Annotated in this window: 67 protein-coding genes (1 of these 67 running past the window's edge); 32 read left to right on the top strand and 35 right to left on the bottom strand. The window is 39.4% G+C overall.

The genetic code is table 11. The annotated features are described in order from the left end of the window. The 5 genes from L2567_RS15535 to L2567_RS21155 all read right to left on the bottom strand — a co-directional run. Nucleotides 1-638: the start of a glycoside hydrolase family 71/99-like protein gene (locus tag L2567_RS15535; protein ID WP_235298722.1), read on the bottom strand. It extends 649 nt beyond the left edge of the window; the window shows 638 of its 1,287 coding nt (coding positions 1-638); its start codon is at nt 636-638; the stop codon falls past the left edge of the window. Nucleotides 639-649: 11 nt separating this feature from the next. Beyond that, nucleotides 650-2,038 carry a sulfatase gene (locus L2567_RS15530; RefSeq protein ID WP_235298721.1) on the bottom strand — a complete coding sequence of 463 codons (1,389 nt, stop codon included), beginning with the start codon at nt 2,036-2,038 and terminating at the stop codon, nt 650-652. Between the two features lie 227 nt (nt 2,039-2,265). Then, nucleotides 2,266-4,113, bottom strand: a complete 1,848-nt coding sequence (locus tag L2567_RS15525; protein ID WP_235298720.1) for a T9SS type A sorting domain-containing protein — start codon at nt 4,111-4,113, stop codon at nt 2,266-2,268. Nucleotides 4,114-4,153: 40 nt separating this feature from the next. Then, on the bottom strand, nt 4,154-7,561 hold the full coding sequence (locus L2567_RS15520) for a TonB-dependent receptor (RefSeq protein ID WP_235298719.1): 3,408 nt from the start codon (nt 7,559-7,561) through the stop codon (nt 4,154-4,156). Nucleotides 7,562-7,677: 116 nt separating this feature from the next. After that, nucleotides 7,678-8,697 (bottom strand): FecR family protein, encoded by a 1,020-nt coding sequence (locus tag L2567_RS21155; protein WP_235298718.1) that lies wholly within the window; start codon nt 8,695-8,697, stop codon nt 7,678-7,680. A 195-nt stretch (nt 8,698-8,892) separates the two neighbouring features. Between L2567_RS21155 and L2567_RS15510 the strand changes: the two genes are divergently transcribed. Together L2567_RS15510 and L2567_RS15505 are read left to right on the top strand one after the other, a co-directional pair. After that, entirely contained in the window at nt 8,893-9,480 is a 588-nt protein-coding gene (locus L2567_RS15510) for an RNA polymerase sigma factor (RefSeq protein ID WP_235298717.1), read from the top strand. 84 nt (nt 9,481-9,564) lie between these two features. Beyond that, nucleotides 9,565-10,611 (top strand): hypothetical protein, encoded by a 1,047-nt coding sequence (locus L2567_RS15505; RefSeq protein ID WP_235298716.1) that lies wholly within the window; start codon nt 9,565-9,567, stop codon nt 10,609-10,611. On the opposite strand, the gene L2567_RS15500 is transcribed toward L2567_RS15505, so the two are convergent. Together L2567_RS15500 and L2567_RS15495 are read right to left on the bottom strand one after the other, a co-directional pair. Continuing rightward, nucleotides 10,567-13,344 carry a TonB-dependent receptor gene (locus L2567_RS15500; protein WP_235298715.1) on the bottom strand — a complete coding sequence of 926 codons (2,778 nt, stop codon included), beginning with the start codon at nt 13,342-13,344 and terminating at the stop codon, nt 10,567-10,569. The two genes, L2567_RS15505 and L2567_RS15500, sit on opposite strands and share 45 nt — an antisense overlap. Before the next feature lie 150 nt (nt 13,345-13,494). Next, on the bottom strand, nt 13,495-14,889 hold the full coding sequence (locus tag L2567_RS15495) for a sulfatase (protein WP_235298714.1): 1,395 nt from the start codon (nt 14,887-14,889) through the stop codon (nt 13,495-13,497). Between the two features lie 149 nt (nt 14,890-15,038). On the opposite strand from L2567_RS15495, the gene L2567_RS15490 reads away from it, so the two are divergent. The 4 genes from L2567_RS15490 to L2567_RS15475 all read left to right on the top strand — a co-directional run bounded on the left by L2567_RS15490 (nt 15,039) and on the right by L2567_RS15475 (nt 18,035). After that, complete coding sequence (locus L2567_RS15490) at nt 15,039-16,073, top strand: hypothetical protein (protein ID WP_235298713.1); 1,035 nt, start codon at nt 15,039-15,041, stop codon at nt 16,071-16,073. A gap of 66 nt (nt 16,074-16,139) precedes the next feature. Beyond that, nucleotides 16,140-16,427 carry a hypothetical protein gene (locus L2567_RS15485; protein WP_235298712.1) on the top strand — a complete coding sequence of 96 codons (288 nt, stop codon included), beginning with the start codon at nt 16,140-16,142 and terminating at the stop codon, nt 16,425-16,427. Between the two features lie 121 nt (nt 16,428-16,548). Further along, nucleotides 16,549-17,310, top strand: a complete 762-nt coding sequence (locus L2567_RS15480) for a carbonic anhydrase (protein ID WP_235298711.1) — start codon at nt 16,549-16,551, stop codon at nt 17,308-17,310. Between the two features lie 68 nt (nt 17,311-17,378). Then, the gene (locus L2567_RS15475; protein WP_235298710.1) at nt 17,379-18,035 is read left to right on the top strand and encodes a DUF2490 domain-containing protein; all 657 of its coding nucleotides are present in this window, start codon (nt 17,379-17,381) and stop codon (nt 18,033-18,035) included. A gap of 115 nt (nt 18,036-18,150) precedes the next feature. Here L2567_RS15475 and L2567_RS15470 read toward each other — a convergent pair whose 3' ends face one another. From L2567_RS15470 to L2567_RS15455, 4 genes are all read right to left on the bottom strand, one after another. Continuing rightward, nucleotides 18,151-19,692: an arylsulfatase gene (locus tag L2567_RS15470; protein ID WP_235298709.1), complete on the bottom strand. Its 1,542-nt coding sequence runs from the start codon at nt 19,690-19,692 to the stop codon at nt 18,151-18,153. 53 nt (nt 19,693-19,745) lie between these two features. Next, on the bottom strand, nt 19,746-22,271 hold the full coding sequence (locus L2567_RS15465; protein WP_235298708.1) for a hypothetical protein: 2,526 nt from the start codon (nt 22,269-22,271) through the stop codon (nt 19,746-19,748). Nucleotides 22,272-22,444: 173 nt separating this feature from the next. Further along, nucleotides 22,445-24,151, bottom strand: coding sequence for a RagB/SusD family nutrient uptake outer membrane protein (locus tag L2567_RS15460; protein ID WP_235298707.1), 1,707 nt, complete (start codon nt 24,149-24,151; stop codon nt 22,445-22,447). An 11-nt stretch (nt 24,152-24,162) separates the two neighbouring features. Further along, on the bottom strand, nt 24,163-27,228 hold the full coding sequence (locus L2567_RS15455; RefSeq protein ID WP_235298706.1) for a SusC/RagA family TonB-linked outer membrane protein: 3,066 nt from the start codon (nt 27,226-27,228) through the stop codon (nt 24,163-24,165). A 251-nt stretch (nt 27,229-27,479) separates the two neighbouring features. Here L2567_RS15455 and L2567_RS15450 point away from each other — a divergent pair, with 251 nt between their 5' ends. Next, nucleotides 27,480-31,538 carry a two-component regulator propeller domain-containing protein gene (locus tag L2567_RS15450; RefSeq protein ID WP_235298705.1) on the top strand — a complete coding sequence of 1,353 codons (4,059 nt, stop codon included), beginning with the start codon at nt 27,480-27,482 and terminating at the stop codon, nt 31,536-31,538. A gap of 3 nt (nt 31,539-31,541) precedes the next feature. On the opposite strand, the gene L2567_RS15445 is transcribed toward L2567_RS15450, so the two are convergent. Continuing rightward, nucleotides 31,542-32,423: a mechanosensitive ion channel family protein gene (locus L2567_RS15445; protein WP_235298704.1), complete on the bottom strand. Its 882-nt coding sequence runs from the start codon at nt 32,421-32,423 to the stop codon at nt 31,542-31,544. 104 nt (nt 32,424-32,527) lie between these two features. Here L2567_RS15445 and L2567_RS15440 point away from each other — a divergent pair, with 104 nt between their 5' ends. The 5 genes from L2567_RS15440 (at nt 32,528) to L2567_RS15420 (ending at nt 38,514) form a co-directional block, all read left to right on the top strand. Next, entirely contained in the window at nt 32,528-33,076 is a 549-nt protein-coding gene (locus tag L2567_RS15440) for an LSm family protein (protein WP_235298703.1), read from the top strand. A 12-nt stretch (nt 33,077-33,088) separates the two neighbouring features. Next, nucleotides 33,089-34,324, top strand: a complete 1,236-nt coding sequence (nusA, locus tag L2567_RS15435; protein WP_235298702.1) for a transcription termination factor NusA — start codon at nt 33,089-33,091, stop codon at nt 34,322-34,324. Nucleotides 34,325-34,364: 40 nt separating this feature from the next. Further along, a complete protein-coding gene (infB, locus tag L2567_RS15430) occupies nt 34,365-37,148 on the top strand; it encodes a translation initiation factor IF-2 (protein ID WP_235298701.1) in 2,784 nt (927 codons plus the stop codon). Between the two features lie 161 nt (nt 37,149-37,309). Further along, nucleotides 37,310-38,086, top strand: a complete 777-nt coding sequence (locus L2567_RS15425) for a TIGR02757 family protein (RefSeq protein WP_235298700.1) — start codon at nt 37,310-37,312, stop codon at nt 38,084-38,086. 44 nt (nt 38,087-38,130) lie between these two features. Next, entirely contained in the window at nt 38,131-38,514 is a 384-nt protein-coding gene (locus L2567_RS15420; RefSeq protein ID WP_235298699.1) for a hypothetical protein, read from the top strand. A gap of 33 nt (nt 38,515-38,547) precedes the next feature. Here the strand turns inward: L2567_RS15420 and L2567_RS15415 are convergent, their stop codons facing one another. Continuing rightward, nucleotides 38,548-39,312 (bottom strand): LytR/AlgR family response regulator transcription factor, encoded by a 765-nt coding sequence (locus L2567_RS15415; protein WP_235298698.1) that lies wholly within the window; start codon nt 39,310-39,312, stop codon nt 38,548-38,550. 1 nt (nt 39,313) lies between these two features. Then, complete coding sequence (locus tag L2567_RS15410; RefSeq protein WP_235298697.1) at nt 39,314-40,450, bottom strand: sensor histidine kinase; 1,137 nt, start codon at nt 40,448-40,450, stop codon at nt 39,314-39,316. 75 nt (nt 40,451-40,525) lie between these two features. Here L2567_RS15410 and L2567_RS15405 point away from each other — a divergent pair, with 75 nt between their 5' ends. From L2567_RS15405 to L2567_RS15395, 3 genes are read left to right on the top strand one after another with little or no spacing between them, the layout of a single operon-like run. Next, nucleotides 40,526-40,960 (top strand): DUF1761 domain-containing protein, encoded by a 435-nt coding sequence (locus L2567_RS15405; protein WP_235298696.1) that lies wholly within the window; start codon nt 40,526-40,528, stop codon nt 40,958-40,960. Between the two features lie 32 nt (nt 40,961-40,992). Further along, entirely contained in the window at nt 40,993-42,612 is a 1,620-nt protein-coding gene (locus tag L2567_RS15400) for a DUF885 domain-containing protein (protein ID WP_235298695.1), read from the top strand. A 26-nt stretch (nt 42,613-42,638) separates the two neighbouring features. Beyond that, entirely contained in the window at nt 42,639-45,671 is a 3,033-nt protein-coding gene (locus tag L2567_RS15395; protein ID WP_235298694.1) for a WD40/YVTN/BNR-like repeat-containing protein, read from the top strand. Nucleotides 45,672-45,694: 23 nt separating this feature from the next. On the opposite strand, the gene L2567_RS15390 is transcribed toward L2567_RS15395, so the two are convergent. Continuing rightward, the gene (locus L2567_RS15390; protein WP_235298693.1) at nt 45,695-48,709 is read right to left on the bottom strand and encodes a DUF6797 domain-containing protein; all 3,015 of its coding nucleotides are present in this window, start codon (nt 48,707-48,709) and stop codon (nt 45,695-45,697) included. A gap of 297 nt (nt 48,710-49,006) precedes the next feature. After that, nucleotides 49,007-49,369: a DUF4783 domain-containing protein gene (locus tag L2567_RS15385; RefSeq protein ID WP_235298692.1), complete on the bottom strand. Its 363-nt coding sequence runs from the start codon at nt 49,367-49,369 to the stop codon at nt 49,007-49,009. Between the two features lie 115 nt (nt 49,370-49,484). Here L2567_RS15385 and gpmI point away from each other — a divergent pair, with 115 nt between their 5' ends. From gpmI to L2567_RS15365, 4 genes are read left to right on the top strand one after another with little or no spacing between them, the layout of a single operon-like run. Next, a complete protein-coding gene (gene gpmI / locus L2567_RS15380; protein ID WP_235298691.1) occupies nt 49,485-50,999 on the top strand; it encodes a 2,3-bisphosphoglycerate-independent phosphoglycerate mutase in 1,515 nt (504 codons plus the stop codon). Next, nucleotides 50,996-51,511 (top strand): hypothetical protein, encoded by a 516-nt coding sequence (locus tag L2567_RS15375; RefSeq protein WP_235298690.1) that lies wholly within the window; start codon nt 50,996-50,998, stop codon nt 51,509-51,511. The genes gpmI and L2567_RS15375 overlap by 4 nt, the downstream gene beginning before the upstream one ends. Nucleotides 51,512-51,526: 15 nt before the next feature. Continuing rightward, entirely contained in the window at nt 51,527-52,597 is a 1,071-nt protein-coding gene (gene serC / locus L2567_RS15370) for a 3-phosphoserine/phosphohydroxythreonine transaminase (RefSeq protein ID WP_235298689.1), read from the top strand. A 6-nt stretch (nt 52,598-52,603) separates the two neighbouring features. Continuing rightward, a complete protein-coding gene (locus L2567_RS15365) occupies nt 52,604-53,353 on the top strand; it encodes a M48 family metallopeptidase (RefSeq protein WP_235298688.1) in 750 nt (249 codons plus the stop codon). Here L2567_RS15365 and L2567_RS15360 read toward each other — a convergent pair. The 5 genes from L2567_RS15360 to L2567_RS15340 all read right to left on the bottom strand — a co-directional run bounded on the left by L2567_RS15360 (nt 53,350) and on the right by L2567_RS15340 (nt 58,779). Next, nucleotides 53,350-54,117: an SDR family NAD(P)-dependent oxidoreductase gene (locus L2567_RS15360; RefSeq protein WP_235298687.1), complete on the bottom strand. Its 768-nt coding sequence runs from the start codon at nt 54,115-54,117 to the stop codon at nt 53,350-53,352. The genes L2567_RS15365 and L2567_RS15360 overlap by 4 nt on opposite strands. A 164-nt stretch (nt 54,118-54,281) precedes the next feature. After that, nucleotides 54,282-55,535 (bottom strand): family 16 glycosylhydrolase, encoded by a 1,254-nt coding sequence (locus L2567_RS15355; protein WP_235298686.1) that lies wholly within the window; start codon nt 55,533-55,535, stop codon nt 54,282-54,284. 169 nt (nt 55,536-55,704) lie between these two features. Next, nucleotides 55,705-56,721: a quinolinate synthase NadA gene (gene nadA / locus L2567_RS15350; protein ID WP_235298685.1), complete on the bottom strand. Its 1,017-nt coding sequence runs from the start codon at nt 56,719-56,721 to the stop codon at nt 55,705-55,707. A 133-nt stretch (nt 56,722-56,854) separates the two neighbouring features. After that, nucleotides 56,855-58,084 carry a hypothetical protein gene (locus L2567_RS15345; protein WP_235298684.1) on the bottom strand — a complete coding sequence of 410 codons (1,230 nt, stop codon included), beginning with the start codon at nt 58,082-58,084 and terminating at the stop codon, nt 56,855-56,857. Nucleotides 58,085-58,131: 47 nt separating this feature from the next. Beyond that, nucleotides 58,132-58,779, bottom strand: coding sequence for an MBL fold metallo-hydrolase (locus tag L2567_RS15340; protein ID WP_235298683.1), 648 nt, complete (start codon nt 58,777-58,779; stop codon nt 58,132-58,134). A gap of 129 nt (nt 58,780-58,908) precedes the next feature. On the opposite strand from L2567_RS15340, the gene L2567_RS15335 reads away from it, so the two are divergent. The 3 genes from L2567_RS15335 (at nt 58,909) to L2567_RS15325 (ending at nt 63,595) form a co-directional block, all read left to right on the top strand. After that, a complete protein-coding gene (locus L2567_RS15335; protein ID WP_235298682.1) occupies nt 58,909-62,175 on the top strand; it encodes a BamA/TamA family outer membrane protein in 3,267 nt (1,088 codons plus the stop codon). Nucleotides 62,176-62,415: 240 nt separating this feature from the next. Beyond that, nucleotides 62,416-62,820 carry a methylmalonyl-CoA epimerase gene (gene mce / locus L2567_RS15330; protein WP_235298681.1) on the top strand — a complete coding sequence of 135 codons (405 nt, stop codon included), beginning with the start codon at nt 62,416-62,418 and terminating at the stop codon, nt 62,818-62,820. Between the two features lies 1 nt (nt 62,821). Then, nucleotides 62,822-63,595, top strand: coding sequence for a sulfite exporter TauE/SafE family protein (locus tag L2567_RS15325; protein ID WP_235298680.1), 774 nt, complete (start codon nt 62,822-62,824; stop codon nt 63,593-63,595). Nucleotides 63,596-63,652: 57 nt separating this feature from the next. Here the strand turns inward: L2567_RS15325 and L2567_RS15320 are convergent, their stop codons facing one another. Then, complete coding sequence (locus L2567_RS15320) at nt 63,653-65,986, bottom strand: T9SS type A sorting domain-containing protein (RefSeq protein ID WP_235298679.1); 2,334 nt, start codon at nt 65,984-65,986, stop codon at nt 63,653-63,655. Between the two features lie 282 nt (nt 65,987-66,268). On the opposite strand from L2567_RS15320, the gene L2567_RS15315 reads away from it, so the two are divergent. From L2567_RS15315 to L2567_RS15295, 5 genes are read left to right on the top strand one after another with little or no spacing between them, the layout of a single operon-like run. After that, nucleotides 66,269-69,403, top strand: a complete 3,135-nt coding sequence (locus tag L2567_RS15315) for a glycoside hydrolase family 2 TIM barrel-domain containing protein (protein ID WP_235298678.1) — start codon at nt 66,269-66,271, stop codon at nt 69,401-69,403. Between the two features lie 10 nt (nt 69,404-69,413). Continuing rightward, entirely contained in the window at nt 69,414-71,735 is a 2,322-nt protein-coding gene (locus tag L2567_RS15310) for a hypothetical protein (protein ID WP_235298677.1), read from the top strand. A gap of 10 nt (nt 71,736-71,745) precedes the next feature. Next, nucleotides 71,746-72,546 carry a glycoside hydrolase family 16 protein gene (locus tag L2567_RS15305; RefSeq protein ID WP_235298676.1) on the top strand — a complete coding sequence of 267 codons (801 nt, stop codon included), beginning with the start codon at nt 71,746-71,748 and terminating at the stop codon, nt 72,544-72,546. Between the two features lie 17 nt (nt 72,547-72,563). Beyond that, entirely contained in the window at nt 72,564-75,974 is a 3,411-nt protein-coding gene (locus tag L2567_RS15300) for a hypothetical protein (RefSeq protein ID WP_235298675.1), read from the top strand. Nucleotides 75,975-75,982: 8 nt separating this feature from the next. Continuing rightward, nucleotides 75,983-77,425, top strand: coding sequence for an MFS transporter (locus L2567_RS15295; RefSeq protein ID WP_235298674.1), 1,443 nt, complete (start codon nt 75,983-75,985; stop codon nt 77,423-77,425). Between the two features lie 3 nt (nt 77,426-77,428). Here L2567_RS15295 and L2567_RS15290 read toward each other — a convergent pair whose 3' ends face one another. Continuing rightward, nucleotides 77,429-78,769: a D-alanyl-D-alanine carboxypeptidase gene (locus L2567_RS15290; protein WP_235298673.1), complete on the bottom strand. Its 1,341-nt coding sequence runs from the start codon at nt 78,767-78,769 to the stop codon at nt 77,429-77,431. Nucleotides 78,770-78,817: 48 nt separating this feature from the next. Here L2567_RS15290 and L2567_RS15285 point away from each other — a divergent pair, with 48 nt between their 5' ends. The 3 genes from L2567_RS15285 to L2567_RS15275 all read left to right on the top strand — a co-directional run bounded on the left by L2567_RS15285 (nt 78,818) and on the right by L2567_RS15275 (nt 82,908). Further along, nucleotides 78,818-79,174 carry a hypothetical protein gene (locus L2567_RS15285; RefSeq protein ID WP_235298672.1) on the top strand — a complete coding sequence of 119 codons (357 nt, stop codon included), beginning with the start codon at nt 78,818-78,820 and terminating at the stop codon, nt 79,172-79,174. 18 nt (nt 79,175-79,192) lie between these two features. Then, nucleotides 79,193-81,382 (top strand): PSD1 and planctomycete cytochrome C domain-containing protein, encoded by a 2,190-nt coding sequence (locus L2567_RS15280; RefSeq protein WP_235298671.1) that lies wholly within the window; start codon nt 79,193-79,195, stop codon nt 81,380-81,382. A 101-nt stretch (nt 81,383-81,483) separates the two neighbouring features. After that, entirely contained in the window at nt 81,484-82,908 is a 1,425-nt protein-coding gene (locus tag L2567_RS15275; protein WP_406626709.1) for a DUF1501 domain-containing protein, read from the top strand. A gap of 354 nt (nt 82,909-83,262) precedes the next feature. Here L2567_RS15275 and L2567_RS15270 read toward each other — a convergent pair whose 3' ends face one another. From L2567_RS15270 to L2567_RS15230, 9 genes are all read right to left on the bottom strand, one after another. Further along, the gene (locus L2567_RS15270; protein WP_235298669.1) at nt 83,263-84,558 is read right to left on the bottom strand and encodes a DUF2254 domain-containing protein; all 1,296 of its coding nucleotides are present in this window, start codon (nt 84,556-84,558) and stop codon (nt 83,263-83,265) included. A 66-nt stretch (nt 84,559-84,624) separates the two neighbouring features. Continuing rightward, on the bottom strand, nt 84,625-85,026 hold the full coding sequence (gene gvpK / locus L2567_RS15265) for a gas vesicle protein GvpK (protein WP_235298668.1): 402 nt from the start codon (nt 85,024-85,026) through the stop codon (nt 84,625-84,627). After that, complete coding sequence (locus L2567_RS15260; protein ID WP_235298667.1) at nt 85,023-85,697, bottom strand: hypothetical protein; 675 nt, start codon at nt 85,695-85,697, stop codon at nt 85,023-85,025. The genes gvpK and L2567_RS15260 overlap by 4 nt, the downstream gene beginning before the upstream one ends. Then, the gene (gene gvpJ, locus L2567_RS15255) at nt 85,690-86,046 is read right to left on the bottom strand and encodes a gas vesicle protein GvpJ (RefSeq protein ID WP_235298666.1); all 357 of its coding nucleotides are present in this window, start codon (nt 86,044-86,046) and stop codon (nt 85,690-85,692) included. The genes L2567_RS15260 and gvpJ (L2567_RS15255) overlap by 8 nt, the downstream gene beginning before the upstream one ends. After that, a complete protein-coding gene (locus L2567_RS15250) occupies nt 86,046-86,267 on the bottom strand; it encodes a gas vesicle protein GvpG (protein ID WP_235298665.1) in 222 nt (73 codons plus the stop codon). The genes gvpJ (L2567_RS15255) and L2567_RS15250 overlap by 1 nt, the downstream gene beginning before the upstream one ends. A 3-nt stretch (nt 86,268-86,270) precedes the next feature. Next, nucleotides 86,271-86,885 carry a GvpL/GvpF family gas vesicle protein gene (locus tag L2567_RS15245; RefSeq protein WP_235298664.1) on the bottom strand — a complete coding sequence of 205 codons (615 nt, stop codon included), beginning with the start codon at nt 86,883-86,885 and terminating at the stop codon, nt 86,271-86,273. Between the two features lie 55 nt (nt 86,886-86,940). After that, nucleotides 86,941-87,300: a gas vesicle protein GvpJ gene (gene gvpJ, locus L2567_RS15240; protein ID WP_235298663.1), complete on the bottom strand. Its 360-nt coding sequence runs from the start codon at nt 87,298-87,300 to the stop codon at nt 86,941-86,943. A gap of 412 nt (nt 87,301-87,712) precedes the next feature. Continuing rightward, on the bottom strand, nt 87,713-89,746 hold the full coding sequence (locus tag L2567_RS15235) for an ATP-dependent helicase (protein WP_235298662.1): 2,034 nt from the start codon (nt 89,744-89,746) through the stop codon (nt 87,713-87,715). A gap of 49 nt (nt 89,747-89,795) precedes the next feature. Next, nucleotides 89,796-90,590 carry a class I SAM-dependent methyltransferase gene (locus L2567_RS15230; RefSeq protein WP_235298661.1) on the bottom strand — a complete coding sequence of 265 codons (795 nt, stop codon included), beginning with the start codon at nt 90,588-90,590 and terminating at the stop codon, nt 89,796-89,798. 72 nt (nt 90,591-90,662) lie between these two features. Here L2567_RS15230 and L2567_RS15225 point away from each other — a divergent pair, with 72 nt between their 5' ends. Then, on the top strand, nt 90,663-92,171 hold the full coding sequence (locus L2567_RS15225) for a cryptochrome/deoxyribodipyrimidine photo-lyase family protein (protein WP_235298660.1): 1,509 nt from the start codon (nt 90,663-90,665) through the stop codon (nt 92,169-92,171). Continuing rightward, nucleotides 92,168-93,598: a DASH family cryptochrome gene (locus L2567_RS15220; RefSeq protein ID WP_235298659.1), complete on the top strand. Its 1,431-nt coding sequence runs from the start codon at nt 92,168-92,170 to the stop codon at nt 93,596-93,598. Before L2567_RS15225 ends, L2567_RS15220 begins: the two co-directional genes overlap by 4 nt. Before the next feature lie 89 nt (nt 93,599-93,687). Here the strand turns inward: L2567_RS15220 and L2567_RS15215 are convergent, their stop codons facing one another. The 3 genes from L2567_RS15215 to L2567_RS15205 are packed head-to-tail and all read right to left on the bottom strand — an operon-like array spanning nt 93,688 to nt 115,289. Then, the gene (locus L2567_RS15215; RefSeq protein ID WP_235298658.1) at nt 93,688-94,905 is read right to left on the bottom strand and encodes a DUF763 domain-containing protein; all 1,218 of its coding nucleotides are present in this window, start codon (nt 94,903-94,905) and stop codon (nt 93,688-93,690) included. Between the two features lie 56 nt (nt 94,906-94,961). Next, nucleotides 94,962-96,455 (bottom strand): sulfatase, encoded by a 1,494-nt coding sequence (locus tag L2567_RS15210; protein ID WP_235298657.1) that lies wholly within the window; start codon nt 96,453-96,455, stop codon nt 94,962-94,964. Then, nucleotides 96,456-115,289: an HYR-like domain-containing protein gene (locus L2567_RS15205; protein ID WP_235298837.1), complete on the bottom strand. Its 18,834-nt coding sequence runs from the start codon at nt 115,287-115,289 to the stop codon at nt 96,456-96,458. Between the last annotated feature and the right edge of the window lie 54 nt (nt 115,290-115,343).

The raw sequence follows: 115,343 nt of genomic DNA, 5'->3' as shown, positions 1-115,343 counted from the left end.
AGACCCCAGATAGTCACCAGAGGTTTCCCATTGTGATGTATATAAGTGTTTCCTTCTCCGGAGCTTGTCACTTTCAACTCATCCACCAGTTTCTTCCAGTCCTCAATGATGATAGAACAATCATCTTCTCCAGGTCGTAATCCGGAAAGATCGTACATTACACCTATAGCTCGTTCATTCTTTCTGGCTGCATTTACAGCATTTCTCAAAATGATATTATTGGATTTATCTGGGTCCCAATTTCTCGCCACATCAAAGAAACGCTGCATAAATACTCCATCCACGCCATATTCTTTCATCCATCTAAAATGCAGATCTGTTGTGCTTTTATCTACTGAGCTGAATACTTTGGCCACAGTTCCATCTTCGTGCTTAAAATCTGTTTCATAAGTCTTTTCGTATTCACTTACATCAGGCCAGAAATCAATAGTCACATTGGAAGGGTTAAAATCTCCATCACCATAGTGTACATATTTGCTCCCAGTTCCATCTTGAGGGGTTCTAAACCAACCTTGATATCCGGCCATTACCAAACCATCATAAGAAGGGTACATGGTATTTTTATCATGTTTATTCTGGCCAAAAGACAGCGTTGACAATACTGTCGATATAAATAGTATCCAAATTGTTCTCAACATAAATTTTAATTTTAATGCCTTTCTAAAAGGCTGCTCATTTGCTCAATAACATTCTTAAATTCCGGATTATCTGCCTGGTTATGATATTCCATCGGATCATTAGATTGATCGTATAATTCTACCCCTTGATTACCTCCATCCCATTCTACATAGCGCCATTCCTCATTCTTTATGGTTCTTCCCATCATATCACCTCTATTAATGACCGCATAAACTTCAGCTCTATGGGCTCTTTCAGGTTTCTGGAAGTTGGCCACAAAGCTTTTACCTTCCAGATTTGAAGAAGCATCTTCCAGTGAAAAATAATCCACCAAGGTGGGATAGAGGTCTACAAATTCTATCATGGCAACATTACTTTTAACCTTAGACTGCACTTCTGGTCCAGAAACAATGAACGGCGCACTTGTCCCTCTTTCAAACAAGGTCACTTTGTTCCACCAATTATGCTCACCAAGGTGATATCCATGATCTCCCATAAAAACGATCAGTGTATTTTCAATTGCATTCGTTCTTTCAAGTGCATCCAATATCTTTCCTAGTTGAGCATCCATAAAACTCGTACAAGCATAGTAGGATCGTAAGAACTCCTTTTTGTCCAGTTCTGTAAACTGATCAAACTGTTCTGTTTCAGGTGGTAGCGTATGATCAAAGGGAGGAGACCAATCCTTAGGCAATTCTGGTAATTGAACTTCTTCCAAAGGATACATGTCAAAGTACTTTTTTGGTGCAATGAATGGGTCATGAGGTTTCTTTAAACCAACTGCCAGAAAAAGTGGCTTGTCTCGCTTAGCTTCGAGGATTTCTACTGCTCTTCTGGCAGTTTGACCATCGCCCTGATCTTCATCTGTTCCTTCGGCAGCCATCCACCAGCACCATTTCAATACGCCGTCGGTGAGATTCCTTTTTTCTCCTTTTTCCCCGAGTGGTGTGGGGCCATAGTCATTGATTTCGTCCCAGGCCTTTAAATCATTATGCTTAGCTTCATTGGTATGAAAAATTTTCCCGAGAGATACCGTGTAATAGCCATTGTGCTTAAACAAAGCTGGTAATGTTTTGTGGTCTCCCAGTGTGGATTGAATACCTTTTCTATTGTCTAGAATTTGAGTAGTTTGAGGGTAAAGTCCTGTTAGAAATGAAGACCTGCTGGGATTACAGACAGCGTAGTTAGAATACGCATGGTTAAATTGTATTCCCATTTCTGCCAAGCGATCAACATTTGGGGTTTTGATTGTAGGATGACCATAACATCCCAAAGTTTTGTTCAAATCATCCACTATGACCAATAATAAATTCTTGGCTTGTGAATTAACCTTTACAGCTATCGGTTGTTTTTGATTTTTACATCCTAGTAATAGCGTAGTAAATAAGAATAAAATATATAAGGAAAAACGATAATTCATTTCGATGTTTATAAACTTAAATTGAAATACTTTTCATGACGACGAGTATGAAAATCATAATCAGAAAAAATATAAGTCTTCGCATTTCTTGGATTTTGTGAGCATAAGTCTCCATGGAATCTCGGTAGATCATTACTCTAGGACCCTAAAAAAACTCATTTGCTTTATGAGAAATTTGGAGTCACCCCGCCGATATCGTCGGGGTGAACTCCTGAAATTACATTACTTTACTTCTGTACAATCAACCTTTTTGAAATGGTTCTCTCATCAATTGAAATGGTATAAAAATAGACACCCGCGTTACTGTCATTGACATTCCATCTAACCTGCTGCGTTCCTGAATTCATTTTTTGATTAACAAGATTAGTGATGAACTGACCTTGTGCATTGTAGATATTAATCTTCACCAAACTGCTTTTATCTAGAGAAAATTGGATACTTGTGAACTCAGAGAATGGATTTGGGTTGTTACTCAATTCATAAAGTGCAGAGAAAGCATTGACCTCCTCTACAGATGTTCCCAATAACACTTGCTCATAATGCTCTTTTACATTTGCAAGAGCTTCTGATTCATTGTAATCATCCTGAAGGTCTGGCCACCATAAAAGTGAACCTAAAGGGAGACCGTCAATGCTGGATCTAACCTCCGCTTCATATGAAAAATCTTCTATCAGATCACTGGCATGCGTAAATCCATCACCATTCTCGGTCTCTATACCAGGCACTGTTTGGGGGTCTTGATCTCCAAATGCAATCATGTTGATGTTATAAGTTTCTCCCTCATTGGCAACACCGTAATTATTCCTTGCAAAATGTGCAAACTCATCACCAACTTCCTGGTCAGCTATTCCATTTGTTTTCATTAAAGGGTCAAGCTCGTTGTTAAAATTTCTGTTTTCTACAATACCTTCATAGTCATTGATTAAGGTCAGTGTTTTTTCATTGAGGAATTGAATCGGGATGTTTTCTACAGGTATGGGAAGATCCTCTGAACTAATAGCTGCTGACCAGTCACGATTTGAAAGTGGGTATGGCCCAACATCATTGAATTCTCCTGCGTAATATTTATCCAGGAATGGGCTGGTATAATGCAGGTTATTAGAAACCATAAATTTTACATTATTCATATCCGGTACATAGCCATGACCTAATTCCCACAACATAGGATCTATCGTATCCAGATTTACAATTCCACTTTTTACACCATCTGGCAACTGAGTTTCCCATGTAGATTGACACTCACCTTCCCAATTACAATTTATCCACATATTATTTGTAAAATAAGCTTCTTCATATTGATCAAAGAACAATGGATACTTAGGAGTATTAACTATGGTATTGTGGTCCATAAAGGCAAATTTGATGGGATTTAGTTTTCCAAAGAAGGTTAAACCTGAATTGGAAACTGTACAATTTTGAATCCACATTGTATCTATTGCTTCTCCATTTGTACCTCTCGCGACCACTGCAAAATTAAAGGAGTTAGCAAATTGTGAATTATCCCTAAAATAACTGTTGATCAAGAAAAAACTTGCTGCTCCTTCTACACTTGACATTACAAACAAATCTCCACCTTCTGCATATTCTGTTACACAGTCCTCAACACGAAGTGTTTGATTAGAACGGAATAATTGAAATAAAGCTCTTCCTTTACCTGTAACTGTTTTTACAGGCCAATATAGATTCCTCAAAGTAAGTGATCCATGTACCAAATTGGTAAAGGCGTCACCTCCATCTTTCGGAATCATTAAGATGATCGGTTTTTTCCCACCTGTTTCTCCTTCGATGATCAAAGTCGAAGTAGTATCTGTTACATCGTCTCCACCAAATTGAATTCGCGATTCCATATAATAGATCTGATCTTTTTTCAGTCTATAAATTCTAGTGGGATTTGCTCTGTTTCCGCCAGCAATTGTATCACTATTGATTGTTGTTTCTAGAAGTCCGATATTCTCAATACCGCCTTCAATTTCGATGACCTCTTGCTCAGGAGGAACCTGAGCTTTAACCAGTGAGATGCCAAACACCGCCATAGTTAATGTTAATAATAGCTTCTTTGTATAAAAATGCTTCATTTGATTTTGTTTAAAGTATATAAAATTGTTTACCTGATTTTTAAAATTCATATCTAAACCCAGCCTGCGCCGTTAATCCATAATATTCGCTGGAACTCGGAAGAACCCTACCCTGTGCTATTATAAAGGAATCATCTACAAATTGATTTAGATTTGCTAAATCCAACGAAAATGATAAGGCCTTTGTAATCTGCTGCCTGGCAGTCAAGTCAATTCTGAAAACATCACCTGTCCGTCTATCTAAAAGGCTGTGAACCGGATCGATCCCGTTAATTGTTTCCCCTTGGTATCTGAAGGATAATCTGGTGGACAAGCCCTTATAGTCATATCCAATACGAGCATTGAATAGTGAGACCGGTTGATCTAACATACGTGACTCTCTTGTGTTGTATACAGGAGTTTCTACCGGAATTGGGATAATGCCAGAGTCGTCCCAGGTCGTCACTATTTCCAAGTAAGGAAAACGAGTTGTAGAGGCTATCAAAGAATAATTCAAGTCAAGAACTAAACCTTTCCAAAATCCAGGCAAATACCAGAAATTTGTCTGCCAGCTCACCTCAAAACCTCTGAAATAGGCATTATTGGGATTATTAATGGGTACATTATTATTTAAGGTACCGGATTTTTTAAACAGATCATCATCGTATAGAACTCGTGGTGCCTGAAGTGATTCGATGAGTGATGCAGGAGCACCTTCCAAAATATCAAAATACTCTGGTTGATACCTCGGAAGTCTATAAATTAATCCGCTGATTTCTTTGTAAAAAAGATTGACAGTGAATAGACCCAACTTATTAGCGTAAAAAGAAACTCCTAAATCAAAGTTATTGGCCAATGAAGGTTTGAGGAAAGGATTGTAAGAAGTAAGTCTTGTCAGATCAAAATTTGCGATCATACTTGGAGAAAGCAAGTTGTAATCTGGTCTGGAGGAACTTCTGTAAGCTGCTGCTCTAAGGTCGCTCCAGTCATTTAATTCAACGCGCATATTAATACTCGGAAACCAATTTAAATTCTGCCTTTCAGCTGTAACTTCTTTAACCCACTTTAATCCATCTGGATCAAAATTATCTTCCAATAAATAACTGCCGGTATAAGTGGTGTTCATTTCCTCTACGCGCACACCAGGTAAAATCATTACTTTTTTCCCAAAGTTGATTTCAGCCATTATAAATGCGGCCTTCATAATCTCTAGGTTTTGGAAGTCATTCTGATTAGATTGAACGCCTTGTGTCCATTGCAAACTCTTACCGTACTGTTCATAAAGTTTATCGTGAACACTCTTTAATTTTTCTAAATCTGCAGACCAACCTAATTGGTATCTGCCATTAAGTATTTCTCCATAGTCATAATCTGGATCGTCAAAATTAAATCCAACAAGTCCTTCAGCACTTGTAATTCCTACATCTTCTCTCGTGAGGAAATCAGGATAATTTGGATTGACATAAGTATTTACTCTTCCTATTCCAATACCTCCCCAGTAATATGTCTGTAGACTTTCTGTGTCATTACTTCTTTCTTTCTGAACATATTTACCTCCGATTTTTATATTACCGGATATGTTGTCTCCAAAAGTGAATGGTAACTTCCAACTTAAGTTAGCAGTTTGGGTAATATCATCTCTAATAGATGTGGATCTGACATTATCCAATAAAAGCGACTTTTCACTTGAGCTGATGTCAAAAAATTCGTCGATGAGGGACGAGGGTTGTGCAAACAATTTCTTGTTTTCTGAAATACTACTTCCTCCAAGTACGGTATCATCTATGAAATTATATTGATCACGTTTGTCATTCAAAGTAGTGTTGCTGTATGAAAGGTCCAAAGACAGAACTGAGCTCAGAATGTCGAATTCGGATCTTAAAGAATGGGATCTTATTCGCTCAATGGGCCTGTTATCTGCTATGTCGAACCTAAAGTCATTGCTGTTAAATCTGAATCTATTGTATCTGAATTCATTTTCGTTGATCATCTGACTAATGAAATTGTTGAATTTAATAGACATGAAATCATTCTTAAAGTCTAGCATCAAACTTCCATTACTTCTCTGTCTGACATTTTTCTGTTCAGTGATGGTGGCACTGGTGGTATACAGTTCTTCGTTCTCGCCAATATTCTTTTCATAGGTAGCATTGAATCGATCTGCTGATCTGATAACCTGCTCTTGACCTATGGTAAAGAGAACTCCTACCTTGTTGTTAAAAAATCGATTACCAATACTCCCACCTAATCTGTAATTTCGAAAACTATTCTCAAGACTATTATATCCACCTAAAGCCATCACACGGTAGTGTAATCCTTCTTCTGCACCCCTCAACCTAAGATTTACCACTCCTCCTATAGCGTCCGAATCTTTATCAGGAGTTAAACTTTTAGTCAATTCTATTCCATCCAGCATATCAGATGAAATCACGCTGAGTCCTACACTTCTATCTCCATCTACGCCTGCCATTCTTACACCATCAATCTCTACGATAGTAAATTGGGGTGATAATCCACGAACAACTACTTTATTTCCCTCACCACCTGATCTTTGGAGAGAAACCCCGGGTAGACGACCTATTGATTCTGCAGCATTGACATCTGGAACATCCTGGATTTTATCGGAAGAGACAATATTAGTTATAGAATTAGAAGATATTTGTTGATTTATTGCCGCCCGCTGACCTTTGACTTGAGCTGTGATTACCACTTCTTCTCCCATAATACTTTCAGGCGCAAGAGCAACATCAATTACGATTGGCTCGCTTCCACTGATCTCAACATTTTCTTTGACAACGGTCTTGTACCCTAAATAACTATACTGTAGATTATATGTACCTGTCGGAACATTGTATATAATGTATTCACCATTTAAATCAGTAACAGCTCCAAGGCTTGATCCCATTAAGGCTACATTAGCACCAATTAATGTTTCTCCTGAAGATTCATCGGTGATGATACCTTTGATATTCGTATTTTCTTTTCTTCTCCTCCTTTCCGTTCTAGTCTCAATTTCTCTTATTCCTTTCAAAACCCCTTCAACTGGCATTTTAGAAGTTCCACGTACCTTGCTCTTTTGGATGCTAATATTTCCCTTTGACTTTATGGCTTCAATTTCTCTTATTTTTCTTTCCAACTTCTTTTTATCCCTCTTCCCCTTACGGTCATCTTTATAGATAACACAGTATTTATCGTCTATTTTATCATAGAGCAACCCTGTTTCTTCTAAAAGATTATTGACTGTTTCTTCTAAAGACTGGCCATTTAGGAATTGATCATCGACTTTCAAACCTCTTAGCAAATCAGCATCATAAGCAAAGAAAATTTGGTACTTCTCACTTAATAATTCCAAGGCTTCAGTCAACAATATTTCTTGTTGGTCTGGAAATAATGATTTCGCTTGATTGAAATTGAGTACTAGGCAGCTAAGGCCTATTACAATCACGAGTTTATGTAAGGTCAGTTTCATATTCAATTTTTAAAGATCACAGTAAAATCAATAAACGTCCCAGGTGATTATCTCTTAATACAATCACAGTCTAGACCAAAGGTCTAGTGCACATTAAAAAATTTAGATTTGAACTACTATCTTAAACTGATTTTGCGATCTTCTCGCAATAATTCAGCTTCCATACCTAAAGTCTTCTCCAAAATTCGAATGGCTTTTTCGAGATCATTGGAAGGTAGGGGGAAAAAAACTTTTCTACTTTTCAGCTCTTCACTTTCATAAGAAGTAGTATAGCCATAAATTTCCTCTATTCTTTTCATTACCAATTCCAAGGGAGCATCCTCAAACTCAAGTACCCCATCTTTCCATGACACCAACGGTTGCACTTCTGCTACTTTCTTTGTAAAAACTTCTTTCGTTCTTGAAGAATAAGTGACGACGTCACCTGGTTCCATTAAAATATCTTGTGAATCATGATCAGTGACTCTTAACTTAACACCCCCTTCTTCAAGGGCAACTTCTGTTTGGTCTTCTCTTTCATTTACATTAAATGCTGTTCCTAGTACTTCCACTACCACCTCATCTGTTACTACTAAAAAGTTTTCACCAGTTTCCGGTTTTTTCTCAACATTGAAAAAAGCTTCACCCTTGAGATATACATTTCTTGGATTATTTTTCCTGTAGGTTAATTCAGAATTTCCATTCAAACTAACTTTAGTATCATCAGGCAAAATAATGACCATCTGCTCTCCGAAATCTGAATGATGTGAAATGGTTGGGTTAATCATAAAATAGTACGATAAAATCGCAACTATTGGCACAATCAGAGCAGCAGCAACTGCCTTCATCCATGTAAAAGCGCGCTTATTCTTAGACACAGAATCTAAGTTTAAGATTTTACCTTGCTCTCCAATTTCAATCTTATCTAAAGTTCGTTTCAGCTCAGCATTTACTTTTTGCTCACTCAGTTCTTCTAACTTAAATGAGAACTGCAAACCCAGAATAATATTTTTTGCTTGTTCTGCCAGTAATTGATTTTCAGCATTACTATTTACCCAATCTTTCCAAAATGGATCATTGTCATCGTCTCCCGCAACATATTGCTTGAAACTGTCTGATTTGAGTAAATCGTTTATATTCTTTTTGTTTTCGTGCACTATTTGCTTGATTGAGATATAATAATTTTTGTGTTCTATTATTATAGAGAACAATCTTTTCAAATTTTAACCCATTAAAAGGAATTATTTTTCAACTTTTACTTTATTAACCAATATTATGCAATATGAATTAGCAGATTATTTTACTTAATTTGTGTAAACTAATAATCTAAAACTTACTGATTTTAAGACTTGATGACTGTCGATAAGAGAATATGGAAAAAATTTAAGACTGGTGATAAAGCTGCATTCTCCATGCTATTCACCAATTACTACTCCTATTTGTATGATTATGGGAAAAAGATTACCCAAAGAGAAGATCTAGTCAAGGATAGCATCCAGGATTTTTTTATGTACTTATATGAAAACAGGGAAAATCTTTCTGAAAAGGTCTATAATGTAAAGGCCTACCTCATAAGTTCTTATAGAAGAAGATTGCTAAGCGATTTAAAAAATGTCATGAAAATCAAAATTTCTTCAAATAAAGACGAATTAAAAGCCATTCACTTAACCTTTAGTCATGAAGATATTGTCATTCATAATGAAGAAAAGCAATATACGTCGGAAGTCATAGTAGGGTTACTTGAACGAATATCCCCTTTACAAAGAGAAATAATATATTTAAAGTATAGTCTGGATTTAAAGTTGCCGGAAATAGCTGAAACTCTAAGTATTTCATATCAAGTAACAGCCAATCATTTATCAAGGGCACTGATCAAAATGCGCAATGAATTTGCCGAAAGCGATGTTAAAAAGAGTAATCTTGGATTCTATTTTTTCTAACAGCAACTTCACTATACAACGGCTCCTCTTATTCGTATTTGATACTTATTACCTATCTTTACGCTCCATCAGTTATTGACTTCAATGGCAAAATCTACACCATCTCTTACTTTTCCTCTAGGCATCGTTTTCAAACTTGCGCTTCCATCCCTGATCCTTGTATTTTTAGCTTTATTGATCAAATCATCATACTACGAAGGACAAAATAACCTAACTCTGGCTATTAGTATTGATCTATTATTTACGGTACCACTGGTATATTTTTTAACCATCAGAAAGTCAAAAATTTCAACAGCTACGATTATACCCGTCCTGATGTCAGGCTATTTAATAGGATCCATTTTATTTCAGGAAGATCAAAAGATGTATATCAATTACTTTAAGATCTACTTGCTACCCCTTCTTGAAATTGGAATACTAACTTATATCATTTTCAAAGTTCGCCAGGTCATTATAAATTTCAGAAAAAAACATAGAAGTCAGGCAGATATTTACACCGTTCTAAAGAAGACATGTAACCAATTATTTCCAGTACTTTATGCGCAAATATTGACCTCAGAAATTGCTGTTTTTTACTATGGCTTTTTTGATTGGAAGAAAAAAAGATATCAAAGTCATGAATTCACTTATCATTTGAAAAGTGGTACACCAGCCTTAATGGCCATCCTCATTTTTATTATCGTTATTGAAACTTTTGCTGTTCACATGTTGCTTGAAAAGTGGTCAAATACGGCAGCATGGGTGCTAACCGCCTTAAGCATATATACTATATTCCAATTTTTTGGTTGGCTAAGGTCTCTCTCTAAAAGGCCCATACAAGTCACCAATGATAAACTTTATTTAAAATACGGTATGATGAGAGAGGTTTTGATCGACCGTTCAGATATACAAAACATCGAGTGTTCAAGGAAAAGGTTGACCAAACATGAAATGCATATTACACTTTCTCCTTTTAGTGATTTGGAGTCTCACAATGTCATACTAAGCTTGACAAAGCCTTATGAACTTCAAGGTCTATTCGGAACAAAGAAAAGATTTAAAACCATTGCTTTTCATGCCGATACGCCAAAATTACTCTTCACATTATTAACCTCTCCTTCTTCTCCTTCTGTCTCTGCCGTCGTCTCCTAACTCAAAATCATCTAGTGATGCTCCCGAGTTGAAATGTCTCAAATTATAAGTAAATGAAAGCATGAAATATCGCCGAAGAACTGTCCTTTCCGAGTCTTGGATATAAATTTCAGTAATTTCTCTGTCAATGTTATTGTTCTGCTGAAACAGATCATAAACCCTCAAACTGATTTCCCCTCTATCATCTTTCATTACTTTCTTACCAATACTGCCATTGACTAATAAGAAAGAATTATCTATTCCTTCTGCCAGGCCATCAAGGTATGAATGGTTGATATCCGTTCTCAAAGTAATTCCTTTCCAAACGATAGCATTAAAATTGACCCTGGTGTAATGCCTGAAAAAATTGTTATTCAACTGTGGTCTTAATGAATTTTCAACAATATTATAGCTTGATCTGGTAGAGATATTAAAATCCACTTTATCACTGATGTTACTGCTTAAATTCAAACCCAGTCTAAAACCAGTACTATTGGTAAATGATTTTTCATTATTAACAATTCCAGGTAATTGTCTGTATCCCACTCCAGTCCATATGTTAAAATTTGATTTGATCACTTTAATCGGTCTACCAAAGTTGACAAAGGTTCCAATATCCCAATTACCATCTATATTCTGAGGCCTGATCAGCTGCCCTCCCTTTTCAAGTGTAACATCATCATTAACCTGAAAAGTCTCTTCTGCAATAAACGTGGTGGAGGTAATCTGATTGTTAACCAACGAAGCCCGCATGCCTGCATAAAATGACGTTTCCTTCGAAGGATTTCTTAATCGGTAGCGTAAGCGCCATCTATTGTTATATTCCTGATCCAAATTCGGATTTCCTATCCTGAGTTGTAACGGATTCGTATTGTCGATCACTTCCTGCAATTGACCCACACGTGGCTCTCTTGTCCAGGTGTAATAATTTAATTCAAAATTAGAATTATCTGTGATTTGATATTCCAGTCTAAAATCCGGCAACAAACTGTAAAACGTCCTATTTAGGTCTTCATCAACCGGAAAAAGTTGGTCGTTATTTAAATCCGCTCGTTGATACTGTAACTCAAACTGGGCCATGAATCTATCATTTTGATACTGATACCCAAGCTCGGCTTCATTGGTCATGTATTCGTTGTTGAATACATTGCTTAGTGCTGTTTCTAAAATTCGTCGTTGCGAAGGATCAATCGGCTCTTCAAAAAGGTCGAATAGTAATTTTTCAGAATCATTTTTACGATTTCTAAACTCGTATTCAAGCTCTATCTTACCATTTTGATGGATTGGCTCTACATATGAAAATCCACCTTCTATATCAAATCCTTCACGTTCTCTGGTTATATTCTGATTTAATAATTCTGTTTCCTGTCCATTTTCCAGGAAAAATACATTCTCTGCCCTACGATTCGCATCGTCTTCATTGTTATGATATTCTGTATTTCCACTTAAGGTCAATCTCCTTCCCGGCTTTAAAAACTTGTGACTAAATAGCAGATTTGCACTATAGTCATTATCAAAATTATTGGATTGAGACTCATTGGTTGTTTGATTGAGTGCGTCACCGGCGATGCTGGTAGAACCGAAAAAACGATCATCATTGATATCATTTTTAATGCCTATCCTGGGAAGAAAAATCAATGTATTTCTGGGACTGATTCTGTATTCTACTCTCATATTAAGCCTATGATCGAAGTCATTCCTTTCAGTTGAATTGAATTCTTCATAAACCTGATCGGATCTGGAAGGAAGAATGTAATCTCTAATCAATGCGCCATCGGCCACATTTCTACGGTTACTAAAACCATAATTTCCACTTACATCCAGTTTATTGAAAAAAGTATTGCTGTATTGCAAGCCGACGTTGTTCGTATTAATTTCACCATCTTGAGTACGTTCTTCACCCTGACTATTGGGGTCTGCAGTAAAATTGGTCACATTGATATTATTGCTGATCCCTGTTACGGTCCATCGCTGATCATCTTTGAAGAAGTTAACACTGGCGGCTGCCTGATATCGGTCTCTGGAGCCATATCCTGCTGTCATTTTACCAAACTGGCCAATTTTCTTGCTGGCCTTGGTCACAATATTGATCGTTTTTTCTTCATTCCCATCATCAAATCCTGTCAACATCGCTTTTTCACTTTTACGATTGTAGATTTCAATTTTTTTGATCATTTCAGCTGGCAAACTTTGCAATGCAGTATTGACATCACCCCCAAAAAACTCTTTCCCATCGACCATGACTCTTTGAATGGTTTCTCCTTCAGCCTGAACCTGACCATTTTGTATGACGATTCCCGGCATTTTCGTAAGCAAGTCCTGAGTAGTTGCATCGTTAAGTGTTGTAAATGCCGCAGCATTGTACGCGACTGTGTCACCGCGTTGCTCTCCTGTGACCACCTCTGCCTCGACAACTATTTCATCCAGCACCTGTCTGGCTTGATAAAGATTGAGTGTACCTAAATCTACATCATCTTCGGAATTAATACTTCTGAATAGTGTCTCATAGCCGATATATGAAATCCTCAACAAAAAATCTCGCTTTTTTTCATCACTAATCTTGAAAGTCCCATCTATATCCGTGATTTCTCCTGCTAACAACAATGAGTCTGTGGACTGAAGCAATGAAACGGTAGCACCGATAATGGGTTCTCCACCGTTGGCGTCAACCACCTTTCCTTCAATGGAAAGCTTTTGTGCAAAAGTGAATGCTGTTAAGAGTATAAATAAGGTTGTGGATATTAACTTCATCATGGATTTTCAATTTTTAGTACGTAAGGTCCTTTTTAGAAAAAGTTATCTATCCAGACCTACCATTGTAAGAAATTGAAGCGTAATATGTTCTTTACGAAAGTTGAAAATCTGTGAACGACAGATTAAACATGTTGTACTACATGTAATGATCTATTTTTCTTGATATAGCGGATTTGATTCTGATGGAATGGATGCTTTTGATTTGACTCTCCATGACTTTAAAAGCTGATGCAGCTCCTCTACTTTTTCAGGATATGCTTTTATAAGATTATTCCTTTCTCCCACATCCTTGCTCAAATCGTATAATTCCAGGCTGCCATCTTCGAAGTATTCATGTAGTTTCCAATTACCCTTTCTAATGACGCTGCCGGGTCTGGTTCGAAACAAAGGATCTCGACCATCGTCCGTGATTTGGTTGTATGCTTGTAAGTAAATTGGAAAATGGAAATAAAGACTCCTGGGAGATAATGGTTTTTCTTCAAGCAATAGTTCGACTAGTGAAACGCCGTCAAACTCAAAGCCTTGTTCGTTTTCCATCACTTCAACCAGGGTAGGGAATATGTCCAATCCCGAAACCATCTCATTACTGACTATCCCAGGTTTTACTTTCCCAGGCCATTTAACAACCATTGGAACCCGTATACCACCCTCATAATAACTTCCTTTCCCTGCTCTTAAAGGGGTCTGCCTGGAAATACTGGATAACCCTCCATTGTCTGAAAAAAAGATGATCATTGTTTTTTCAGCCACTCCGGCAATCTCCAGGCCTTCTAACAACCTACCGACATTGGCATCCATATTTTCTACCATGGCACCATATCTGGCATCATACCGTTCGTCATCACCAATGATTTTCTCGTATTTTGAGACCAATTCCTCTTTTCCTTGTAATGGCGTATGCACAGTGTAATGTGGGAGATATAGAAAAAATGGCTTATTTTTATTTGCATTCACAAACTTCAATGCTTCGTCGGTGAGTCGATCTGTAAGGTTTTCACCTTTTGGACCATCTTCCAATTCAGGATTTTTGTACGGACTGAAATAGGACTTGGGATGCCCTGCTTTAAAGCCACCAACATTGACATCAAAACCTTGCGTCAAGGGTGAATCACCTAAGTGCCACTTACCCATCGATGCTGTGACATATCCATGACTTTGGAGGAAATCACCTATTGTGAAGATGCTGTCCTCAAGAACCGTTTTATTTTTAATGGGTATCAACTTTCTATCCTCAGACTTTCCACGCTCCGAATTCCCTACTGTGTAGATGCCATGCGAAGGGGTATTTTTGCCAGACATGATGCAGGCTCGACTGGGTGCACAATTCGCAGCTGGTGCATATGCTTGATTAAAAACCATTCCTCTTGAAGCCAATTGATCCAGATGAGGCGTATCGTAGATGGTGTTTCCCATAAACCCTAGATCTGCCCATCCAAGGTCATCGATCAGGATAAAAACGATGTTGGGTTTTTCCAATGCTTTCTGACAGGTCAACTTAGCTGCCACTATGAAGAGTAAAAGAAAGATAAGACTGAAATGCTTCATTTTAACGTGATCTTTTCCCATGTTAGAAAGGTACAATTTTCAATACCCATTTACTTTTTCAAATACAAGCTATGCCTCCATTCTTTGCGAATATCAATTTTAATTTACACATAAGTCTTATCTTTTCAATGAGTTTCAAAACTTGTGTCATGAAACACCTCTTATTCGCGCTTGTAATATGTCTTTCCATTCTAGGCTGTAAGCGTAGTAAAAAAACGTTTACCATCGAAGACCTGGGCAAGTCTTACGAGGCTGATCAAAAATGGATGGCAGGCTTGTTTCATCACATTAAGAACAATGAAGACGTGATAGGCGGTAATACCAGCATCAGGAACGTCGATCGCGATCATCTGGAATGGAAGGGCAATCCAGGTGGAAATGGCTTTGGCTATTACCAGAGAAATCGGGACCTAGGACAAGTATTTAATGTTCCAGACCATACAACGGTTACAATTGATGCGCTTGTTTTACGCACCTCCAGAGGAAACAATGCCATTATGAAGGGTGCTCCTGGCTCCTCCCTGCAAATTGCCTTTTACGAAGTAGTCATGCGCTCCGACAGCTCTCTTAAGATTAATGAAAATGGAACCACGAAAGGAGATAGTGCCACCCATGGATTTGATCATCAATTTAACAGAGCAGATGACTATGTGGAGGGTGTAGTGTATCTCTATCTAGATAGTTTTACAGGAGGTAAGTTCCCTTACATAAAACCTACAGATCAATATACCTATGATAGAGGTCGTGAAGAATCATTTGGTGAGCAAGATGGGCATTTAAGATACTTTCGATGTGATTTTTCTACTCATGATGAAATCACTCTTGAAGGTGGTAAAAGATATGCTTTTATAATCGGCTTTGAGCAACCAGGCTCCTCCAGAGGTTTAGCTCTGGCCATTAATTCTGAAGTCCATACAAAGGAAGACGGCAGATTTGTCAAAGATCAAAACGGTAAGATCATTTGGGGGATTAGAAGAGAAGGAAATGGCACACTACCTCCAACCATGATTGAAAAACCAAATCCGCCGGACGATCAAAAAGTTTTAAAGCAATTACAAAATGAATCTACATTTCAACCCAACCATTTTAATACGATGAAACCCACTTCGAATGGCTTTCCCGATGTAGATACCTATAGAACGCTTCAATATTACTTAGAAATAAAAATGAATCAAGAGCTTTGAAAAAAATGTTTGTTGTAAACGAATATTTTTTTTTGCTATAGGTTATAGTTGTAATATCAAAATTCAATGATCAAAACCAAAGTCTTTAGTATCCTTTTTATAGTCATCATTTCAATTCCGATGGCTCTTTCAATCATAAATTATGATTGGGATGCTAATAGCACTTTTAACATCATTGAAAATTTTGAAGGTCAAGAGAAGTTGGGGTTCGAGGAGGAGAAGCTTTACACATTTGATAATGAAGATATCAATATAACCATTAATGAGAATATTGAAAGCTCGATTAAGTCAAATCTAGAAACCCTTTACTCTGATCCATATATTCTCACTGTAGAGATCCCTCCCGAAGAATAACATTCATTTTAATTTATTCAGTTCTAAATTTTAACGCAGTTGACAAAGTACATTTGGACGACTAGCATTTAACAAATATGCTCTTTAAAAAATAGAGCGTATAAACTAACATATAAAAAAAATGAAAAAGTTATTTAAAATTATAGTTGCATCGATTTTCTTATTTTCTTCTTCAAACTTATTCGCTCAGGACACTATAGCCAAACTTCTCAATTTAGAGGAAGATCAATATTTTGCTGATAGAGATAGTGCTTATCTAGATCCATACTACGGACTTAAGAAATTAATCTACGGAAATAAAAGATTTGCAGAAAACAAAAGCATCAATCCAAGACAGACGGATGCAGATCTTAAAAATAATGAATTAGGTCAAAAGCCTTTTGCAACCATTATCGGATGCGCAGATAGCCGGGTTCCTAATGAAATTATTTTTGACCAAGGTGTAGGAGATTTATTTATAACCAGGACCGCAGGTCAAGTTATGGCTGAAGCCTCTTATGGCACCATTGAATACGCCACTGAAGTACTCAATACACATTTAATTGTTGTTCTTGGACACGAATCTTGTGGAGCAGTTCAAGCTGCGATGAAATTACCTGAAAATCCACCGGGACATGTCGTTACACTAATAAATTCAATTAAACCTGCATCATTGAAGGCAAAATCTGCAAATCTACCGGAAGATGAGTCTCTAAATCTGGCGGTGAAGGAGAATGTTTTAGAACAAGTTGAGCTTTTGAGAGAGCTTGAGCCTGTTTTAAGTAGAGGTTTTGAAAGTGGTCGTATTTTGATTGTAGGTGCAGTATATAATCTACATACTGGTAAGGTTGAATTTTTAGAGGAAACGATAACTTCTCTACCCAAGTTTAAAAACAGTAAGTAGGTCTAATAAATTTTTAAAACCATGGTATGCTTTTGCTTAGTCAAAAGCATACTTCTTATATATTAATCATGTTAAAGAAAATTTTATTAATAATATTTTTAGGTTCCACGCTCATAGGTCTGAAGGCACAAGATAGCCCCGATGAAGATAAGTTAGGAGCTTGGTACATGTATTTTTTCAACAAATCATTTAAGAACAGTCAATTTGGAATACAGGGTGATTATCAGTTTAGATTCTGGAATGTGGGAAATGATCTTGAACAAATACTTTTGAGAACTGGCGTAACCTACATGCCCAAAAACGCAGATGTGCTGTTCACTCTCGGATATGCAAATATTACGACTGGAGAGTACGGAGAAAGTACTGAAACGGTTAATGAAAATCGAATTTATCAGGAGGCATTAATTCCTAACAAAGTGGGAGATAGGTTTCTCATCACACATCGAATTCGCTATGAGCAAAGATGGGTCGAAGGCCAGGATTTGAGAACACGATATCGCTATAATTTATTCCTAAATATTCCATTGAATGGTTCAAGTCTAGAGCAAGGCGTAGCATACGTAGCATTATATAATGAATTGTTTATCAATGGCGAGCGTCAAATTGGAGATAATAGAGAAGTTCAGTTTTTCGACAGAAATAGAACTTACTTGGGTATGGGATACACGTTTTCTAAAAAATTGAGAATTCAGGCTGGCTGGATGAATCAGACAACTGTGAACTAGAGTAAAGGACAACTTCAATTAAGTGCACATTCAAATTTTTAGCAAAAGCTAATCGCCTAGAAAAATATAAATTAAGGTGCATTCTTAGGATTGCGCCTTTTTTAATTTTTACAAATCAGAGATTATCAACAGCATCCATCTTAAATCTTTCTACCTCTGCAGTAATATGCTCCTTCTTTACGATCTCAAAAAACTTAGAAACCAGGTCAGGATGCTGATCAGCGATATTATTTCTTTCTTTGACATCCTTTACCAGATTGTACAACTCCACTTCTTTATTACCTTTTTGTATATCTTTCCAAACAAACTTCCAGTCTCCCATTCGGACAGCAATTTGTCCATTGTATCCAGCAAATTCCCAATAGTGATATTCTGGAATCACTTGTTCTCCTCTCATTGTTAAAGTTGGAGCAAAGCTTGTTCCGTCCGCATTCGGAGAAACCTTGCTTCCTGTGATTTCACTGAGCGTCGGCATAACATCATAAAAAGTAGCTATCAGGTTACTTTCAGTATTGGCAGGTATTCGATCGGGCCATGTAGCCACCATTGGCACCCTGATTCCTCCTTCATATACGTAACCTTTCCCTCTGCCATTTTCACTAGAGAAAGGCTTTGCACTATCAAAAAATTCCGAATCACTTCCGCCCGTGTAGGTAGGTCCATTATCAGAAGTAAAAATAATTAGGGTGTTGTCATAGAGGTTTTCATCCTTTAAATATTGGACCAATTTGCCAATATTTTCATCCAGGTACGAAACCATGGCGGCATATGTTGCACGTGGATATCTGGCTGGAAAATAGGAACCATTTTCATTCTCATAGAAGTAATATGGATCTTCTTCACCAAATTTCTTAACATAATAATCTATCCAATTTCGTGGAGCCTGCAGTGGGACATGTGGAATCGGAGTAGCCCAGTACAAAAAGAAGGGATTTTCTTTATTGACTTTGACAAAATCCATCAACTTTTCAAATGAGACCGTCGGAGCATAGTCTTTTTGATCATATTTCTCATACGACGTGCGATCTTTTGGGTTTGCACCTATGTCTAAACCCGTTCTTGGTGGCAAAGTGTCATTATCTAAGTGATACTTCTGATTGTTCTCCCACATGTGGGTTGGGGTCAATGTGTGCGCTATACGTTGACAATTATATCCGAAAAAGTAATCAAATCCTTGAGAATTTGGTACGGACTCAGAATGAGGAGCACCCAGGCCCCATTTTCCTATCATTCCTGTGGCATAACCTTGCTCTTTTAATAATTCAGGGATGAGAATAGTTTCAGCAGGAATGGGATGTTGACCCTCAAGGCTTGAATCAGCCAGCATGGCCTTATGATCCCAGACATCACCCCTTGATCCCCACTCATGGTTACCCCGAATAAAGGCATGTCCAGCATGTTGACCGGAAAGTAAGATCGCACGAGCAGGTGCACAAACCGGAGCACCAGAATAAAATTGAGTGAATTTCATTCCATCCTTTGCTAAAGCGTCGATGTTTGGCGTTTCTATCTTTTCTTGACCGAAAGCACCCACTTCTGCGTAACCGAGATCATCCGCAAGTATAAATATGACGTTTGGTTTTTCCTCATCCTGGGCAATAATACCATTGACCTGAAGCACAATTAATAAAAGAAGGTATGACCAAATTTTATACATGACTTTTCTATTTTATCACTGATGAGCAATGAAGGTATAAAAATTTGAAGTCTTTAATCGTATTCAAACCAAGCAGTTGCATTGCAGTCTTCAGAACTGACTAATTGTGCCCAATGTGCACTAAATCCTTTTGGAAATGAATAGGTGATTTCTTCACCGGCATTAAGTTTAAAAGTCTTGTATTTCACTGGCTGGTCAAGATAATGATTCACATATAGCATTAATGTAACCTCTGTATTTTGATCTGCAGATAAAGTCATTGATTTTTGATCATAACCCGTCATTAAGAATTTATCTGATGGTTCTCCGGCTTTTATAGCCGTATCTTTCCAAGGTCCGCCCATACCTTTAGGCTTACCAAGCTTCCATAAATCATCTATTCCCCCAAACCACAATCCTGTTTTACCATCATCAGACTTGTAGATGTGATCAGATTCTGGCGCATTTACCTTAACTCCACTTAACACCAATAAACCATTCCAAGTATTAAAATCAAAAATTTGCTTATTGTGAGTAGCAACAGGCCTGAGCATATGATAAAAAGGCTCTTGGCCAACTTTCCAAAGTGGTAACTCATAAAATGTTCCGGCAATATTAGCTAATTCCCTTTCTGATTCAACTTCCCTTACTACTCTGGCTACTGTAGAAGGGAGTTTTTGACTAAAAAGCTCGTTCGTTTTAGGCAGTCTCAACTGCTCATCACTTGTTCGAAGGACGATTGAGGCCTCATCTTCATACCAGATGTCTTTTACCCTTAAGGTGTAACTTGCTGTGGTATCATTTATACCAGGATCAAAAGTAAAATCAAACTTTGTGAACTCATGTTCATGCGTTACGTGGAATGTTTCATTTTTCACATCACCTGAAAAAATACTTAGGTTGAAATTTGTCTTGTTACTGTACAGCTTAGAATAATTTACTTTGCCTTCATAGTCTATCTCTGCAAGTCCCTCAAAAAGGGTTTCATCTTCTCTTTCCTGCGTAAAATTATTCGTTAGATGAAGACTGGCTGATATCTTACTCATTCTATCCGACCTTAGTCGCAGCCATTCTCCATTTATATCAGAATCCATTAAGAAAGGAACGGTAGATCCAGCAGGTATCATTACAGATTCTGAGTTCTGAAAATCATTATTTCCTGTACTGTCTATTTCTATGTCAATTTTGACCTTTTCATCCCCATGATTAACTAAGTAGATCATTTTATGTGTAAAGCCGGATATTAGAAAGGGGTCCGATATTGAATTGGCTTCAACTTCATCCTCCAGCCAAATGGCTCCGTAACCTGATGCGGGTCCCCATTCTTTCAAATCTTCATACTTCCCAAGCCAAAGATTAGATTGAGGTTGACCTGCATATGGATTCCCCTGAATGCTGGTTTCATCCGTCGCAATGACCAACTGTCCATTCCACTGAATAAAATCAGGAATGTATCGCAAATGTGACCCGATTGGTTCTATCCCTGCCGTATTTGAAGAGGAAAAGCTTGCGGGAAAATCATAGAACATGCCATGCATATCCATAAGCATTCTATCTTCTCCTATAGACCTGATCCTAGGCCACTCAGTAAACCATCCGTGAGGCGGATCATTATTATACGTAGCTTTTGGTAATAGATACGTGTACCATTTGCCCTGATCCATTACCTTTAATCTAACGGATTTTTCATCCCAGCCAATCGCCCATAGCGGTGAATCATCGTTGGGAACGGCATAAACACCATTTTTAGTGGTTATGTCAGTAAACTGCTTTCGCTCTATGACTTTGAATTCTTCTCCATCAAATTCTGCCAGAATTCCCAATTTATCCCTGCCAAAGATTCCATTTTTTTCTACCTTCCAAGAATTTACCCACTCGTAGTCATCGCTGTCCCAGTTGTCTTGATCACTTGTTCTCCGGCCTTCATTAGCATGTTCGCCATTATTGGAAACCACCAGTTTACCCTGGCTGGTATAAGCACCTTTTCCGTGCCAGCCGGGAAGCGGATCGTGAAAAAGCTTATTGACGGTCAGATCATTAACATTGACCTCATATAACATACCCTCCATATCATACATATAGACCATGTTCTCAGGATCTTTAAGATGTCTGGCATAAGCATTTAATCTACCTTCCATTCTAGAGTATGGTATGACTCTAATATTTCCTTCTTTACTAATTACATATGGTCCTAAAAACAATTGGTTGGATTCTTGGTGCACCATTCGAGCAGTAGGCGTACCTCCTATACTACCTTCGAAAATCTCCATATTAAGATTTTGATCGATAATATATAGCTTATGTTCACTCCCTTTGGGCTGGTGTGCAGCATAATTAATCATATACAGTTTGTTATTCCATTCTGCTAGTGCACCTATTCCACACTCACTTCCAAATCCATATGAGCCATCTATTCTTCCATGGGCATAAGTCGTTAAATGTGGATAGATGCCACTGATTTTTCGCTCTCCGGAAACCTTGGTAATTTCTCCATTCTTAACTTCCACGGTAGTAGGTGAAACTTCATGAGTCACGGTCAGAAAGCAACTGTTCATAGTAAGGAAGCAAGCTGCTAAGATGATGATCTGCTTAAAATTCATATTTAAATTTAATAATTGAAAGTGGAATTAGATTATTACAGTAAATTCTAATTTTCAAAATTTGCCACACTGAACGCATCCTTGCAGAGCATTCAGTGCGACAAGTCAAAAAATTGTATGGAAAACTTCACTATTAAAATTGTTGCCTTGACCCAATTATGAAATAGGTTCTCTTAATAACCCTCATTATTAGGTGCTAAACCTGGAGCCAATAAAATTTCTTCAGAAGGAATAGGAAAAAGATATTGCCTTTGAGGGAAATCAATAACATTTAAAGTTCTTGCATATCCAGCCTCGATAAGCGGGTTAAAATTGGCAAAACCATTCTCATCTATTTCCGGAGTCAATGCCCAGAACCACAGTCCTTCATCTACAACTTTAGCTTTCAGATCCGCAACATCCAGCATACCGTATGTGTGTCCGGAAAGCACTTCATGTGCAAGTCGCCATCTTATTAAATCCATATATCTTAAACCCTCAAAGGCTAATTCTGCTCTCCTTTCATTTCTTATGATATACCTTAACTCCTCTTGATTTGTGGTCGTGACTGCTGGATTAGTAAATGAAGATTGAGCATAGGCTCTATCTCTCACCTGATTAATAGCTGCAAGCACAGAATTATCAATCTCGTTTAACTCCATTTTAGCTTCGGCATACATCAGTAAAACATCAGCATACCGAATAACGATGTGATTGTTCTCTGCGGTAGTAGGTGCTTTCCAGTTTTCATCCAGTCCCTTTTTCCAAAGTAGTCCATTAAAAGAAGCAAAAGTTTTATTGGCTCTGGTATCGTGATTATATATCATTTCACCAGTATTGGCATTTAAAACCTCGAGTGCATCCGGATGGGGATTATATTCGATTCCCATATATATCGAACCATCGCTAGCCTCTTTGCCGTCACCTTCTTCCAGTGAACCAAATGGAACAATGGTAGCCAGGCATCTTGGGTCCCTGTTCTTAAAGGGATTCTGTGGGTCGAATAATGGAGATTTGTCGATAGGGAGTCCATCTACACATTCATAGGAAGCAAGTAGCTCCCATGTAGGTTGTTTAGCGCCCCACCCACCATGTATTCTAGGGAGTAAATCAGCATCACCTATTCTTACATTGAGCGCATCGCTTCTGGGAATAAAGAAAATGAGTTCGTTTGAAGTTTTCGTTCCCGATAGAAATAATTCTGAATAACTTGGGTGTAATTCATAGACTGCTAAGTCCATACAAGCTTTTGCAGATTCAGCAGCTTTTGGATAATCACCCATGTAAAGGGCAATTCTTGCTTTCATGGCTAGAGCTGCTCCTTTTGTAACATACTGCTGGCCTGAATAACTCACCGGTAAGTGCTCTGTAGCATGATCATAATAATCATATATAGTTTGAAGAATCACTTCTTTATCAGTTCTGGAAACTTCGAAGGCTTCATCTACTGAAAGGACGTCTTCATAAAACGGGACATCTCCATAGTGTGATATCAAATATGACCAAAAACTGGCTAGAAAAAAATGAGTCTCACCTAGCAAAACATTGGCCTCCTTTTCTCCTAAAATTCCCACCTGATTTTCTAGCTGATCCTTAATCGCAAGCATTCTAGAAATGCCTTTATATTTGTCCTGCCACCTGGCAGCAACCCTAGCACTCTCTGCATTCATCGTACCTGCCTTTATCTCATCTAAGGCGTCACGTCGCTGAAAATCATCAGTCATTCCATTCTGCGATTCATCACGAATCCAGTGAAACATACGATAACCTTCATTCACACCTTCTCTAAACTGTTGTTTAGAAGTAAAGGGTGCAGAAGTTGGTGCATCCAATGGAACAAGATCTAAATCCGTACAAGCTCCGAACACCAATAGAGCAATTAAACATATTGTATTTTTCATCATAATTATTTTTAGAATTTAGCTCTTACACCTACCAGGTAAGAACTTGTAATAAAATATCCGACACCTGAAGTTTGCTCAGGATCGATTCCATCAGGTAGCATATCAAAAGTAAATAAGTCATTTCCCGAAAGATTAATTCTTAAGCCGCTTAATCCGGAGTAATTAACCAGAGTCTGAGGTATGGTATATCCAATTGAAATATTCTTCACTCTAAAGTATGCCCCATTTCTTAGCCAGAAATCAGAAAATCTATAGTTGTTTCCAGCAGCGGTTTCTGATAATCTAGGGTACTTAGCATTTGCATTCTCTTCTGTTGAATTATATTCGCTCCAATAACTACTGGCATATTCCTTATTAGGTGATAGCCAGCTAGCGATAAAAGGCCTAATATAACTTTGGGATAGAAAAAGGTTTCTTTTGCCAACCCCTTGAAACGCACATGAAAGGTCAATACCTTTGAAATTAGCAAATAAACGACCACCATAATTTAATCTTGGCAAAGAACTTCCCAGAAATACTCTATCGAAATCATTAATTACTCCATCAGGCACATCATCCGGACCGCTAATGTCCTGATATCGTACATCTCCTGCCCCTACTGCTGCACTGGTTACTGGTGTACCTTCGACCGATCCGGCATCCTGATATAATCCATCAGACTTCAAGCCGTATAATTCCTGAAACTCACTGCCTTCTTCCGAAAGCGTTACACCGCTGAATAATCTTTTGCCATTAATATCGCCGATAATCGATCTTGCATCAGAAATATTAAAAGAAATACCATAGCGTAATCCGTTGCTAAATTCATCCTGCCAATTTGTACTTAAATCCCAACCAGTGGTAGTCATAGACCCCACATTCACCGTTGGATCTTCAAAGCCTACCAAATCCGGAACGCTGAGACTGAGCAACATATCCTTCGTCTCTTTCACAAAGTATTCTGCTTGAAGAGAGAATCTGTAATCGAATAAACCTATTTCTATACCTGCATTCTTAGTTACTGTAGTTTCCCATCTGATATCCGGTGTTGTAAGATAAAGCTGTGAAAGTGCCCTTGCTTCCTCGGTATTCACACCGTTCGCTAATAGAATATTTTGAATCTGCAGTTGAGTTATATAGAGGTAATTCCCTAGTCTATCATTGCCTAACGTACCATAAGAACCTTTGAGTTTAAGGTGCGACAATGGCTTAAGTAAATTCTCAAAGAATGGCTCATTCGAAATCGTCCATGCCGCAGAAACAGATGGGAAAGTGCCCCATCTATGCTCAGTTCCGAAACGGGATGATCCGTCCCTTCTTACGGCTGCGCCAAGGAAATATCGATCATCGAAATTGTAATTAAGCCTTCCAAAAACTGACCGATAAGCTACTTCTGAGATCCCCGTACCATTATTGAAAACCTCTGCAGTTGGTGCCTGATTTAAAAATGGAAAATCTGCACTTTCAAAATTCTGTCCCCTTACACCTAGTACCTCTGTAGTAGAAGAGCGTTCTTCTGCACCACCTAAAACATTTAAGTTGTGGTTAGAAAAAGATTTATCGTAATTCACTAAACCTTGCTTCATTAAAGCTGTAAACTGATACCTGGATTCCTGCAAGGCATTCTGGGTCTGACCCGGAATCAAAGTACCTTCTTGTATCTGGTCAGGATCGTCACTGTTCCAGTATCTTACCTCCTTCGAAAATGTTTTACCGTCTGTAAAAGTAGCAGTAGGTGTCAGATTAAAAGAGATTTTGAGATTATCGATTGGTTTGTAAAAAAGCCCCATCCTTCCTGTAAATAGGTAACTATTTGACTTTGAAAATCCACCTTCATTATATCTCAGATAAATATTATCTCCACTTTTTCCCTCTGCGTACCTTCCGTCTTCCCATACAGCGGGATAAACAGGTGCGGCCTGCAATGCCAGTTGGATTGGGTTGACGATCGGATTGTTTTCCTTCGTAAACTTGAAATTAATATCAGCAATGGCTCCTATTTTATCTGTCAATTGTAGGTCATTGTTGATGCGTGTAGTATATCGTTGCCAATCCCTGTAATTATATAAAGCATCTTGAAACTCATATCCGAAAAAAGCATTCGATTTGACTCTATCAGTTCCACCTGTCATATTAATATTGTGTCTATGACCCATGGAATTTTGCTTCAGGATTAATCCTGCCCAGTCGGTATCAGGGTATAAATCTCGATTATCAGCCGCACTTCCATCCACGTATTTGTTAATTGTTTCCTCTGACCAAATCGGAAACTCATTGTCTCCATTTCCATTGTCATTCCAGGACTTTTCATTATCCATTTGCATGTAGGTCAATGCATTAACATATTCCCGACGCTGAGTTGGTGTATTGATAAAATAATCACCACTGTAATTAATGTTAAATTGACCTGATTTAGCTCGTTTAGTAGTAATAATAATAACACCAGCTGCTGCTCTTGAGCCATAGACAGCGGCAGCTGCACCGTCTTTTAACACAGCTATGGATTCGATCTGATCAGGAGTCACATCATTTATGTTTCCTGGAATGTCATCTATTAATACCAAAGGATCATTACTACCCTGCAACGTAGTGTTTCCCCTAATTCTCAATGTATTGCCAGATCCTGGCGCCGATCCTGATCTGGTGACGACTAATCCTGCAACAGCACCTTGCAAAGCATTAGAAACATTTGTCACATTTCTTTCAGTTATTTCCTGGCTACTAATTGTTTCAATAGAGCCGGTAATATCTTTTTTCTGTTGAGTACCATAGCCGACCACAACCACTTCTTCCAGTTCTGAAGCACTGTATTCGAGCGTAATATCAATATCTGATCTTCCATCGACCATAACCTCTTTAGTATTATAACCTAGAAAAGACACATTGAGTACTGCATCAGAACTGGAGACTTCAAGTGTGAATTCTCCATTTATATCAGTAATCGTCCCTTTAGTCGTGCCTTTTTCTGTAATGGTAGCACCTATCATAGGCTCTTCACTTTCATCTGTAATAAAGCCATTCACGATGTGTTGCGCCTGGAGCCCTTGAAACATCAATAGGATAGAAACTCCGACGATTTGTAAAATTGCTTTCATCATTTATTTTTATTGCAGTTACTAAATAGCTGTTCTTCAATTTTATTCTTAGATCAACTTTTCAACGATCCTAATATCAAGCTAATTATCCAGGGAGGGGCCCATAAAATCAGCCTTATCGTGTAGTTTTTCTGCAATAGTTTGTAGTTGCCGAATTAGTCCACCTTAATGATGAAATCCTCCTAAGAATAGGGACAGTAGTATAAATATGATCATCTATTATTCACTATCTTGACATTAATTTTCAACAAATGAGAATAACGTTACATACCTATATCATAATTTACTTCATCCAGCTCGTGATGACGTTGGGAGCCCAAACGTTAGATGCTCAAAGCGAATTAAACCTAAGGCATCTATCGCCGAATGTAGAAGGATTTCCACTCGATATTAGCATGACTACACAAGGAAAAGACGGCAATGTTTGGATGCTAAGTGATGGTCAGATCTTCCTATATAATGGATATAACTACGAAAAGCTAAGTAATAAAGCTCTGTCTGACTACATCTCACCTGCTGACAGAATTATGTCGATAAAAAATGACGCAACTGGAGATTTATGGCTTTTCACATATGCAGGCCGAGTTCTGAAATACGATGTGCATAGACAACAGCTTGTCGATATTAACCAGCTTATCGATCACAACAATATCAAACTTTTAATAGTTGAAAACAATCTCAAATATCTACTTACAGAAAATGGAGATATACTGAAACTGAATGAAAGCCAAGAAATAACCACTATTACAAATATTGGCTCTGCACCTTTTGAAGTAAAAAATATAACAGCTTTCCAGATTTTAAATGATAGCATTGCATTTTTCGGTACGACGGCAAGAGACATGTACAAATTTGATATTCCTGCTCAAACCGTAAGTTCTTTAGACTCTGATTACTACGGTATTTCCTTTAATATGGAACTAGATGACTATGGAGTTTTATGGATTGGAACTGTGGAAAAAGGCTTGTATGCATATGATACAAAAGATGATCGATTTATAACCAATCGATTTATGCAGGGGGAAATAGATAATCTTACTAGCAGTATCATCCTTAATCTTTATCTGGACAACGCCCAAAACTTGTGGGTAGGGACGGATGGCGATGGCCTTTATAAAATAAATACACAAAATGGCGAGACTCGGCATTTTCTGAGAAATGAAGCAGATCCAAAATCATTTTCTAACAATACAATCCGGGATGTTTTCGAAGATCGTGATCATAATCTGTGGTTCACTACTAAGTATGGGAATATATACATTAGTCCATTTTATCATGAATCCATAGGTTATGATTCGGGTTCTAGGTCAAATGTTCCACAAACCATACTTTCTATACTAAAATCAAGTAAAGAAGATTTATGGATAGGTACTGATGGTGCAGGCATAAAAAAAGTCGGAGCTGATCACACTTCCTATTACTTTACTGAAAATGATTTTTACGCTCAGTCTTTAGCTGAAGATTCACAGGGAGATATTTGGGTAGGTAGTTACAAAAATGGTCTATGGATAATCAATGATACCGGCAGTCCTCCTAGAAATTTGAAGTATGACTATGGCGATGGAAGGTCACCCTCTGATATTAGGACCGTTTTTAATGATTCAAAAGGAAGGATCTGGGTAGGTGATCATTTCGGCATCTCTATTTTTAGTTCCGACAAAAAGAAATTAGCCTCTGTACCCCGCAATACAAATGGTCTAAATGGATACATAGCACAAGGAATTGTAGAAGATGAAAACGGTAGAATCTGGATAGGTATGGTTAATGGAGGGCTAAAGAGCGCTATGATTAACGAAAACGACATTTCAAAGACTGTATTTGTGAACCACCAGCCAAGTGATGGAATCACAATTAAATCAGTAAATCATTTGGTTTCTGACAAAAATGGAAAGCTTTGGATACTTAATCAGTCAAGTGATATCTTCTACTTTGACACACGAAAAAATAAGTTTACAAAACTGGAAAAGGGTACCACTAATTATGAGAGGCTATACAGGTCCATAGAAGTAGAAGACAGTGAAAATATATGGTTGAGTTCGAAAAATGGAATCATCCATCATGATTTAAAGGAGAATAATTCTGAAATTCTTTACGAGAACATCGGCCTCCAAGGCAACTACTACATAACTAGAAGTTCATTCAAAGATAAAGATGGAGTATTGTATTTTGGTGGAACCAATGGCCTTAGTTTTTTCCATCCTTCAGCTATGGATCGACCTGATACCGATGCGAATATCCAGATCACAGGCTTAAATATTCTTCATAAGTCAGCTGAAGAGCAGATTCCTAGTCAAATATTATCCGGACTTAATAATGTAGAGAAAATTTCATTGAGAAACAATCAATCCTCATTTTCGATCAAGTTTGCTGCTATCGGAAATGTATTGAACCCGGACTTTAATTACGAATATATCTTAGACGGATTCGATAAAGAATGGATTCAGGCCTCAGAAAGAAATGCTACCTACACGAATATTCCTTCTGGAAATTATGTCTTTAAGGTGCGTGCCAATGTTAGCGATGGTAACCAAAAAACACTAGAAAGAAAAATTATGATAAGGGTAAAACCTCATATTTTACTCAGTTGGCCAGCTATTTTTTTCTATCTCACCTTACTCACTCTAGTAGCTGTGGCAATTAGTCGATGGTATAGATTAAAAAAATCACTATTTATGGAGAAAGTGATTCATCGCAAGGATCAAGAACTACATGAAACTAAGATGGACTTCTTCGCTAAAATGTCTCATGAAATCCAGACCCCTATTACAATTATTTTAGGGCCTATCGAAGACATGATCAATCGTGCTGTAAAAAATGGTGATATGCTTCTGAAGCAGAGGTTAAAAATCATCTCAGGAAATGCAGATCGACTTTCAAAGATAGCTAGGAAATTAACCTTACTTAGAGATAAAGAATATCAACATTTAAAGTTAATCATAACTAGAAATGATCTGCACAGTAATATTAAGGAAATAGAAACATCATTCAAAGAGCTAGCAAGGCAGAAAAAAATTGACTTTGAAGTCCATTGTCCATCACATTTAACTAAAGAGTGGTATGATAAAGATAAACTGAGCCATGTCATCTATAATCTCCTTTCTAACGCTTTCAAGTTCACGCCTGAGGATGGTAGTGTATTTCTAGAGGTAGCAGAATCTAAAAAATCAAAAAAAGTAGAAATTGTTGTTTCGGATTCCGGTTCTGGCATACCACCTGAAGAACTTGAAAAAATATGGCAACTGTTTTATCAGTCTGAAGAAAATAAAAAACAAACAGGATCAGGAATAGGATTGTCTTTAGTTAAAGATATCATAGAGTTGCATAGAGGAGAGATTACTGTCGATTCAAAGAAAGGTCAGGGAACAACCTTCCGCCTTACCTTGGATACCGCTGAATTTTCCTATGATGAAAATGAAAAAATTCTTATGGATGATTATACAGAGCCAGAAGCAAGTCAAGCAGATATAAATGAAATTGTTCAATCCCAGTCTGAATTTCCTGAAGGCAGGACACTGCTGGTTGTAGAAGATAATCTGGATTTACAAAACTTTCTCATTGACCTACTTAAACCATTTTACAATGTAATCACCGCGGAAAATGGAGAAGAGGGCTACTTCTATGCTGAAAGCAATCGTCCCGACCTCATTCTTACTGACATCATGATGCCAAAGATGGATGGTATAGAAATGTGCGAAAAACTTCAGGCTAACCCCTTGACACAGCCTATACCCATTATAATGCTGACAGCGAAAAATTCCACTAAGGCAAAAATTGCAGGACTTAAATCTGGTGCCATTGAATTTATTAATAAGCCTTTTAACACTAATGAGTTGCTATTGAAAATCAATAATATCTTAATCTCCAAAGAAAATCTAATCAGTCAATACAGGAAGCAGAAATTAAGTGACCCAAACTTCGTGCAGAAAAAATCTAACGATGAGATCTTCCTTGAAAATCTGATAGAGTCGATTAAAAGTAGACTTGATATGCCTAATTTTAAAATGGAAGAGCTCGCTGAAGATCTTAATATGGGATATTCCACTTTATATAGGAAATGTCAGAAACTTACCGGATACAGCCTTGTAGATTATGTGCGATACATCCGGCTTAAAAAGGCTGCCGTTCTTATGGTTAAATACGGATACTCTGTTTCTCAGACCGCCTACAGGTCAGGATTTAATGATCCAAAATACTTCTCCAGATGCTTTAAAAAACAATTTAGCAAAACTCCTGTCCAATTTAAGAAAGAAGCTGAACATACAGGTGAAGAAAAATATCTCGCGAAGCATGAGTTAACTATGCAAGAATAATCTCTACACTTTATCCTTGTTTAATGCCAATGGGTTACTGAAATCAATCGTACGAATAGGAAATGGTATGTTGATTTCTTCCTGGTCAAAGGCTTCCTTAAGTCGCATAATTCCTTCACTCTTCAATTCTAAAAACTGCCATACATTGTCAGGATTGGTCCAGAATCTAAGTTGAAAATTAATAGCGGAGTCACCAAAACCTGTAAAAATAAATTCAACGGGTCTTGCAATAGTCTCTGCTTTATAAGCGATAGGATCGACAGCTTTCATAGCTACCTCTTTAACAATGCGAAGATTCGAGCTGTATCCTACACCACACACAATGTCTACTCTTCTGGTACCATTGGTAGACATGTTCTTCACAGCATTTTGCAATACCATCTTATTCGGAATACTAACTTCCTCACCCGTCAATGTCCTTATTTGTGTATTTCTTAATGAGATGTTTTGAACAGAACCGATATGCCCGTTCGATTCAATGAAGTCGCCAATATTAAAGCTGGTTTTGACACTCATTATAACTCCTGAGAAGAAGTTCATGAGTGGATCCTGAAGCGCCAAACCTACCGCCAGACCCATCACACCTGCCGAAGCTAAGATGGTAGTCACTGATTTTGACAAACCAAGAACAGCAAGTATGAGTATGAGTAGTAAAATAAATAAAGCTACTCTGATCATATTTGCCACCAATCTTTGCAGTGCCACTTTAGAACTGATTCGGGTACTGGCTTTGCTGATTTTCCCTTTTAACATTCTGATGATAAACAAGCCTGCAATCAGTAATACTATCGCCAATATAATATTGGGTAGTGAAAGAACTAATTTGTCAAACCATGCGTTTAATTTTTCACTGAGTAGTTCCCACACTTGTGTCCAACTTTCCATATTATAATTTTTAGGCAATATAAAAATTTATAGGAGCAGTGCAAGGCAGATATATCATTCTTAATTAATGCCTTTTAACAAAAAGCATTGATTATTAATAGAAAATGCATATATTTGCACTGCTTTTGAGGAAAAGAGGGAACAGTCGTGATTCCCTCTTTTCATTTTTAAGAATATTTGATTTGAAAGAAGAACAGATTGCCCAGCTCCTTGAGGAGTATTTTCAGGATAGTGAGTTAGATGATTGTTTTGTTACTGAGCTAAATGTCAGCGGTAATAATATCAATGTTTTCGTGGACAGTGATTCAGATATGGGATTTGACAAATGTCGTAAGATCAGCAGATTCCTGGAAGGACATTTTGATGAGACAGCTGTATTCGGTGAGAAATACAAATTAGAAGTTTCTTCTCCGGGTATTGGCAAGCCTTTAAAATTCAAACGACAGTACTTTAAGAACATTGGTCGAACCGTAGAAGTGACCACAAAAGATGGCGAACAAGTAAAAGGAATTTTGAAGTCTGTTGAAGATGATCGCATTGAACTTGAATATGAAGTCAAGGAAAAGCAGGGAAAAAAGAAAATAAAGAAAACGGTCCAGCATCCTATTAAAGATGAGGAGATCGAGAAAATAATTGTAAAAGTCAGTTTTTAAAATGTTTGCAAGATGAATTTGGTTGAAACTTTTTCCGAATTTAAAGGAAGTAAAAATATAGACAGACCCACCATGGTGAGGGTTTTAGAAGATGTATTTAGAACTTTAATTAGAAAGAAATATGGTTCGGATGAGAATTATGATGTGATTGTGAATACGACGAACGGTGACTTAGAAATGTGGAGAGTTCGCGAGATTGTGCCGGATGGAGAGGTCACTGATGACCGATCTCAGATTTCCATCTCTGAAGCCATTAGTATTGACGAAGACTATGAAGTAGGAGAAGAGTGTTACGAACAATTAACTCTAGAAGAGTTTGGTCGAAGGTCTATTATGGCAGCTAGACAAACTTTGATCTCCAGAATTATGGAGCTGGAAAAAGACGAAATTTTCAAAAGATACTCTGACAGGGTAGGTGATATTATTCTGGGTGAAGTTCATCAAATACTAAAAAGAGAAATCTTAATCATTGATGATGTGACTGGGAACGAAATTATCCTACCGAGGTCTGAAATGATCAGAGGAGACTTTTTTAGAAAAGGGGATATGGTCAAAGGTGTAATCAGCAGGGTGGATATGAAAAATAACAATCCTGTGGTGATTATGTCCAGAACAGATACCAGGTTCCTTGAAAAATTACTGGAGCAGGAAGTTCCTGAGATAGAGGATGGACTGATTACCGTTAAAAAGATCGTGAGGATTCCAGGCGAAAGAGCGAAAGTGGCCGTTGAATCTTACGATGATAGAATCGATCCTGTAGGAGCATGTGTGGGTATGAAAGGCTCCAGAATTCACGGTATCGTTAGGGAGTTGAAAAACGAGAACATAGATATTGTTAACTTTACCAATAATAATGTCCTATTTATTCAAAGATCGTTGACTCCTGCAAAGGTGACCAATATCGAACTGAATAATGAAACGATGACAGCTTCAGTATTTTTGAAGCCTGATCAGGTATCACTCGCAATAGGGAAAGGAGGATCTAATATCAAACTGGCCGGTAAGCTGACAGGATATGAAATAGATGTATATAGAGATTCCGATGAATTCGAGCTCGATGATGTAGATTTAGACGAATTCACAGATGAAATCGAAGATTGGGTTATTGATTCACTTAAGGCGATCGGTTGTGATTCGGCGAGAAGTGTTTTGAACCTGAGCAAAGAAGAATTGACAAGAAGAACAGACTTAGAAGAAGAGACTGTAGAGGATGTCTTAAAGATATTGGCTGCAGAATTCGAGGAATAAGTCAGTAAGTTATAGTAAATTAAAAACATATTTAGACTGCATGGCTAGACGTCTGGTTAAAATAGCAAAAGAATTAAATGTCGGAACGGCAACGATAGTAGAACACCTGAATAAAGCGGGTTTCGAAATCGATAACAAGCCTACATCCAAGGTTACGGATGATATGTACGACGAACTGCTCAAGCAGTTTAGCAATTCTATTGCCGAAAAAGAAAAAGCGGATAAGCTTGTGATAGGCACAAGAATTAAGACTGAAGATGAAAGGCCACGACTTTTTCCAAAAGCAAAAGAAACTCCTAAGCAGGAAGTAATTGCTCCCAAAGTAGAAGAAAAGCCGAAGGAGGAACCTAAAAAAGAAGAGGTCCAGGAAAAAGATGAAGTTAAGCAAGTAGCCAGTGACGGACCTGCACCAGGATTAAGAGTTGTAGGAAAAATAGATCTTGATCAGAAAAAGAAAGCTCCGGAAAAGGAAGAAGAGCCTGTTCAAGAGGAAAAAAAGATTACTCCTAAAAAAGAGGAAGTCGAAGAAAAGCCTGTAGAAAAGCAGAAAACGGAGAAGATAGAAGCTGCTTCCGACACTGAAACCAAACCTACTGAGACTGTTGAGGAAGACAAACTAATAAGAGCTGAAGCTCCAACATTGAAGGGGGTTAAAGTACTTGGCAAAATTGACGCAGATAAATTAAAGGAGATGAAGCGGCCTAAGAAAAAGGAGGCCACTTCGGACAACAAAGGTGATGCTAAATCGGGAGATAGTGGAAGCAGGAGAAAGCGGAAACGTAAAAAAGTATCCGCTAGAAACTTTCAATCATCCGGTTCAGGAAGTCGCAGCAACAGCTCTAATTCTGGTAACAATAGAAGAGGCGGAACAAGGGGCAGGAAAGAAGATGAAATCAAAGAGGTTTCTCAGAAAGAAATTGAAGATAAAATTAAGGCAACCATGGCGCGCCTTCAAAATAGGGGGAAAAATAAGCGTCAAAAAATAAGAAGGGAAAACCGAGAAGAGAAAAGAGAGAAGCAAGAAATCAAAGAAATGGAAGGTGCTACTGAAACAATTCAGTTGACAGAATTCATCTCCGTTTCGGAATTTGCTAATCTGATGGATGTATCGGTCACTGATGTGATTACCACCTGTATGAACTTGGGTGTTATAGTATCGATCAATCAAAGACTAGATGCTGAAATCATAGAGCTTCTTGCAGAAGAATTTAATAGAGAAATCGAATTTATCTCAGCTGTAGAAGAAGATGACGATTTCGAAGAAATAGAGGATGATCCGGAAGATCTCGAGCCTCGCGCACCTATTGTAACCGTCATGGGACACGTTGATCACGGAAAGACGTCACTTTTGGATTACATTAGAAGTGCAAGTGTTGCCGAAGGTGAAGCTGGTGGTATTACACAGCATATTGGTGCCTATGAGGTAAAAGTTGGTGAAGGAAACGATAAAGTGACCTTCCTCGATACTCCCGGACACGAAGCATTTACAGCGATGAGAGCCAGAGGTGCCAAGGTAACGGATGTCGCCGTAATTATCATTGCTGCAGATGACAACATCATGCCTCAGACTAAAGAGGCTATCAGTCACGCTCAAGCAGCCGGTGTTCCCATGATTTTCGCTATTAATAAAATCGACAAACCAGGAGCTCAACCAGAAAGAATCAAACAAGAACTTTCTCAGATGAACCTGCTGGTAGAAGAATGGGGAGGTAAATACCAGTCTCAAGACATATCTGCAAAAACAGGTTTGAATATTGATAAATTGCTTGAGAAAATAGTCCTTGAATCGGAATTATTAGAGCTGCAGGCCAATCCCGACAGAGAAGCATTTGGTACAGTCATAGAAGCCTCTTTAGATAAAGGCAGAGGATATGTAACCAAAATATTGGTTCAAAATGGAACACTGGAAATCGGTGATCCTATTGTTTCTGGTGAGCACTCCGGTAAGGTCAAGGCTATGTTTAACGAAAAAGGTAAAAGGGTTAAAAAAGCAGGACCTTCACAACCCGTATTGGTTCTGGGACTGAGCGGGGCACCACAGGCTGGCGAAAAATTCAAAGTGGCTGATTCAGAGCAGGAAGCTCGACAGGTAGCTGCCAGAAGAGGTCAAATCATCAGGGAACAAACCAATAGAGCAAGTAAGCGAATCAGTTTGGATGAAATCGGAAGACGACTGGCACTTGGTACCTTTAAAGAACTTAATCTTATTATCAAAGGTGATGTGGATGGCTCTATTGAGGCACTTGCTGACTCATTACAGAAACAATCCATTGAAACTGTACAGGTTAATATCATTCATAAGGGTGTAGGTCAAATCATTGAATCTGATGTTTTATTAGCATCGGCGTCGGATGCGATCATCATTGGTTTCCAGGTGAGACCATCTATGGGCGCAAGGAACCTGGCAGAGAGAGAGGGTGTAGAAATTAAGACCTATTCTGTCATTTATGAAGCAATAGATACCATACGTGCAGCGATTGAAGGTATGCTGGAGCCGACTCAGGAAGAAAAAATTACGGGTCAACTCGAAGTGCGTGAGACTTATAAGATTTCGAAGGTGGGTACCATTGCAGGTTGTATTGTTCAGGAAGGTTCGATCAGCAGAAACTCGAAGATCAGGTTAATCAGAGACGGTATTGTAGTTTATCCCACCAAGCCTAATGTTGTAGGAGAAATCAGTACATTGAAACGTTTCAAAGATGACGTTAAAGAGGTAAAGAAAGGTTTGGAATGTGGTTTGACCATCAAGAATTATAATGATATAAAAGAGGGTGACCAGATTGAGGTTTACGAAATTGTAGAGATCAGGCAAACGTTGGATTAAGGCTTTTGGCCTTTGGCTTTTGGCTCAGTTTTAAATTCTTGCAATTTTGGCAAATAAATCACTCCTATTCTTTGAAAAAGGCTTGGTTTGATTATTATTTGTATCTAGGATTTAAATTGTGAATTGCTCATAGCTTTGCCAACTTTCATAAAAAACAAGGCTTGAATTTAAAGGAACATTTTAATCAACAAGTTGAGCGCTTTAATCATCCGGATTTTATAACCAACGATCCAATATCAATCCCACATCAGTTTACACGCAAACAAGACATTGAGATCATTGGATTTTGGGTCGCCATGTTAGCATGGGGACAAAGGGTAACCATCATTAATAAATCCAATGAGTTGGTGGATATGATGGGAGGCAAGCCTTACGATTTTATCATGAATCATCGCGACATTGACCTCAAACCATTGATCCATTTCAAGCACCGCACCTTCAACGGCGACGACACCCTTTATTTCATCCATTTTTTCAGAAACTTTTATGCCAAACATGAAAGTCTTGAGGAAGCATTTACAAAGTTTAGAAAATCAGATGATAATCAGATGGAAGAGATGCTGACAGGTTTCAATATGTTTTTCTTTGATGATGAAAATGCACTACAACGGACGCAAAAACATGTAGCTACACCAGCCAGAAGATCCACCTGTAAACGCTTAAACATGTTCATGAGATGGATGGTCAGAAAGGATGAAAAAGGTGTTGATTTTGGTCTTTGGAAAAATATACCGATGTCATCGCTAAAAATTCCACTCGATGTACATGTCGAACGGGTTGCCAGAAAATACGGACTCCTACAAAGAAAGCAGAGAGATTGGAATGCCGTCTTAGAACTCACCGAACACTTGCAGCGGTTTGATCCAGAAGATCCTGTTAAATATGACTTCGCCTTGTTCGGCGAGGGAGTGATGGAAAAGCAAGAGGAGAAATTTTAAAAAACATCAAACGCATAATTTCGTTAAGTAACAAAGTTTTGAGCATGAAAAATTTTACGATTCTCACCCTCACATTGACCTACATCCTTATTTCCTGCATTTCCTATGACGAAAAAACAGAACAAAAATATCAGCAAAATAAAGCTTATATAGAATCTTATCTAGAACAAATTGGTTATGCCGAAAATCCTTTCCTGATCATCATTCCGGAAGAGGAAATGGACAAGCAACGTAAAAAACGGATTGCATTGATGAGTGAGGAAGAGCTTAAGACCTTGATCGACCAAAAAGCTATGGGAGTACCTAGAATAAAGCATGGGACCCCTGAATCTGAGCAATTCTTAAATGAGGTGAAAGACTTCAAAGATCCAGCAAAGAGATATAAAGTCCTCACTGAAAAATACCCCGACTTGATCATTAGTAATTAAGGTACTGATCCATTTCCCAGATAACAATGACAATCAAATTTTTCCCTCCAACCAATTCTTCATCTCAGACGATTTTTCTTGTGAAATTAAAACAGGCAAACCTTTCTCATCCTTCATTTTAATCTTCATACGCCCTTTTCCAAACATGGTAATCTTATCGATATAGTTGATATTAATAATATGAGATCTATTGGCTCTCCTAAAAAATTTCGGATCTAAAGTTCGTTCCAATTGGACCAAGCTTTCATCCATGATCAGTTTTCTTCCTTTCTCTGTTACCATTAATGTCAATTTATGACTGGTTTTAAAGTAAACGATAGAGCTACTTTCTATCAAAACCAATTCTCTACCTTGACGTACCAAAAATTTAGATCGATATTTTTTTTCACTTTCATGTCCATTCACATAATCGAGTAAATTCTTCATCTTATTTGAGAAGTGTTTTTGCAGCATTTCAAACTTTGAGAGTGCTTTTTCCAGGTCCTCAATCGTGATAGGTTTCAGTAAGTAATCAATACCATTTAACATCAATGCCTTTTGCCAATATTGGTCAAATGCAGTGATAAAGATGATGGGGGCTTTGATCTTAACTTTGTCTAAAATATTCAAGGAGATTCCATCTGAAAGTTGTATGTCCATAAAAACTAAATCCACTTCCATATTCCTCTTAAAATACTGAATCGCGCTTTCTACATCATGAAGTATCGTTAAGATTTGAATATTAGGCACCAAAGTCCGAAGCTCACCGACTAATTTTTGAGCTGCGGGCTTTTCATCTTCTACAATGACTACTCTCATATCAAACTTTTTTAACCGGAACTTTTACTATGAAATACCCATTTTCAACCAAGATTGATAAAGGTCTCTTAAACAACAATCTACTCCTCTCATCTAAATTACTAAGTCCGATTCCATAGTCTGAATGGCTTCTTTTTACGCTCATATTATTCTTGACTATGATGTAGCCCTTTTCAAGGTTTATGTTCACTTTCAAAGGTTTTTGATCTGAGAACTCATTGTGCTTGACTGCATTTTCAATCAACAGTTGCAGACAATTGGGCAAAACCAGATATTGATCAATTTCAAGAAGGTCGTGATTCAAATACATAGCATCATCATATCGAACCTTCAACATGGCAAAGTAATCTTGTGCAAACTGTAACTCTTCTACAAGCAATACCAAATCTCGATCTCTGTTTTGGAGAATGTAACGATAGACATCTGATAATTTTTGATTAAAAATCTTAGCTTTTTTAGAATTTATGTCAATGAAATAGGACAGAGTATTCAAAGAGTTGAATATAAAATGAGGATCTATCTGTGTTTTCAAACCTTGCAGCTCAGCCTCAGCGCGAGCCACTTCTAATCTTGCGTTCGCTAGCTTTTCTGATTCTGCTTCCTTGACAAGAAATACTGTCTCATATACATGTACTATGAATACAACACAAATAAGTATGATCGCAGTAGCCAACCAGATTTTTGACCATTCTGGTGCAACATTGGCAAATAGTCTATACCAAAAGCTCAGGAGTAAAACACTGATAGGAACAGTGTAAAAAGGAACGACTAAAAGCAGGGCTCCTATTTTCTGTAATGGTTTATTAAACCAATCGAAATAGTTTCTCAAAGTAAAAAGCAGGAACCGATTGCCTTCCCATACGATGTAAGCGATTCCTATCGTGTAAAGAAAGCTCAGTTTAAAATTCCATGAGCCGACATCTAATGTATCCACCATATTAGTGATCCAGGGAATGGCGATACCAAAAAAAGGAATTAAAACCAGTCTAAACCCTATATCATTTAAGCCGCCCTTAAGGTTAGCATTAGTTGGAGAATTGCGATAACTGTCTGATTTCACATTCGTATTCAGTAACGATTTCTCCTTGTTCGTCCGCAATTTTTCCTGCTTTGTCCACTTTAAATTTGAAGTGTACATGATCATGATTAGTTTAGACTTGAATTTACAACTTTTTTAAACGTAGCTTTTACAAGCTTGAAAAATCAATAAATCATGGATCCTTCTACAATCAATTGGTGGGCAATTCTGGTGGCTGGGATATCTGCCTTCGTACTTGGTGGAGTATGGTACTCTCCTGCACTTTTCGGGAAGGCATGGATGAAAGAAAACAAACTTACCGAAGAAGATATTAAAGGCGGTAATGCTTCAAAAATTTATGGTTGGGCCTTCGTGATTTCACTTATCATGTCTGCCAATCTCGGTATGTTTTTAGGTGATTCACCGGAGGCCTGTATAGGTGAATGTGCCCAACGAACGGATGTTACCTGGGGTACAATAGCCGGGTTTCTAGCCGGAATATGGGCATTTGCAGCTATAGCTATTGTGGCACTGTTTGAACAGAAAAGTGCTAAGTATATCTTTATAAATGGTGGTTATGTTCTGATTGCTTTAATGCTCATGGGTGCCATTATTGGAATTTGGCGGTAAAATGCTATTGAGTTTTTGATTATTTTCACCAAATGAAGAAAATAATAGCATTCTCCCTACTTTCCTTTTTAATCATTGCAGATAGTTTTGGACAATCATCTGCTGGGTATAATGAACTTGTGAACCTTTTCAAAGACTGGCGCTCTTTTGAAGATCCTCCCAAATACGAAGGAGCACCTGATTATAGAAAAGCAACTTTTGCCGAAAGGCAGAATGAATTTGTAGCCCTTCGACAACGATTGGAAAAAATGGATACGGTGGGATGGGCTGTTCCAGCAAAAGCAGATTGGACTTTGATCTGGGCGGAAATGAATGGATATGCGTTCAATCAAGATGTACTTAAACCATGGGAACGAGATCCAGCATTTTATAAGGTGATTTGGACTTCCAGGAGTGATGTGCCTGCTCATGAAGGCCCTACTAATCATGCAGCATTAGATATATGGCAATATGAGTTTCCGCTTACAGGCAAGCAGCGTGATAAATTTCTGACCCAACTCCAGGTCATTCCTGCATTCTATAAACAGGCCCGGACGAATTTGACAGGGAACGCACGAGATTTATGGATTGCGGGGATAAGGGACATTTCACGGCAAGTTTCAGATCTTGATCAAATTTTTAAAATGCCAGGGATCGATGGTGATCTGATGGTCATTAAAGCTTTGAATGAGGCAAAGGTCGCGACAAATGATCTGGCTGAGTGGCTAGAGAAACAGTCATCTTCAAAAACAGGACCTTCTGGAATAGGAAAAGAAAATTACACCTGGTACATGCAAAACGTCCATCTCGTTCCACTTACGTGGGAGGATGAGGTCATGATTCTTGAGCGTGAGCTAGCCCGCGCCTGGTCGAGTCTTAAACTTGAAGAACATCGAAATCGGAATCTGCCATCACTGCAACCCGCAGATTCTCCAGAGTCTTATGATAAAATGGCTGATCAAGCGGCAAAAAGCTTACTGAAGTTTCTGGAAGAGGACGAAATAGTTTCCGTCAAAGATTATTTTGAACCTGCACTTCGCGCTCATCTGGGAGGTTTTGTTCCAGAAAAGACCAGAAATTTTTTCTGGATTACAGCACATCTTGATCCTCGTCCTTTGTATTCCCACTTCTATCACTGGTGGGAGCTTGCCAGAATGGACAGACGGGAAAATCCGAGTCCCATCAGGCAGGAACCTCTTCTTTACAATATTTTCGATTCCAGAAATGAGGGTATGGCTACTGCTGTTGAAGAGATGTTTATGGACGCAGGACTTTATGATGATCATCCCAGATCTCGTGAAATAGTATACATCATGATCGCTCAAAGGGCTGCTCGTGGTCTGGGATCGTTGTACGCACATGCGAATGAAATGACCATGGAAGAGGCCGGAGGTGTTCATATGGAATACACTCCACGCGGATGGATGAAAACGGAAAAAGAGCTGCTTATTTTTGAACAACATCTGTATTTGAGACAACCAGGATATGGAACCAGTTACATTACCGGAAAATATCTGATCGAAAAGGCAATGATGGAATATGCAAAAATGAAGGAGGCAAATGGCGAGGAATTTGTTCTGAAAGAATTTTTTGATGAAATGAATGCCATAGGAAATATTCCTGTTGCTTTAGGTCAATGGGAATTGACCGGGAAATATGATCTTGCTAAATAATTAACTCCTCTTAACAACTTTGAGTAATGCGGAAAATACTGATCTTAGAAATATTAGTGCTTTCAATAATAGGTGTTGTGGGACAAGATAATCTCTTATTTCAAGACCTGGAATACCGATTAATAGGGCCATTTCGAGGTGGCCGAACAGTGGGTGCAGTGGGAATTCCGGATCAGCCTGGGACTTTCTTCATCGGCGTGAATAATGGAGGAGTATGGAAAACAGATGATTTTGGCAGAACCTGGAACCCAATTTTTGATGATGCACCTACAGGATCTGTGGGCGATCTTGCCGTTTCACTGAGCGATCCGGATGTGATTTATGTGGGCACAGGTGAGGGTTTACACAGGCCTGATTTATCGGTAGGAGACGGCATGTTTAAATCTATCGATGGGGGTAAAAATTGGAGTCACATCGGCCTTGATGATGTTCAACAAATCTCAAGAGTCATCATTCATCCTTCTAATTCAGATGTCGTTTATGTTGCTGGCATGGGGCATCCTTATGGTGCCAATGAAATGAGAGGTGTTTTTAAAACCACAGATGGAGGAGAAAATTGGCAAAAGGTGCTTTATATCAACGATCAGACTACTGCTATGCAAGTGGAATTCGATCCCAAAAACCCGGACATTCTTTACGCTTCCATGTGGGAGCATCAGGAAGGACCATGGGAAAATGCAAAATTTTCAGGGCCTAGTAGTGGATTGTATAAGTCTGAAGACAGCGGCAAGACCTGGCGAAAAATCGGTCATGGGCTTCCGGGAGCTGAAGAGAAATTGGGTCGAATTGGAATTGGGATTAGTCCAAGTAATCCAGATAGAATTTACGCCACAGTGGGAGCAGAGGAAAATGGAGGGCTCTATCGAAGCGAAGATGCCGGGGAAAACTGGAAGCTCGTTAGCGAAGATTACAGAGTTTATGGTAGACCCAGTGATTTCGCAGAGCTAAAAGTCCATCCGAATGACCCCGACATTGTTTTTTCAGGTAATATTGCTTCTTATAAATCGATCGATGGAGGTAAAACTTGGATGTCAATTAAAGGTGCGCCAGGTGGTGATGATTACCATAGAATATGGATTAATCCCCTTCAGCCGGACATCATGCTTTTCGCTGCAGATCAGGGAGCTACCATTACCGTAAATGGAGGGAAAACCTGGAGTTCCTGGTACAACCAACCTACTTCTCAACTTTACCACGTAAGCACGGACAATCAATTTCCTTATTGGGTATATGGAGGTCAACAAGAAAGTGGTGCCATCGGAATTGCAAGTCGGAGAAATGGTGGTCAGATTTCTTTCAGAGACTTCCAGGGTGTTGGTGCTGACGAGTATGGCTATGTCGCCCCAGATCCTAAAGATCCAGATATCATATACGGTGGCAGGGTCATCAAGTTCAATAAGAAAACGGGGCAATCTCAAAACGTTGCTCCAGAAATATTAAGGTCTGAAGACACGCGATTTCTCAGATCCATGCCGCTTTACTTTCATCCTTCAGATCAGGATCAACTGCTGTTTGGTACCAATAAGTTGTGGTCAACCAGGAATGGTGGCATGTCTTGGGAAACCATCAGTCCTGATTTGACAAGAAAAAAACCGGAAGTCCCGAAAAGTGTGGGTGAATACAACGGGCCTGAATATGAAAATATGCCACAAAGGGCAATCATCTATGCATTGGGACCATCTCCTCTCAATAAGAATATAATCTGGGCGGGCACAGATGATGGATTAGTTCATTACACGAAAGATGGCGGTAAGAATTGGGTGGATGTAACACCTGATGCAATAAGTTCATGGGATAAGATTTCTAACATAGAAGCCGGACATTTCGACGAAAAAACAGCCTTTATAGCTGTTAATGCTATTCGCAAAGACAATATGAAACCACTGATCTTTAAGACTCATGATATGGGGAAGACCTGGTCATTGATTACCAATGGAATGCATCCTATAGGTCCTGTTAATGTTGTTCGTGAAGATCCAAAACAAGCAGGATTGCTTTATGCAGGAACGGAAAGAGAGGTATATTTTTCTTCAGATGATGGAGGAAAGTGGCAGTCCTTAAAGCTCAATATGCCTGCAAGTTCGATCAGGGATCTCGTTGTTCATCAAAATGATTTGGTCATTGGCACACATGGTCGGTCGATTTGGATACTCGATGATGTGAATCCACTACGAAATCTTCTCACCGCAACATTGGCACAAAAACCCCTTTTACTTAAACCATCTATGGCTACCCGAGTCAGGGACAATATGTTTTCAGATACACCTTTGCCCCCGGAAGAACCTACCGGAACAAATCCTCCTGATGGTGCAATCATTGACTACATATTGCCAGAAAATGTCCGTGAAGTCAATATCCAAATCCTAGATCAAGATGACCAAATTGTCTATGACTTTAATCAGAATATCCAATCCGACAGATATGATTCTACCGACTTACCTCATCCCTTATATTGGATTAAGGAATCGAATCCGCTTTCAAGTAAGGCAGGCCACCACAGGGCAGTGTGGAACCTTCGCCACAATAATCCCACTTTTGCTCAAAGGACTTTTTCCATTTCTGCAGTTAAGGATAGAACAAGCAGCGGGCCAAAAGGTCCTTTTGTGCATCCCGGAATTTACAAAGTAAAATTAATGGTCGACGATCGAAGTGAAGAGAAAACAGTCGAAGTGAGAATGGATCCTCGTGTAAACATTTCAGAAGATGATCTGCAATTGCAGAGTGATCTTTCGTTAAAAACCTATAAGCTGTATGAAGAATTAAGTAACTGGAGAAATAAACTTGATAATCTTCCTGAAGGCTCTAAAAATGCAGATCAGGCCGATCGCATTGTAGGTCCAGGATTACCACGAGACGGCGATATATTATACGGAAGTATTCTGGAAACCGATTTGGAAACTGAGACGATCACCAGTCTGCAGACCAAGCTTTTATTTGTACTTCAGGTATTACAGTCGGCCGACGCCAGACCAACTGAAGCCACTGTCGAAGCCGTAAATCGCTTGGAAGAACGGTACAAAGCATTGAATAGCACATTGAATCAGATGATCAGAAACTAGCAAAAGGAACACAAGTATAATTTTTATAACATGGATTTCTCAAGCTTGTGAATGGTATTTTGTACAGTACCTTCAAGTTGATTTCCCTCCCGATCCTTCATGGAGTAAGTGATGGTCATCACGTCAACCGGACCAATATCCGGGCAGATCAAAAGAACACTTTTATTATCTCCCGATAAGGTTACGTCTGCTATCTCAAGATCTCTCCTATTATATCGATCTGAACCATAGGCCTTGGATCGTTTTAAATCCCACATTTCTATTCGAAAATTTTCTGGATCCATCGCTGAGGACTGGTCTAATTCTTGTGCAAAACTTAGCGCTACACCGTTTTCGGCTACATTTAATTCCACGGGAACATCGAGCACATCGCCGGTATATCGAATTCGGTAAAGTCCTCCGCCGCGCATCAACTGAGAAGTTCCCCAGGCGGACATACCGCATGCATAAAGATGTTGATCTTGTGGATTAAATCGTCCTCTCATCACCCCGGTTAAGAATTTGATGCCTGGTAAATCGATCACACCCCCCTGACGCATGCCTTGTACTTCTTCCTGGAGGACCAGTTGAATCTTTCCATAACCATAGGAGAAACTAAGCAGCTTACCATCCAGTGGTCCCCATTTTTTACTATCTACCCAAAGAAGCTCAGAAGGAGAACGGTCGAAATCCATGTCCACCCAAACCATAGGTTGTTCCATCCCAGTCCTACTACTATCTTTAGGAGGATTGTAACCCCACATATTACCATAAAACTTAGGTTTTCCCTCAACTTCCACCCAATTGATTCGATTCATTGGGTTCCAATAGCCTTGTTGATCAGTCACAATAAAACTACCATCTGGGTTAATACAAACTCCGTTGGCCGCACGAAAACCTGTGGCGACAATCTCCGAACGCTTGCCATCATTACTTACTTTTATTAATGTTCCATGGCGAGGAATTAAAGCTTCCCTGGCGTGCCTACCACTTTTAGCATAGTAAAGATTCCCTTCATCATCCGCTTGCAGACCCATGGTAAATTCATGAAAGTGATCACTGACTTGATGATCGTGATTAAAGCTCTCGTAGAAATCAGTTTCACCGTCACCATTTAAATCCTGCAGACGGACAATTTGATCCCGACAAGTCACGAATATTTCATCGTTTAAGACCTTAACACCCAATGGCTGAAAGAGACCGGATCCTATTCTTTGCCACTTTAAATCGGTTGATCCATCAGTCAGCCCAGTGATTTTCCAGACATCTCCATCTGTGGCACAAACGATCGCAATATTGGCATCGCTCATAAAGTCAATGCCACTGAGTTTCATTCTACATTCCCATGGATTCTCGTATGGAGGGGTCAATTCATCGATCGTAAAGGCACCTTTTTGAATACCTTCAATAATCACAGATTTTACAATTTCAGGATATTGGGCCTTCCCTCCTTTTGTGTAATTCGATAAATCTTCTGGTTCTGACGCGAGTGAGACTTCTTCCAGGATGGCTTCATCGACCTCATTGTTAGCAATAAAAAGTTGAGCTCTTCCTCCTTTAGTCTTTGATAAATCTAGCAAGGTAAATCCTCCAACTTCCTTCAGCTCTCCATCCCCTGATAATATTACTTTGGAACCAATGGGTGCTACTCTCATTTGAAGTTTTCCAGCTCCACCAGAAATATTAATTGTTCTTGTAAATATGGTCTCCTCTTTCTCTTTTACTACCCCGAAGGTTTCAAGCGCATTCGCAGAACCCACCTTATATGAAATAATCGCCTTACCTTCATAATAATACAAACCCTGGTAGTCGGCCCAAGATCTAGGTAAGGGACCAAATTGTCTACCGTCTCTTGCTGTAAACCGGGGATCTTCAAAACTTCCGTTAGCTGGATTGGCCCAACCCGGTCCAACTGGCGTTTCAAAATGTAATTTCCCAACTGTTCTTGGATAGGTTTCGTGCTCATCATTCAATAAAATTGCTTTCCAATCAATAAACCCATCACCAGTCCATCCACCGGCAACTCTCATGAGATCGTGATCAAAAATCATGAAAGCATTTCCCTTCGCTACACCACCATCGCCTTCATCCAGGCGAACAGCAATACCTTTATAGGCAAAGTTATTCTTGCTGTAATCCTCATCCGGATAGGGAGTTGGCCCTGGAGAATGAAATCTTTCCGGACCAGTAGCGCTATCCACCAGTTCATATGTATTTATGAAAAAATTACCATAATCCATGTCTTTCCAGGGATGATACGGCTTAATAGAAGGGCCTCTTTCAGATCCTTTCGGAATATTGGAAAGGTACTTTTCACCGAAAGTATAGTACTCATCTTCATTTTGTCTACGGATAAAAGCCTCTCTGATATAAGCGATCACATCATATTTCTCTTGAGGCGTCAAAGTGACTTGTGGTGGCATTGAACCGATACCTTTCGTTATGGTGACGTACATGGAATAAGGATCATTACCCGCTTTAAACGGCTCAGACCAGAATTTCAACGAAAGGGGAATGGATCCTTCCATGTCCGGCAATCCATGGCAATTAATGCAATTGTTATTATAAACGCGTTCTCCGCGTACAAGATAATCCCTGCTAAACGCTCTGATCATTCCAGCATGATCAATATCTTTTTCATAAGCATTTATGTCTGAATCGGAAATAAGATAGTTGATTTCTGACCGATCGATTGGTACATATTGATCAACAAATCTATAAGCATTAAAGCTTTCAAAACCTCTTTTAGATTCAAAATTACCATTTAAAGAGTCTTTTTGATATAAACCAGTAAATGTGACATCTCGATTCCACTTCTTGAAATGTCCTGTAATCACACTATCAGTCAGCTTAACGTCTTTCATTTCCACTTCACCTAAATCAAAAGTGTATAAATTGATATGGTATTGATCTCCGGTTTTAGAAATCATTAGCCGACCATTTTCATTGGCGCTGCTGTACTCCCATCTTCCGGTAATATCCTTTTCGTCTGATTGGCATTGAAGGAATAAAAATGTACATAAAACTGATAATGTGAGGAGATTACTGTTTGATGCCATGTAATAAGTATTGAAGTATTGAAAAGATTCTGTTACAAAATAGAAATTAATACCAACGTTACCTCAATTCAATCCTGGCAATACAAATTATTGTTATTGGAAAATAAGTGTCTTTCGACGATATGGGTTTCTACCTTTTTAACGATTTCCGTTGAATATTACATTCGGAATTCAATTGATCTCGAGTAGGCATTTAAAAGAGGGGTATTATAATGATATTAATACATTATGGTCTGTAACAGACTGAACATATTGCAATAATTCAAGCCTATCTATTGTTGCCTTGAACTACTGTCCTTATGCTTTATTAAAATGAATTCCTGAAACTTTACTGCCCTCGTAGTAGATAAATACCCTGTACGTACCGCTCTCAGTGTTCATACTACCTACCGAATACTCACTGGTCTTGTCCTTGTTACTCCCTTTGTGCTTAAACTTGGAATCCTTTGGCTTCACTTTAGAAAAAAATGCATCTAGTTTTTTAACTGCACCTGCTTTAGAGTAAAAATCCTGGTCTGTGCCAATGCAAATTTCGATGTCATTTGCAAAAGACTGGCTAAGGGTCTGAGCATCAGAATTGCCTATCGCAGTAAAAATCTCAGCTTGTCCAAAGGTAAAATGAGCAATTAAAATAAATATGGTGGTTGAGAAGATTCTCATAATTTCTTGCATTTGCTGTTATTAACGCATTGAAAGTAATTCTTAGTTCATTTTTCACAACTGAGTGTCCTTGAATGAAATATTATTAAGTAATTTTGCCCCCTAATTTACAGATATGGCGACAAAGAAGTCAATGCTGATCATACTTGATGGATGGGGACATGGTAAAGATCCCAAAGTTAGCGCAATTGCTCAGGCGCAAACACCTTTTATTGATTCACTTTACAATGACTATCCCAATGCTGAATTAATAACTTTTGGTATGCAGGTGGGACTTCCGGATGGACAAATGGGAAATTCAGAAGTTGGTCATTTGAACATCGGAGCTGGAAGAGTCGTTTATCAGGACTTCACAAGGATCAATAAAGCCATTCAAGAAGGAAGTTTTGAGCAAAACGAAGTGTTGGTTCAGGCTTTAAAAAAGGCCAGTCAAAAACATCAAAAAGTTCATTTGATGGGTTTGGTCTCAGATGGCGGGGTTCATTCCCATATTAATCATCTGAAAGCACTTATAGAGGCCACTGATAAGAAGGGTCTCCGTCAGGTTTATATTCATGCATACTTAGATGGTCGGGATACTGATCCTAAATCGGGAAAGAAGTTCCTAGAAGACTTAATAGTATTCACCGAAGATAAGAATGCTAAATTGGCTTCGATTATCGGTAGATACTATGCAATGGACAGAGATAATCGCTGGGAAAGGACGAAAAAGGCATATGATTTATTGGTCCATGGAATTTCTGAAATCACTACAGATAAACCATTAGAAGCCATTCAACAAGCATATGACAACGATGTTACTGATGAGTTCATGCAGGCGATAAAAGTGGAGGATATGCAAATTTCTGATGGCGATCTGGTCATCTTTTTTAACTACAGAACCGATAGGCCTCGCCAACTGACTGAAGTCCTGACACAGAGAGATCACGAAGAACCTGAAATGTTCAAATTAAATCTCGACTTCGTTACCATGACCACCTATGATGCAAGTTTTGAAGGTCTCGATGTTATGTATACTAAAGACAATCTAAAGAATACCATGGGAGAGGTGATTTCTAATGCTGGATTATCACAGGTTAGGATCGCTGAAACGGAGAAGTATCCTCATGTCACTTTTTTCTTCAGTGGAGGCAGAGAGGATGAATTTAGAGGAGAGCGAAGGATATTGGTCAAATCACCCAATGTGGCCACCTACGACCTTCAACCTGAAATGAGTGCAGAGGAGGTCAAGTCAAAAATCGTAACAGACATACATCAAAATGAGCCAGATTTTATTTGCCTGAATTTTGCCAATACGGACATGGTAGGCCATACAGGAGATTTTGAAGCAGCTAAAGAGGCAGCAACAAAGGTAGATGATTGTGTTAAGCAAATTGCTGAAGCTGCACTGCCTTTAGGTTATGAAATACTAATTATTGCTGATCACGGAAACTCTGATATAATGATCAATGAGGACGGTTCCCCTAACACTGCGCATACAGTCAATATGGTACCCATCTTCTATTTGAGTGAAGCGGGTCGAACCAAAACCATCCAGGATGGTAAATTAGCTGATGTAGCTCCTACACTTTTAAGCTTGATGGGTTTAGAAAGACCACAAGAGATGACGGGAGAAATTCTGGTAACATGAGGTACGGTCTTTACATCATCTGTCTGATATTCTTAACAAGTTGTGCCACCCAGGAATCTGCAACCAAAGGTGTTGGATACTTCGATTTAGAAACCTACATCAAGGACTTATCTGAAGAGGTTAAAAATCAGCAGAATGTTCGAAAAACAGTCACACTGAATGGAGTGACAGAAACGAAAAACATCGGCACATATACCATCACACCTGAGCTCAATATGATGAATAAATACAACATCAATAAGCCGGCACTTGCAGGAAAATATGAAGAAAACAAACAAGGTAGTCAAACCGTTTATACAGCGAAGGAAGATGATCTGATTACCCGAAAACTAACAGTAGAAACAAAGAACAACGAAGTCACACGAATTGAAATTGATGGTTTGCAAAAAACGATATTATCAGAAAGCAAACAGACCATTGTTTTCGTTCCAAAAGCATCATTCCTATTGAAGTCCGAAGACCTAAATAGATTCACAAAAGATATCACGAAAGAGGTACTGATTGAATATTAAAAACTAAATCAATTCATGAAGAAAATTAATTTTTTTGCAGGGCCTGCAATATTGGCTCAGGAAGTTTTAGAAGAAGCAAGCAAGTCAGCACTATCTTTTGGAGATATGGGACTTTCTATTTTAGAAATATCCCATAGGTCAAAGCAATTTGTTGCCGTTATGGACGAGGCGAAAGCATTGGTCAAGGAACTTCTCGAAGTACCGGATGAATATGAAATACTATTCCTGTCGGGAGGAGCAAGTTCTCAATTTTACATGACTGCTATGAATATTCTCGGGGAAGATGACACCGCAGGGTATCTGGATACGGGCTCATGGTCGTCCAAAGCAATCAAAGAAGCAAAGTTATTTGGTGAGGTCAATGTAGTGGCCTCTTCAAAAGATAAGAACTATTCATACATCCCGAAAGGATATGAAATTCCTGAGGATTTGAAGTACTTACATCTGACCAGTAACAATACCATTTTCGGAACAGAAATTTTTGAATGGCCGAAGACAAAGGTTCCTTACATCGCTGATATGTCCTCCGATATTTTCAGCAGATCCATAGATGTTTCCAAGTTCTCTGTAATTTATGCAGGAGCTCAAAAAAACATGGGTCCGGCTGGAGTGACCTTAGTGATTGTTCGAAAGGATGTGCTGGGTAAAGTGGACAGGAAAATTCCTACGATGTTGAATTATCAAACGCATATTGACAAAGATTCTTCCTTTAATACTCCGCCTGTTTATCCTATCTATGTATCCATGCTTACCCTCAGATGGATTAAGAATAATGGTGGGATTGCTGCAATGGAAAAGCGGAACATTGAAAAGGCAAACTTACTTTATGATGAGATTGACCGAAATTCGAAGTTTGTTGGAACAGCAGCCAAAGAAGATAGATCCAGAATGAATGTTTGTTTTTTAGTGAAAGATGAGTCACATACGGAGGCTTTTCTGGCGGATTGCGCTGAGGCGGGATGTGTTGGTGTGAAAGGCCATCGCTCTGTAGGAGGTTTTAGAGCATCTATATACAATGCTATGCCAAAATCTGGAGTTCAAACTTTGGTAGAAGTTATGAAGAATTTCGAAGACAAAAACGCATAGAAGATATTGCCATCCAAGTCAAAGCATAAAACTTATCTTTTAAGGGTCGATGACCTAGATATTCCTGTTAAGATTTTTAAAGAGAGGAGGAACTCTATTCGCGCTTCTTTAGGGAAGCATCATGCTATTTTGAGACTTCCTCTCTTTCTAAATAGAAAAGAAGAACAGGATCAGATCGACCGATTCTATGTGTGGCTCAAGGAAAAGGTTTTAGTAGAGGATCGTTTTAAAAGAAGGTTTATAAAGAAACAGTACAAGACTGGTTATAAATTTCAGTTGTACGATAAGGAATATGGCTTAAGAATTGACTACAGTAGAAATAAAAATCATTCCGCGAAATATCTGGGTGCAGGCATTATTTGGATCAAGTTAGCCATCGGAGTAGATTTAGAGGAGGCGGAAAAAGATATCTCGACATTGATCAGCAGAGTTATTGCTAAACTTTATATCGGTAAAATTACTGATCGTGTCCAGCGAATTAACGACGCGTATTTTGGCCAAAACATTAAAAGTGTAAAGTTGAAGTACAATCGCAGTAACTGGGGATCATGCTCTACTTCTTCTAATATCAATTTATCAACCCGATTATTATTTGCACCAGAATCTGTGCAGGACTACGTCATCGTTCATGAGCTAGCGCACTTGCTGGAAATGAACCATTCCAAGCGATTTTGGAAAATTGTCAGTGAGGTTATGCCCGATTATAAGAAAGCGGAGAAATGGCTGAAGACCAATGGTCATGAATGTGATTTTTAGGATCTTAAATAAGATGCTCCATTGACATCAATTATGCTTCCAGTCATATAATCAATTCCTTCCATCGCTGACAGAGCAACGACCCTGGCTATTTCTTCAGGACTTGCAGCTCTTTTCAATGGACTTTGATCCTTGATTTGCTCTCCGGCTGGACTGTCCAGCAAATCGGCAACCATCTCTGTCTCCACAAAACCAGGTGCAATTACTCCTACTCTTATATTATAGGGTGCCAGGTACTGTGCCAATGATTGACTTAAAGCATTCAATCCGGCTTTACTTGCACCGTAGGCGGGACAATTGGGTTCTCCCCTAAATGCACCTCTGGATGAAATATTGATAATTTTACCTTTTCGGGAATTAATCATTTGTCGTGCTACTAGATAACACAAATTAGAAACGCCTGTTAAATTGGTGTTGATGGTACGATTCCAGATGTTCTGCCATTCTGCAAAGTCAATTTCAGCCAGTTTGTGTTCAATGAAGACGCCGGCGTTATTGATCAAAATGTCCACTGCGCCATATGCTTTTATAACCTGATCGACAAATTGGCTGACACTTGTAGGATTAGCGATATTGAGTTCATAATGTCTATGTTTTCCTGTACCGCTTAATTCGAGCATGGTTTCCTGAGCAGCATTATGGTTCGAATGATAAGTGAATATCACATTTGCGCTAGCCTCTGAAAATAGTTTCGCAATAGCTTTACCTATACCTCTGGATCCTCCTGTTATAATTACATTTTTATTGGAAAAATCGATGTTCATGTTTTGTTTTTTGTGGATTCGAAAATACGAAAATCCAGTTGGCAAGGCTTGATAGCAGAATTAATCTTCATTGGCACCAATGAGTTCATTGGCACCGATGAGTTGATTGGCCAGAAATATTCAAACTTAACACGATGCAAATAAATCCTGCAAGTTTCAAAATCTTAATATTCGAAAATCAATTTCTTTTCTACAGATCCATCTGAGTAAATATAAAACAGAAGTTGATTCTCTACGCTTTCCACCTTTCGCCCATTGACATCAAAAACCCCTATCAGCTCCTTTTTTCTTAAAACATTTTCTTCAGAAGTACTTGAAATGGTGCACTTACTACACTCAGACCAACAAAATGTACCTAAGTCTAAATCACTTTCACCTGATGATAGTGTGAAACCGTAATTATTAAACTCATCACAGGGATAATAGTCGCATGAGCTCCCAGCAGGAGCATTGCCGATTTCATCCCAACCATTAACCGTGAACAAATACTCATAATTACCGGGGCTTAATGGAAGTGTCAATGACCAAACATCGCCCTCCATTTGCATCTCATTACAAGCACCACACCATTCGTTAAAAGTGCCATTGAGATAAACCTTATCTGAACTGTTTAGATTCTGACTTGCCATATTGACTGAGAAAGTCACTGGAATTGGTGTATTGTCAGGTTGGCTCTCTTTGAGAGAAAGTATAAGTTTCGAATTCGAGATGCTGACACTACTCTTACTAAAATCACAATAACTATTAGACAATTTCTTAAAATCAGCTATCACCCACCTACTTGTATCAAGTAAGTCAAATTCATCTTCCCACTCCAGGGTGAAATGATTATCTGTGCCTGTATTTCCATTATCAGGTGAATAACGATAGTATTTTACGTAATCATAAGAAGCTGATCTGGGCATGACCGATGGGTCCCAAACCCCAACCCAATCTTCAAAGTCAGCAGGCCAGATATTCATAAATATTGACATCGGATATTTTAAATCCAATGCTGCAGGGTCATCTTGAACATAGACTAATGTACCATTAATAAACCAACGAACGATCCCCGGTTCCCATTCGATCACATAAGTATTTAGTCCAGCATGTGGGCTATCAGGAAAGTCAAGGGTGTCTCCATAAAACCAAGGCTGGGATTCACCGGGATGGTGAGTAGTCATATAAATGAGATTATTGTTTCCTGTCATTTCAAAATCTATCTCATTGTTATTAGCTGGCCAGTCACAACCAGCATCTTTGTTATAAAGGAAAAATGAGGAGATGATGCCATCACCTTGAGCCGATTGCATAGACACTTCGAAACGTCCATATTGGTAACTTTCTTGGGTATAGATTTCTGCTCCGGAGCAGAGTTGGCCGTATAGTCCAATGTTAAAAGAAAATATGACGATGACAATGGGTAGTTTGGTTCTCATAAACAGATTTATCTGGGCTTAAGATAAGATTGATCATAGAAATTATCAGAAAGAATACTGACTATTTTCTTGAAGTTTGTCGTATTGAAATGAGGCTTTTCTTTAAAATTAAGCTCCTTCAGAGCTAGCAGCAAAGCAGGCGAGGGAGCAAAAGCTGAATAACCAATAACTACAAACCCGCCCGCTTACTAATTTCCAACATCCGATCTATCGAAGCTACACCTTGCTCTATAATCCAATCCTCTAAAATGATCTCCGGCTGCTCATATTTCATGGCCAAATACAGTTTTTCCATCGTATTAAGCCTCATGTAAGGACACTCATTACATGCACAATTTTCATTATTAGGAGGTGCAGGTATGAAAGTCTTGTGAGGTGAAGCCTTTTCCATCTGATGAATAATACCACTTTCCGTCGCAACGATAAATTCTTCATGTTTGGATTCCTTGGTATACTTTAAAAGACCGCTGGTGGAACCTATAAAATCTGCCTTATCGAGAATATGGGCTTCACATTCTGGATGTGCTATCAACTTAGCCTTGGGAAATCTAACCTGAAGCTTTGTAATCTTTTCATTAGAAAAAATTTCATGTACCATACAGGTACCATTCCACAAGACCAAATCTCTACCCGTTTTCTTGATCAACCAAGCTCCTAAATTTCGATCAGGCGCAAAAATGATTCCTTTGTCCTTAGGAATTGAATTAATGACGTGCTCAGCATTTGAAGATGTACAACAAATATCCGTTAGCGTCTTCAATTCAGCAGTACAATTAATGTAAGAAACGACCACATGATCCGGGTATTTCTCCTTAAACTTTTTAAATAAATGCGGCGGGCAGGAGTCTGCCAGAGAGCATCCGGCTTTTAGATCCGGAAGCACTACTTTCTTAGAAGGAGATAGCATTTTTGCAGTCTCAGCCATAAAATGAACTCCAGCAAAAACAATCATATCGGCCTCCGTATTCGCCGCTTGCTGCGAAAGTCCTAATGAATCACCTATATAATCAGCCACATCCTGGATCTCCGACTCTTGATAATAATGTGCTAGAATAATGGCATTCTTTTCTTTCTTCAACTTTTCAATTTCCTCCACCAAATCTAATGTAGGGTCGACTTCCATATCGAGAAAGCCCTTTTTACTTAAATTTCCCTTTGCAATTTCTAATTCTTGTACTTCAGCCATAAGTTTGATTTTATCTCTTAACTCTACAACTCATTCCTGCTTCCCCTGGTTCATAAAAATAGGAGTAATACTTGACATAAAAAAAGCCGAAGCTGATGCGCTTCGGCTCGATTATAATAAAATAATCAAATTATTACTTTCTTATATCCAATACGTAGTTGTCGCTATTGTCTGTTGTCACAACATTGACCTCTCTTACGATAAAGATATAATAATCGTCATCTCTTTTTACAACATATATATCACCCGCCTCAACAGTACCACTGGTATTGTCATCTAGATCTTCACTGTTGTTTTCATATAAAGATACAATATCTTCCTTTGTACCCACTGATTCAAATTCAAAGCTTTCTAGTAATCCATTTTCACCTGGAACGATCGCTTTTAAAGTAGCATTATTGGCACCGGTAATTCTTTGAATCCAATTGCTTGCTGCTGGTTCATCAAGATCTATTCCTAAATCTCTGATTTCAGCCGCTGCATCATCTGAATTGGTACTCTCTCCAGTATCTAAATCCAATCCTCCTGTTCCTTGTGGTCCACCAGCATTAAATAAAACACCATCTAATGTGTCTACATTTGTTCCCGTAGTGATATCAAATACCTCTTCCGCTGTATTTCCTTCTACATCTTCTACTACAAAACGGTAAGTTTCAGTACCTGCAGTCTCTTGGACTCTTAGAAAAATGTCTACTTCTCCACCATCTGCAAAATCAGAAGGTAAGGCAAACGGATTATTATCTATCGCAGTGTTTCCAAAAGTCACTCTGCTTGCATCAAGTGTATTATCACCTTGATAAAAAGTAAGCGTAGAAAGATCATATGTTCCCATACCTAAGGTGGTCTTCGCCAGTAAAACTGAATTAGAAGGCACCATCACAGTCATTTCACCTGCAATGGAAATCGTTGGATTTTCCACTACTAACTCTGTCTCTACATCAAAAGTAAATCCACCTACATTGTTCCCTTCATCTGTAAACTCTACTTCGTATTGTTCTACACCGACTGTTTCGTGGGCAACGATATCTACAGACCACGCTACGCCGTCTTTATCGCTACCGAACAACAATATTGGATTTGCAGATGCAGGTGTTCCGTCAACTGTAATTCTGGAAAATGAAATATTTTGATTTCCTTCCTTAAAAGCTACACTCTTCAGTTGGTTATCATCTGTAGGTGTACCTGATATAGAAATCGTAAATACAGAGCCTGCTGTTATAGGTGCACTAGGGATACCGGTCACCGATACTAATGGATCATCTTCGCCTGGTGGATCTATAATACCTCCATCAGGATCACATGATGTAAGTAAGAAGGCGAACCCTGCAAATACCATTAAATTCTTCAATAAACTAAGTTTCATATCTAATTTTTTAATTTTTATTAATGTGTTTGAATTAAAACGAATTATTATCTGCTTAATTGACGGAGAAATGGATTGTTAACGCGCTCATGACCAATCGTGGTTTTCGGACCATGCCCAGGATAAACTTGAGTGCTATCCTCTAAAACCATCAACTTTTCATCTATACTTTGTAAGAGCGTTGACATATTACCACCCGGCAGATCTGTTCTACCGATACTCTCCAGAAATAGTACATCTCCTGCTATGAGGATGTTCGATTGCTCTTCCAGAAATGAAAGACTGGCCGGTGAGTGACCTGGTGTGAAAATAGCCTTCAACTTAGTCTGGCCAAACTCTAAATAATCGTCCTCTTCAATGTAGCTAGAGGGCTCAGGAGATACATTATATGGAATGCCATACATTTGACCTACCACCACTCCACTTCTCAAGGTCTCCAATTCTCCTTTATGAATTTCTAAGCCCAATTGATAGTGCTCACTGACAAATTTATTACCCAATATATGATCAATGTGACAATGGGTGTTGATTAATTTTACAGGATTCAAAGAATGACCTGAAATAAAATCTGCGAGGATTTTTTCTTCCTTTTGATTACTACATCCGGGATCAACTATAACACAATCACCAGTTTCATCGTATAATATATAGGTGTTTTCCTGAAAAGGATTGAAAGTAAATATGCCTAAATGCATGAAATATTTTAAGATTAATATTGGTTATGTGTGAAAATATCGCACATTTTCGTTTCCAATCCTTAAAACTTAATTAAAGTGATTTATGTTGCTTCATCAAGCGCTAATTATTCGTAAATTGTTTATCCTATGATAAAAAAGTCGGTATACCTTTTAGTTCTGATGCTTTTTTGCTGCTTTTATTCCAATGGGCAAAGCATCAATACGACTTTTGGTAAAAATAGGGTGCAATATCACAACAACTTCAAATATTGGTGGCAATATGAAACGCAGAACTTCAAGACCTATTGGTATGATCGCGGAAAGTTTGTAGGTATCCCCACGCTCCAGTTGGCTGAAATGGACTTCAATGAGATTCAGGAAATCCTTGAACACAGGATGAATGATAAAATAGAAATTGTCGTTTTTTCTGATCTCACAGATTTGAAAATGAGTAACATTGGCCTGGATGAAACCTTCACAACGGTCTCCGGAAGAACCAAAGTGGCTAACAATAAAGTTTTTGTGTATTTCGACGGCAATCATAATAATCTCAGAAAGCAAATCAGGCAGGGTGTTGCAGAAGTGTTTATCAACTCTATGTTATTTGGTAATTCATTCCAGGAAATCGTTCAGAATGCTGTAATGTTTAACGTGCCAAAATGGTATCGTCAAGGCATCAGCAAGTATGTTGAAACTGAATGGGATGAAAAAGCAGATGATCAATTGAGGCATTTTCTGACCAGAGATAAAAGAAGATATAAGTCGTTTAAAAAAATAAGTAAGGACCATCCTCAATTGGCTGGTCATTCATTTTGGAAGTACATAGGAGACACTTACGGCAAATCATCCATTTCAAACCTTCTATATCTGACCCGAATTAACCGCAACATGGAAGCAGCATTCATTTATGTGATTGGTGTTCCCTATAAACAGCTAAGAGCAGATTGGTATGCACATTACATGCAAAGATATCGTGATTTAAACCCTAAGCTAAACCCTGCAGATCAAGAGGATTTATTAGACGTCAAGATTAAAAAAAATACTGTTATATCTGATGTGAAATTGAGTGCTGACGGGCGTTACGCATCATTTGTTGAAAATAAAATTGGTAAAATCAAGGTTTACATCTACGATTTTGATGAAAACACACAATTTTCAGTTCTAAAGGTGGGAAAGAAGAATCCTTTGGAAATTACAGATTTCAACTATCCGGTTATTTCATGGTCCAATGAAGGGAGCGAACTTTCAATCATTTATGAGAAGCGAGATATCATCAAACATAGAAGAATTTCATTTGAAACTGATGAGGTGATTGATGATTTATTTGCACCTGAGTACAGGAGAGTGTACAGTGCCGATTATATTAATAACCAGGAGATGGTGATTTCTGCTACTACGGATGGATTCTCAGATCTCTATCAATATAATTTTATCAACAGACAATCCACCAGAATTACCAATGACTTCTTTGACGACCTGGATGTAAAAACTGCACAAATTAAAGGTCGAAATGGAGTGCTTTTCTCGTCTAACCGTACAGACAATTACTTAGTAGAAAGGAAGCTGGACACCATCTTGCCAATAGAAAAATTCGATATTTTCTTCCTGGATATGTCCGCAGAGGAAAATAAACTTTTTCGCATTAGCAAGACTCCTGGTGAAAGTGACCGGCAGCCTGTATATGTAGGTAATGATAGAGTAGCCTATCTTTCCGGAGGAAGCGGCATAATCAATAGAAAAATAGCAAATATCGAGGCTTTGGATGTTCTTCCACAGGCTTACTATAATTCTAACCTACAAAGTAATTTATTAGAACATGACGCTGATGGTAATCGATACATCTATACGCTAAGAAATGGCAAAAGACAGTCCATTTATCTGGGTGATATTGATTTTGACCAACAGTTCAATCCAGTTGTTACGGAATGGAAGAGAGAAGAAAGAGGTTTAAGCAAATCAAATGTTAATGTTGATGATAATGAACCGGATGTCGTGCATATAGAAAGTAGCCGTTTTATCGATCCGGAATATTATTTTCAAACGGAATTTAGCGAAGATTACCCACAGGAAACTAAAGAAGTTGAATTTGATCTCTTTTCCGAAACCAGTCGACCTGCCCCAACCATTATACAGAGTAAAGCCAAAAACAATGTGGTGAAGTTTATCAATAGTAGGGCAACTGCTGCCCGATTGAGGTTTAGAATAGACGATTTAACATCTAAGATGGACAACAGTGTCCTATTTGAAGGCCTCGATAGCTATGCAGGTGACCGCCAGGAAGCTTATCAACACCAACCGTTCGGTTACCTTATGAAAGCCAATATCAAGGACATTTTTGAAGATTATGTTTTTGAAGGAGGCGTTCGACTACCAACCTCGCTCAATGGTTCTGAAGCCTTCCTCACTTTTGACGATAAAAAGAAAAGGATTGATAAAAAATATGCACTCTATAGAAGGTCGATTTCTGAAAGACCTGAATTCTTTACCAATCCCAACCTGAGTACGCGGAAGAATACTACCATTGCCATGTATCAGTTGAAGTATCCTCTGGATATTTTTACAAGTGTTAGGGCAAGCTGGACTATTAGAACTGACAAGTTTTTTGACTTGGTCAATGAAAGAGCCAGTTTGGATGTGCCGAACATCACAGGTCAGCGCCTTGGTTTGAAGCTTGAATACATCTATGATAATTCTTATGATGTAGAGTTGAATATCAAGAGAGGAATGCGCTATAAATTTTATCTGGAAGGAGTAAATAGCATGAATGTCAGCCTGACCCCTCCTGTAGAGTTCAATTTGAGCAAAGCATTTATGACCATATTGGGAGCTGATGTCAGGCATTACACACCCATTGGTCGCTATGCTGTCTGGGCCAATAGGTTTGCCGGTGCTACAAATTTTGGATCGGAGAATATTCTCTATTACCTTGGAGGTGTGGAAAGTTGGCTTGGGCCAGTATTTAATATGGATACGCCTACGCCCGGAGGAAATTACGCTTTCACAGCAGTTGCTGCGAATCTGCGTGGATTTAATTTTAATGCTAGAAATGGGACTTCATTTGCACTATTCAATTCTGAAATCCGCCTTCCTATCTTCAACATGCTCAGTGCAGGACGCATTAAATATAAACTCATCAGAAATTTTCAGATTACCGGTTTTGTGGATGCGGGGGCAGCCTGGCACGGACTAACACCATATAGTGAAGAAAATATTATCAATACACTGACCTTAGAAAGTCCACCTACGGTTCGTGTGAACGTAAGATATTTCAGAGATCCCTTGATTCTGGGGTATGGCCTGGGAATGAGAACTTCGCTGTTCGGATATTTTGTCAAACTGGATTATGGATGGGGTGTAGAAACCAGGATCGTTCAAAAACCCAGACTTTACCTATCATTTGGAATGGATTTTTAATTTTTCATTGACTTTTTCTAATAACCAGCTTTGGTCTGTCAATCGACTTTCTTCGAGTTCACAGCGAAGTTTAATCAGATTTTAATGACCTTACGTATTTCAAAATAGTGCTTATATATTACCAGGAATAGTTATAGTCCAATACTAATCCTACAAAAAAGGAAAGCAGAATGTTGGACGAAATCCTCATGAGTATTGAAGAGGGCTTTTGTTTTTTGAGAGATTACGTATCTTTCGCAGATGCAGAAAGTGGAACACATAGGTATTGCCGTAAAAGATCTGGAGGAGGCGGAACAAGTTTATTCGGCTTTGTTCAGTTCACAACCATACAAAAGAGAGACTGTTGCCAGCGAAAAGGTAATCACCTCGTTCTTTAAAAACGGTCCGAATAAGATTGAGCTTCTTCAAAGTACAGATCCAGAGAGTGCTATTTCTAAGTTTATTGAAAAAAAAGGTGAAGGCATACATCATATCGCTTTTGCCGTAGTTGATATCAAGGCAGAAATGAAGCGTTTGTCCACACAGGGATTCCGGCTGCTGAGTGATGAGCCCAAAAGAGGAGCGGATAATAAGTGGATTTGTTTTGTACACCCGAAATCGACCAACGGAGTATTGATCGAATTGTGCCAGGAAGCAGCTGACTAATATGGAATGGTTTATCTATTTCATCGCCATTTTTGGAGGTTTGGTTGCTGGCATCATCAATACCCTTTCCGGATTCGGTTCGGCCATTACCCTAACTATTCTTTCAGAGATGATGGGACTTCCCGGAAATCTTGCCAACGGATCTAATCGTATAGGTGTAGTAGCTCAGGGCTTAAGTGGAAGTTTTAGCTTTTATCAAAATGGCAAACTTAAGATTAAAAAGCATGGGCTTTTAATATTCTGTTGTTTCACAGGTGCCATGCTGGGGGTTTGGGTTGCGCTCAATGTTAGCAATGAACAATTCAGAACGGTTTTTAAGTATCTAATGATCGCTGTTTTCTTTGTACTTTTGATAAGACCTAAGCGATGGCTAAATCCGCCGGATGCCCACGCACGCCTGAATCCATGGCTGGCCATTCCTATGTTTTTAGCACTTGGTTTTTATGGTGGCTTTATTCAAATGGGCATGGGTGTATTCTTTCTCTTAATCACGGTATTGATCGGCAAGTTTAATATTATTGAAGCAAATGCTGTTAAAGGTTTCACTGTACTTTTATATAGTATTGTTGTGCTTGCAATTTTTCACAACAGAGGTTTGGTGGATTGGAAGGCAGGAGGAATCATTGCAATAGGTCAATTAATGGGAGGCTACTTTGCAGCTAACTTCGCATCTAAATTTCCTAAAGCCGATATCTGGGCTTATCGGATGCTTGTCATTATCGTCATTCTGGCCATTTTGCAATTGTTTGGAGTCTTTGCGTTTATCATAGGTTAAATAAAAAAGAGGCTGCTTATTAAGTAAGCAGCCTCTTTCGAATCCAATAAATCTTTATTATTTACTGATAGAAACCTTTTGAATATAGTTTTTATCAGCAATAATCATATTGAGATAGTAAATTCCTGAATTCAAGTCAGATACATTGATTCTACTATCATTATTTGAAATTCGCTGTTGTCTTACCAATCTTCCACTGGCGTCAAAAATCCTTAACGGAGCTTCCTGAAAAAGCTGATTTTCAAATTCTATTCTTATAAAGTCCCTAGCAGGATTAGGCGATACCATTATTCCAGCCTCATTGAAAGTAATATTTTGAGTAGAAGATGAACCCAAGAAGATCATATCATCCCAATAATAAGTTTTCTCACCTGCTTCACCGCCTGATACACCAAAGTTGAAGAAAATCACCACTTTATCGTAATCCACATTAAAGTCCACTTGCCCTTGAGCGGGATTAGCAAAGTCGAATTCTAGAGTCTCCCATTCTCCTGCAGCAGTAGTAGTGCTCAATGTTTCTACAAAAAGTCCAGCGTCTACTGCATTCTCCAGCTTTAAAAGTACAGGTGTATTAGCATCTGGAGACCATACTCTAACACTAAGTTTCATATTTTCTTCAGAGAATGGTACAGGCATCGCCAAGCCATTTGCACCTACGACAGTTCCACCCCACGTCTCAGCAACATCGGTCTTGACAGCTTCACCTACTAAATTACTTTCATCTGTCGGATCTGTAACAATTTGACCAACCACACCGCCAAAACTAGCAAAAGCATAGTCAATACTTGCTGTATCTTCAAATGTGATCGGGAAATTGGGTCGTGTATCTGTTTCTCCTAATCCACCTCCACCTGCAAAAATGATGTCATCAAAGAAGTAAGTCTCATCGTTTCCTGCAGTTCCAAAACTGAAGAAAACACTCACCTTATCATAAACATTATCGAGGCTCAAAATACCGGCTGCAGCATCAGCGAAATCAAATTCCAATGTTTCCCATTGTTCAGCGACAGTAGTATTGGTCTCCGCCTCAATAAATATACCACCATTAGTTGCATCTTCCACTTTCAATCTTATGGGCGTATCAGCCGTCGGTGACCATACCCGCACCGTCATTATGGTATTATCCTGGTCGAAAGGAATAGCGTTTGCTAATCCACTTCCTCCCACAGTTGTTCCTGCCCAAACTTCAGAGCCCATGGTCTTTATGACCTGACCTGCTAAATTGTTCTCATCAGTAGGATCCACTACAATCATAGAGGCATTACCTCCGAAATCTGTTAAACCATAGTCTACAGATGCGGTATCTTCAAAAGTAATGGGTAGGTCTACCTGCATTTTTTCAGATCCACCCGACTCGGCCATCATAACATTATCCCAGTAATAGGTTTCACCAGTACCTGAAGTACCAAAGTTGAAGAAAATACTGATTTTATTGTAAGTGTTTGAAAAATCTATCGCGGCTGTACCCTCTGCATTTTGTGTGAAATCAAAGGTCAACATTTCCCACTCTCCTTCAGCTGTAGTCAAAGCATCAGTTTCCACTGAAATGCCCGGATCTCCTGCATTTTCTACTTTGAGCCTAACTGGTGTTCCAGCTGTCGGTGACCAAATCCATGCAGTCATAGATGCATTTTCGCTGGTCAAAGGAATGGCTGATGCCAGACCTGAACCGCCCATGGTAGTTCCTGCCCATACTTCTGATCCCATTGTTTTTGTAGCTTGACCCACGAGATTGTTTTCGTCAGTGGGATCTACAACAATCATAGAGGCATTTCCTCCAAAGTCTGTAAGTCCGTAATCCACAGAAGCCGTATCTTCGAATGTAATGGGTAAATCCAATAAGGATTTCGTGATTCCACCTCCTCCAATAAAAATAATATCATCGAAAAAGTAAGTTTCGCCTGTTCCAAGCGTTCCGAAATTAAAGAAAATGGAAACCTTGTCGTAAACATTTGCAAGGTTCAATGTTCCTACCGCTCCATCGGCAAAATTGAATTCCAAAGTTTCCCACGATTCTGCAACAGTGGTCATCACTTCGACTTCAACGGCTATTCCAGGATCACTGGCATTTTCAACTTTTAATCTAATGGGTATGCCTGCAGTTGGCGACCAAACCCTGGCACTAATGATCGTATTCTGATCGTCAAAAGGAACGGGATTGGCTAACCCATTGGTACCAATAGTCGTTCCAGCCCAAACCTGGTCAGCATTTTTAGTAGCCTGACCCACCCTATTGGTATCATCGGTGGGATCAACAACAATTTCTGAAGCATTTCCCCCAAAGTCAGATAGCATATAATCTATGGTATCCTCAAAGGTGATGGGAAGATCTACTTGTGAAAATGCCAACATGGGCATCATACATAACAGTAAAAATGTAATTCTTTTCATATTCATATTTTATAAAATTTAGTTTGAATTCGTACAACCACTTCGATTGATTTTAGACATCTATATTACGCTAAATTCGAACGATTGTTTGCAACATTTGTAAGTAATTGCATAGTTTTTCGTCTTTAAGAAGCCATTGAGACAACAACTTTTAATTGTTAATGTTTACCCTCTAACTCAGCATCTACAAATTTAATTGAGTGAGTATGTTTTCAATTGATATAATGTAGGGAAAAAAACCTCAAGTAATATATTTAATTTGTTTACAACAAGTAATTGCATATGAAAGTACTTTTAATGGGTTTGATCTGTTTCTTCGGTATAATCAGCCTTTCTGCCCAAGAGAAAAATATAAAAATTAAGAGATATTCAGATGGTTTTACATTGACAATAGATGAAGAACCATTCATGATCAATGGAATGAACTGGGACTATTTTCCCGTGGGAACGACCGTAACTTATAGCCTCTGGAATCAATCTGATGATTTGATTAAAGCCGCTCTAGATCGGGAAATGTCAATGTTACAAAATATGGGTGTCAATGTGATCAGACAATATGTAGGCATCCAACCAAGATGGATTACATATATCTATGAAAAATATGGCATCTACACTATGCTCAATCATGCATTTGGCAGGTATGGGCTAACCTTAAACGGCAGGTGGGTACCAAATACTGAATATGCAGATCCACTGACCCAACAATTATTACTATCGGAAGTAAGAAAACTTGCAGAGGAATATAAAGATACACCTGGTTTAATCATGTATCTATTAGGTAATGAAAACAACTATGGCCTTTTCTGGGATGGCGCAGAAACAGAAGATATTCCTATTGAAGATAGAAAGTCGACCGTCCGTGCGCGTGCCATGTACAAGCTTTTTAACGAAGCCGCGATCATTATGAAAGAAGTGGATCAGTCGCACCCGGTGGCTATGTGTAATGGTGATTTATTATTTATAGAGATCATAGCTGAGGAATGTAAGGACATAGATATCTATGGCACCAATATGTATAGAGGTATTTCATTTGGTGATGCCTTTCAAAGGGTTCAGGAATTATTAGATAAACCCTTTGTTTTTACTGAATTTGGGGCTGATGCATTCAATGTTTTGGAAAACAGCGAAGACCAAAAGTCACAGGCTTACTATATGGTCGGAAACTGGAAAGAAATCTATGAGAATGCTGCAGGAAATGGGTTAGTGGGTAATTCCATAGGTGGTTTCACCTTCCAATTTAGCGATGGGTGGTGGAAATATGGTCAAACCACAAATCTGGATATTCATGATACGAATGCATCATGGGGTAACGGAGGTTATCAAAATGATTTCGAAGAAGGAGAAGATAATATGAATGAAGAATGGTTTGGGGTTTGTGCCAAAGGGCCCACCAATGAAAGAGGCTTGTATTACCTATACCCCAGGGCCGCTTATTACGCTCTCAAGAAGGCCCACCAAATCGACCCTTATATTTCCTCCTTGGATGAAATTCAAACCTATTTTGAAAACATCAATATAATGGAAGCTGTCATTGAAGCGAGAGGTGATAAAGCGGCAATGATAGGTGAACAAGTCAATAAGGTGAGATTAAGTGGACTTAGGGCTGAATTAACAACATTCAATACAGGAGGAAGCTTAATATCTACCCCAAAGGATGCAGTACCAGGTGCTCAGAATTATCCTGACGAATTGGGCTTCGACCACATGCAGTCCTTTTTTGTAGATGTCGAGGCCAACCCAGCTCCTAATGTCAGAGCAGACATCTCTTTTAATGTCTTAGGAAGGGTTGCCGAGAATCCTATCAATGAAATATTCTATGAAAATCGTGGACGTGTACAAAGTGTAAATACAAACAATGGAGACTTGGCCCTCTCCTCTATTAATCGACTAGCCGTTTACAGAGGAGATTTTGAATGGAACAGCAAGTATTTCAATCTGGATGGATTTTATAGAACAGGCCACTATCAATGGGGATATGAAGGAGATTTCTTTGGTTTATATCCTGAAGCTAATTATGGTCAAAACATAGATATTTACAATGGTATAGCGCCATTTGGAGTAGAAATGGAGGGGAAGAAATCTCTGGAAGGATTGAAGTTGGCATTCGGACCAGAATTGTGGTGGGGAGCTAATCCGGCCGTTCTGGTAAAATACAGAAAGTCATTTAAGGGTTTCGACATTACGGGAATCTTTCATGAAGATTTAGACGCACAAAATTCAACCGTAAGCTCTTTTGCCATTCCACAATTGGTCAACAGAAGAGCCTCTCTACATATTGCAAAATCATTTGGTCAGCTTGGTTTAGAATTAGGTGGTATCTGGTCCGGCCAACCTAGAAATGGTGAAACTTTTCAACTTGTCGATCTAGATGGAGAAGGAGATTACACGGTCTATCAAGACCAGATTAAACCATCTGATAATTGGGGAGGCAAGGCCAGAATTACTTATTCTGCAGGACCTGTCAATTGGTATGCGCAAGGAGCTGCCATGGGTGTTGTTGCACTTGGAGGTGCGGATTACACAAAGATGTACACCGGATGGAGATTGAAAGATAGTGGAAGTGGCAATCAATTTAATTTTCTCACAGGTTTTACCTATTTAGTGGGTGACTTTCAAATTGCCCCTAATTTCTTATGGCAGAAACCCATTATTGGTCCTATTCCCGGAGATGTTTCTGCGCCAGGTGTTCCTAGAAATATATTAGATGACCCTTTTGCAGTTAGGGCCAACAGAGAAACCGTGGGTGGTGAAATTTTATTCACCTTCGATCCCACACCCGGCACCTGGATGTACGAATGGGATAATGACATGGCAGAGGATGCGGCGTTTGCGATGAGTGCAGGACTAATATATCGGCATCAACCCACTACTCAAGATGCAGCAATCGGAATTTTGGCAGATGGCCGATCTTTAATTACTTTTCCAGGAGCTCCTCCAGCGCAGGATTTATGGGAAGTGAGTGCCAGAATGGTCTCAAAAGTGAGCAGAGACTTTGGCCTTATTGCATATCTATATACTGGGAATGCCCAGGCTAATGGGAGTGATCCTCGATTGATTCATCGTGGTGGTGGAAACCTTCGTTTGATCTATAAAAAATATAAGTTGTCCACTGAAGTTAAAGTGGATGATTGGGGGCCTTTTGATTATCACAGAGATTTCAACTTGACCTATCCTTTACAACTGATGGCTGATGTTTCTACTAATATTAGTAAACCCTCTTGGTGGAACCACCTTCCAGACACAAGAATGGGACTACAGTATACCTGGAGATCATTGAACGAGTTTTCTCCCAGATACTGTCCTACTCAAGCCATAGATGCTGCTGGTAATATCGTTTGTGACCCCACGGCTATTGGCTTCGAAAATGGAACAGAGTGGGAGTTCAGGACCTACTTTATGATAAACATTGGCATGTAAAAAAAAAGAGATGAAAAACATATATTATTTAGTTGGTTTTATAATTGCACTATCAAGCTGTAGCAGAGATTTCGATCAATTGGAATTGGCGACGTATCCGGATATACCCGAGGTATATATTGATGGGTTTAGTCCCGGATTAAATTATGCAGCATTTGGAGGTTCTAAGGTCACTGCGTTCGATGTAGATACCGAAACCAAGTATAGAGGAACTTCTTCTATGAAATTTGCAGTACCCGATGCTGGTGATCCCGGGGGAGCATATGCAGGAGGTGGTTTCTACACAGACATTGGTAGAGATTTAACAGACTACGATGCTCTGACCTTTTGGGCAAAAGCTTCGAAATCTGCTACAATTGACATTATTGGATTTGGGAATGATTTAGGAGAATCCCGATATGTCAGTAGTATCTCAAATCTTCGCGTTAACACCAATTGGACAAAATACTATATTCCCATTGCCGATGCTTCGAAGTTGACACAGGAAAGTGGAATGCTTTTTTATTCCGAAGGTCCGGAAAATGGTATGGGCTATACTTTCTGGCTGGACGAGGTTCAGTTTGAAAAGCTGGGAACTATAGCGCACCCTAAGGCTTCAATTTTAGATGGACAAGATCAAGTGATCTCTGCAGAAACTGGCGATGAGCGGCAAATAGGTGGCACAACCGTTTCCTTTAATCTCCCGACGGGAGTGGATCAAGTGGTAAATGTTGCTCCAGCATATTTCGACTTTAATTCTTCTGAACCCACCATCGCTAGCGTCAATGAATTAGGTGTGGTAAAAGTATTGGATCAAGGGAATGCCGTTATTACCGCGACTCTTCAAGAAATTGATGCCGATGGATCCCTGACCATTACCTCCTCAGGGCAGGCTGTTCGGCCCCAGATACCGGCGCCAATGCCTACCGTTAGTGCAGATAGTGTCATATCTATGTTTAGCAATGTCTATAATAATGTGACTGTTGATACCTGGAATCCATTTTGGGAGTTTTCAACCACAGCAGTTGAAGATATTCAGGTCGATGGCAATGATATCAAAAGATACAGTAACCTAAATTTTGTGGGCATTCTCACTGAATCAGATAAGATTGACGCCAGTAATATGACCCATTTTCATATCGATATCTGGACTCCTAATTCGACTGCTCCTCCGGCTTCATTTAAGGTATTAATAGTTGATTTCGGAGCAGATGGAAACTTCGGCGGAGGAGACGATTCTTCACATGAGCTTTCATTCAACAGTCCACTGCTTCGGACAGAAGAGTGGGTCAGTATTGATGTCCCTTTATCTAATTTCACCGGTTTAATCAACAGAAATAATATTGCTCAGTTGGTACTATCAGGAGATCTTTCGACTGTTTTCGTTGATAATGTTTATTACTATAATTCTGGTACAGAAAGCAGCACTGGACCTGCCAGTTCTTCTCCTAATCCTAATAGAAATGAAAGCAGTGTCATATCTATATTTAGTGATACTTATACCAATGTTAATGGTACCGATTTTAATCCAGACTGGGGACAAAGTACCTCCGTTTCCCAAATTTCACTTATGGGTAACAATACTTTGTTATACAGTGGTCTCAACTATCAAGGAACACAATTTGCTGCTCCTGTTGATGCATCTGAGATGACACACATTCATTTAGATTTCTGGAGTCAAAATTCATTTGAACTCAATTTTTACTTGATCAGCCCCGGGCCAACAGAAACTGGTTTCTCATTGAATGTACCTACGAGTGGTTGGACCAGCATTGATATCCCACTTTCTACCTTCTCACCTGTAGATCTTGCTGAAATTATTCAACTCAAGTTTGATGGAAATGGAGATATTTATTTAGACAACATTTACTTCTTCAAGGAAGGAGAGAATGAAAACGTCCCCAGTAGTGCTGCACCTGAGCCCTTCAGGGATGAATCTGCGGTCCGGTCATTGTTCAGTGATGCTTATGCCAATGTCGATGGAACCAATCTAAATCCTGACTGGGGACAAGCAACGCAGGTATCTGAATTGATCATCGACGATAACAACACGCTTTTATATAGCGGACTTAATTACCAGGGTATGGAACTTGGTAGCAGCCAGAATGTCACAGAATTTACCCATATTCACATTGATTACTGGAGCAACAATTCTACAGCTCTGTCCATATTTTTAATCAGTCCGGGTCCGGCTGAAACTCCTTTTGCTTTAAGCGTACCTACTTCCGGGTGGTCCAGTGTGGATATACCTTTATCTGAATTTTCAGCTGTAGATCTGAGTGAAGTGTTCCAATTAAAATTTGAAGGAAACGGAGACATCTACATTGACAACTTATATTTTTACAAAGAATAGCTCATCCATTATGAAGTACTTATTAGCATTTTTAATGATTACACTATTAGCTCTTAGCTGTAGTGATGACAATGGTATAAAAAATACAACCTGGCAGTTGGTTTGGGAAGATAATTTTGATGGTGAACAAGGTCAATTGCCCAATCCCGAAAACTGGACTTATGATGTGGGCACTGATTGGGGAAATGCTCAATTAGAGTACGATACTGATAGAGCAGATAACGTTCAGCTGGATGGTCAGGGAAACTTAGCCATCATAGCCAGACGAGAGAATTTTGCCGGTTCTTCTTTTACTTCTGGTCGCATTAAAACTCAAGGCTTATTTGATCAGGCCTATGGAAGATTCGAAGCCCGAATATTGATGCCATATGGTCCAGGCATATGGCCCGCTTTCTGGTTATTAGGCTCTGATATCGATGAGGTGAACTGGCCACAATGTGGAGAGATAGACATCATGGAATACAGGGGCCAGGAGCCAAATATCATTCATGGGTCTGTCCATGGACCAGGCTATTCAGGTGGTAATGCCATTACAAAGAGTTATGGTCTTCAAAAGGCTCGATTCGATACAGATTTTTATATTTATGCTATTGAATGGGGAGGAGATTACATCGACTTTTTTGTAAATGATGATTTGTACCAGCGTATTACTCCTGAAGACGTTACCGGCGAATGGGTTTATGATCATCCATTTTTCATCATATTAAATGTAGCAGTCGGTGGTAATTATGTGGGTTTTCCGACGGATCAGACCGTCTTTCCCCAAACCATGTTAGTGGATTATGTAAGAGTTTATTCAGCCGTAGAATAAAATAACCAATTGAGAAAATGACTAAGATCGAAATAAGTGATGTAACCATCAACGAAGAGCCTTTCTTTAAAATATCGCATGTTGATAAGATGCGCCCCTTTTTCATGAGCATCGTAAGTGAATCCAATCATTGGATGTTCATTTCAAGTAATGGTGGATTGACAGCAGGTAGGAAAAATGCTGAGTATGCACTATTCCCTTATTACACAGACGATAAGATTACTGAGTCCAGTGAAATTACAGGCAGTAGAACCATCCTTAGACTGCATACTGAAACCGACGATATTTTGTGGGAACCCTTTTCTATCCGACAGGACGGCCTTTTTCACATCAGCAGAAACCTTTATAAAAACAAGTTAGGCAACAAAGTGATTTTTGAGGAAGTCAACCATGATCTCGACCTTACTTTTTCATACCAATGGAGCTCTAGTGACCAATTTGGTTTCATTAAATCTTCTAAAATTACAAACGAGCGAAAAGGCAAGTGTGTTATTTCAATGATAGATGGAATACAGAACATATTGCCTTATGGGGTAGGAAGTTTTCTACAAAGTCAATCCAGTAATCTGGTTGATGCATACAAGCGAAATCAGATCGAATCCAAGAGCAAATTGGGTATCTTTGCCCTATCAGCCATCATTGTTGATAAGGCAGAGCCAAGCGAGGCATTGAAAGCAAATATAGCCTGGACTACTGGCTTAGATCAGGGAGAAATTTTATTGTCATCTATACAGCTTGATGCCTTTCGAAAAGGTCAGGAGATTACTGAAGAAAAAGATATCAAAGCTGAGAAAGGCGCTTATTTCTTACATCATAAATTGACATTAAACATTGGCGAAACCAAGAAATGGTATGTTATAGCGGATGTCAATAAGAACCACTCACAGGTCATTAAATTAATAGAAGTCATCAATCAGAGCGATGACCTCATTTCAGTAATTATGGATGACATTGAAGAAGGTAGCCGCAAATTGATTGAATTAGCGGCAAGTGCTGATGCCTTGCAGTTAACTTCTGATCATTACCGAGACGCCAGACACTTTTCAAATGTCCTTTTTAATATCATGCGAGGCGGCATATTTGACCACAACTACCGCGTAGAAAAATGGGACCTTTTAAAATATCTCCAAATTGCAAATCCCTCCGTTCCGGATAAAAATGAGCAATTTCTAAATGAATTGCCGGACGAAATTGATTATTCTGAATTGATCGGCAAAGTCAAAGGTCAAAAAGATTCTGATTTACAAAGACTATTGATAGAGTATCTACCTCTGAAGTTTAGCAGAAGGCACGGAGATCCCAGCAGACCCTGGAACAAGTTCTCCATCAATACAAAAAATGAAATCGACGGTTCTAAAGTATTGGACTATCAAGGCAATTGGAGAGATATATTTCAAAATTGGGAAGCACTGGCTATGGCATTCCCAAATTTCCTGGCGGGAATGATCTTCAAGTTTTTGAATGCGTCGACATTTGAAGGCTACAATCCATACAGGGTAACAAAAGATGGGTTTGACTGGGAAACCATAGAGCCAGATGATCCCTGGTCATACATTGGATATTGGGGCGATCATCAGGTCATTTATCTGCTTAAACTTCTGGAGTTGTCCAATGATTTTCACAAGGATTCCCTTCATGACTTCCTGGACAATGATCTCTTTGTTTATGCGAATGTGCCCTATAAAATCAAAAGCTTTGAAGAAATAATAAAGAATCCACAAGATACCATCGATTTTGATCATCAGTTGGATGAAGAAATTCGAAATAGAAAATCTATAGATGGAGCAGATAGCGCATTATTGAAAAATCAATCAGGCAATATCCACAAAGTCAATTTTTTTGAGAAAACCCTTGCCCTGCTGCTTTCAAAGCTCTCCAATTTTATTCCTGAGGGTGGTATCTGGATGAATACGCAACGACCTGAGTGGAATGATGCTAATAATGCCTTGGTGGGAAATGGAATATCTATGGTCACACTGTATTATCTGAAACGATACATTGACTTTTTTCTGAATTTCTTGAAAAACAAAGACAAGAGCTTTCATGTGTCTGAAGAGCTTTCTTCCTTCTTTATCGAGATATTTAAATTGCTAAAAGAAAATCAAGAGCACATTGATCAAGGTTTTACTGATGCAGATCGGAGAACAATTGTAGAGAGGTTGGGTCTTGCAGCACAAGATTACAGAAATACAGTTTATAAATCTTCTTTCTCCGGGGAAAAGGTGTCCATATCTACACGTGAATTCTTAGCTTTTCTCGAACTAACGAATGCTTATGTCGTACAGTCCATTAAGGCCAACGAAAGGCCGGATGGACTATTTCATGCCTATAATATTCTCGATATAAAATCTGATTCTGAGCTCGGTATAGATCATTTAAGTGAGATGCTAGAAGGGCAGGTGGCCATTTTGAGTTCAGGCTATCTGAAGGCAAAGGATGTATTGAATTTACTGGATGCTTTGAAACAAAGTAAGCTTTATCGTGAAGATCAAAATAGCTACATCCTGTACCCCAATAAAAATCTACCCTCATTCTTAGAAAAGAACACGTTCGAACGCGAAGAAATAAAAGCTTCTGATGTATTATGGTCAATGGTAGAACGCGGAGATGCAGAAATTATTGAGAAGGATGTCAATAATAGATACCACTTCAACGGCAATTTTAAAAATGCAAAAGATCTCAAGGTCGCGCTTGACGCCAGGGGTGATGAAATATCAGAAACTGAAGCGCGGCAAATTCTAGATATTTTTGAAAAGCACTTCAATCACAAAGCTTTTACAGGAAGGTCAGGTACATTCTACGGTTATGAGGGACTGGGGTCCATATATTGGCATATGGTTTCAAAGCTTCATCTGGCTGTTCAGGAATGTTACTTTCAGGCCGTTGATGAGAATACTGATGCAGCTATCATTAAAGGCATTCGCAATCACTATTACTCCATTGGCGACGGCATAGGTATACATAAGTCTCCTGAAGTTTATGGTGCATTCCCTACTGATCCCTATTCCCATACTCCTGCAACCAAAGGTGCTCAGCAACCTGGAATGACTGGGCAGGTGAAAGAAGACATATTGGTCAGATACTTCGAATTGGGTATTAAGATCGAAGAGGGCTGCTTGATGTTCGATCCTCAGCTTCTTAAAAAGACAGAGTTTTTAGATCAAAATAGTTCTGTGAAATATGTGGATGTGAGAGGGAATAGTCAGCACCTGGAATTGCAAGATGGAGAGCTCTTTTTTTCTTATTGCCAGGTTCCGGTCATTTATTCGATTGGCAAAGAAAAAGAAGTTATATTAGAATTTGCTAACGGGACTAAGGACAAAAATTCGACATACCTACTAAGCGAAGAGCAAAGTCAATTAGTTTTCAACAGGACTCATGAAATTCTGAAGATAAGGGTGAAAATACCTGAACAAATGCTAAAATGATGTAAACGATGTCTGCAACGAAAAAGCAAGTGCCTTTTGGTCAAAAAGTCGCTTTTGGAATAGGAATGTTAGCCAATCAGATGTTTCCGGCTGTTCTTGGAATTTTTATGGTAGTCCTCGTTCAGGATCTTGGATTTCCAGGCTGGATGTGGGGAATTCTTTTCTTCCTGCCCAGAATATTTGATTCCATTACTGATCCAATAATGGGTTTTATCTCAGATAACACCAAATCCAAGTGGGGGCGTAGGCGGCAATACGTTTTTTTAGGAGCTATCATTATGGGAATTTCCTTTATCATCATGTGGCAGTTATACAGAGAGAATGGACTGAATTATAATTTCACCTATTTTCTGCTGTGGTCTTTTGCTTTTTACCTTGGACTGACGATTTTCAGCGTTCCTTACGTGGCCATGGGCTATGAAATGAGTACCGATTTTCATGAAAGAACCAATATCATGGCTGTGGCTCAATGGATAGGTCAATGGGCTTGGGTCATCGCACCATGGTTTTGGGTGATCATGTACGATCAGGACTGGTTTCCCAGCGCTGATGTTGCTACCAGAACTTTGGCCATTTGGGTCGGAATCATCTGCATGCTTTTCGCTATGGTGCCTGCTATTTTCATTAAAGATGAATCCACTCTCAACAAAGACTATGAACCGCTTAACTTGAAAAACATTGGCGGTAGTTTAAAAGAAATTTTTGATGGATTTAAGGAAGCATTTAAGTCGATTCCTTTCCGTAGACTTTGTTTGGCTACCTTTCTAATTTTTAATTCGTTTAATACCATTGCAAGTTTTTCTTTTTTCATCATCGTTTATTACTTATTTAGCGGAGATGCGGGTGCCGCAGGAATCTGGCCTACGCTTTTCGGAAGTGTGGGAGCACTGGCTACTACCTTTATCGTTATTCCCATTGTGGCTAAAATGTCTAAAATGATGGGTAAAAAGCGAGCATTTATCATATGTCAGAGTATTTCTATCATAGGATATTTACTTCTTTGGTTTCTTTTCGTACCTGGCAAACCATATATGTTTCTAATAGCACTTCCATTTTTCTCATTTGGAATCGGAAGCTTATTCACTTTAATGATGTCGATGACTGCTGATGTGATCGATCTCGACGAATTGAATACAGGAAAAAGAAGAGAGGGGATTTTTGGAGCCATCTATTGGTGGATGGTTAAATTTGGTTTTGCAATCGCAGGATTGCTTACCGGAGCATTTATGACCGTGGTTGGATTTGATCCAAGCTTGGCCACCCAGCCTGAAGGAGCCATTACTGGATTGAGACTTTTTTACTCAGGTTTTCCAATATTAGGGACATTGGTATCCATTGCCGTCATGTGGAATTATGGCGTAACAGAAGAGAAAGCCAATGAAATTCGTGCGCTACTGGATGCTCGCAATGCCAAGGAATCGGATCAGAAAGGGACGACTAGTTTAACCTAAAATTTAGAGATTTTTCTTAAGAATCCGAAGTACTCGATCCATGCCTTTTTTGAGTTCGCTATTGGATGTCAGATAATTGCTATTCATAAAACTGAAGACATAAACCTGACCACTATCACCTATTAAATATCCGCTCAAACTGTGATTGTTTCTTAAAGAACCAGTTTTTGCATGAATAAAAGGTTTTTCTGAAATATAAAGATTCCTGATGGTTCCACTTTCGCCTGAGGTAGGTAACAAAGTAAACAATCGCTTCTGATCCACCTTTTGATAAATCAATTTCAAAACATGGACCATATTAGCTGGAGTCGTTATATTGTACCTCGATAGACCGGAACCATCCACCCACTGATAATCATAAGGCATTTCATCGAATAAATTTTCATCAGCCCATTCGATGACTTTTCGGATATTCATGGTGTCAAATAATTCTGACCCACAATTCAAAAGCAATTGTTCTGCTACAAAATTATCACTCGGCTGCAGCAGCTGCATGTACAGACTATCAGCTGATATGGTCTTTAAAGTCTTGGCTTTGCTGATGTGATCAGGGTAGTCTATTACTTCTACTTCCCGCCCCAGATATCCACTTAACAATTGGGCCTGGATGTCGAATGAGGTCAGATAAGGCACAAATCGGTTAACCTTATATATGGTGTCCAATTTGTTCAAGTCGAAATAAAATAGATTGCTCCTCTCATCACGCATAATCGTACGACTTTGAGACTCAGGATTGGGCAACGTTAATGTCTTAAAATAGTTGGGAATAACTTCCAGATTAGAACTTTGGGTCGGTTTACTGAACCGGACCATGTTTCCATACATGGGAAATGCATGTTTATCTGCTTGATAGCCGTAATTCCAATCATCCCATGACCAACCAGAGCCATAATGAACATCGTGAAAATTGGAATTGGAAATAAAAATTTTCTTAGTACTGGAGCGTAGGAATGCTCCAATGAAATCATTGACTGTCCAATGTCCATTCAAAAACGAAGGATCACCTGTTCCCCAAATAATTAACGAATCAGGCGTTTCATAATACTTTAACCCGTTGATTCGATCAGGTAATACATTCAGGCTGGTATAGAATGTGAGTAATTTAGTATTTGAAGCCGGAGTAAAATATTGATCTGATTTTATGTCAATAATGCTTTGCTCCGAATCTATAGGTTTTACTAACAATCCAGTGTGTGAGTTCCTAAAAATAGAGTCCGAGTATATGATAGATTTGATTTCATCATCCCAGGACATCTCCGCTTCCGTTTTAACAATCTCCTTAGTAGATGTGCAGGCAATTAGACCAATGAAGAGAAGACTGAAACTATAAATTCTCAGAAACATATCTGTATTCTTTAAAAATTAATGAAATTAGAGTTTAAATATCAACTTATGAAGTATATTCTAATTTTCCTGCATTTGGTCATGCTGGTTGGTTGTGAAAGCGAAGAGGTCCAACAGGATTTTTGGGAAGTAGGTGATGTCACTAAAAGTGAGGATAGAATTGCATTGCTCTTGGATCAAGAGCCTGATATTCTCAATATTTATGTCAAGGGGGAAACGGATGGTGATTTTCAGATTATTGCCAATGGCAGGGGAGATAATGAAATTTTTCATTTCCAGGGAGGTGAAGTGGACACCGTTGTTTCAAGACACTGGAAATCTCCCATCTGTAAAACCATATATGTGCCTAAAACTATTTCCAGTGGCAAAGTCAGTATCAGCACATTGATCTATCCCAAAAAATAAAGTTGCTAGATTATTAAAATGAAAAAAATTGCCACCATTTCTATTATCAGTATCTTCTTACTTTCAGGAGTATGGTGGTGGACTCATTCGCATCAGGAGAAAATCGATTTCAATACTCAAGTACGTCCGATATTAAATAAAAATTGTTTGGCATGTCATGGTGGAGTGAAACAGCAAAGCGGGTTGAGCTTCCTATTCATCGAAGAGTCTTTCTCGCCGGCCAAATCAGGTAAGACGGCGATTGTCCCTGGAAACGTCCGCAAAAGTGAAATGATTCATCGGATTACTTCTGATGATCCGGAGATCATAATGCCACCGGACAAGCCTCCTCTGTCTGAAAAGGAAATCGAGACTTTAAAGCTGTGGGTTAGACAAGGTGCAAAATTTGATTCCCATTGGGCTTACAAGTCTCCTAAATTGGAATCCGAAAATGCCAGCATCGATTTTTTTGTGGAACGCAAATTAACGGAAGAGGGATTGAGTTTTTCTGAAAAAGCCTCCCGGTCTACATTACTTAGACGAGTCAGTCTTGATTTGACCGGGCTGCCCCCTACCTATGAAGAAGCACAAGCATTCCTAACTGATCAAAGTGACCTGGCATATGAGAAGTTGGTAGACAGATTGCTCCAATCGCCCCATTTTGGAGAAAAATGGGCGGCGATGTGGCTGGATCTGGCGAGGTACGCCGATTCACAAGGTTACCAAAAAGACTTGCTGAGGAAAGAAATTTGGCGCTACCGCGATTGGTTGATTCATGCATTCAATAACGACTTGCCGTTCGACCAATTTACCATTGAACAGCTGGCTGGCGACCTTCTGGAAGCTCCTACTGATGATCAAATCCTAGCCACAGCATTTCATAGAAATACCATGACCAATGACGAAGGAGGTACTGATGATGAAGAGTACAGAGTAGCAGCGGTAATTGACCGAGTCAACACTACTTTTGAAGTTTGGCAGGGAACAACCATCGCCTGCGTCCAATGTCACAGTCATCCTTACGACCCCATTCGACATCAGGAATACTATGAATTGTACGCATATTTCAATAACACTGCGGATGCCGATTTCTCATCAGACATCCCAAAAACACTTCTGTTTTCACCACCACAGAGAACTCATCGCGAGCAGTTGCAATTGGAACTTGAAGAAATTGGGGACAGTCTTTCCATAGAGTATCAGCAAAAAATGAAAGATTTTATTGCCGTACAACCCGGACAGGTGCAAATCATGAAGGAACTGCCTCCGGATAGTAGCAGAGTTACCAGAATCTTTGAAAGAGGAAATTGGCTAGCACATGGAGACACCGTATTTGCAGACACTCCTGACTTTCTACCAGCATCTCAATATGGCAGAGATCGACTTGGTCTGGCCAAATGGTTGGTCGATGGCAATAATCCACTTACTTCCAGGGTGATTGTCAATAGATTCTGGGAACAAATTTTTGGAAATGGCATCGTTTATACACTTGAAGACTTTGGAACACAAGGTCGGAAACCAACCCATCCCAAGTTGCTGGATTACCTGGCCATTAAGTTTCAGGACGACTATCAATGGAGCGTTAAAGACTTGCTCAAAGAAATAGTGATGTCACAAACCTATCAGCAATCATCTAAAATAACAGAAGAATTTTATAAAAAAGATCGATATAACTACCTTTTGGCAAGAGGTCCGAGGTATCGATTGTCTGCGGAGGCCATCAGAGATCAAGCTTTAACTATAAGCGGTTTGTTGAATCGTGATGTTTATGGCCCTAGTGTGATGCCACCTCAGCCAGACGGAGTGTGGAACGTCATCAGGCACGTTGGAAGTTGGCAAACCGATCAAGGCGGAGATCAGCATAGAAGGGGGATCTATACTTTTTGGCGCCGGGTAAGTCCATACCCATCCATGATGACTTTTGATGTGCCGAGCAGGGAAGTATGTGTATCTCGGAGAATTAGAACCAATACCCCACTGCAAGCTATGGTCACCTTGAATGATCCTGTGTTTGTAGAAGCAGCTGAGCACCTTGCTGTGCGGATGAGAGAAGAAGGTGGTGAAAAAATTGAAGATCAGATCAATTATGGCTATTTTTTAGCGCTGATGAAAGAACCAGATGAGATTAAGCATCACGAATTGGTGGATTTATATCACAAGACCAATGGTTCTATGGAGCTGGTTGCCAATGTTATATTGAATCTGGATGAAGTGATCATGATGCATTAAGCACTATGAAAGCAAGATAGAAGATGACAGTTGTGTACAAAATAAGTCAAGAGAATTGGCCATTTAATGGCTGCTATATCGAATATTATTGAACCCGTAGAATGACATTAAAGGAAGAATACAATCAAAGAATACATAGCTCGATGAAGCGAAGGGCATTTCTGAGATCTACTTCTCTGGGTTTGGGAGGCATTGCCTTATCCGGATTGCTCACTGGTTTCAAAGTCAATCCCTATCTTCCTAAAGCCAAAAGAGTCATTTTTCTACATATGGCCGGTGCACCATCCCAACTTGAGCTCTTTGACTATAAGCCGGCATTGCAAGAACTGGATGGAAAACCATGCCCTGATTCTCTGTTGAAAGGCAAGCGATTTGCATTCATCCAGGGTGTCCCCGACATGCTGGGACCACAATTCTCATTTAGCAGACATGGTCAGACCGGAACATGGGTCTCAGAATTGCTCCCACATTTTTCTAAAGTAGTGGATGATGTTTGTTTTCTCAAAGCGATGCATACAGACGAATTTAATCATGCACCGGCACAGTTATTCATGCATACCGGAGGACCCCGATTAGGAAGGCCTGCAATGGGGTCGTGGGTGACATATGGCTTGGGGAGTCTCAATCAAAATCTGCCGGGCTTTGTCGTTTTGGTATCAGGTGAATCTGCACCCAGTGGAGGTAAAAGTCTGTGGGGAAGTGGATTTCTTCCTTCCGAATATCAGGGTGTAGAATTGCGTTCCAAGGGTGACCCTGTGCTCTATGTGAACAATCCAGAAGGTGTAACCAGAGACCTGCGGAAGAAAACGATTGACGCCATTAACAATATCAATAGACAAGAGTATCAAGAAGCTGGCGATCCCGAAATATTGGCACGAATCAAACAATATGAACTGGCTTTCAAGATGCAGATGACGGTACCGGAAGCCACTGACATCGATTCTGAGCCAGAGTATATCCACAAACTATATGGAACGGAACCAGGAAAGGTAAGTTTTGCCAATAATTGTTTGTTGGCCAGAAGACTCGCTGAAAGAGATGTACGCTTCATTCAGTTGTATCACAGAGGATGGGATTCGCATGGCAGCAATGAATTTGAAAGTCTGCATGGTGGATTCTTAGAAAGAGTGAAGGAGGTTGACCAGGCCATGTCAGCGTTGGTGATAGATCTCAAGCAAAGAGGATTATTGGAAGATACCCTTGTGGTATGGGGAGGTGAATTTGGAAGAACACCCATGCAGGAAAACCGTGGAGGCGTTTCTAATAAATTTAAGGGCAGAGATCACCACGGTGAAGCCTTTACCATGTGGATGACAGGAGCGGGAATCAAAACCGGGATGACTTATGGAGAAACTGATGAGATCGGATATGCGGGTGTGAAAGATAGAATTCATATTCATGATTTGCAAGCCACCATATTACAACAGCTAGGCATTGATCATGAAAAACTTACTTATCATTTTCAAGGTAGAGATTTTCGTCTGACGGATGTGCACGGACATGTGGTGAAGGATATCATTACTTAATTGTTAATCATATCGGTTTCGGGATTGGCAGCGAGACGTTAGGGGATCATTTTGTGAATAGCATGTTATTTTCGAGCTTGAGGCCTAGCTCTAAGCAAGCTCAGACTGAATTCCGAATTTTTGAGTCGACTCGGACTGAAGTTCAATATCTCATTAAGGGGCGCAATAAAATATCAGGACTATTTTTGCAAAGTCTACCGTTTAATAGGTCTTCGTGGCTCGGATTGAAATCCTAAGATCTATGCGCAGGAGCTGGTTTCGCAAAACGAGATACACGTACTTACTGACGTACAAGGCCTCAATAAAATTCAGTCGGATTAATCACTTTTGAAGTTAGTATCAATCTGCACCGAGTCATGATTCTATTGATTCCGGAAAATAAGTCATCAACCGTTCTAAGTCATCTTCATTATCTATGGCCTTTTTAACATCCTTCTTCACTAACCGTAACTGGTTCATCACAATTTCCTTATAATGCTCATGTTTCATTTCGCTTGAAAGTAAATACTTCAAAGTCTCAATGATCTTTCGCATCACCGTAAAATCGTGTTTACAATAGGATCTGTATTCGGCAAAAGATTCATACATAATGGTCTCAAAATCCAGAGTGTTTACCTCCACTGCGTAATTTCCACTCTCAGACTTATGTACCTCATGATCACTCTTCCGCATTCTTAGCGCCAATAATTCAGTAATATAGTCAAGACTTACTATGGCCGTTCCGGGATCATTAATTCCTGGAGACATTGCTTTGACACCTACTTCAGTTATTTGCTTGATACCCAACACATAATTATCTGCTGCCTGGTGATTATTTGAAAAAACGATGTAATCGAAAATTTCGTCTTTTGTTTCATCGTCTAATTCTTTATCAAACATAATAATATCTACACCCGGGTAAATATATTGCCCCTGAAAGGGAAGCAGCTTCAGATTTACCTCTTCTTCTTCTATTTTCTTCATCACTCCTTGAAGATTAATACCTTGAAAATACCCTGCTTCATCTCTAGACATGCCCCTCCATTCCTTTCCATCTTTTAACTGGATACTCTCCGTATGAATATCAGCATCCAATTGTTCTTTAATCCGATCTCTGGCCTCATGGTAAACATCTCTAAGTATGTTGTCAATTTGAATGGCTGTACTCATGATATGAATGAAATAAACGAATAATCCGAGGCAAACCATTCCGAAAATGATGGACATTAAAACAGAGAAACCACTCGTAGTCGTTTCACCATCAGCAGGTATGATGCTAATCAAAACAATCACCATGAAAATGATGGTACCTAGAAACACACCCAAAACCACTTGATTTCTGGTATCTGATATCAGATCAGGAAGTAAGCGTGGTGAAAAATTGGCACTGGCCTGGCTCAAAAGCAACATCACCATCGAGAAACTAAATGATGTTAAAGAGATGATCCCACCGATAAATGCTGACAAAACGGTCCTGGCTGTATCTGCATTATCGATGACCAGCATTGGGTATTTTTCGTTCAAATGCTTATTGGCCTCACTATCAAAATAAATTAAAGATACCAATGCCAAAATAAAGAACGCAATAGAAATCACGGAAGGCAAAAAAGCGATACTCGAGATTAATCTAAAGTATACATTAAAAACAAAATTTCTAATCTTACGAAACATAATTTAAGGTATACAAATATTAAGCCTATACAATATTTACTACATTATTCCCCTCAAGAATAATATCTAACCCTCTCCTTTCAAATGAAGCATTAAATTTAGTTCAGCCAATGATACATTTCCTAGTCCTAGACTTGCATCACCTCTGACCACTAGTCCTGTATCAATCAATGAATTAATAGCTTCGTGCAAATGAAGATCTGTGCCATCAATATTTCCCAGCTTTAACCCGGCTTCTTGATCTCTTTCCATGCCAAATAATTCTTTCAAGTCTTTCATTTTTTGTGCAATAGAATACAATGATTGGCTTAGCACAATTTCTTCTTCCTTAGACAAAGTGCCAGCTTTAAATCGCTTTAAGCTTTGCTTTTCAAGTGTCAACCTTATAGTTTCAGCAATTATAACTAGCAATTGACCTACTGCATCTGATAATTCCTCCTTATTGTGACCTGGAATTATTTTTTTCATGATAGAACATTATTACTCAATAATTCCTTAATCGGTTGTGGCCCATTTAAATTGATTTCGAAATGATCTGCTAAATCTTTAGAACTTAAATCTTCGTATAGTTCGTTGATTTTTTCCTTTTCTATTAAAATCTGAAAAAACAGGATAGATCCCCGATGATTAATCACTCCCGTTTTATATATATAAGAAAGACTACGAATGAAATGATAAATATCGCTTGCCTCAGATTTTCTATCACTTAAGGTCTTCTCTTTCTTTGCCAGGTTGGCCAAATAGTTTTCAGCACTTAGGTGGGTTTGTTTATAGCCAAAATCTATTGAAACTGTCCATTCCTGTAGATGTTTACTAGCTATATTGTCTATTTTTAGGAGCTCGATAATATGTTTATTGACTTCCTTTGGTTTTGGAAGTTTCATAGAAACTTGTCCAAATTTGAAAGTGATCACTGTAGTGAGTTCAGATAATTTACAAAGTGCTATCCATGCGTCTTTAATAAACATATTGGTGATGTCTGAATAATCTTTGTGTCCGAACTGTTGGGAGACTTTTTGGATGATCAATAAATTTTGAGTGAGGTCATCTTTCACAAAAAGAAATCCAGGCATATTGAAGGACAACTCACTACTAAACATATATCCTACAAAATGGTAAGCTGTAAAAGTATCACTCATCTGTACCTGGGCGTATATGATCCGCTACATTTTCTTCATTAACTTTAACATCGTCATCAGGATCAAGGGCGATCTGTAATGTATCTCTGAGTAGTTGTCGTTCTTCTTGATTTTTTTTAGCCTTCGAGGATAAAAAGGGATCATTTCGCCACCAATCAATCCCAAGCTCCTCGGCTCTCTCTGTAGAAGCGATTAATAATCTCAATCTAATAGTAATCAATTCCACTCCCACAAGCTCTAGGGCAATATCACCTACAATAACAATTCCTTTATCAAGAATGCGCTCTAAAATATTTCCTATCCCATTTACTTCTGTATCACTAGCAGAATTTGTAACCTTTATTGACACTATCTATCGTTTTGATTTTTTGTTATCCTGGCTGTTAATAGTTCTTTTCTTTGATGAAACTCTTCTTTATCAATTTCACCTTTTTGATACCGCTTCTTAAGTATCTCGTATTCATTTAATATTGTTTTGGGGTCATAATGGATTCTCTCTGCTTCTTCAGCAACAACCTTTACTATTTTGACCAAGCCTGTTACAGGTGCCGATAATAATTTAAATAACATATTCTAATCTACAAATGAATAAATAGGCAGAGGGGCAACATATTCAAATTTAACCCCCAATTTATGGTTACCTGCATAGTGCCGAAGAAGCTCTTCTACTTTATCCATCTCTTCCCTGTGTATAAGGATAGAGAGATTACATAGGTCAAATCCTGTTACATCCCTACTGACAAAATCAAGTATTTTATTCTTTGACAATATCTTTATTAATTTTTCAGTATCTAACTTCCTTTTCTCTATAATAAGTGATTCCACCATTCTACCTTTTTTAATTTGATCCTCCTGACCATTTTCATCATCTTCAGGCAGTCTATTTTTGATAGAACCAATCAATTTTTCTTCTTCATATTCTCCTCTTATGATAGCCTCAACATATCCTTCATAATTTTTTAAAAGTCGATCTGCTTTTTCGAGATCAATGTCAATAGTGTCTTTCGATATGACTGTGCCGACTTTAACCGGAAGCACAAGCGCGTATTTAGCAAGTTTAATCATATTTTCATGAGAAGAGCTCATTACTTCTAATGGATCATCAATGTCAATACTATCATTGACTATGCCAATAATGTTAGCGTTTACGGAAGGAACAATGTCTAAGCTTGGTATTTGTTTTACCATTTCACTGTATGAAGAACTACATAGCCCAACTAGGAGTCTTTTTTCCTTTTTGCCTTTAGTCGTCATCTTTTTCGCTTGATCCTACAATTCTTTCTATTGCTTCATCTACAATTTCCTCTCCTACATTTTCTGACATCGAATCACCATCGTCATCTGACGATATAAAGTTAGCTAGGGTGGCACCATTAGACTTTTGACGTAAATCTAATCTGTCAACTGCTCTGGCATATCTTAAATAGGTATCTAAACTTGCTACAATTATCCTTGCATCAATAGTAAGCAATTCAATTCCAATTAAAGAAACTCTAACATATGCATCTATCACCAATCCCTTATCTAGAATTACTTCGATGACATCCTTTAAACTACCCGAAGAAGGTTCTTTTCTAATTACCTGTGTTGTTGCTGCACTCATCTTAATTTGTTATATAATATTCTTAAACAATATGCTATACCAACAACATAAAAACTGCGTACCATTAATTTTTTGAAAGATGTGGTTTTTTCTAATGAATCCACAGAATCCCCATCTTTCTTTTTACGGGTATCTTGCTCTTCGCTCGATTTTATAATCGTTACTAAAGGTCTATCATATGTCGATTTATAATCTAAATTCATTGAAATTCCTACAAAACGATATTGTGATTTGTTCGACCAAAAATCTTAAAAAAGTTATTGGAAGGTAATCAAGATTGTAATGGCATAATTGTTCGTAAAGGACAATTAAACTGCTTAACCTGACAGATTTTTACCGCTGAGCAAATTGATTTGTCATTAAATAAGAAAAAATAAATGACATTTAAATCTTGCTTTGAATTTATCAGTGTTTAAGAAAAATCCATTCCAAAATCAAAGTCAAGTGCATTATTGGAAATGGGAGCATCTCTGGTTTCTCCCTTATCCTGGCTATAGTATACCTGCTCCACCAGATTTTCAGGCAATTCATTCAGAAAATAGGATTCCACAGCTTCATCTTTGACCGTAAAAAAATCGTCCGTAGCTATTGAATTGGTTCTTCTTGTAATGTACAATTCATTCTTAGCTCTGGTCAAGGCTACATAAAGAACCCTCCTATCTTCTTCGACTTCATCTTTACTACCCAATGACCACGTCGATGGATAAACCTTCGGCGATACATTCAAGACAAAACAGGTATCTGCCTCCAGTCCCTTGGCGGAATGGACAGTGGAAATAATCACTGCATCATCACCTCCCGATTCCTTCATTTTAGATTTTTTCAATGTAGGAGAGTGATTGATTCGTGTGGAATTGTCTAAAAGACATTCTGTTATAAACTCCGTTAGACTATTATAGCTCTTTGCTAGTAGGGCCAAAACAGGAAAGTCCGGCTTCCGTTTTTTATCCCAATCGCTTATATATTTCATCGCCAGACGATGCTCCATATTTTTATAAGTCTCCTCTACGGCTTTTTCAAGTTGATCTAAGTGAGCATAAATCCCCTTCAAAGTTTCTAAAAGTTCAAATGGTAGTTTTTCAATTTCTTCCAGCCAATCCAGACATTCACGTATATCCTCTTTCTGTAACAGTTGTGAAATCAACCTGGCCGCCGTAATCTCTCCGATCCCTTCCCAAAAAGTCAGATAACGAACCCAAGCGATCTCATCCAGGTGATTATTGACCACACGAAAAGCAGCAAATACATCTTTGATATGAGCCGACTCCATAAAGCTCCTTCCTCCATATGTTACAAAAGGAATCTTCTTTTCAATAAAAACAGCCTGCAACGTCCGAGTATAGTTTTGGGACCTGGAAAGGATCAGATGGTCACTATAATACTTATCTTTTTCCGTGTAATTATGAATGATCTTTTCCGCTATAAAGTAACCTTCCTCCCAGTCATTGATCACATTGACCAGTTTTGGTTTTAACCCACCTAGATTATTGACCGCCTGTAGCTTTTTGTTGTATGCCAATGGGGATTGCTCTAACAACCAATTGCTCAGGTGTAAGATTTCATTGGTAGATCTGTAGTTTTCCTCTAGCTTATAGATTTTAGACTCAGGTACTCGATTTCCAAACTCATTGATATTTTTAAAGTCTGCACCTCTGAAGGAGTAAATGGATTGAGCATCATCTCCTACACAAAATATATTGCAAATTTCTAAGAATGGTTGGAGTAAATCCCATTGAAGCGGGTTAGTATCCTGCATTTCATCCACCAGGATGTGCTCATACTTCTTTCCAATAATATTCCTGGCTTTAGCATCCTTAGCCAATCTAACCGCTACTACCTGAAGCATATCATCATAATCCAAATACTTTCTCTCCCGCTTTTTTTCTTCATACCTTCTTAAAATCACTTCCAGCAAGGGCTTAATTACTTGGAGCTCTTCCTCCTGCTCTGCTTCAGGCTTACCATCTAAAAGCTTAAGCTTAATGGTAGTGGTTAAATTCTGCTTGGTATTTCTGGCATATGAATACAGGTCAACCAGCTTACGCGGTTTAATTCTCAATTCCTTGAAAGCATCTTTTTTATCACCACAGACCATTTTCATAATGCTGACCTGATCATCCTCGTCTATGACGGTGAACTTTTCAGTACCAAAAACTTTGGGATAACGGTAAAGCAAATGATTACACCAGGAATGAAAAGTGGATCCATTGACGCTTTTTTCAGACTGGTCAGAGATGGAAGATCTGATTCGAGTGACAATTTCACTTGCAGCTCTTTTAGTGAAAGTCAGAATCTGTATTTTTGACGGCTCAACTCCCTGATTAATGAGATAAATAGCCCTCGCAATGATCGTTCTGGTCTTTCCGGTTCCTGCTCCAGCAAGTACCAGAAGATGTTTTCCATCGTACTCTGCCGCTTTTTTTTGTCCGCTATTCAGTTCATTCATAAGTAGTTAACAAAGATACTTGTTTTCTGCTTATGTTTAGAAGTTGAAACTATTTATCGTCAAGAGCATTGTCAACCTTTTGCAATACCATACATTCTATCTCCCATTCGACCCTATTTCTGCGGATATCCAGTAATTCAGTGAGTTTAAAGCTGGACCTCTTTACTACATTCAACCCGATCTTCTCAAAGTATGACCAAATTTTCTCGACTGGGTACCAATTTTCCCAACCCCTAGCAGTCAAATAATTTAAGGGCGATATGATCATGATTCTGCCTTTGGGCTTCGTAATTCTCATTTTTTCGGCGATCAATTTGGAGGGTTGCCCTACCCTATCCCATAAAAAACAGGAAAAACAAAAGTCCACGCTTTCATCTTGTAGAGGCGTTACACATGCATCACTGAGTGCGAAGGTCAGATTGCTTAAATTCTTAGTCGCTAATTGGAGGACACTCATGCCATTTTGAAATGCTTTAAGTTCCACTGCATCCTGACTTGGATTTTTGAAAACATGATCAGCCATCTTCAGCATTTGATAACTGTAGTCAAAGCCCAGGAAGTGAGTCTCAGAAAATTCCGCAGCTAAATTTCCTACCAGGTATCCGGAACCACATCCCAATTCCACGATCACCTCGTCTGGCTTGAAAGTTTGGTACTGCCTAACTTTTTCCAGTACTCTCTGGCCGTAGTTTTCATGATAGAAGTTTCTGGTACTGCGTATGACATTGGGATTATAAACCTCATAACTATCGGCTTTTATTTCAGCTTCGGTTTTAGGATAATAGAGTGGGATATTTTTCCGATATCCTATAGGAGGGGGAAGAAAGAAAGGGATATGATCCAAAACAATTCAATTTTAGGTTAAGTTATTGGTTTTCATGTGAACTATGCGTGATTTATTGAGTTTGAATTTTTAATGGCTAAAAAAAGAGGTGTTTATTGGTTGAAGAGAGATTTTAGATTACTCGATAATCCAGCGCTATCAAGGTGCTTAAAGGAATGTGATGAAGTGATTGTTCTTTATATTATTGAGCCATCCTTTCATGAGGCGGAGGATATAGGACCCTTCCATTACTTTGCCATTCAAAATGCATTTAATGACTTACGTCGTCAATTTTTGATCTCGAATATATACATACATCATGCCGAGGGTACAGTCATTGCAATACTATCTGAGTTACAAAAAAAATGGAGTTTTAACAACATATACAGTCACGAAGAAATAGGTGTGGACTGGACTTATCAGAGGGATTTGGAAGTAGGTCAATGGTGCAGTGCAAATGAAATTGGGTGGATAGAAGAAATTCAAACAGGAGTATTCAGAAGGCTTAATAATAGAAATAAGAGAGCACGATTATGGAAGAAGTTTTACACCAATGAAATTTTGCCTCGTCCTTCTAATAAGATGCTCGAAAAGGTCATATCACCGAAAGAGACCTCAACCATCCTTAAGTCAAATGAAATGACATTTAAACCATCATATTTACCTCCTGATGAAGTATCAAAAAATCTTCAAACAGTGAGTGAAGGTGCTGCACATGAAACATTACAAAGTTTTCACGAAGTAAGAGGGATTGCATATAGTGGAGGCATCAGCTCCCCCTTAACTGCCTTTGATGCTGGAAGCAGGTTGTCGGTTCATCTGGCGTGGGGAACGATCAGCGGTCGATATGTTTATCAAAAAAATTTAGAAAAAAAACTTGCCCTGCAAAGCCAAAACCCTCCAGACCGAGGACTATGGATCAGATCTCTCAATGCTTTTCAGGCACGACTTCACTGGAGAGATCACTTTATCCAAAGGTTGGAGACAGAACCACAAATGGAATTCCAGGCCCTTAACACTGCCTACGAAGAAGTCGCATACAGCAATAATCCTTCACACATCAAAGCTTGGACCACTGGTTTTACCGGCTATCCTATGGTAGACGCATGTATCCGATGTCTGCTTTCTACAGGATTTGTCAATTTTAGAATGAGAGCCATGATCACTTCTTTCGCCTGCCATGTGCTTCATTTGGATTGGAAAGTTATCCATCCAGTGATGTCTAAAATGTACACTGATTATGAGCCAGGCATTCATATTTCACAACTTCAAATGCAGGCTGGTGTTGTCGGAATCAATACTATTAGAATATACAGCCCTACTAAACAGATTAAAGATCATGACCCTGAATGCCTTTTTGTAAAACAGTTCGTGCCAGAACTGCGAATATATACTCCAAGGCAGATTATCGGGCATGTGGATAAACCTCTTGATGGTTATACACCTCCTATTGTAGATTATTCAGAAAAATCAAAGGAAATGCGATCTATGCTGTGGACTATTAAGGGAAAAAAAGAGACCAAAGCATTGGCCGCGCAAGTGTATGAGAAACATGGGAGCAGGAAAGGCCCATCAAGAAAACGGAAAAGTAATAAACCATGAAAACATTATTGTGGCATAGAAATGATCTTCGATTGCTGGATAATGAGACATTAGTTCAAGCATCCGGTCCGCAAAATTTGGTTTTACCCTTATATATATTTGATCCCAATGAATATCGTTTTCTTAATCTGGGATTCAGGAAAATCGGTATCCATCGTTTTCGATATTTATCCCAAACGCTTAGCATATTAAGACAAAATTATATGGATTCCGGTGGAAACTGCATGATCAAAGTAGGTGACCCAAAGATCATCATTTCTGAATTGGTCGAAAAATTCGAAATTGAACAGGTTTTGGTGCAGAAAGAATTGGCTAGTGAGGAAATAATTGCAGAAAATCAAGTGGAAGAGGCACTTAATGAATGGCGTATACCGCTTCATCGTATATGGGGAAGAACACTATATCATATTGACGATATACCGTACGAAAAACAGACCATTCCCTTGACTTCTAAGACATTTCGAATCAATACCTCTAAATACACAGAACCCAGACCCATATTTTCCAGACCAGATCATATCCATTTTATTCAAGCAGGTGACTGGGGCAATCTACCTGATGCAATGGAAGTAGGATTTACAAAGGAGGAAATCAAGGAAGGAGTCCAAGAGATTTATCCTGCCGGTGAACAAGCTGCTCTCGAAAGACTCGAGTACTACACCTTTGAATCTGAACTTTTAACGACTTATAAGTGGACCAGAAATCGATCTTTAGGATTAGACTATAGTTCAAAATTTTCTCCCTTTCTGGCAGTAGGTGCTATTTCTCCACGCGTCATTTATTGGAAAATAAAAGAATATGAAGCGCAGATTAAAAAGAATATTTCCACCTGGTGGCTGGTCTTCGAATTGGTTTGGAGGGACTACTTTTGTTTCGCAGCCTGGCGCCACGGCAACGCTATGTTTCATGATGGGGGCATTAAAAAAAGAGATGTGGAGTGGAACAATGACCAAGATCTATTTAAAAGGTGGAAAGAGGGTAAAACTGGAATTCCTTTCCTGGATGCTCATTTGAAAGAGTTAAATCAAACTGGTTTTATGAGTAATCGCGGTAGAGTTAATGCCGCAAGTTTTTTGTCAAGAGATTACAAGGTGGATTGGAGATGGGGAGCTGCATGGTTTGAAAATAGACTAATTGACTACGATGTGTATTCGAATTGGATGAACTGGAACATGCAGGCTATGGAAATCTGGTATACTAATCCGGTGCATCAAGCTATGAAATATGATAAAAATGGTGAATACACTTTGAAGTGGAACCCCAAGCTTTCAGTGCTACCGGCCCCAACTTTTCATGCACCATGGAAATACAGTGCTGCGGAATTGAAAGATTATGGAATTGCAGACTATCAAAAACCAGTAGAAATTTATAAGAAGTGGTCCAGAGCGGTGAATAAAATCTGGGAAGGAAAAGAAAAGGTAGAATAACTAAAATCCTAAATCTCCGATTTTGTAACGTCGAAATAATCTTTTAAGGCATTTAGCATTTCTACTAATCTTATATAGAGGAGGTTGTACTAAAAAAGCTCCAGCTGATTGGGATCGTCTTTTGATTTGCGAATTTTTTTGTCATCAAAAACCGTTCTCCCACCATACAAGTGAGATTCTTTTCTTTCTTTTTCTATCCATTGTTCAAATTTGCTGGGATCAGGTACGATGATTTCTTCCAGTGCCTTCGACATAGCGTGCAATTTTTTAAACGCTTTTTGTTTATCCGTCAATCCGATTTTGGCTTTATCCACACTTTTATTAAGAAAGTCAATGGTTTCATCATACACTTTAAGTGGCACTGGAAAGGGGTGTCCATCCTTCCCTTCGTGAGCAAATGAAAATCTGGCTGGATCCTCAAATCTCGATGGTGTACCATGAATCACTTCACTAACCAAGACCATGGATTGTAGGGTTCTGGGACCCAGGCCTTTGGTCAATAACAATGATTCGAAATCTTTAATGTCAGATTCATGGGCAAGTGCAATGGTTGCGCCTAATCTTTTAAGATTAACATCTTTGGCTCTGACTTCGTGGTGCATAGGGAGTAATACCTTACGAATTTCTTTCATCATTCGTTCCGGATGCTCTGCAGCTATTTCCAGTAAACCTGTCTGTGTAGGTTGTGCATCGTGGTGTACCATGTTCAGAATAAGTCCCTGGTGATCTCCCATCACCTCAGCGTGTGGATCATTGATGAAAGACTGCAATGCCATTGAGTTCCAATGGTATCTTCTGGCCATTCCGCTATCATCATTCATGCCTTGTTGCACGACTGCCCAGTCACCATCCGCACTCACTATGAAATTATGTAAGTAAATATTGAATCCATCCTGAACTGCCGTACTATCTACCTTGGCCGTTAATCGACTGTGACGGCCCAACAATTGTCCATCAAGTCCGGTGCGCTCTCCCACGGCTAATAACTCCGTAGGTGTTTTTCTGGAATGCCTTCCTCTTCCTCCACACACGAATAGTCCCCATTCCCTTGACCTGGGCGTGACTGCCCTTTTTAATGCTCCCATCACAGACGTAGTTATCCCAGATGAGTGCCAATCCATCCCCAATACGGCACCAAAAGATTGAAACCAAAAAGGATCACTGATTCTCTTTAAAAATTCTGTCCTCCCATATTCTATTAAGATACTCTCTGTGATGGCACCACCAAGTGCTTGCATCCGATCCGCCAGCCATTGAGGAACGCGACCATAATGGAGAGGAAGATCTGCATGTCCGGTTTTACCCATGTAGAATTAGTTTGTATAACTAAAACGACAAATTCATGTCATTAGTTGTAGCATTGTCATTCGTCATGCAAGCCCGTATCCCCTGCGTTTAGAAGCTCTTGTAATTCTTCTACTTTATCCGGATACAGCTGTGCAACATTAATGGTTTCCAATGGATCAGTTTCGTGATCATACAATTCGAATTGCGGACCATCTTCCCTGTTGAAACGCATCAATCTATATCTATCATTGCGCACTGTCATGCCATTCCTCCAGTATCCATAAGAAACATCCTTCCAGTCCTTTTCTTCTCCTTCCAGGATCTTCTTAAAACTTCTACCATCTGTATCATGAGGCATGGGTACCTCACAAAGATCCATTAATGTTGGGTAAAGATCTACCGTACTTACAATTCTATCAGTGGTTCTGGCCTGGCTTATTCCTGGCACTTTCATGATGAAAGCACTGTTCAATGATCTATCAAACATGGTATGTTTCCCCCAAACCCTGTAGTCACCAAGATTATAGCCATGATCACCCCAAAGTACAATGATGGTATTTTCACTTAATCCCAATTCATCCAGGGCATCCAGTACCTTTCCCACCTGAGCGTCTGTATAACTAATGCTTGCGTAGTAACCATGCCTGAGTAATTGAGCATAATCATCGCTTAATTTCTTTTCCAGACTGGCTCTCTCTTCACCCTTCTTATAGCCGTTGAATTCACCCATATTCTGCAAACTTGACGGCGCAGAATTTACGGGAATACTATCATAAGGTGCCAGTTCTATCTCTTCCCGGTCATATAAGTCCCAATATTTTTGTGGTGCTGTGAAAGGTAGGTGTGGCTTGAAGAAGCCCACGCCCAGAAAGAAAGGATCCTCGCGATCAGCCAATTCCTTCAATTTGGAGACTGCCAGCTCTGCGGTCAAACCATCAGGATAACCGTCATCCTCTACCTGCGCACTTTCATAAGGTTTGACCTGTTTGTCCATGGGTTCCCTACTCACACCATTGGCGTAAGCAAAAAATGCATTCCACCCATTTCCCCATTGACCTGCATTGAACTCTAATTCACTCCAACTCTGGGGTAATTCTCTCTGATTGCTTTGAGGTTCCCTGTACCCATAAACATAACCATCCGCTGAATGACTAATTTTTCCAATGCCCACTGTATGATAACCATTGTCCTTCAAGTGGTGAATGAAGGACTCCGGACCTTTTAGAGAATCCGATTGACTACTGATGTATTTCACAATGGCCTGATTATTCACATGATCTTGAGAAACAGGAAGCATACCGGTCAACATCGCATAACGCGAGGCACCACAAGTAGCCACTTGAACATAATGTCTGGTAAAAATGGTACTTTCTTCGGCCAGTCGATCGATGTGAGGAGAGTGAATGTAATCTTTGCCATAACACCCTAAATCGGGTCTTAAATCATCAATACTTAAGAATAAAATATTTGGTCGCTTCTTCTTAATTTCAGTCTGATCGACCTGACTACAACTGCAACATTGACCTACAACCCACAAGCAGAAGAACAGCAATGGAATTCTTGACATCATTTAATAAATTACCGTGACGTCGCCCTTTTCCAGCTTCGGCACGCCTGTACAACTAATATATCTGTAATAATAAACAAATACTCCGGCTCTGACATACTCATCTTTGTGTCTTCCATCCCAGGAGTGGTTCTTATCATTGGTCATAAAGTCATGATCTTCAAACATTTTATTACCCCAACGATCAAAGATTTCCAGCGTCTCCACCAAAACAGGTTCTTTAGATTGAAGGAAGAACACTTCATTATCTTCCGCACCAGATTTAGGTGCAATGATATTCGGTGCATAAATGGTCGCAAGATTGCTGACAGAAACCCCAATAAATGCTGAGGTTGAACAACCATCCACATCTACAATGGTGACTTCAAATGTTTCAGCTTCTGTAATGTTAATAAATGGATCCAGACAATTGGTACATGATACTCCATCTTCATTACTCCAAATAATGTCTGCAACCCTTGATGGGTCAAAATTCAATAAGATATTGGTCTGAATACCCTCACCACACTCATACAGCGCATATCCAGGATCGAATTCAGCTTCAATCTCCCGAGGTTGATCCACTGCTAATAAAGTGTCATAAGTACAGCCGTTGGCATCGATGATGGTCAGTTCATAGTCGCCTGGTGCCAGATCGAAGAATTGACCAGTATTATTGGTACCAACGCCACTAAGTGCGTATTCATATGGTCCAAAACCTCCAAAAGTAGTCTGAACATCGATGCTGCCATCTGTATCACCGAAACAGGTCACACTATTGCTTGAGATTTCAGCCAGATAAGGCATATCCAGTGCTCTGACATAGACCGAGTCCATCGAAGAACACGTATTGTTCATATTGGTCAATTCAGCATAGTACCAACCTGGCTGGTCTACGAATGGAGCGTTGGTATCCTCGCCACCGACAATATTTCCTGACACAGTGTACCAATTGAAAACATATTCTTCCCCGGAAGTACCTGTTGCATCCAGATAAACTCCATCTTCGATACAAGGAAGAATCATTTCCGGTCCAGCATCCACGATTGGGAATACACTTAAATCATCTACAACCACAGTGTCGATGTTTTCACATCCATTGCTCAAGTCGGTGCCTTTCAAATAGTAAGTTCCTGGTTGGGTTACCGTAAGCATGACGCCATTTGCATCATCTATTGGACCATTATCGTTAGACCATTGATAAATGATCTGGCCAGAAGTCTGTGAACCCGTGGCATCAATAATAACGGACTCCACATCACAATCTAAAGCAGCCGGATCATCGATATTTATAATCGGGTATTCCACATTATCATCTATAAAGATAGACATTGAGGCTTCACATCCTGTTATGGTGTCAATGGCTTGTAGAAATACCCAGCCTGACTCATCAATCTGAACTGTGGTATTTGTATTTTCGGTACTATCTACAATCCAGGTATACATAACATGTTCCTGAGATTCGTAAAACAAATTGACCACATCGATCACACAATCCAGGATATTATCAGGTCTGGCTAAAATAGCTACTATTGGTGCGTCATCATTCAATGTCACCACCAATGAATCCTGGTCTAAACATCCGTTTTCGTTGATGGCTGTAATGACATAAGTGCCTGGCTCAGTCACTATGGTTTCTGCATCGTTAGAAATAATCACACCATCTTTACTCCATTCGTAGGTAATGCTTTCGAAAGTACCTCCGATGGAGGATTCCAGCAAGGCTTCTAATACGATACAGGTCAATTCTTTATCTGGTCCAGCAGTGACATCTGGTCCTCCGACCTCTGTGATCTGCACTCGAGTTCGGTCTGAACCACAATCAGGAATGGAGTCAAAGGCCTCTACAAAATAGACGCCTTGCATACCCGGATCAAATACTGAGCTGTTTTCAAGTAACAAATCATTTCCAAATTCGCTGCCATACCAATTGATCGTTAGACCATCTTCAGCAGTGGCAGTAAGAGGTGGAACAGCCGTACCAACACAATAGCTGACATCAGATGCAACAGGTGGCGGAGTAATGTCACATTTACAATTAGGTGCCAATATATTGATGGTGGTGTCACAACCTGTGGCACTAAAAGCTAAGCTTAGTGATACATTCAATGATGTATCGATATCGTTGATGATGTAGACCCCACCACCCTGGTTTACCACCATTAATCCATTATTAACATTGATGATATCGGCATCGGTACTAAATACAACAGAGTAAGTATCTAAATCCAGACTACAGTCTTTGGCACTGATGGTGATTTCCGGAGCAATTTCAGGTGTTATTTCGAAACTGGTCACACCAGTACAACCATTGGCATCAGTAACCGTCACAAAGTAGGTTCCTGTTATATTAATGTCAATGTTTTCTGTAGTAGCCCCCGTACTCCATAAATAAGCCTCGTATGGTTGGTTGGTGGCAACATTCACAAAATCACCAGGGCAAATGAATTGATCATCAACACTCGGTTCAGGTAATGGAAGGACATCGATTACAATGGACGTATCTCCTGAACAGCCCGCTCCATCTGTAACAGTTACAGCGTATACACCTGGTTCTGAAACATTAAGCGTCGAACCAGTGGACATGTCAGACCAAAGATAGCTTGCATAAGTTCCCAGAACACTTAAAGTGGTTTCGTCACCTTCACAAAAATCTTCACCCTGTAGAACAGGACTCAATGAAGTGGTCTCTGAAATTTCAATATCGTCACTTGCGATACAACCGAAATTATCCGTTACAGTTACCGAATAAGTTCCAGGCTGGTTCACAGTGATAGTGGTCGTCGTTTCTCCAGTACTCCACAGTTGCGAAGCATAAATGTCTTCGATAGACAATTCGGTACTCGATCCAATACAATAGGATTCTGATCCCAAAATTTCAAATGGTTCGATGATGATCTCGTTAATGGTGATCGAATCAATTCCGATACAACCCAATGCGTTTGAAACAGTAACTGAATATGTACCTGGCATATCTACTGAAATCGTAGAAGTCGTTTCGCCAGAAGACCAATTATAAAAATCAAAACTCTCATTGATCGACAATTCAGAAGATTCGCCCTCACAGAAATCATTTCCAAGAATCTGAGGCATCAACTCCGGCTCTTCAGTTACAGTGACTTGATCAACCGCCATACATCCATTCTGATCAGTAACTGTGATGCTGTAAACTCCCGCAGAGTCTACGGTAATCCGCTGCGTAGTAGCTCCAGTATTCCATTGATATTCAGGGAAATTGCCTACACTTAATTCTGTTGGAACTCCATCACAGAATGTCAACAGACCTGTAATTTCTACGAATGGCATTGGGAAGGTGTCTATGATTATTGAATCTTCTCCAACACAACCCCCTTCATCTGTCACTGTAACCGAATAAGTACCCGGTTCTGTAATATTGATTTCAGACGTGGTCTCTCCAGTGGACCAATTGTAACTGTCATAAGGATTTTGAAGGGTTAATGTTCCTTCATCACCTGAACAGAAATTATCTCCCAATAGTGTTGGACTAAGAGAATTATCCTCAGTAACAACTCTCGTTCTGGCCAATGTACAGCCATTTTCATCCGTGGCGGTCACTGTATATACTCCAGGCTCAGTTACGACCAGCACAGCTCCTACTGCCCCGGTGTTCCATTCATAAGATGGATAATTACCAGTGGCGCTCAAAGTTGTACTAGAACCCACGCAGAATTCATCCGATCCAAAAACATTGAAGTTTGGCTTGTTAAGTGATGGCACGAAAATACTGCCTTCAGACTCGCAACCTCTTCCATCGGTTACCGTCACCAGATAGGTTCCAGCTTCACTTACCTCTATTTCTTTAGTGCTCTCTCCGGTACTCCACTCATATTTCGCAAAATTGTTGCTTACCCACACTCTTGCACTTTCGTCCACACATAACACATCTGCTCTTAAGTTAGGATCAGTAATGGGCACAATGGTGATGGTGTGGTTGGTGGTTGCTACACATCCATTCATGGTAACTGTTACTGTATAAGTACCTGCCTGGGTAACAGAAATACCCGGTGTGGTAGCACCGGTACTCCATTTGTAAGAATCAAAATTACCTCCTTGTGCCAACAAGCCTTCAGAACTTCCCTCACACACTTCCGTATCCGCATTGATAAAAGGTCGTGGTTCTGGTAAATAGTTTACTTCCTTAGAACCGACTCCTGTACAGTCATCCAGGCTCACTTCGACGGTATAAGTACCCGGTTGGTCTACAGTAATGGTTGAGGTGGTTTCACCTGTTGACCATGAGTATGAATCGTAACCTTCTCCGGCACTTAGGGTGGTTTGATCCCCTCTACAGAAATCATCACCTATAATGACTGGCATAAGCGATTGCTCCAGAGTTACTATAACGTCATTGCTTGCTGTACAACCATTGGCATCTGTAACCGTTAGGCTATACGTTCCTGGATTGGTTACAAAGACCGAACGAATACTTTCACCGTTGGACCAAATGTAGCTCGACATATCAGGCGGTCCATTTAAAGTAGTGCCCGAGCCCACACAGAATGAAGTTGAACCTGTGATGTCGAAGTCGGGGCTCGGGAAACTACTTATTAACTTACTGGAAGTGCCTGTACAACCATTATTGTCTGTTACAGTAACTGAGTAAGTGCCTGATGTAGCTATCGTTATAGCTGAAGTTGACGCACCAGTGGACCATTCCACGATTGCATATGTACCATTAAGTGTTAATTCTCTTTCAGTACCCTCACAGAAATCTAGTCCAATAATTTCAGGCGAAGGTGGTGTGCTTTCTGTTATCGTAATACTTTCTATTCCTTCACAACCTTGTGCATTGGTCACAGTGACAGTATAAGTACCCACTGTAGATACATCTATGGAAGGTCCAATTTCACCCGTCGACCATTCATAAGCATTAAATCCAGAGCTTGCTGTTAAAGTGGTAAAGGACCCTGTACAATAGGTACTATTTCCACTAATTTGTGGGTCAGGAACAGGTAAATTGTCAATTTCAATGGTCACGGTACCGGAACATCCAGATAGATCAGAAACAGTCACAGCATAGGTTCCTGCTTGTGATACAGTGATGGTTTGTGTCATTTGTCCATTAGACCACAAATAGTCATTAAATCCTGGTGTCGCTTCTAGTACGGAGGATTCACCCGGGCAGAAGTCACTTCCTGCTATGTCTATATCAAGTCCAGGTGCTTGATCAATGATGATATCTGTTGAAGCCTGACATCCATTTAAAGTGACCGTTACAGCATAAGTGCCGGCCATATTAATATTAATGGATGCAGCGCTGCTTCCATTAGACCAATTATATGCGTCATAGACCTCTGTCAGGCTTAAACTGGCATTACTACCATTACAAATGGCTTCTGGACCCAAAATAATTGGCGAAGGAACAGGTTTTGTTGTAATGGTGATCTCATCTGTACCTGTACATCCATTGATGTCTGTCACTGTGACGGCGTAAGTGCCCGCATTTGATATCTGAGTAGTGGGGCCTATTTCGCCTGTAGACCAGGAAACATTAGCATATGATCCGGCTAGGCTCAACGTAGTAGAGTTGCCTTCACAAAACTCAATACCTCTGATGATAGGCGTAGGAGGATTGACCACGTTGAGTGTAAATATATCTTCACCTGTACAACCTGTGAAGTCTGTAACAGTGACAGAATAGGTGCCTGCTGAACTGACAGACAGTGTGGCTTGAGTAGAGCCATCCGACCATAAATATTCATCATATACACCCACTTCAAGGATTCCTTGTGTGCCATCGCAAATTGTACCAGGACCTGTAATATCCGGATCTACTTCTGGGTAGAAGTCTACTTCACCGCTGCCTATGCCCACACATCCCATCTCATCAGCCACAGTAACTGAATAAATACCAGCTTCTGTCACCTCAATGCTCTGTGTTGATTCTCCAGTACTCCATGAGTAACTGTCAAAAACGCCAGCGTTCAAAGTAGTTGATTCACCTTCACAAATATCTTCTACATCTAAGATTACTGTGAATACATCCTCTACATCTACTGTAAACGATTCAGTATCCGTACAGCCGTTTTCATCCGTCACAGTAACGCCAAATGTTCCCGGGCTATTAAGATTCAATACCTGGGAATTAGCACCGTTAGACCAGATGTAAGTGTTGAATCCAGGCGTGGCTATCAATGTATATGATGAATTCTCACAAACGGTAGAAGGACCAGAAATGTCTACATTAGGTAGCGGGTTTTCTGTTACATTAACAGATACGGTTCCTGTACAACCATCTGCATTCGATACGGTCACGCTATAAGTGCCAGAATTACTGGCAATAAAGGTAGGATTGGTGCTGCCATCCTGCCACTCATAATTATCATATACTAGTGTAGTAGAAATGGTAGATGTTTCACCTTCACAGAAATCCTGAGCATTTAAAACAGGATTCAACCCGGATTTAGCAAGCACCTCCACACTCGTCACGCCTTCACATCCTTGAGCATTTGTTACAGTAAGACTGTAAGTTCCCGGTGTACTGACGGTATTGAATTGGGAAGTAACACCATTAGACCAAAGATACGAACTCCAATTTTCACCATTTAAAATCGTAGAAGCTCCGGGACACAATGGTCTTGCACCGAGAATTCGTGGTTCAGGAACAGGATTCAATCTTACTGTAATACTGGCAACGTCAGTGCAACCATTGGCATCAGTAACCGTTACGGAATACTCTCCTGCAGAAGATATAGTGGTCGAATTACTACTGGACGCACCATTTGACCATGCATAGGTCCAATTGTTATTAGAGGTTGCAATTAAAGTGGTTGATTCACCAGGACAAATATCGTTTCCATTGATATTTACATTAGGCGGTGTCCTTTCGTTAATTACAAAATTATCTGTTGCTGAACATCCATTGGCATCTGTCACAGTAACTGTATATGTTCCTGCGCCGACTTCTGTACTTTGATTGCCTTGTCCATTTGACCAGGCATAAGTAGCATATCCGCTAGTAGAGGTCATGATTACTGTTGTTTCTCCAGGACAAACCAGGTTATCACCTATGATATTTACGCTGACATCTGGTAATTGATCTACTGTAATTTGATCTGTACCTGTACAGCCATCATTGGTTACAGTGACAGAATAAGTTCCTGCTGGCACGTTGATATCATTGGTCGTTGCATTTGTCGACCATAATATGGAAGTGTAAGTTCCCGGAACACTAAGCGTTACCCTTTCACCGTCACACACTTCTTCCTCACCTAGAATACTTACGTCCAGATCCGCATCTTCTATTACCGGTGCAGATGAGGACCCCTGACATCCATTGGCGTCCGTTACAGTGACTGAATAAGTACCTGCAGTATTCACTGTAATAATTCTGGTCGTTTCCCCAGTATTCCAAACGTAGGAAGTAAATCCACTAGGAGCCGAGATATTGGTAGACCCAAGAGGACAGAAAGTTAAAACACCTCCAATCCTAATGTCCGGATTTGGATTAACTGTAACCGTATGTGACGCTATTGCAGTACAACCATTGTTGTCGGTAACGGTTGCAAAATAGGTGCCTGCTGTTGTTACTGAGATGAACTGCCCGCTTCCGCCGGTGCTCCAATCCATATCGCTGTAGAATTGATCCAGACCGATTGATATATTATCGCCCTGACACAATTCAGTCGGACCAGTAATGTCGGGTTGAGGTAGTGGTTCAACATTGACATTAACTGCAACTAAACTCGATAAACAACCATTGTCGTTACAAGCCACATAGAATGTTCTGGAGCTATTTAATACAGGAGTTGTAAAATTATTGCCCGTATGTACCAGGTTATTTCCGAGCGCGTCATTATACCATTCTAGTTGTCCATCGCAATTGCCAGCGGTAAGAATCGCACGTTCACCTACACAAATGGTAGGACTGTTTGTTGATACTGGAGGATCAGTTATTTCAGGAGTACCTGAACAAGGAATACAAATATTACCAAAGCAATCTTCTTCCTGCATGTCATTAATGGTACAAGGGTCATCGTCGTTGCAGGAAACCAATCTATTAGGTATACTTATGTTTTGAGTGAAACTAATGGTGACACCACAAGCATCTGTATAAGTCCATACCCTCTGGATGGTGCCATTACATGCTTCATCGATTAATTCTATACCAGTCGCAGTTCCAGATATCCTACAATTACCCGTCAATCCATTACTCACTTCTAAATTCATCAGCGGAGGCAGATCATTACACGTATAGCTTGCATCTGCCGGAGGATTCACAAAGTCCGGTCCAGGTGCGGGTAATACAGTGATGATTTGTTCTTCGGTGGTGTTGTTACCACAAACATCCCTTGCAGACCAGGTTCGAATAATTTGATATCCGCATGGTCCAGCTCCATTAGAAGATTGACCTAAATAAGAAATAGTAACCATACTACAATTGTCAGAACCACTAGCTGCCCCCGAATCAGCTGGCGGTATATTATCACAATCTACCGTGATATTTGCGGGAACCATAAGGGTCGGTTCTTCATCATCTACCACTGTAATTCTTTGACTTCTGGTGATTATGTTGCCGCAATCATCAGTAGCTCTCCATGTTCTCGTTAAGATATATGGACACATATTCTGAGGAGTTGAACTTTGTCCCAGATACTCAACTATTGGAACGCCACAATTGTCGCTGGCGGAGGCTGCTCCAGGGTCTTCTGCAGGAATAGCATTACAATCTACAGTGAGGTCTGATGGGACACTAAGCATTGGATCTTGATCATCTATAATTCTAAAGTTGGCTTGAGTAGTAGAGAAATTTCCACATAGATCAGTGACGGTAAATATGACATTGATCGTTTCTGCACAGTCTCCCGAAAGTCCAGGTGCATTGTTGCTCCAGGTGACATCACTACATATATCGGTTGCATCTGCAAATGCATTGCTATTCAACCAATCCTGATATATGGTATTATTATCATCGCTACAGATAATGGTTGTGTCCATCGCACTTTGTGTGATTTCTGGTCTTGTGACATCGGTAATCGTAAATGTAGCGGTGGTGCTTACTGTTAAACCACATGCATCTTCAGCTGTAAATGTCACTTCAAAAGATTCAGAACATTCATCGATAACGTCAAAGAAGTCATTGGACCAATTAACGTCTGAACAATTGTCGTCCACCACAGCCCCTCCGTGACTATCTAGCCAGTCTTGAAGTGCTTGTTCATTGGTAGCAGGATTACATTCCACGGTTTCATCCATTGCCGGAGTAGTAACTCTCGGATCTTCAGTGTCCACAACAGTAAATGTTGCAGTGGTGGTATTACTGGAACCACAGGCATCAGTGACAATGAAATCAACAGTAACGCTCTGCTCACAATCACCAGTTAAAACGGCATCTAGATCGTTCCAGGTAAATGTATTACAATCATCAGTTGCCACTGCCCCACCATGACTATCTAACCAGTTTTGAAGGTCAACCAAGTTTCCAGCGCCATCGCAATCCACCGTGATGTCCTGAGCTTCAGTTGTGAAAATAGGGCCATCCATATCAACTACAATGAAACTTCCTTGGGTGGAATCAATATTTCCACATTCATCTTCTACGTAGAAGGTTATTAGGTTAGGTTCATCACAATTGTTGGTCAGATCTACAAAGTTATTGGACCAGGTTAAGTTTTCACTACAAATATCATTGGCTACAGCCAATCCATTATTTGCTAACCAATTATTAAAATCGTCTAAATTCCCACTTCCGTCACAAGTCACTTCGAGATTCGTAGCATCAGACGTAATAAGGGGAGCCTCTGTGTCTTCAATGGTGAATATAGCAGAAGTGGTATTGGTTAAACCACATTCGTCAGTTACTGTGAAAACAACGAGTACACTTTCCTCACATTCATCCAGAGAGCCGTTGAAATTATGGGTCCAGGTTACATTTCCACAGGCTTCAGAAGCATCAGCTCCACCGTTGGCGTCCAACCAGTTGTTTAAATCTGTGATATTCCCATTACCATCACACTCCACAGTAACATCACTGGCATCTATGGTGATATCCGGTGGTGTATTGTCCTGAACGAAAATCGAAGCAGTGCATGTCCCCATCAATCCACAGTCATCTTCGACCATAAATGTTACTGGTCTGGAATAGGTTTCTCCGCAACCTTCAGAAATTGGACCCAATTCAAAAACAACGTCTAACTGAGTCCCGCAGAAATCTGTAGCAGTAACACTCGCCAGCCAGTCCTGGATCAGATTATCATTATTAGGATCACCACACTCAAGCACTAAATTCATAGGGCAAGTTAAAATAGGTCTTACCGTATTTTGCAGCGTAATGACCTGGGTTGCCTCGGTAGTGTTACCACAAAGGTCTTCAACAAGCCATGTTCTGGTAAGTTGGTCGTTACAAGTAATGAGCGAACCAGATTCTACTGCAGTGACCGTATTAGGTCCATCGCAATTATCCGTCCAGTCCAATACTGCTGCAGGGTCTAGATCCTCAATACACGCTATGGTTAAGTCGGCTGGAGGATCTAAAATAACTGGTGGAATGGTATCTTCTATAGTGATCACCTGCTCCACTGTTGCAGGGTTCCCACATTCGTCCATCACCGTCCATGTTCTGGTAATGATTTCAGGGCACACTGAGAAATTGGTTCTTTGTTCTGGAGAAATTAAACCTCCAGCTGAACAATTGTCAGTCCATCCTAAAAGAACTTCATCAGGTAATTCAGCATAACAACTAACTGTAAGATCAGCAGGTGCAGGTTCGATTATAGGAGGTGTGGTGTCCAGCACGGTGATCAATTGTATTATTCTTGCTTGATTACCACAATCATCTTCAAATTCCCAAATTCTGGTAATGATTTCAGGGCAAGTTGCGCTGTCGGTACTGTCTCTAGGCGTGATAGACTGTATTCCAAGACAATTATCCTCAACATTGACATTGACAGGTAGTGGAATATCCTCTGCACATGACACCGTTAAATCGAGAGGACCTTCTTCGAAAACAGGGCTAATATCATCAATAATAATAATGACTTGAGCAACTGAATCTGCATTGCCACAGGCGTCCGTGTATGACCAGATTCGGATGATTTCACCTCCGCACTGATCTGTATTGTCAATTACTGTTAAATCCGCTATTCCCATCATGTCACAATTATCCGTCCAGCTCACCGTTGAAGGATCTGGAAGTTCTTCGATACAAGCAATTATAGTATCGTTAGGAGCCGGTGTCAACACTGGATTTTCTTCGTCAATGACAGTTACTGTAATCTCATATGAAAGATCTTCACCACATTCATATTCATAAGTCCAGGTGATGATCGCTTCATCTCCACATGTGGCAAGTGAGCCATTTATGGTTGGTTCTACGGTACCACTTATTTCGCAACTGCCAGTAGAATTGTTGGTATATACTAATGTTGGTGGTTCATAGCTGCTAATTTGTTGGCAGGTGATCATTGTGTCTTGTGGCAGATCAATAAACTCTGGTGAAGCTGCTGGTAAAACCTCGATAAGTTGCATATAAGTTAATGGCTGACCGCAAGAATCCGTATCTGTCCAAAGCACTTCTATTGTACCTCCACAGACATCAAGGTCTCGCGTTATGGTGGGTTCTAGCTGACCATCAATCAAGCAAAATCCAGCTTCATTGTTACTGTATTGAAGTGCAGATGCTGAAAATGATTCCGCCTCTATACAAGAAATTGTAATGTTTTCCGGAGCATCCACTATGGTCGGAATCGAGGCAGGAGTGATAACAATTTCTTGTTCGTGATTGATTTCCCTACCACAAAGATCTATATAAGACCATCTTCTAAGAACCGTTGATCCACAAGCACTTTCGTTACCAACTTCAATTCCATCTACCAAATCAGTTATTTCACACAATCCTAAAAGTCCATTGCTAATACTTAATTGAGGAATGGTCATGTCAAATTCTTCGCATGATACCGTAATATCGTCAGGAGGATTTACAAACGAAGCCGGTGGAAGTGAATCTACACTAATATTTTGAACAGCGATAATGGAGTAATCACAATCAACTGTCTGCTCCCAGGTAACTACAATCGATCCACCGCATGCATCATAATTTCTATCTACGACTGGTGTAACTACTCCTGCTATCTCACAGGTTCCCGTTTCATCATTTGTATACTGCAAATCAATGGCTGTAAATGATTCCGCATCCTCACAAGATAGCGTTACATCTGCAGGAATATCAGTAAATACAGGTGAGCTGGCTCTTTCTACGGTAATGATTTGTTCGGCTGAAATCGTATTTCCGCAAGGATCAGTGAAAGTCCAACTCTGTACCATTGCCCCACCACAGATGTCCCATGCAGCCTCTATGTTGCCTGGCACTTGTCCTTCAATAAGACATGCCGGCTCTGATGACGCATTTGAATAAGAGAGGAAACTCGGAGTCAACGTATCTGCCTCTTCACATGATATGGTGATATTTTGAGGAATTTCAAACTCAGGTTGATCAGGAGGAGAAACGAAAATAATATGGCTGACCAGTTCTGCATTACCACAAATATCTGTGACTTCATAGACGTGTTCAATGATTCTGCTACAAATATCTCCTTGAATACTTTCAGATACGAAACTCACGTAAACCTCTCCACAGTTGTCAGAAGCAGATACAATAGTCGAATCTGGTTGTGGAATGCCCATATCACAATCAATCGTAGTGTCAGGTATTGGATCTACAGTTGGAGGTACATCATCATTTACAGTGATAATCTGAATTACAGAATCCTGATTTCCACAGAAATCAGTTGCAATCCATTTTCTAATGACCTGACCACCGCATACATCCACTATTTCTGTATCAAATCCTGTTTCCATTCCACCGGTATCGCAATTGTCTGTCCATGACAAACTAATCATTTCAGGTACATCATCAATGCAAACGACGGTAATATCTTCAGGGGCCTGGTCAATAACCGGTGGTTCATCATCGTCAACTGTAACCTGGATCATAAAGGTGGTATCGTTACCACATGGATCATCATAGGTCCAGGTAATGATTGAATTATCTCCACAGTCTGAAACAGGATTGCTAATCACTGGGTCTAGCAGTCCTGAAATTCCGCAAGTCCCATTGAATCCATTAGAGTATGTAATCTGGCCTGGTGAATAACTTGCAGCTTCTGCACAAGTTAAGGTAATATCTTCAGGGACATCGCTAAATGTCGGATATGGAGCCGGTGTAACTTCTATGTTCTGCGTATATGTCAGATCAAAATTACAGGAATCAGTTCTGCTCCACGTAATGGTAATGATACCTCCACACTCATCGTAATTAAAGTTGACCAGCGGATCAATGGACCCCTCTATCAGACAAGTACCCGCAGAATTGTTAGAATAATCTATACTAGACGGGAAAAATAAGACCGCCTCAAAACAAGTAATGGTCATGTCTTCCGGCATCTCTAATAATACTGGTGGATCCGCTGGTTCAATGCTGATTTCCTGTGTATGATCAATTGTCCTGCCACATGGATCTGTGTAGGTCCAGGTTCTTTGAATTGAACCTCCACAAACATCAAGATCACCCGTTTGAATACCCACTACTGTTTCGTTAATAGCGCAAACTCCTGTCAAGCCATTGGTAACGCTGAGATCAGGGATATTATTAGAATCAAAGTCTTCACATGAAATTGTTATGTCCTCAGGCGCATCTGTAAATGCAGGTAAAGGTAAAGAGTCTACAGTGATTCTTTGTATGGCGGTAATTATAGTATCACAGCTCACACTGGCATTCCAGGTGACGGTAATTTCACCACCACAAACGGTATAGTCTCTATCTATCACTGGTGAAATCAAACCAGAAATCTCACATGTACCCGTTTCGTTGTTAGAGAAGGCTAAATCCTCAGAAACAAAAATATCAGCCTCCTCACAAGTAAGTGTCAGATCAGAAGGTATGTCTATAAAATCTGGCGTGGTAGCGGAAATAACCGTAATAGTCTGGAAAGTATCAATCGTTCTGCCGCAATCATCTGTATAAGTCCAATTTTGTGTGATGGTACCTCCACATTCATCGAAAGATTTGATTAAAGTGCCCAATACTTCACCACTAATTAAGCATTCTGTATTCGATCCATTATTGCTGTACGAAAGGTTGCTCTCGGTAAAGGCTTCAGCTTCGGCACATGTGATGATTAAATCCTCTGGATCTTCAAAAGTAGGTGGTTCTGGAGGAAGAATTATAATATTCTGCGTTATCTGAACAGTATTTCCACAAGCATCAATGACTTCATAAACATGCTGGATTGTTTGATTACAGACGTCACCATTGATGGTTTCTGAAATGAAATTAATATCTGCGATTCCACAATTGTCACTGGCAATAATTTGAGATGAATCAGGAAGTGGAACACCATCATCACAAGACACTGTTATGTCAGGAATACCAGCAACTATAGGTTGTTCAGTATCATTGATTGTGATAACCTGCATTACTGAATCGGCGTTTCCACAAATATCAACGTATTTCCACTTTCTAATGATCGAACCGCCACAAATATCAGTGGTTTCTGTTTCAGTTCCATTTACCACACCAGAACCATCACAGTTATCCGACCATGAAAGACTAATCATTGCCGGAACATCACCGAAACATTGAACTGTTGTATCAGCTGGTGGAATTTCTAATATCGGATCCTCATCGTCAATTACTTCGACGTTAATCATAATACTTGTGTCGCCACAAGCTGTATTTAATGTCCAGACGATAGTTGCAATATCTCCGCAAGTTTCCAGACTTCCATTTAATGTGCCACTTACTGTTCCTGAGATTTCACATACTCCAGATTCTCCATTAGAGTATTGTAAATCAGTAGGTGTGAAAGATTGAGCTTCATTACAGGTAATAGAAAGATCATTAGGAGCATCTATAAAGTCAGGAATCGGCGCAGGTAAAACTGTAATGGTTTGATCAAAAGTTATTGGATTACCACAACTATCTGTGTAAGTCCAATTAGCCTCAATGGTTCCTCCACATTCATCATAATTAGATTTAATAGTAGGGCTTACGGTTCCACTTATTTCGCAATCTCCCTTTTCATTATTTGTATATTGAAGATCTATGACATCGAAAGCTTCTGCTTCCGCACAAGTAATAATGGTATCAGATGGTGTATTGATAAAAGTGGGAGGAGTTGAACCATCTACCTGGATCGTCTGATTGTATGAAATCATCCTTCCGCAGACATCGATATAAGTCCATGTTCTGACAATTAAACCTCCACATGCGTTGGAACTACCACTCTGGGACTTATCTGCAACGTCCAAGATACTACAATTTCCAGTGAGCCCATTTGAAACCATCACATCTGGTATGTCTCCCGGATTGAATGAACCACATGAAACACTTTCGCTTTGAGGGGGATCAACGAAAAATGGTAGAGGCATAGAATCTACAGTTACAGTCTGGGTATGTCTCAATGTGTCTCCGCAAGGCAGAGGCGCTTCCCAGATAACTTCTAAACTTCCGCCACATTCGTCGAAATCATTGATAAATATAGGGAAAACGGTACCTTCAATAAGGCAAATACTTGATGCGCTATTGGTGTAATCCAATGTGCTTGCTGTGTAATCATAAGCCTCTTCACATGACAAGGTAATATCGGCTGGCAGATCAGTAAACGCAGGATTATCAGCAGGTTCGACTACTATTAATTGACTGGTTTCAATCATCCTTCCACAAGGATCAGTAAAGGTCCAGGTCTGGGTCAATGTGTCACCACACTCTGAGATAGTACCGGTGATAACCCCTAATACTTGTCCCTGTATTAAACAATTACTGCTTTGAGCGTTATTGCTAAATGAAAGATTAGATGCCGTTAAATTTACCGCTTCTTCGCAAGTAATGGTTATATCAATGGGTTGATCAAATTCAGGCTGGTCAGGCGGAGTTATCATAAAATTCTGAGTAACCTGAATAAAGTTTCCACAGAAATCGGTGATTTCGTAAACCCTCAGAACCGTCGAATCACAAAGATCTCCAGATTCAAATTCTGCCACTCTTCTAATCGAAGCTATACCGCAATTATCTTGCGCATCTGTGATCAATGTCGTATCCGGAGCAGGTAGTCCGTCTTCACACGCAACCGTAACATCAGGAAGGTTTGAAGCCGTTGGCGGTGTGGTGTCGTCCAAGGTTACAGTATGAATATAATAAACCTCATTTCCTTGACAATCCAGATAAGTCCACGTATAAGTGATTTCACCTGAACACTCAGGCACGTCTGATTCTATCGGTCCTGAAGGAACAATTTCATTTCCACAATCATCCAGGATTTGTGGAGGTGATGGAAGGATGATGTCATTATAACATTGGACAACAGTATCCGTAGGTACAGGTGGTATTAGACTTCCACTTGGTTCTACTGTGAACGAAATAGAGAAATCAACGGTATCACAAAGGTCCGTTATTTGATAATTAATGATTAGCTCACCTCCTATACAGAATGTTGAGATTGTTCCATCAAAGTCATTAGTCGATTGTGGGTTGCAGCCCTCTTCAATATTAATTTCATTTTCCAGGTTAGCAAACCAAATCGAAAATTCATTATCTATATCCTCTTGACTAGCGTAATCGCAGGATCTTATCGTTAAATCATCTGGTATAACATATGAAAATGGGATTGGAGAATTGATTGTAAATGTGGTATTGAAGGTGTCTGAGGAGCAAAAGTCCTGAATATAGTATTCAATAGAAACTGACCCCCCATCACATAATTGAGGTATGGTACCATCAAAATTATTGTCAATTTGAGTGTTGCACCCACCTTGAACATTTAGTTCATTTACATTATCTATCAACCATTGATTAAAAATTGCATCTAACTCTGCTTGTTCACTTAGGCTGCAAGCATCAACAGTAAGGTTGGTTGGTTGTTGAGCACTGACAGTTTCTATTGGCAGCACCTCAAAGGTTGCGTTCACCAAAATGGTATCACAAAGGTCTGTTATTGTCCAAAAAATCTCAATAGAACCTCCGGAACAGAAGTCTATTGTTTCTCCAATATAATCTGAAGAGAGGATTGCATTACAATCGTTACCTATGTTAAAATTGGATTCATTATTAGCAATCCAATCTGATAACTGCTGATCGATATTACTTTGTGCAATAGTGAGATCAGAATCTGAAAAATCACAAGCATCAATTGTAAGATCTTGTGGCTCATTAAAGGTAATGTCTGCTGGAGTGGTGATCGAGAACACCGCATCAAAAGTTATGGTGTCACACAAGTCTTCCGCAGCGAAATTGATCGTCAAATCACTATCCATACAGAGTTCAGGAAGTGTGCCATCAAAATCATCTGTAAAAATGACATTACAACCTTGCGTCTGATTAAAGCTCGCTGTGATATCATCATACCAGGTATTGAATTGATTTTCCAGATCAGCTTGGCCTGTCAGAGTACAAGCATCTAAGATTAGATCTGTTGGTTGTGTGAAGGTCAAGTCTGCCGGGGCAGTTATTGAGAACACCGCATCAAAGGTAATGGTATCACACAAGTCTTCCACAGTGAAATTGATCGTCAGATCACTGTCCATACATATTTCAGGTAGTGTTCCATCATAATCATCTGTGAAAGTGACATTACAACCTTGCGTTTGATTAAAGCTCGCTGTAATATCATCATACCAGGTATTGAATTGATTTTCCAGATCAGCTTGGTCTGTCACAGTACATGCGTCTACTATTAGATCCGTTGGTTGTGTGAAGGTCAAGTCTGCCGGGGCAGTTATTGAGAACACCGCATCAAAGGTAATGGTATCACACAAGTCTTCCACAGTAAAGTTGATCGTCAAATCATTGTCCATACATAATTCAGGAAGTGTTCCATCATAATCATCTGTGAAAGTGACATTACAACCTTGCGTTTGGTCAAATCCATTTACGATGTCATTGTACCAATTATTAAATTGATTTTCTAGATCTGTTTGATCTGTAATCGTGCAGGCATCTAGTATCAGATCCATAGGATCTGTTAAAGTGATATCTGTTGGTGGATTTAACGTAAATGTTGCTTGTAATGGAATGGTATCACACAGATCAGAAACGGTATATTCGATGATTACTTGTCCACCATCACAGATTTCTGGTATGTTTCCATCGAAATTATCATTAACTACTGCATTACAGCCTCCTCCAGAAATGCTATTTTCAGTTAGATCACGAAGCCATCTATTAAATATTGTATCGATTTCTGATTGTAAGCTAAAATCACAAGCTTCAATTGTTAGGTTTGTTGGCTGGTTAGTGGTTGTTGGGATTGTAGGTACTACCTCGAAAGTGGCACTTACCACCAAAGTATCACATATATGTATAATTGTCCATGTAACTTCTATACTTCCTCCCGGACAAAACTCAATTGTTTCGCCATTATAATTTGATGTAAAAGATGCATTACAACCTCCTTGTATATTGAGATTGTCTTCATTATCATTGATCCAATCCATTAATGCTCTATCGATGTTATTTTGAGCTGCGTTAATGTTTATTCCTTCATAGTCACACGCATCGATGATAAGGTCAGTTGGAGGTTGAAGAGTCAATGGATCTGGAGGCTGAACCGTAAAGGTCGCCGAAACATCAATCGTCTCACAAGTATCCTGAACGGTCATGGTCACCGTCGCTGTTCCGCCACATAAGTCTGGAATCGTCGCCCCACTCAAGGTCGAATCCGGGGCACATCCGCCGCCAAAACTAAAGTCATCTAAGAAGGCCTGGAAAGCATCCTCCAAACTCTGTGTATCATCACATGCATCGAAGGTCACATTAGCCGCAGGGGTTGCCGTCAATGGATCTGGAGGCTGAACCGTAAAGGTCGCCGAAACATCAATCGTCTCACAAGTATCCTGAACGGTCATGGTCACCGTCGCTGTTCCGCCACATAAGTCTGGAATCGTCGCCCCACTCAAGGT

Origin of the sequence: Portibacter marinus (genome assembly GCF_021533195.1) — a bacterium.
Lineage (GTDB): Bacteria > Bacteroidota > Bacteroidia > Chitinophagales > Saprospiraceae > Portibacter > Portibacter marinus.
Note: the sequence above shows the minus strand (reverse complement) of the source record. Positions and strands in the feature narration are given on the sequence as shown.

What these genes read in the sequence shown, in the direction of transcription:
- L2567_RS15270 (WP_235298669.1), bottom strand. Translation starts at nt 84,558, where the DNA reads ATGTTTCGTAAGATTAGAAATTTTGTTTTTAATGTATACTTTAGATTA.
- L2567_RS15360 (WP_235298687.1), bottom strand. Translation starts at nt 54,117, where the DNA reads ATGAACATCGATTTTTCCAATAAAAATGTAATTATAACAGGAGGATCC.
- nusA (WP_235298702.1), top strand. Translation starts at nt 33,089, where the DNA reads ATGAATTTGGTTGAAACTTTTTCCGAATTTAAAGGAAGTAAAAATATA.
- gvpK (WP_235298668.1), bottom strand. Translation starts at nt 85,026, where the DNA reads ATGAAAAAAATAATTCCAGGTCACAATAAGGAGGAATTATCAGATGCA.
- L2567_RS15385 (WP_235298692.1), bottom strand. Translation starts at nt 49,369, where the DNA reads ATGAGAATCTTCTCAACCACCATATTTATTTTAATTGCTCATTTTACC.
- L2567_RS15275 (WP_406626709.1), top strand. Translation starts at nt 81,484, where the DNA reads ATGACATTAAAGGAAGAATACAATCAAAGAATACATAGCTCGATGAAG.
- L2567_RS15205 (WP_235298837.1), bottom strand. Translation starts at nt 115,289, where the DNA reads ATGACCGTTCAGGATACTTGTGAGACGATTGATGTTTCGGCGACCTTT.
- L2567_RS15505 (WP_235298716.1), top strand. Translation starts at nt 9,565, where the DNA reads ATGGCAAAATCTACACCATCTCTTACTTTTCCTCTAGGCATCGTTTTC.
- L2567_RS15480 (WP_235298711.1), top strand. Translation starts at nt 16,549, where the DNA reads ATGAAAAAGTTATTTAAAATTATAGTTGCATCGATTTTCTTATTTTCT.
- L2567_RS15475 (WP_235298710.1), top strand. Translation starts at nt 17,379, where the DNA reads ATGTTAAAGAAAATTTTATTAATAATATTTTTAGGTTCCACGCTCATA.
- L2567_RS15510 (WP_235298717.1), top strand. Translation starts at nt 8,893, where the DNA reads ATGACTGTCGATAAGAGAATATGGAAAAAATTTAAGACTGGTGATAAA.
- L2567_RS15245 (WP_235298664.1), bottom strand. Translation starts at nt 86,885, where the DNA reads ATGGTAAAACAAATACCAAGCTTAGACATTGTTCCTTCCGTAAACGCT.
- L2567_RS15525 (WP_235298720.1), bottom strand. Translation starts at nt 4,113, where the DNA reads ATGAAGCATTTTTATACAAAGAAGCTATTATTAACATTAACTATGGCG.
- L2567_RS15250 (WP_235298665.1), bottom strand. Translation starts at nt 86,267, where the DNA reads ATGTTATTTAAATTATTATCGGCACCTGTAACAGGCTTGGTCAAAATA.
- L2567_RS15375 (WP_235298690.1), top strand. Translation starts at nt 50,996, where the DNA reads ATGAGGTACGGTCTTTACATCATCTGTCTGATATTCTTAACAAGTTGT.
- L2567_RS15305 (WP_235298676.1), top strand. Translation starts at nt 71,746, where the DNA reads ATGAAGTACTTATTAGCATTTTTAATGATTACACTATTAGCTCTTAGC.
- L2567_RS15260 (WP_235298667.1), bottom strand. Translation starts at nt 85,697, where the DNA reads ATGAGTGATACTTTTACAGCTTACCATTTTGTAGGATATATGTTTAGT.
- L2567_RS15445 (WP_235298704.1), bottom strand. Translation starts at nt 32,423, where the DNA reads ATGGAAAGTTGGACACAAGTGTGGGAACTACTCAGTGAAAAATTAAAC.
- L2567_RS15320 (WP_235298679.1), bottom strand. Translation starts at nt 65,986, where the DNA reads ATGAAAAGAATTACATTTTTACTGTTATGTATGATGCCCATGTTGGCA.
- L2567_RS15465 (WP_235298708.1), bottom strand. Translation starts at nt 22,271, where the DNA reads ATGAATTTTAAGCAGATCATCATCTTAGCAGCTTGCTTCCTTACTATG.
- L2567_RS15215 (WP_235298658.1), bottom strand. Translation starts at nt 94,905, where the DNA reads ATGGGTAAAACCGGACATGCAGATCTTCCTCTCCATTATGGTCGCGTT.
- L2567_RS15520 (WP_235298719.1), bottom strand. Translation starts at nt 7,561, where the DNA reads ATGAAACTGACCTTACATAAACTCGTGATTGTAATAGGCCTTAGCTGC.
- nadA (WP_235298685.1), bottom strand. Translation starts at nt 56,721, where the DNA reads ATGGCTGAAGTACAAGAATTAGAAATTGCAAAGGGAAATTTAAGTAAA.
- L2567_RS15345 (WP_235298684.1), bottom strand. Translation starts at nt 58,084, where the DNA reads ATGAAACTTAGTTTATTGAAGAATTTAATGGTATTTGCAGGGTTCGCC.
- L2567_RS15485 (WP_235298712.1), top strand. Translation starts at nt 16,140, where the DNA reads ATGATCAAAACCAAAGTCTTTAGTATCCTTTTTATAGTCATCATTTCA.
- L2567_RS15220 (WP_235298659.1), top strand. Translation starts at nt 92,168, where the DNA reads ATGAAAACATTATTGTGGCATAGAAATGATCTTCGATTGCTGGATAAT.
- L2567_RS15355 (WP_235298686.1), bottom strand. Translation starts at nt 55,535, where the DNA reads ATGAGAACCAAACTACCCATTGTCATCGTCATATTTTCTTTTAACATT.
- L2567_RS15460 (WP_235298707.1), bottom strand. Translation starts at nt 24,151, where the DNA reads ATGAAAAATACAATATGTTTAATTGCTCTATTGGTGTTCGGAGCTTGT.
- L2567_RS15310 (WP_235298677.1), top strand. Translation starts at nt 69,414, where the DNA reads ATGAAAAACATATATTATTTAGTTGGTTTTATAATTGCACTATCAAGC.
- L2567_RS15210 (WP_235298657.1), bottom strand. Translation starts at nt 96,455, where the DNA reads ATGATGTCAAGAATTCCATTGCTGTTCTTCTGCTTGTGGGTTGTAGGT.
- L2567_RS15280 (WP_235298671.1), top strand. Translation starts at nt 79,193, where the DNA reads ATGAAAAAAATTGCCACCATTTCTATTATCAGTATCTTCTTACTTTCA.
- L2567_RS15440 (WP_235298703.1), top strand. Translation starts at nt 32,528, where the DNA reads ATGCATATATTTGCACTGCTTTTGAGGAAAAGAGGGAACAGTCGTGAT.
- L2567_RS15410 (WP_235298697.1), bottom strand. Translation starts at nt 40,450, where the DNA reads ATGTACACTTCAAATTTAAAGTGGACAAAGCAGGAAAAATTGCGGACG.
- mce (WP_235298681.1), top strand. Translation starts at nt 62,416, where the DNA reads ATGCAGAAAGTGGAACACATAGGTATTGCCGTAAAAGATCTGGAGGAG.
- L2567_RS15335 (WP_235298682.1), top strand. Translation starts at nt 58,909, where the DNA reads ATGATAAAAAAGTCGGTATACCTTTTAGTTCTGATGCTTTTTTGCTGC.
- L2567_RS15420 (WP_235298699.1), top strand. Translation starts at nt 38,131, where the DNA reads ATGAAAAATTTTACGATTCTCACCCTCACATTGACCTACATCCTTATT.
- L2567_RS15400 (WP_235298695.1), top strand. Translation starts at nt 40,993, where the DNA reads ATGAAGAAAATAATAGCATTCTCCCTACTTTCCTTTTTAATCATTGCA.
- L2567_RS15490 (WP_235298713.1), top strand. Translation starts at nt 15,039, where the DNA reads ATGAAACACCTCTTATTCGCGCTTGTAATATGTCTTTCCATTCTAGGC.
- L2567_RS15300 (WP_235298675.1), top strand. Translation starts at nt 72,564, where the DNA reads ATGACTAAGATCGAAATAAGTGATGTAACCATCAACGAAGAGCCTTTC.
- L2567_RS15405 (WP_235298696.1), top strand. Translation starts at nt 40,526, where the DNA reads ATGGATCCTTCTACAATCAATTGGTGGGCAATTCTGGTGGCTGGGATA.
- L2567_RS15500 (WP_235298715.1), bottom strand. Translation starts at nt 13,344, where the DNA reads ATGATGAAGTTAATATCCACAACCTTATTTATACTCTTAACAGCATTC.
- L2567_RS15530 (WP_235298721.1), bottom strand. Translation starts at nt 2,038, where the DNA reads ATGAATTATCGTTTTTCCTTATATATTTTATTCTTATTTACTACGCTA.
- L2567_RS15285 (WP_235298672.1), top strand. Translation starts at nt 78,818, where the DNA reads ATGAAGTATATTCTAATTTTCCTGCATTTGGTCATGCTGGTTGGTTGT.
- L2567_RS15315 (WP_235298678.1), top strand. Translation starts at nt 66,269, where the DNA reads ATGAAAGTACTTTTAATGGGTTTGATCTGTTTCTTCGGTATAATCAGC.
- gvpJ (WP_235298663.1), bottom strand. Translation starts at nt 87,300, where the DNA reads ATGAGTGCAGCAACAACACAGGTAATTAGAAAAGAACCTTCTTCGGGT.
- L2567_RS15290 (WP_235298673.1), bottom strand. Translation starts at nt 78,769, where the DNA reads ATGTTTCTGAGAATTTATAGTTTCAGTCTTCTCTTCATTGGTCTAATT.
- L2567_RS15225 (WP_235298660.1), top strand. Translation starts at nt 90,663, where the DNA reads ATGGCTAAAAAAAGAGGTGTTTATTGGTTGAAGAGAGATTTTAGATTA.
- L2567_RS15395 (WP_235298694.1), top strand. Translation starts at nt 42,639, where the DNA reads ATGCGGAAAATACTGATCTTAGAAATATTAGTGCTTTCAATAATAGGT.
- L2567_RS15390 (WP_235298693.1), bottom strand. Translation starts at nt 48,709, where the DNA reads ATGGCATCAAACAGTAATCTCCTCACATTATCAGTTTTATGTACATTT.
- L2567_RS15325 (WP_235298680.1), top strand. Translation starts at nt 62,822, where the DNA reads ATGGAATGGTTTATCTATTTCATCGCCATTTTTGGAGGTTTGGTTGCT.
- L2567_RS15415 (WP_235298698.1), bottom strand. Translation starts at nt 39,312, where the DNA reads ATGAGAGTAGTCATTGTAGAAGATGAAAAGCCCGCAGCTCAAAAATTA.
- L2567_RS15450 (WP_235298705.1), top strand. Translation starts at nt 27,480, where the DNA reads ATGAGAATAACGTTACATACCTATATCATAATTTACTTCATCCAGCTC.
- L2567_RS15235 (WP_235298662.1), bottom strand. Translation starts at nt 89,746, where the DNA reads ATGAATGAACTGAATAGCGGACAAAAAAAAGCGGCAGAGTACGATGGA.
- L2567_RS15495 (WP_235298714.1), bottom strand. Translation starts at nt 14,889, where the DNA reads ATGAAGCATTTCAGTCTTATCTTTCTTTTACTCTTCATAGTGGCAGCT.
- infB (WP_235298701.1), top strand. Translation starts at nt 34,365, where the DNA reads ATGGCTAGACGTCTGGTTAAAATAGCAAAAGAATTAAATGTCGGAACG.
- serC (WP_235298689.1), top strand. Translation starts at nt 51,527, where the DNA reads ATGAAGAAAATTAATTTTTTTGCAGGGCCTGCAATATTGGCTCAGGAA.
- L2567_RS15340 (WP_235298683.1), bottom strand. Translation starts at nt 58,779, where the DNA reads ATGCATTTAGGCATATTTACTTTCAATCCTTTTCAGGAAAACACCTAT.
- gpmI (WP_235298691.1), top strand. Translation starts at nt 49,485, where the DNA reads ATGGCGACAAAGAAGTCAATGCTGATCATACTTGATGGATGGGGACAT.
- L2567_RS15470 (WP_235298709.1), bottom strand. Translation starts at nt 19,692, where the DNA reads ATGTATAAAATTTGGTCATACCTTCTTTTATTAATTGTGCTTCAGGTC.
- L2567_RS15295 (WP_235298674.1), top strand. Translation starts at nt 75,983, where the DNA reads ATGTCTGCAACGAAAAAGCAAGTGCCTTTTGGTCAAAAAGTCGCTTTT.
- L2567_RS15455 (WP_235298706.1), bottom strand. Translation starts at nt 27,228, where the DNA reads ATGAAAGCAATTTTACAAATCGTCGGAGTTTCTATCCTATTGATGTTT.